Raw genomic sequence first — 112,549 nt, forward strand, 5'->3', positions numbered from 1 at the left:
CACGGGACCGACCGGCGCCACGGGTGAGAACGGCGAGAACGGCGCCACCGGAGCCACCGGCCCCACCGGCCCCACGGGACCGACCGGCGCCACGGGTGAGAACGGCGAGAACGGCGCCACCGGAGCCACCGGCCCCACCGGCCCCACGGGACCGACCGGCGCCACGGGAGCGACTGGTGCGACCGGCGCCACCGGCGCCACCGGAACCACGGGAGCCACCGGTGGGCCCGGGCCGTGCGTCAACGTCACCTCGACGCAGCCCAACGGCAACGAGCAATTCCTCGGCGCACTCTTCGACGGGACGCCGTTCTACGGTAGGCGCCTCCTCGTAGACGGCGGGAGCCCGGAGAATCAGAACATCACCTTCGGACCGGCGAACACCCCGGGCTGGGGAGACCTGAGCACAATCGCGGGCTTCCCCACGGACTCCCCCGTCTGCGGCATCTCGGTCGACGCCAACGGAAGTGACGCCTTCTACAAGATCATCACCACGGATGGTGACGTCTACACCCTGCACTGCGCCGCTAACGGGACAAGCCTCGTGTGCCCGGCCGCAGGTTCGCAGTGGAGGGAAGTAACGGATCTGCCGAACTCTCCGAACTTCGCCCCCCGCGAGCCGTTCGGGAACAACGAGCCACTGAACCCGAGCGAGCAGTCCAGCCTGATGGACCAGCTGATGAACAGCCTCGCCGCCAACGGGGCGATGGGGCCGGGCATGGACGCGATCCAGAAAGGACTCTTGAAGAGCAAGTCCTGACCTCGTTGGGATCCGTCTGAAGTGTGCCGTGTCCGGAATCGTCCGGGCACGGCACACGTGCGTGCGCCGCGCGGCGCAGGGAATCGTCCTGGTGGTCTGCTGATCGGCGGAGTGGCGGTAGCCGTCGTAGCAGGCCGCGACAGCACCGAGCCGCCCGGGCACCACCTCGAACACCAGCTTTCGCTGCTGCACCGGGAGACGGAGTCGCTGGTCGCGGGGTTGCGGGAGGCCGAGGCGCGCCGGCAGCGGACGCACACGCGGTACCTGGACGACCTGGGCCGGGCGCTCCGAGCCCCGCCGGACGGGCCGGGAGCCCGGACCGTCCGACGGTAGTAAGCCGCCCGACTACCGCCGGACGCGCACCGTCCCCGACGCCGTCGAGTCCGTGTGCAGAGCGTCGCCGGCGTAGCTCACCGTGTACGTCACCTCGCCGGTCACCGCGGGCAGGTCGTTGATCCGGAACGTGCCGTCGGCGGCGACCGCCGCCGAAGTCAGCGCGCCGGTGCCCTTCCGGTCGGTCCGCTCGACGGCGACGGCGATACCGGACGGAAGCGCCCGCCCCTGACCGGTCAGCTTTCCGGTGATCTCCACGCCGCCGGACTTCGTCGCCTCCGCCGGGGCGGTCAGCGTGATCGTCGTCGGCGCCTTGGCGACCGCGACGGTCAGGGCGATGTCCTCGGCCGGGCGGTGGGTGACGTCGCCGGTGAAGGAGACGGTGTACGTGGCGTCCCCGACCAGCGACGGCACGTCGAGGACGGTGAACGAACCGTCCGGGTCGACCTCGACGGGAGCGAGCTTCCGGTCACCGTTGGCGTCGCGGCGTACCGCGGAGACCCTGACCGGCTCGGCGGGCGCCGCCCCGTCGAGTTCCAGCCGGCCGCGGATGCCCACGGGTTCGCCGACGACCGGCTGCCCCGGGGTGGTGGAGAGCGAGCCGGTGAACCGGGAGTCGTACTGGGCGGCCGGGGGCTGGATGACATGCAGCCAGTACTCGTTGCCGTAGGCGTTGGTGGTGACGGCGAACAGCCGCGAGCCGTCCTTCGACCAGCCGAGCCCGCGCGGCGCGATCCGGTCCCCGTCGAGCGCGCCCTCGAAGGCGAACTCCAGCGGGGCCGTACCGGCCGCCGGGTCGGCCGGCTGCACGAGCAGGTCGACCGTGCTCCCGGTCGCGGCGGCGCCCCGGGCTATGTAGGTGCCGTCGCCGCTGAAGGCCACGGCGGACGCCACGGCCCCCTCGGGCAGCGGCTGGTACCCGGCCGGCGCGTCGGACAGGTCGGCGGCCTCCAGCAGCCGGGTGCCGTAAGCGGCGTCGGCGACGGCGATCCGCCTCCCGTCGGGCGACTGCGCCGTGTCCCGTACATCGAGCGCGCCCCGCCCCTCGGCGTCCGCGAACCGGCGCTCCGGGCCGCGCACGAGCGTGTCGCCGCTCGCGTCGAGCGTGGTGAGGAAGGGGTCGGCCTCGCCGGGGCTGCGGGTCTGTGCCATCACGATGCGGTCCGGGACCTCGGGGCCGCTGGTCAGCCGCAGCCGGCCCGCGCCGTTCCATCCGGTGTTCGTGGCCTGGTTCCCGCTCGTGCCGTACAGCCAGGTCGTGCGGGTCTCGCAGTCGGAGTAGTACGGCGTCTCGGTGTGCCACTCCTTGCCGCCCGCGAAGGCGACATCGCGCGGGCAGCCCACGTCGTACGCGGTGAACGTGAACCCGGTGCGCTGCTGCGTCACGGTGTCGAACACGAGGATGCCCGAGGACTGCGAGACGTAGAGCGTGCCGCCGTCGGCGCTCAGGGCCATCCCGGACGGCGCGGTGCCGGTGGGCAGCGAACCGACCTTCTGGCCCTGGAAGTTGTAGACATGGACCTGGTTCGCCACTCGGTCCCGGCGGTCGTCGGTGACGTAGACCCGCTCGTGCGCCGAGTCGACGACCATGGCCGAGTACGACGAGATCGGCAGCTTGGCCACTGTGTCACCGGCCACCGGGCCGTCGGCCGCGAGGGCGGCGGTCGGCGCGAGGGCGGTGAGCCCCGCGGTGCCGAGGGTCAGCGCGGCGAGCGTCGCCGCGATGCGTATGCGGTGCTGATTCCTTCTCAACTGAGTCCCCCACTGGCTCTGTTGGTCCCCGGCCGACCAAGCCGGAGACATGTGAAGGAACATCGAATCTTGTGGAGGTGCCGTGCGCAAGATCAAGGCGATGCCCGGTGGTTCTCCACGAAAGACGCAGGAGGTCAGGAAGCGCATGAAAAGGGGCGGCCCCCGGAATCGTGAGGGGATTCCGAGGGCCGGACCGCGGCGGGCTGTTGACCCCACAGGTCAGGGCGGATGTCCGAGGCCCGGCCGCGGGAGTGTGCGGGGCGCACCCCTCGCGGGGGTGCGCCCGGAGGCATCAGCCCAGGCGCTCGACCAGCGCGCGGTATTCGTCCCACAGCTCCTTCGGCGTGTGGTCGCCGAACGTGTTGAGGTGCTCGGGGACCAGCGCCGCCTCCTCGCGCCAGACCTCCTTGTCGACGTTGAGCAGGAAGTCCAGGTCGGACTCGGAGAGGTCCAGGCCGTCGGTGTCCAGGGAGCCCTTGGCCGGCAGGATGCCGATCGGGGACTCCACGCCCTCGGCCTTGCCGTCGAGGCGCTCGACGATCCACTTCAGGACGCGGCTGTTCTCGCCGAAGCCGGGCCACACGAACTTGCCCGCGTCGTTCTTGCGGAACCAGTTCACGTAGTAGATCTTCGGGAGCCTGGACTGGTCCTTGCCGGCCCCGACCTTGATCCAGTGGTTCATGTAGTCGCCCATGTTGTAGCCGCAGAACGGCAGCATGGCGAACGGGTCGCGGCGCAGCTCGCCGACCTTGCCCTCGGCGGCGGCGGTCTTCTCGGAGGCCACGTTGGCCCCGAGGAAGACGCCGTGCTGCCAGGTGAAGGACTCGGTGACCAGCGGGACGGCCGAGGCGCGGCGGCCACCGAAGAGGATCGCCGAGATCGGCACACCCTTCGGGTCCTCCCACTCGGGCGCGATGATCGGGCACTGGCCGGCCGGGACGGTGAAGCGGGCGTTGGGGTGGGCGGCCGGGGTGTCGGACGCGGGCGTCCAGTCGTTGCCCTTCCAGTCGGTGAGGTGGGCCGGAGCGGTCTCCGTCATGCCCTCCCACCACACGTCGCCGTCGTCGGTGAGCGCGACGTTGGTGAAGACGGAGTTGCCCCACATCGTCTTCATGGCGTTGGCGTTGGTGTGCTCGCCGGTGCCGGGCGCGACACCGAAGAAGCCCGCCTCCGGGTTGATCGCGTACAGCTGGCCGTCCTCGCCGAAGCGCATCCAGGCGATGTCGTCGCCGATGGTCTCCACGGTCCAGCCGGGGATCGTCGGCTCCAGCATGGCGAGGTTGGTCTTGCCGCAGGCCGACGGGAACGCGGCCGCGACGTACTTGGGGGCCTCCGCCTCGCCCTTCGGCGGGGTGAGCTTGAGGATCAGCATGTGCTCGGCGAGCCAGCCCTCGTCACGCGCCATGACGGAGGCGATGCGCAGCGCGTAGCACTTCTTGCCGAGCAGGGCGTTGCCGCCGTAGCCGGAGCCGTAGGACCAGATCTCGCGGTCCTCGGGGAAGTGCGAGATGTACTTGGTGGAGTTGCACGGCCACGGAACGTCCTGCTGGCCCTCCTCCAGGGGTGCGCCCAGCGTGTGGACGGCCTTGACGAAGAAACCGTCGGTGCCGAGCTCGTCCAGGACGGCCTGTCCCATGCGCGTCATGGTGCGCATCGAGACGGCGACGTACGCGGAGTCGGTGATCTCGACGCCGATCGCGGAGAGCGGGGAGCCGACGGGGCCCATGCAGAACGGGACGACGTACATCGTGCGACCGCGCATCGAGCCGCGGAAGACGCCCTTCTCGCCCGTGAAGATCTCCCGCATCTCGGCGGGGGCCTTCCAGTGGTTCGTCGGGCCGGCGTCCTCCTCCTTCTCGGAGCAGATGAACGTACGGTCCTCGACGCGGGCGACGTCGCTCGGGTCGGACGCGGCGTAGTACGAGTTCGGGCGCTTGGTCTCGTCGAGCTTGGTGAACGTGCCCTTGGCCACGAGCTCCCCGCACAGGCGCTCGTACTCGGCCTCGGAGCCGTCGCACCAGACCACCCGGTCCGGCTCGGTTATCGCTGCGATCTCGTTCACCCAGGAGATGAGGTCCTGGTGCTCGGTGGGGACGGTGAGGGGATCCGCGATGTCGCGCGCCACGATCGCTCCTTGTTGAGGGTGTCTGTTTGGTAGTTGCCCCGTGGGGGCTGCGACCCGGATGCTTCTACCCCTTCGAATCCCGCTGGCGCTCATCCGGTGCCGACCGCACTCATTTGATCATCCGACCGTTTAGCCCATATGTCCAGGGGGGCGCACACGTGAGCATTGCCACTCGTATCGGTTACCTACGGTCGCGTAGGTACGATGCGGGAATGACTGCTGCCGCCGCCTCGCCCGCGCCCGCCGGGCTGGAACCAGCCGAGTCCGACCCCGTCCCGGTCAAGCCGCGGCTGCGCGGCTGGCTGCACGCCGGAATGTTCCCCGCCGTGATCGTCGCGGGGGTGGTGCTGATCGCGTTCACGGACAGCGCCGTCGGCCGGATCGCCTGCGGCATCTACACCCTGACCGCCTGCCTGCTCTTCGGTGTGAGCGCGCTCTACCACCGGGGCACCTGGGGCCCGCGCGGCGAGGCGGTGCTCCGCCGGCTCGACCACGCCAACATCTTCCTGATCATCGCGGGCACGTACACCCCGCTGACCCTGCTGCTGCTCCCCGAGTCCACCGGGACGCCGCTGCTGTGGGCGGTCTGGGCGGCAGCCGCCGCGGGGATCGCCTTCCGGGTGTTCTGGGTCGGCGCGCCGCGCTGGCTCTACACGCCCTGCTACCTGGCGATGGGCTGGGCCGCGGTCTTCTTCCTGCCGGACTTCATGCGCACCGGCGGGATCGCGGTGCTGGTGCTGGTTGTCGTCGGCGGGCTGCTCTACAGCGCCGGCGGCGTCATCTACGGCATCAAGCGCCCCAACCCCTCGCCGCGCTGGTTCGGCTTCCACGAGGTGTTCCACTCGCTGACCCTGGCGGCCTTCGTGGTGCACTACGTCGGCATCTCGCTGGTGGCCTACAACCACCACTGAGCGGCGTCCTGACCGGTGCCGGCGCCCCGCCGATGCCGGACAATGGCGGCCATGGCCGCCACCTCCCGTACCCCGTCCGTTTCCGCTCCGGGAACGCAGCCGCAGTTGGGGCTGCGCGAGCGGAAGAAGCTCAGGACCCGGATCGCGATCCGGCAGGCCGCGTACCGGCTGATCGCCGAGCGGGGGTACGACGCGACGACGGTGGAGCAGATCGCGGCGGCAGCCGATGTGTCGCCCAGCACCGTCTTCCGGTACTTCCCGGCCAAGCAGGACATCGTCCTCACCGACGAGTACGACCGGGTCCTGGAGGCCGCCCTGCGCCGCCGCCCGGCCGGTGAGCCGCCGCTGGAGTCGCTCCGGCACGTCCTGACCGGGACGCTCGCGGCATTCCTGGCGACCGGGGAGGAGGAGCTCCGGCAGCGCACCCGGCTGATGGTGCAGGTGCCGGCGATCCGGGTCCGGATGGCGGAGAGCATGTCGGGCACCGCCGAGGTGCTGGCCGGCGCGCTCGCCGCCCGCAGCGGCCGCGCCCCCGGCGACCTGGCGGTCCGGGTGTTCGTCGCGGCGGTGCTGGGCACGCTGCGCGAGGTGACGCTGTACTGGGGCGAGCACGGCCAGGAGGACGACCTCGTGGCGCTGATCGGCCAGGCCCTGGACACCCTGGAGGACGGCCTGCGGCTGTGACCGGGGCGGGGGACAGCCTGCGGCTGTCACCGCGGGGTCCAGGAACGCCCCCGGATCGCCCGCCGGTCCTCAGCGGCCCCCGAGGCTCCGCGCCAGCTCCCCCGCGTCCGTCGTCGGCGCATCGCACACGAAGTGCCTGCACACGTACGCCGTCGGCGCCCCGTCCACCATCGGCCGGTCCGCCAGCAGCGGGAACTCGGCCCCGCCCGTCTCCCCGGCCGCCACCACCGCGCCCGGCGCCGTGCCGAGCAGCGCCGCACGGTGCAGCTCGCCGCCGACCGGTCCGGCGACGGCGACCTCGCGCGGCCCGTCGAGCAGGGCCTCCGCGACCGCGAGCCCCCAGCCGGTGAACCGGGGAGCCCGCGGCCCGAGCGCCTTGATCACGCCGAGCGCGCCCTCCGCGGCGGTGCGGTGGGCCTCGGAGCCGGTGTGCGCGGCGTACGAGAGCAGCGCCCCGGCCGCCGCTGTCCAGCCGGCCGGGGTCGCGTTGTCGGTGGGGTCCTGCGGGCGGCGGATGAGCTGCTCGGCGTCGTCCGCCGCGTCGTACAGCTGGCCGCCCTCGCCGGTGAAGTGCTGGAGCACGATGTCGAGCAGGAAGCCGGCGAACTCCAGCCAGACGCCCTCGCCGGTGACCGAGGCCAGCGCGAGGAAGCCCTCCGCCACGTCGCCGTAGTCCTCCAGGACCCCGGCGTGCCCGCCGGACCGCCCGTCCTTCGACGTACGGTCCAGCCGGGCGACGGCGCCCATGTGCACCCGTACCAGCAGGTCGGCGGCCTCGGTGGCGCGCTCGACGAGGTCGGGCCGGCCGAAGTACGCCCCCGTCTCGGCGAGCGCGGCGATCGCCAGACCGTTCCAGGCGGCGACCACCTTGTCGTCCCGGCCGGGGCGCGGGCGCGGCTCACGGGCGGCCAGCAGCGCGGCCCGCACCCGGGCGACCCGGTCCGGGTCCGCCCCGGCGCCCTCCGGCGCGAGCTGGAGCACCGAGGATCCCTCCTCGAACGTACCTTCCTCCGTCACCCCGAAGTACTCCGCGGCGAAGGCCGCGTCCTCATCCCCCAGCGCCTCCCGCAACTGCGCGGGCGTCCACACGTAGTACGCGCCCTCGACGTGCCGCCCGTCGCCGGCCTCGCCGTCCTCGCTGTCCGCGTCGAGCGCGGAGGCGAAACCGCCCTCGGCGGTGCGCAGTTCGCGCACCATGAAGTCGGCGGTCTCCAGGGCGATCCGGCGGGCCTCCTCCGAGCCGGTGGCCCGCCACAGGTGCGCGTAGACCCGGCAGAGCAGCGCGTTGTCGTAGAGCATCTTCTCGAAGTGCGGCACCAGCGCGCCCCCGGACCGCTGGCGCAGCACGTACCGGTGGAAGCCCCCGCCCAGCTGGTCGAAGAGGCTCGACCGGGCCATGGCCGCGCACAGCCCCTCGGCCATCTCCAGCGCCCCCTCGGACTCCGTCCGGGCGTGGTGCCGCAGCAGGAACTCGATCACCATGCTCGGCGGGAACCTGGTGTCACCGGAGCCGAGCCAGCCGCTCTCCGGGTCGTACTCCCGGCTGACGCCCAGCAGCGCCCGCGCGAGCTCCGCCTCACCGGGGACCCCGCCGGCTCCGTGGTCCAGCTGCCGCCCCGCCAGATCGCGGGTGATCCTCTCGGCGACCTCCCCGACCTCCGCGCGCCGGCCGGTCCAGGCGCTGTGCACGCCTTCGAGCACCTGCCGGAAGGACGGCAGGCCGTGGCGGGCCTCGGGCGGGAAGTAGGTGCCGAAGTAGAACGGCTCGCCGTCCGGCGTCATGAACACGGACATGGGCCAGCCGCCCTGCCCCGTGGCGGCCTGCACGGCCTCCATGTAGACGGCGTCCACATCGGGCCGCTCCTCGCGGTCCACCTTGACGGACACGAAGTGCTCGTTCATGTACGCGGCGGCGTCGTCGTCCTCGAAGGACTCGTGCGCCATGACGTGACACCAGTGGCAGGCGCTGTAACCGACGCTCAAGAACACCGGGAGGTCGCGCCGCCGGGCTTCTTCGAACGCATCCGGCCCCCAGGGCCACCAAGCGACCGGATTCTCAGCGTGCTGCAGCAGATAAGGCGAGGTCGCGCCAGCCAACCGGTTCATGATCCCAGCCTCTCACAATGCCCGACCCCGTCGGCGAGGCCCGCGCAGGCTCTGCCTCGCTTGGCCGAACCGTACGCAGGCGCCATCGCGTGGGGGACTCCGCCTCTCCACCCCCATGACAACCCACGTGGGGCGAGCTTCAGTTGAGACGCTTCACTGAGCGGACTCGGGGCACCCCGGCCGGGGCGCCAGGCAGGCAGGTGGGCTCTCGCGCTCTTTCGGACCGGACGTTCCGCAGCACAGGACAGTGGCTGATCCCAGCAGTGCCGGAAGTGGCGAGGCTCCTCGAAGAAGGTGCACCATGACCACCGAGACGGTGGCGCCCGCGTGGATGCATACGCAGATCGGCGCGGCGCAGTACGACTCCTGGTCCGAGGAGCAGTGCGCCGGCATCGGAAGACCTTAAGAACTCGTAACACGATCTTGCTGGCGTGCAGCGGCCGGTCGGGGACAGGGGGCGTCGTCGAGCGGCCGGTGAGTAGTTCGCTGTTGCCGAAGCCAGGTGGTTCACGGGCTCAGCCGGAGTCATGCGGGGATGAAGCTCGGCCACCAGGGTGGGACGTTGCCCGGGCACACCGGGGCGGGGTAGGAGTCCGGCATACCAAGCCATGTGACAAGTAACCAGGTGAACCACAGGGTGAAGATGAGCCCTGCAGTCAGGGCTGTCCTGCGATGACGTCTTCCGAGAGTGCTGTGCAGGATCACCCACGGAACCGCAGCGGCGATCCATATCAGAGGCGCAAGAAACAGCAAAGTCATGCCATTGGCTGCTGCGTTGCTGCCGACATCACAAGCAGCCCATGCCCTCCCAATCGCAGCAACGGTCACCACTGCGGTCAGCCCACCGAAGAGGGAACCAAAGCCAGCTCCTCTGAACCAGCGGCTCGGAGGACTCGACGGCCCTGCTCCCACGATCATCTCCCCCGCCTCGCCGTAGACGCGGAGAGTACCAACGTTCTGAAGCTGCCCGTTGGGGCTCTGCCCTGCCCTGACACCGGTCAGTTGTTCTTGGGCTTCCGAAGCCGTCGCCAGCAGATGAGGCTGCAGGCGAGGGAGACAAAGGCGTCGTGGAGTTCGGTGCGGCGTTCCCAGCGGACGGCGAGGCGTTTGAAGTGGTGGAGCAGGGCGAAGGTCTGCTCCACGACGTAGCGGAGCTTGCCCATGCCCTTGATGTTCGGTGATCCCTTGCGGGAGATGACGGGCAGGATCCGTCGGCGACGCAGCTCGTCGCGGTGGGCGTTGGAGTCGTAGCCCTTGTCTCCGAGCAGGGCTTCGGGTCTGTGGCGGGGCCGGCCGGGGCGGCCCGCGACGGGTGGGATGCCGTCGACCAGGGCGAGGGTCTGGGTGACATCGTTGACGTTGGCCGCGGTAATGATGACCTTCAGTGGGGTGCCGCGTCCGTCGCAGATCAGGTGGTGTTTGCTGCCCGTTTTCCGCCGGTCGACCGGCGACGGACCGGTGTCGGATCCCCCTTTTTCGCGCGGATGTGAGAACCGTCCACGCACGCCCGTGACCAGTCGAGCTCGCCGGCCGCGTTCAACCTCGCGAGCAGGACCCGGTGCAGTTGGTCGAAGACCCCAGACTTCTGCCATCGGTCCAGGCGACGCCAGCAGGTCTGTCCGGAGCCGAACCCCATCTCCACAGGCAGGAGTTGCCAGGCTATGTCGTTGTAGAGGACGAACAAGATGCCCTGGAGACAGAGCCGGTCCGAGACCGGTCTCGGACCCGGCGACCGCTCCGGCCACGGCGGCAGCAGCGGCTCGATCAATGCCCACAACTCGTCATCCACGATCCACGGTCGAGTACTCACACCCTCACGAACGGCCGAATCCTCACACCGGTCACGACCAACCAGGACGTTTCAGCAAGATCGTGTTACGAGCTCTAAGGGCGCCCGGTCCTGGCCGGGAGGACTTCGCCCATGGACTGGTCGCGCCACCGCTCCAGGAGTTCGTGGAAGGCGACGGCTCCGTGCGGGTAGGCGGTCGGGCCGTTGGGCCGGCCTCTTCCCTCGCGGTTGTAGTAGCCGGGGGTGCACTCGGCGTGGAACCACTCGCGGTCGGGGGCGCCCTCGGCCAGGACGGCTGTCCAGGCGTCCTCGGTCTCGGGGGACGGTTCGATGAGGGCGCCCTCGGCTTCGGCGGCTGCGACGAGGGCGGCGGCGTGGATGGCCTGCTCGTCCAGGATGTGGGTGAAGTTGACGCTGCTGGCGTTCTGGAGGGACCCCATCTGGATCAGGTTCGGGAAGCCGTTGCTGGTGAAGCCGTGGAGCGTGCGCGGGCCCCGCTGCGCCCACCTGTCCAGTAGCCGGACGCCGCCCCGGCCGTGGACGGGGAGCTTGCCCGAGTGGATTCCGGAGGTGCCGACGTTGAATCCGGTGGCGAAGATCAGGCAGTCGAGTCCGTACGTGGTGGCGCCGACCGTGACGCCGTGTTCGGTGACGCGCTCGATGCCGTGGGTGTCGGCGGTGTCGACCAGGGTGACGTTGTCGCGGTTGAACGCCGGGTAGTACAGGTCGGAGAAGGTGGGGCGTTTGCAGGCTTGACATGCTCCCCGCCCTGAAGGGCGAGGCCACCGTGCTGGCCGAGGATCTGACCGCACCGAACGGGATCTCGTTCGACGCGGACCGCCGCGGTCTGTGGTTCAGCGAGCTCACCGAGAACCGGATCTCCTATCTGCGCCTCGACGACGAGGGCGCGGTGACGTCCCGGCACACCGCCATCCGCGTGGACGGCGGAATCGCGCAGACCGACTCGATCGCCGTGGACGCGGACGGCAACCTCTACCAGGGGCTGCACGGCCGGGCGGCAATGGCCGTGTACGACCGGCACGGTGAGCGGCTGGCGACGGTCGAGCTCCCCGCGCGGACCGAAGGCCTGGAGTCGGCGACGAACGTGGCCATCACGCCCGGCGGGGCCAAGGCGTACATGACCGTCAGCGGCCCCGCCGGGGGATACCTGTACGCCTTCGACGCGCTCGCGGAAGGCATCCGGCAGTCCAACGGCGGCTGACGCCCGCCTCGGCTCAACCGCCGAAAGCCCGTACCGGCCCCACCTCGACGCCGAGCAGCTGCCAGGCGGCCAGCGCCCGGTGTTCCCGCTCCTCGCGGGTGGGGCCGGTCACGGCGGCCGAGACCATGGCGACCGCGAGCACGAGGTCGTTCGCGGCACTCAGCCGATGACCGCCGGGCAGCCGTGTCCGCAAGGCTCGCTCCACGCGTTCGGACAGGCCCCGGGCATGTGCGCGGATCTCGGAGCGGCCGGCCGCGCGGTCGGCGTGCAGGAGGCCGATGAAGGCCGCCGACTCGGTCAGATGCCAGGTCAGCACACCGAGAACACCGGCGAAGGTCGCGCCTTCGGCCTCGGCCGCCTGCTCGATCTGCCGCACATTCCCTTCCAGAACAGCGGCCACCGCAGCGGTCCGGTCCGGAAAGTGCCGGTAGAGAACGCCCTGCCCGACCCCGGCCCTGCGCGCGATCGCGGACAGCGGCGCCTCCAGACCGTGCTCCGCGAAGATCTCCCGGGCGGCGGTGACCAGAGCGGCCCGGTTACGGGCGGCCGCCTTCGGCCCGTCGTTCTCGGGACGCCTCCCGTCCTGCCCGGTGTGCTCCGTCACCCCGGAAGCGTACCGGCCGGGCAGACGCGGCTTCCCCGTCCGCGGGCCGGGACGGCGGGCACGCGTGCGTATGCGCGTCAGGGATGCGTCGCGGCCCGGTCGGACTCGCTGCGCAGGACGCAGAACTCGTTGCCTTCGGGATCGGCGAGGACCGCCCAGCCGGAGCCGTCGGGATTGCGGTGATCGGCGACGAAGCCGGCGCCGAGGCCCAGCAGCCGTTCCACCTCCTGCTCGCGCGAGGTCTCGGGGCGCAGGCACAGGTGGATCCGGTTCTTGATCTGCTTGGGCTCGGGCACCTGGTTGAAGTACAGCACCGGGCCCTGCTCCAGCATCACCTGAGTCTCCCGGTCCCCCGGGCCGGCCTCCGGATGCAGCGGACGGCCGGTCACCCCGCTCCAGAACCGGGCCGGCCCATAGGCATCCGCACAGTCGATCGCCACGTTCTGCACCACCGAGACCATGCGCGCGAGCCTTCCGCATTTCCGCCCCGGACGCCAACCGGCCGGCCGGCGCCGCGCAGTGCCGGGCGTCACTCCCTCGCGCCGACGCGCCGCAAGCAGGAGACTGGACGGCGATCCCGGCCGAGGCAGGGCCGACCGTCGTATCCGGAGGGGGACACACATGCGGGACAGCCATCGGGCCGAAGCCGAAGGGCTGTTGGTGCGCGCCGTGGAGGAAGAGGTACGGCGCTCGGGCGGCCGGGCGGACGCCGCCACGCTGACGGTGCGCGGGCGGGCGGCGCTGGATTCGCTGGCGGCAGCGGCGGACGACGAGTACGCCGCGTACCTCCAGGCGCTGGACGCCTCGGAGGCCGGGGCGCGGCCGCTGTCGCAGCGGTTCAGCCGGGCCACGCTGGGAACCCCCCTGCTGGTCACCGCAGTCGCCGCGGTCGCCGCCGTCGGCGCGGATGTCGCGTTCGGCACGGCGGCCGGGCCGGCCCTCGGCGCGGGCGCCGTCGTCGCGGTCGCGGGGGCCACCGCCACCGTCGCCAAGGTCACCGCCTCGCACTGGCCCGCCGCCCACCGGCGGGCCGGGGCGCTCGGACAGCCCGGCGGTGCCGAGCAGTTGCGGCTGCAGTGGCTGGCGGCGCTGGAGGTACGGGGCATCCGCCCCTTCATCGACCAGCAGCGGATGCTCACCGCCTCGTCCCGCACCCCGGCGAAGAAGGTCCCCCCGCAGTCGCGGACCGCTCCGTCGCCGCGCCGTACGGACCGCAGCGCGGCGGCCCGTACCCGCGCGGTCCTGGAGCAGTCGTTCGGCCATCTGCCCGATTCCGACGGGCCGTTCGCGGGGCGGCGGACCGAACTGGCGCAGATCGCCCAGTGGGTGCGGGAGGCCCGCGCGTCGACGGAGACCATGCCGACCGTCGTCGTCCTGCACGGCACGCCCGGCTCGGGGCGCACCACGCTCGCGGTGCGGGCCGCGCACAGCCTGAAGGACCTGTTCCGCGGCGCCTGCGTGGTCGATCTGCGCGGCGACGTGGCCGGCGAGGCGCCGCTGCCGACCCGCGACGCGCTGCTGCACCTGCTGAACCGGCTGGGCGCACCCCGTGATCAGCTGCTGTTCCGGGACGGGGCGGTGCCCGGCGGCGGGGCGGACCCGTCGGCCCGGGGCCGGGCCTCGGCCGAGCAGCAGGTGCGGCGGCTGAGCGAGCTGTACCACCAGCATCTGACCGGCACCCCCGTGACGGTCGTCCTCGACGACGCGAGCGACGCGGCGCAGGTGCGCACCCTGATCCCCGAGCGTTCCGACAGCCTCGTCCTGGTCACCGCCCGCGAGCCGCTCCGGCTGCCGGACGACGTCCCGGCCCGGGTCCATCAGCTGCCGGTCGGCGCACTCGACGCGGCCGGGGCGGAGGAGCTGCTGCGCGAGGCGGCCGAGACCCGGGAGGAGGGTCCGTACGACTCCCGGGCGACGGACACCGTCGCCGAGCTGTGCGGCGGGCTGCCGCTCGCCCTGCGTGTCGCGGGCTCCTCGCTCGGGACCCGCACCCGCGACGCCCTCGCCGCCTCCCTCGCCGAGTACGGGCCGCTCCCGCCGGTCGAGCGGGCGCTGTGGCTGCGCTACACCGACCAGTCCGAGCTGGCGCGGCGGCTGCTGCGCCGGCTCGCGCTGGCCGGGCGGGCGAGCCTGGGGGCGGCCGCGGCGGCGGCGCTGCTGTCCGCCGACGAGCAGGAGGCCGAGCGGCTGCTGAGGGCGCTGGCCGGGGCCGGGCTGCTGACCCATGTCCGGGGCTCGCGCTACCGGCTGCACGACCTCGTACGGGGCTTCGCGCTGGACCGGCTGCGGGACGAGGAGGAGGCTGCGGACCGTACCGCCGCGCAGGAGCGGCTGATCCGCAACTACGCTGACCTGGCCGGTGCGGTGATCCGGATGGTGGACGGCAAGATGTCGACCCGGGCCGGTCAGTTCGGCTCGCACGGATTCGGTTCGCTGGACTCGGCGCTGCGCTGGCTGGACGACGAGTCGAGCTTCATCACGTCCGCGCTGCGGCACGCCGAGGGCGTCGACCAGGCCGCCGTGCTGGACCTGCTGGGCGCGCTGTGCGACTACTGCCTGCTGCGCGGCGACCTCTACCGGCTTGGCGAGATCAGCGAGTTGACGCAGGCGGTGGACAAGGGGCTGCTGGAGCGGTCCGTGCAGTGGCGCACCGGCATCGCGGCCCGGCAGCTCGGCGAGCTGGACAAGGCCCGCACCACCCTGTCGTCGGTGGTCGGCCTCTACCGCGAGGCGCAGAACGAGGCGGGTACGGCGCTGGCGCTCTGCTCTCTCGGCATCACCCTGCACCACCAGGGCAATCTGACCGAGGCGTCGGCGCGGCTGCGCGAGGCGATCGAGCTGCAGTCCTGCGAGGAGCAGGCGGAGGACCGGGCCTGGTCGATGCATGCCCTGGCGGCCGTCGAGCGCGACCGGGCCCGGCTCGTGGAGGCGCTGACCCTGCTGGACACCGCGCTGGTCCTGCACCGGGAGGGCGAGTCGCTGCACGGCGAGGCGTGGACGCGGTTCCAGCTCGGCCAGACCCTGCTGCGGATGGGCGATGTGGAGCGGGCCGAGGAGGCGCTGCGCACGGCCCTGGGCCTGTACGGCAGTACCCGTGACGAGCGGGGCGAGGCGTGGGCGCTGACCCAGCTGGCCCGCGCCCGGCTCCTGGACGGCGACCCGGCCCCGGCGGTGGAGCAGCTGAACCGGGCGCTGGAGCGGCACCGCGACAACGAGGACGCGCGCGGCGAGGCGTGGACGCTTTTCTACCTGGGCCAGGCCCTGGAGGAGAACGGCGACACGGACCGGGCGGTGCGGCAGCTGGAGCGGGCCCGCACGATGTTCTCCCGGATGCGGGACGTGTACGGGCTGGCGTGCGCCCGCCACCACTCGGGCCGGGTCACCCGTGACCAGCGGGCGGCCCAGACCGGGAACCTGCGCAACTCCGGCTTCGCCCGCCAGCTCCTGATGGACGCCCGCGCCGACTTCCGGCGCATCGGGGTCGCCCACGGCGAGGCGTGGACGTGCCTGGAGCTGGCGCTGATCGACGCGGGCAACAACCGTTCCCCGCAGGCGCTGGAGCTGTGCGGCGAGGCGGTGGAGCTGTTCGACTCGTACGGCGACGCGCGGGGGGCGGACTGGGCCCGCTTCCTGCGCTGCACGCTGCTGCCCTACGCGTCGCCGGGCGGCAGCGAGGTGGGTACGGCGGTGGCCCAGGAGGAGCTGGCCGAGCTGGTGCGGGCCGGGCACCCGGCGCGCGACGGCAAGCTGGAGGACTGCGCGGCGGCGTTCACGGTGGTGCTGAACCGCGGAGTGGACCTGGAGGACGGGTGGCAGGCGTGGCGCCTGGGCATGACGCCGACACGGCATGCCCAGGAGGTCATGGGCGTACCGGTGCCGGCCGCGTACGGCCCGTCCGGCGGCTGAAGGCGACCTCGGGCCGAGCACAGCCCTGAATCCGGCCGGTCACCGACCGGCCGGATTCGTGCCGGGCGGCTCCGGAACGCCGGAACCGCCCCGCCTGCTGCTTCCGGCTACTTCCGCTTCGCGGAACCGACCGCCACGGGGGCGCCGGCCTCCGCGTCCGGGTCCGGGGCCTCCTCGAAGTCGACCTTGCCCATGTGCCGGTTCATGGACTTCATCAGCAGCCACACGCCCACGGCGAGCGCCGCGAAGACGATGAAGCCGAGAACGCCTGGGGTCACCTTGTTCTTGTCGAGCTCTTCAGCAAGCGGAACGAGGTCGGTCAGTGCCTGGGTCGCGTACATATCAGGCATTGTCGCGGATGCCCGCGAAGAGGTCGCTCTCGGGGAGGGAGGTATCGACGAGAGACTTCGCCAGCTCGTACTCCTCGGTGGGCCAGACCTCCTTCTGGATGTCCATCGGGACGCGGAACCAGCCGCCGTCCGGATCGATCTGCGTGGCGTGCGCGATCAGCGCCTTGTCACGGGTCTCGAAGAAGTCCGCGCACGGAACGTACGTGGTCAGCGTGCGCTCGTCACGCTCGAACTCCTTCCAGCGCTTCAGCCACTCGCCGTACGGCGACTCCAGACCACGGGCCAGCAGCGCCTCGTGCAGCGCCACCGTGCGCGGCCGGTTGAAGCCCTGGTTGTAGTAGAGCTTCTGCGGCTGCCAGGCCGGGCCGAACTCCGACTCGGGGAACTTCTCGGCGTCCGCCGCACCGTCGAAGGCGATCATCGTGATCTTGTGGGTCATGATGTGGTCGGGGTGCGGGTATCCGCCGTTCTCGTCGTAGGTCGTGACGACCTGCGGCCGGAACGCACGGATGCTGCGGACGAGCCGGGCGGCGGCCTTCTCCTCGTCCTCCAGCGCGAAGCAGCCCTCGGGCAGCGGGGGCAGCGGGTCGCCCTCGGGCAGGCCCGAGTCGACGAAGCCCAGCCACTCCTGGTCGACGCCCAGGATCTCCCGGGCCTCGTCCATCTCCTTCTTGCGTACCTCGTGGATGTTCTCCTCGATGTACGCGTCCCCCTGGAGCTTCGGGTTGAGGATGGAGCCGCGCTCGCCTCCCGTGCAGGTCACCACCAGCACGTCCACCCCCTCGGAAACATACTTGGCCATGGTGGCCGCGCCCTTGCTCGACTCGTCGTCGGGGTGGGCGTGGACGGCCATCAGTCGCAGCTGCTCGGTCAAGACTCGATCCTCAGTGATTCGGCATGTAGGCAGGCTTCTATAGTGACCGAAACCGGGGGGTGGAAAATTCCTCGATCCCCGGCACGGGAGGAACGATCATGACGGCGGTGCGCGAAGCGCTTCCGGAGAACCGCTACGGCCGCTCCGCGGACCAGCTCGCGGACCGCAAGCTCAAGATCATCGGCTCGGTGCTGGGCGTCGTGCTTCTCGCTGTGGTCGGCTGGATCGGCTACGACTACGTCACCGGCCAGGGCATCAGCGCCGAGGTGATCAAGCGCCAGGTCGTCTCGGACCAGCGCGTCGACATCCACCTCGAAGTGCGCAAGGACAAGGACGCCAAGGGCTACTGCACCCTGCGCGCGCAGCACGAGGACGGCAGCGACGTGGCCCGCAAGGACTTCCGCTTCGACGAGCGCACCGACCGGATCGACCGGATCGTTTCGCTGCGTACGACGGCCAGGGCCACCAGCGTCGAGCTGCTGGGCTGCACCACTGACGGCGGGGCCTCCCACTGACCGGCGCGCGCCGGTCCTGAACCACCGTGTCCGGGCCTGACCTGCGTCTACGCGGTCCCGACGTTTTACCTTCTCCCCCTTTTCCTGCGGAATTGTTAGGCTCGTGGTTTCGCCCACCCGTGGAAGCACATGCTTACGGGTAGGGCGATGCTTTGTATTCCCAGTACCGACGAGGAGCACCCTGTGACCCAGACCAGCGAAAACGTCACCTGGCTCACGCAGGAGGCGTACAACCAGCTCAAGGCCGAGCTGGAGTACCTGTCTGGTCCCGCGCGCACGGAAATCGCCGTAAAGATCGCGGCGGCCCGTGAGGAGGGCGACCTGCGCGAGAACGGCGGGTATCACGCCGCCAAGGAGGAGCAGGGCAAGATGGAGCTCCGGGTGCGCCAGCTGACCCAGCTCCTGGAGCACGCGAAGGTCGGCGAGGCACCTGCCGACGACGGCGTGGTCGAGCCCGGCATGGTCGTGACGATCGCCTTCGACGGCGACCCGGACGACACGATGACCTTCCTGCTCGCCTCCCGCGAGTACGCGAGCTCGGACATCGAGACGTACTCCCCGCAGTCGCCGCTCGGCACCGGCGTGAACGGCAAGCGGATGGGCGACGACGCCGAGTACGAGCTGCCGAACGGCAAGACGGCCACCGTGAAGATCCTCGCGGCGAAGCCGTACACCGGCTGATCCCGTACACCGATGCCAGGAGCCCCCGGCCCGTCGGGCCGGGGGCTCCTGGCATGTGCGGCTGTGCTCAGACCGCCACCTGCCGGTACTTGCGCACCGCCAGGGTGCGGAAGACCACCAGGATCATCAGGGACCAGATCAGCGACGCCCAGACCGGGTGCACCATCGGCCAGGCGTCCGACGGCGACACGCCCGGGTTGCCGAAGAGCACCCGGCACGCCTGGACGGTGGCGCTGAACGGATTCCATTCGGCGATCGGCTGGAGCCAGCTCGCCATGTTCTCGGTGGGCACGAAGGCGTTCGAGATGAATGTCACCGGGAAGAGCCAGATCAGCCCGCCGGAGGTGGCCGCCTCGGGGGTGCGGACCGAGAGGCCGATCAGCGCCCCGATCCAGGAGAAGGCGTACCCCAGCAGGAGCAGCAGCGCGAAGCCGCCGAGCACCTTGCCGATGTTCTCGTGGGTGCGCCAGCCGACCAGCAGCGCGACGACGGCGAGGACCAGCAGGGTCAGCGTCGTCTGGACGAGGTCGGCGAGCGTACGGCCGGTGAGCACCGCGCCGCGCGCCATGGGCAGCGATCGGAACCGGTCGATGAGGCCCTTGTGCATGTCGTCGGCGATGCCCGCACCGGCCCCGGCGGTGGCGAAGGTGACGGTCTGCGCGAAGATGCCGGCCATCAGGAAGTTCCGGTACTCGACGGGGCTGGTGGAGCCGCCGATCATCATCGAGCCGCCGAAGACGTAGCTGAACAGCACGACGAACATGATCGGCTGGATGAGCCCGAAGATGATCATCTCGGGTATCCGGGCCATCCGGATGAGGTTGCGGCGGGCGATGACGAGCGAGTCGCGCATCGACTGCCCGATCCCGCCGCCCGCCCTGGAGACGGCGGGAGTCACGGGCGTTCCGGTTGTCGCGCTCACTTGACCGCCTCCGTTCCCGCCAGGGGGCCGGCGGCGGCCCCGGTCCCGGTCGTGTCGCCGTTCCCGTTTCCGTTTCCGTCGCCGTTCTGCGTACCCGCCGTGTGGCCGGTCAGCGAGAGGAAGACGTCGTCCAGGGTGGGGCGGCGCAGCCCGATGTCGTCGATCTCCACGCCACGGGCGTCGAGGTCGCGGATGACCTCGGCCAGCAGTTTGGCCCCGCCGAGGACCGGGACGGTCAGCTTGCGCATGTGCTCGGCGACGGCGACCTCGCCCTTGCCGAGGTGGGCGAGGACGGCGCGGGCCGGCTCGATCTGGTCGCGCTGGTGGACCACGACCTCGACGCGTTCGCCGCCGGTGCGGGCCTTGAGCTCGTCGGAGGTGCCCCGGGCGATGACCAGGCCGTGGTCGATCACGCAGATCTCGTGGGCGAGATGGTCGGCCTCCTCCAGGTACTGCGTGGTGAGCAGCAACGTGGTGCCGCCCGCGACGAGTTCCTCGATGACCTCCCAGAGCTGCTGCCGGTTGCGCGGGTCGAGGCCGGTGGTCGGCTCGTCCATGAACATGACCGGCGGGGAGACGACGAGTGCCGCGGCCAGGTCGAGGCGGCGCCGCATGCCCCCGGAGTACGTCTTGGCCGTGCGGTCGGCGGCGTCGGCGAGGTTGAACCGCTCCAGCAGCTCTCCCGCCCTGGCCTTCGCGTCCCGTGCGGTCATCTGGTAGAGCCGGCCGACCATCTGGAGGTTCTCACGGCCGGTCAGATACTCGTCGACCGCGGCGAACTGGCCGGAGAGGCCGATCGATCTGCGTACCTCGTTGGGCTTCTTCAGTACGTCGATGCCCGCGACGACGGCCCTGCCGCTGTCGGGCCTGAGCAGTGTGGTGAGGACGCGCACGGCGGTCGTCTTGCCTGCGCCGTTGGGGCCGAGAAGTCCGAGGACGGTGCCTTCCGGCACATCGAGATCGACACCGCCGAGTGCTCGTACATCGCCGAAGGTCTTCACCAGTCCTTCGGCATAAATGGCGCCTGGCATACGGGATTCCCCCCAGTGCGTTCGGGTGACTTCCTCAACAGATCCTAGGTTTGACGGTCTTTCCGCGCCTGGTGAACGCATGAGGGCAGGCATGCCCGCGACAACCCGGCGCCGGCAGCAAACGTAACGCGATACATCGCGACAGACAAGGGTTCGGCGCCGGTACGGGCCGGCCCTTTCAGTCCATCACCAGATAGCCCGCGTCCCGCAGCGCCGCCGAGACCTCCGCGCAGTGCTCCGGTCCCTTCGTCTCCAGCTGGAGCTCCACCTCGACCTCGGTGAGCCCGAGCCGGGGATCGGTCCGCACATGACCGATGTCGAGCACATTGGCGTCGACCACCGAGAGCACGCCCAGCAGCGTGGCCAGCGCGCCGGGGCGGTCGGTCAGCCGCAGCCGCAGGCTCAGGTACCGGCCGGCCGCCACCATGCCGTGGGTCAGGATGCGCTGCATCAGCAGCGGGTCCACGTTGCCGCCCGACAGGAGCGCGACCACCGGCCCGTGGAACGACTTCGGATCGCTCAGCAGCGCCGCGACCGGGCTCGCCCCGGCCGGCTCCACCACCAGCTTCGCCCGCTCCAGGCAGAGCAGCAGCGCACTGGACAGCTCGTCCTCGGAGACCGTACGGACCTCGTCGACCAACTCCCTGACCAGCTCGAACGGCACATCCCCGGGGCGCCCCACCTTGATGCCGTCCGCCATCGTGGTCGGCGAATCGATCGACACCGGATGGCCCGCGGCCAGCGAGGGCGGGTAGCAGGCCGCGCCCGCCGCCTGCACCCCGACGATCCGTACATCGGGCCGGACCGCCTTGACCGCCACCGCGATGCCCGCCGCGAGCCCGCCGCCGCCGATCCCCACGACGATGGTCCGCACCTCGGGGCACTGTTCGAGGATCTCCAGGCCCACCGTGCCCTGCCCGGCGATGATGTCCGGGTGGTCGAAGGGATGGATGAAGACCGCACCGGTCTCCTGCGCGTACTCCTGCGCGGCGGCCAGCGTCTCGTCGACGACATGTCCGTGCAGCCGGACCTCGGCCCCGTACTGGCGGGTGGCGGCCACCTTCGGCAGCGGCGCCCCGACCGGCATGAAGACCGTCGACCGTACGCCGAGCAGCGCAGACGCGAGTGCGACACCCTGCGCATGGTTTCCGGCGCTCGCGGCGACGACCCCGGCCGCCCGCTCCACCGGCGACAGCCCCGCGATGCGTACGTACGCACCCCGCAGTTTGAACGAGCCGGTCCGCTGCAGGTTCTCGCACTTGAGGTGGACCGGCGCGCCCACCAGGTCGGTCAGGTGGCGGCTGCCTTCCATGGCGGTCGTCCTGGCGACGCCGGAGAGCATCTTCTGCGCTCCGCGGACGTCGTCGAGGATCAACGGGGGAAAGTGGCCGGTCGCGCGGAAGTTCATACGGTAAGTCTTGCAGCTCGGCAGGGCACCGGCCGCCGCGTCCCGTCCCCTCCTGGGCCGTTGTCCACGGGTTTGCGCAGCGCTGGTACGCGTTGCCCCGTGGCCGCGTACTCTGTCCCCCACCCATCCGACACCGCACGAAGAGAGCCCCCGGCCATGCCCCCTCAGGACATGACGACAGCTGCGTCTCCTTCCGGGGGCGCCGCCCCCGAACCCACGGGTTCCGACCACGTCCTCGACGCTCTGCAGCACCAGGTCGCGGTATTCGCCCGCCGTGCCGAGCAGACCCGCCTCGGCGGTGTCGGCCAGGTACGCAATTCCATGGACCGGGCCGCATATCTCCTGCTCAACCGGCTGGACCGGGAAGGGCCGATGGGCGTCAAGGCACTCGCCGCGGGCATGGGGATCGACTCCTCGACCGTGACCCGGCAGGTCGCCCCGCTCGTCGACACCGGGCTGGTCAAGCGCACCTCGCACCCCGAGGACGGCCGGGCCGTCGTGCTCCAGCTGTCGCCGCGCGGCCAGGCCCGGCTGGACGAGGTCCGCGGCTCCCGCCGCGAGCTCATGACGCAGGTGACGGACGGCTGGACGGCCGAGGAGCGCGAGACGTTCTGCGCACTGCTCACCCGGTTCAACGCGTCGCTGGCCGCCCGCCAGACCTCGCACCAGGCGCCTCCGGCCGGCTGAGGGCGCCCCGGCCCCGGGCCGACCTGCTGCACGCCTCTTGACCAGGAGCCCGCGAAGGGGCTCGGATGTGGACTGTGCGAGAGCGCCAGACGGGCCGGGAGCGGCGCCGCGCCCAGGAGTTCGAGACCTTCGTCGCGGGCGCGGCCGGCCGCCTGCTGCACACCGCCACGCTGCTCACCGCCGAGCCCATGCGGCCGCCGGGAGCCAATCCCCGGGCCCAGCGGCTGCTGACGGCCGCGCTGGCCTGCGCGTACGCGCAGTGGGACCGGCTGCGCGGCGAGGACCCGTACGACCGCACCCGGCGTGAGCTCGCCGTCCGGTTCGCCGAAGAGGTCTGGCACCACCACCGGCCGCGCGGCGGTCTGCTGGACCCGCTGACCCCGCAGGAGCGCCTCGTCCTCGTACTGCGGCTGTACGAGGGGGTCGCGGAGGAGCAGACCGCGGCGCTGCTCGGCCTTCCGGTGGACCGGGTGCGGGCGCTCTGCAACCGCTCGGTGGCCACGATGCGCGGCACCCGCCGTCCCACGGCGCGGCGGGGCCCGGCGGGCCCGCTGGGGGTCGCGCGGTGAGCCGCAGCGGCGACCGGGAGGACGAGGTCCGGCGCATGCTGGACGGCCCGCATCCGCAGGTGCCCGCCGATCTGGCGCGGCGGGCGTCGCAGCGCGGCGGCCGGATGCTGCGCCGGCGGCTGTTCGTCCGCCGGCTGATGCTGGTGCTGGCGGGCGTCGCGGTGGTGGCCTTCACGGTCTGGGCGATGGCGGTACACCCCTGGGAGGTACCACCGGCCGAGACGACGCCTCTGGAGGGCTGGTAGGCGGTCCTGGCTGGCGAACTATCCTGGAATGCACGGGATTGCGGTCCTGCGCAATGGTCCGCGGGAGGCTGCCATGACCAGGAAGATCGCCGACTGCCGCAAGCATCCGAGTGTGTCGCACTGCTCGCTCACCATCTCCGGTGAGGAGGAGGAAGTCGTACGGGCCGCGACGGAACACGCGGTCTCCGTCCATGAACACACCGACAGCCCGGAACTGCGCGAGCAGATCCGGGCGATGCTGGAGGACGAGCAGGTCGACGCCTGACGAGACCCCGGACATCCGGGCGGACTCGAAACGTTCGAGCCCGCCCGGATCTTTCGCGGTGCCTCCAGGGCCTGTCCGACCCTGATCCGCCGGACAGGCCCTAGCCGAGCGCCTGCGTGAGGTCGGCCAGCAGGTCGTCGGCGTTCTCGATGCCGACGGAGACACGGACGAGGTCGGCCGGCACCTCCAGCGGGGAGCCCGCCGCCGAGGCGTGCGTCATGCGGCCCGGGTGCTCCACGAGCGACTCGACGCCGCCCAGCGACTCACCGAGGGTGAACAGCTTCGCCCGGTTGCAGACCTGGACGGCCGCCTCCTCGCCGCCCTCGACCCGGAAGGACACCATGCCGCCGAACGCCTTCATCTGCTTGGCGGCGATCTCGTGGCCGGGGTGCTCGGGCAGCCCCGGGTAGAGGACCTGGGTCACCTTGGGGTGCCGGGTGAGCAGGTCGGTGACCTTGGTGGCGTTCTCGCAGTGCCGGTCCATGCGGACCGCGAGGGTCTTGATGCCGCGCAGCACCAGCCAGGCGTCGAACGGTCCGGCGACCGCGCCCATCGCGTTCTGGTGGTACGCCAACTCCTCGGCGAGTTCCGGGTCGTTGACGATCAGCGCGCCGCCGACGACGTCCGAGTGGCCGCCCATGTACTTCGTGGTGGAGTGCACCACCACATCGGCGCCCAGGGCCAGGGGCTGCTGGAGGTAGGGGCTGGCGAAGGTGTTGTCGACGACCAGGCGCGCGCCCGCGGCACGGGCCACACCGGCGATCGCTGCGATGTCGGTGATGCCGAGCAGCGGGTTGGACGGGGTCTCCACCCAGATCGCCTTGGTGCGCGGGGTGATCGCCGCCCGCACCGCCGCCACGTCCGAGGTGTCGGCGACGGAGAACTCGACGCCCCACCGCGAGACGACCTTCGCGAACAGCCGGAACGTACCGCCGTAGGCGTCGTTCGGGATGACCACGTGGTCGCCGGGGGTCAGCAGCGTACGGAGCAGGCAGTCCTCGGCGGCGAGGCCGGAGGCGAAGGCGAGCCCGCGGCGGCCGCCCTCCAGGGCCGTGAGGTTCTCCTCCAGGGCGGTACGGGTCGGGTTGGCGCTGCGGCTGTACTCGTAGCCGCCGCGCAGTCCGCCCACGCCGTCCTGCTTGTACGTGGACACCTGGTAGATGGGCGGAACTACGGCGCCGGTGAGGGGATCGGCGGTGTTTCCCGCGTGGATCGCGAGGGTCTCGAAGCTGTGCTGGTCGCTCATGGGGCCCGAGCGTAGTTCGTCACGAGGGCGCCCACCGGACTACCGGGCCGTCCGGTGACAATGGGTGCATGGAGATTCTCTGGTTCCTGATCGCCCTGTGCATGCTCGCGGCCGTCGTCGGCCCCTTCGTGCTGCGCCGCCGGGGCGGGATCCGCCTGGCCGCGCCGGGTTCCCCGGACGCCGCGGACCCGGACGCGTACGGCTTCGTGCGCCAGGAGGAGCTGGACATCCGGCTGCCGGGCCCGGACCAGGACCTCCTGGACGTGCTCGACGTCGTGCAGCGTTCCCAGGACTGGCGGGCGGCCTCGCAGCTGCTGGCCGGTACGCCCAAGGAGGGCGAGGTGCGCTGGCAGCGGGTGCAGGCCTTCGCCGGGGCCGCCTCGCTGGAGCTGGCGCAGCGGCCCGGGGTCGGTGGCGCGTGGCTGCGCGCGTGGCGGGCCGAGGCGCCCAAGGACGCGGGCGGCGCGGCGGTGCACGCCGAGTTCCTGGTCCAGCAGGCGTGGCGCTCGTCGACCGCGGGGACGGACGACTTCCGGATCATCCTGGAGGAGGCCCGGACGGTCTGCGGCGAGGCGGCGCTGCTGGCGCCGGGCGACCCCGTTCCGTACCTCACCGAACTGGCCGTCTCCCGCGGACTCGGCTACTCCCACGAGGAGTTCGACCAGCTCTGGGCGAAGGTGATGGACCGGGCCCCGGCCCACATGGGCGCGCACATCGCCGCGCTGCACTTCTGGTGCGAGAAGTGGCACGGTTCGCGCGAGGAGGCCGACCGCTTCGCCACCGCGGCCGCCGCCCGCGCCCCGCAGGGCTCGCTGCTGGCCGCGCTGCCGCTGTTCGCGGTGTACGAGCACCTGCCCGAGGTCAATCTGGTGCAGGGCTTCTACCGCAGCGCGGTGGTGACCAAGGCGGTCGAGGGCGCCCTGTTCGCGGTGCACGCCGCCCGCCCCGACGACCCGATGCTCGCCCACGTACGCCACCTCCTGGTCCTCTTCCTGGTCCGGATGGAGCGCTGGTCGGAGGCGATGGCCCAGCTCGTCCACATCGACGGCCACGTCGGCGCGCTGCCCTGGACACAGGGCCCCGACCCTGCCGCCGAGTACACGGTCTACCGCGCGCTGGCGGTGGCCGGCTACGAGGCGAACGGCGGCACCCCGGCCACGCTGCCGCACTGACCGTCGTAGGGCACTCACGGCCGGGCGGGCGGAATCCATGGCGCCCCCACCGTGTTGTACGCACTGCACACTCACCCCAGGAGGAGCCCCCGCATGTTCCTGCAACGCCGCACCCCGCAGCTCCCCACCCCGGAGGAGGCCCTGAAGGGCCGCCCCACCCCCGAATTCACCGTCCCCACCCACCACACGGTCCTCGGCAACCCCATGGTGGGCCCGTACCCGGAGGGCCTGGAGGTCGCGGACTTCGCGCTGGGCTGTTTCTGGGGCGCCGAGCGCAAGTTCTGGCAGACGGAGGGCGTCTGGACGACGCTCGCCGGCTACCAGGGCGGCTACACCGAGAACCCCGCGTACGAAGAGGTCTGCTCGGGCCTGACCGGCCACACGGAAGCGGTCCGCGTCGTCTTCGACCCGAAGACCGTCTCGTACGCCGAGCTCCTGAAGCTCTTCTGGGAGTCCCACGACCCGACCCAGGGTTTCCGCCAGGGCAACGACGTGGGCACCCAGTACCGCTCGGCGATCTACACCCACTCCCCCGCCCAGGAGGCGGCGGTGGCAGCCTCCCGCGAGGCCTACCAGAAGGTCCTCACGGCGGCCGGGCACGGCGCGATCACCACGGAGATCCTCCCGGCGGAGGGCCGCACGTTCTGGCCCGCGGAGGGATACCACCAGCAATATTTGGACAAGAACCCGGCGGGTTATTGCGGCATCGGCGGCACCGGTGTCTCCTGCCCGATCGGCGTGGCTCCGGCGCAGGGGTGAGGTCGGGGCTCGTACGGGAAAAGCTGGTACGACTCCGGCGAATCTGGCCCGCCCGGCAGCTGCCCCGCTGATTCCTCCGCTTCACAGGACAGCGGGGTGGGCCGCCCGCCGGGTATTCGCTTCTCACCGGCACCGCCCCGTGCCAGAGCCGTACGGTGACTGACTCCCACAATGGCTCTGTCGACGAACTCGGCCTGCTGCGCTCCGAACGGTTCGCTGTCGCGCGGGGTGCCGACGGGGAAGAGGTCAGGCCGGGGCGCTGTCCCATGGTGGACGTGGCGAATGCGTGGGAGCCGCGGTCCGTGCTGGAACTCACCGTGCCTGGCGTGGAGCTCGCCCAGGAAGAACTCGACGATCAGACTCGGACTGCCTATCTCGTCCATCCCGACGGCTCGTGGGCACGTGCATCCGCCGAGTGGACCGACCCGCCAGAAGTGCACCAGGGCGGACCGCAGCAGCTTGGTCAGCCGCCCGGTGCCCGCCTGCCTGCTTCTGGCCGGCGGGCACCTTCCTGCTGACCATGTGCGGCGTTTCGGGGCGCGGGCAGTAGCCCGTTCGGCCGGGACCGGCGGAACGCCGCAGCCCGGCCGAGGACGGCCGGACTGCCCGGCGCGCCGCAGGCACGCCCTTGAGCAGGTAGAGAAGAGCCTGTTTGCCGAGGCTTTCGGACAGCTCTTCGTTTCCTTCGAGTGCTCCGCCTTCCGGCTGGAGAACCTGACCGCGTACGACGTCGAGGAAGAAGCCGAGGAGACGGCGCGCGGCGAGCCCATGGCCCCGGAGTGGGACGACAACCCGGGAGCGCGCAGTGAGAGAAGCGGCAGATTCGGGTACCCCCGGCGTACTGAGGTGCCCGCCCCCCGCGCGCTCGTCCGAACAGGTGGCTGCACGTCATAGCGCTTGTGTCATATTCCAGTTGTATGGGTCACTTGCGTAACCGAACCGGTGGGCCGCCCATCCCTCTCCGGGGGAGCGCGGAACCGTTCTGTTCGCCGACCGCCCACCCATGATGGGCCTCGGCATCTTTTGCTCAGGATGGCCGCGATGGGCACCCCTGTAGAGGACTTGGATCCGACCAGTCGTCCCTGCCGAAACAGCAGCAGGGACTGGTGTGGCAGCCCCGGCCTCTGCAAGTGAGCGGTGCGCGATCGCGCGCACACCGAACACCTCGTCATCGGGGCACGAGAGCAGCCAGCCGGCCACGGCCCGCGGGCCGGCGGCACGAACCGGCTCGTCACGGCTCCGAGTGCCCTGCTCGGCGGACGGCCGATGCCGGAGCCTTCCCTGCCAACAGGCGCCTTTCGGAGGGTTTTCCGGGCTCGCCCAGCGGCGACCCCGGGACCGGTCGAGCGGGAGACGAGCGCGGTCCGCCGGGGCCATTCAGCGTCCCGGTGGTCCAAGCCGCGGCCACGGGCCCTGATCCGGGCCCATCTCGAAGTCAACTTCCGGATTCGAGAGGCCAGTTCAAGGAACACGGAGGACGATCATGCCAATCAGTCCCAACCAGGGCTCCACCGGTGGCGGTACCACCGTCACCATCACGGGCACCAACCTCACGGGCACCACCGCGGTGCTCTTCGGCGCCAAGCCGGCCACCGGTGTCACCAACGTCTCGCCCACCCAGGTCACCGCCGTCTCACCGTCCGGTACCGGCACGGTCGGCGTGACGGTGACCACCCCGGGCGGAACCAGCAACCCGCTACCGTTCTTCTACGTCGGTGCCCCCTTCAAGTCAGGTCTGAGCGTGAGCTCGGGCCCCACCGCGGGCGGCAACACCGTCGTCATCAGCGGCACAGGTCTGTCGACCGCCACGGGGGTGTCCTTCGGCGCCAATACCGTCACGCCGACGGTGCTGTCGGACAGCCAGGTCAGTGCCGTCGTGCCCGCGGGTACGGCAGCCGGGCCGGTGAGCGTCAGTGTGACGACCGCCGGAGGATCCAACAACGGTCTGTCGTACACGTACATCGACGTCCCGACCATCACCGGGCTCGCTCCGGATTCCGGACCGACGTCCGGCGGAACAGCGGTGACGATCACCGGCACCAACCTGACCTCGACAAGTCAGGTCACGTTCGACTCGGTGCCGGCACCGTTCTCGGTCGTCAACGCGACGACGGTGTCCGCCGTCACGCCGCCCGGTACCGTCGGTGCGGTCGACGTCACTCTCTCCAACCCCGCGGGCACAGCCACGGACGTCGGCGCCTTCACCTATGTGGCGGGCCCCGGTATCTGATCCGCCACGGCTGTGGCACCGACCGCCGGTGTGGAACAGCGCCCGGCGCCGGTACCGCTTCCGGTGCATGATGCCCGCCCGGTCCGGCGCGCTCCGCGCCCGGCCGGGCGGGTGTCCCACTCGCACCACTCGCTCGCGCCGCCCGGCCAGGAAGTCCGGGCGGCGCCCCGACCCTCACATTCCGGTCCCCTCATCTCATCCCGTCCACAACACCCCCGTCCTTGACGTCCTGTCCACAACGCCCCGATCACACCGCCCTGACAGGAGACCGGCAGTGGAGCACGCCGACAGTTCAATGCCCCACGCCGCGCAGCCGTCGACGGCTGCGGCGGCCCACGCGATCACGACGAGCAGTCCATTTCCGGCGGCCGCCGCAGCGGTCGCGACGCCCACGATCAGCTCCCTCACCCCCACCCAGGGGGCGGCCGAAGGCGGGAACACGGTCACGCTGACCGGGACCGGCTTCACCGGTGCCACATCGGTCCGTTTCGGCGCCACGGCCGCCGCGTTCATCACCGTCTCCGACACACAGGTCACCGCGATCGCCCCCGCCGCACCCGCCGGCCCGCTGAGTGTCACGATCACCACCCCGGGCGGCACCAGCGCCGGTATCCCCTACACGTATGTCGCCGCTCCGGTTCTGAACAGTGTGGCTCCTGCCCAGGGACCACTCGCGGGCCAGAACACCGTCACCCTGTCCGGAACCGGCTTCACCGGTACGACCTCTGTTCATTTCGGCGTGAACGCGGCAATCTCGTTCACCCTCGTCTCGGCGACTCAGCTGACCGCGGTGGTCCCCACCGGCGGCCCGGGGCCGGTCACCGTCACGGTCACCACGCCCGGCGGTACCAGCACTCAAGCCGTCTCCTACTACTACCTCGGCGCACCGGTCCTCAACAGCGTCGTCCCCGGCTCCGGCCAGGTGAGCGGTAACAACTCCGTGACGTTGACCGGGGCGAATCTCCTCCAGGCCACGGCGGTTCGCTTCGGCCCGACGGCGGCCGCCCCCTCCGTCATTCTCTCGGCCACGGAGATCAGAGCTACGGTGCCGCCCGGTGTCAGCGGCACCGTGCCGGTCAGCGTCACCACGCCCGGCGGCACGAGCAACACCGTCACCTACCTGTATCTGGGCGTGCCGGTGATCACCGGTCTGGTACCCGACCAGGGACCCCCGGCAGGCGGGAACACAGTGACCGTCACCGGCTCCGGACTGACGTATGCCACCGCCGTGCTGTTCGGGAGTGTGCCCGCCGGCTTCACCGTGGTCTCCGACACCCAGTTGACGACCACCGCGCCGCCCGGCGTGCTGGGCGCGGTCACCGTCAGGGTCGTCACCCCGGGTGGCACCAGTATCGGCGCTACCTACACCCGAGTCGGCCCACCCGCCGTCTGAGCGGTCCGGTCGGCTCGGCGGACATTCCCCGTCCCGGCCCGCTCAAGGTTCGATCCGACTCGGCTCAACAGCTCGCCAACGGCGTTGACAAGATCCTCCCGTCCTTGCTCGACTGCGGGGTCCGGCCACCTCAGTCGGCCGCCGCACGAAGAGGAGTTCGCGTTGACGACGAGCCAAGGCCGCAGCACTCCTGCCACCCTGACGGGTCCGGCCTGGTTCATGGCCAATGAACTGCTCGCGTTCGTCGTCGAGGTGGCGGCATTGGCCGCTCTGGCCTGGTGGGGGATCGCCACCGGGGACGGCGTGGCGGCCCGGGTGCTGCTGGGGGTCGGAGCGCCTGCTGTCGCCGCCGTGGTGTGGGGGCTGTTCGCCGCTCCTCGGGCTCGCATCCGGCTGCCGCTCCTGGGGGTTCTGCTGGTCAAGGCGGTGGTGCTCGGTTGTGGCGTGTACGCGGTGCACGCGGTGGGGCATTCAGGGGCGGCGGTGTTCTTCGGGATGGTGGTGGTCGTGAACACGGGGCTGGCGGAGACCTTCAGGCGACGCCTGAACGGTGGCGCGGCCGGCTGACGTGACCGGTCCAGCAGCCGGGTAGTGGCAGCGGCAGCAGTCGTAGTAGCGGTCCGATCCGTTCGGCTTGACCGAACGGCTGCCCCGCGCGGCCGTGGCCCGGCTGCCCCGCGCGGAGCAGCCGGGCCACGGTCACGCATCAGGGGCGCCGGATCAGATCAGGCCCTGGGCCAGCATCGCGTCCGCGACCAGTTCGAAGCCGGCGATGTTGGCGCCGACCACGTAGTTGCCGGGGCTGCCGTACCGCTCCGCGGTGGTGTAGCAGGAGTCGTGGATGTGGCGCATGATCTCCGCGAGGCGCTCCTCGGTGTGGGAGAAGGTCCAGGAGTCGCGCGAGGCGTTCTGCTGCATCTCCAGGGCGCTGGTGGCCACGCCGCCCGCGTTGGCGGCCTTGCCGGGGGCGAAGGCCACCCCGGCCTCCTGCAGGACGCGTACGGCCTCCGGCGTGGTGGGCATGTTGGCGCCCTCGGCGACCGCCTTCACGCCGTTGCGCACCAGGGCCACCGCGTCGGCCTCGTGGAGCTCGTTCTGAGTGGCGCAGGGCAGGGCCACGTCGCAGGGGACGTTCCAGACGCCGGTGCCGGGGACGTACTTGACGTGCTCGCCGCGGCGTTCCGCGTACTCGGAGACGCGGCCCCGGCCGGCCTCTTTGATCTCCTTCAGGAGGGCGAGGTCGATGCCCTTCTCGTCCACGACGTAGCCGGTGGAGTCGGAGCAGGTCACCACGGTCGCGCCGAGCTGCTGGGCCTTCTCGATGGCGTAGATCGCGACGTTGCCCGATCCGGATACGACGATGCGCTGGCCTTCGAGGGACTCGCCCCGGCTGCGCAGCATCTCGGCGGTGAACATGACACAGCCGTAGCCGGTCGCCTCGGTGCGCGCCTGGGCGCCGCCCCAGCCGAGGCCCTTTCCGGTGAGGACGCCGGACTCGTAGCGGTTGGTGATCCGCTTGTACTGGCCGAACAGGTAGCCGATCTCGCGTCCGCCGACGCCGATGTCACCGGCGGGGACATCGGTGTACTCGCCGAGGTGGCGGTGGAGTTCGGTCATGAACGACTGGCAGAACCGCATGATCTCGGCGTCCGAGCGGCCCTTGGGGTCGAAGTCCGCACCGCCCTTGCCGCCGCCGATGGGCATGCCGGTGAGCGCGTTCTTGAAGATCTGCTCGAAGCCGAGGAACTTCACGATGCCGAGGTTGACCGAGGGGTGGAAGCGCAGCCCGCCCTTGTACGGACCCAGCGAGCTGCTGAACTCGACCCGGAAGCCGCGGTTGACGTGGATGTCGCCGGAGTCGTCCGACCACGGCACCCGGAAGATGAGCTGACGCTCGGGCTCGCAGACGCGCTCGATGATCCTGGCGTCCACGAACTCCGGTCGCTTCGCGAGGACCGGGCCGAGGGTCTCCAGGACCTCCCGTACCGCCTGGTGGAATTCCTTCTCGCCCTGGTTGCGCCGGAGGATCTCGGCGTACAGCGGCTCGATGATGCTGCTCTGGGTGGCGTGCGGGGTTACGGAATCAGGGGTGGCCTGCATCAGGTCAAGACCTTCCGTCGGTGGGCATGCGCGCGAAGACGCCCCCGTCCCGGGGGCGCCGGCGGTCCCCCTCCCCATTGAGGGCGTCGCCCGAACTTCGCACGCTCTGCGGCTCACGGAAGCGACGTACAGAACCGTTGTGGCCCGCCCATTCTCCCAGTCGCCCCGGTGGTTCTTTCAAGGGGACCCGAGCATGGGGGACGAAACCCTAGGCGCGCGCCTCGCGTCGCCGCATCCACAGCCCCGCCCCGGAGGCGATGACGACCAGCCCCGAGACCACGCTCAGCACGATGTGGAGAGCGTTGTTCTCCATCAGGTTGAGCGCGAGGTTCGCGGCGAGCGCAGCGCAGAGCACGAGCCAGAGCAGGGCCTTCATGGGGTTCCTCCGTGTGGGTGACCGGCGTGATGTCGTGTGGCCGGGTGATGTCTTCATTCTGTTGGCGGGAGGCGGCCACCACGATGGGCCAGTCCCCCCGACTCTGTGGTGTAGTCAGCTACACCACGGAGGAGCCGGGGTACACGGAGGCTGCGGCCCGGTTCGGATTGTTTCATTAGGGTTTGCCGGGTGGGGATCTCCGAGAGCACCGGGCCGCGCGAGAAGGAACGCGGCCGGAAGGCCGGGCGGGACGTCGGGCGGGCCCTTGCCGGTACCGCCGGGGATCCGGCGCTGTGGCGGGTGCCGGGGATCGCGGTGCTCGTCGTCGTGCCGCTGTACCTGCTCTGGGCGCTGGTGCTGGCCACCGGCGGTGGTGACCTGGCCGCGCAGCTCGCCTGGGCCGGCTTCGCCTCCCGGCATCCGGGGTCCGCGTACAACCTCTCCTGGTACGGAGGGATGCACACCGCCAACTACAGCCTGCTGACGCCGCCACTCATGGCGGCTCTCGGGGTGCGGACGGTGACCGTCGCCGCCGGGCTCTGCGGGTCATGGGCGCTGGGGCGGCTCTGTGTACGGAGCGGGGTGCGGTGGCCGGGCGCGGTCGCGGTGCTGGGTTCGCTGACGCTCTGGTGCAATGTCGCGTCCGGGCGCACCACGTTCGCGCTGGGCGTCGCGATCGGGCTGGTCGCGCTGGTGTACGTACGGCGCCGCCGCGGGGGCATTTCGGCAGGCTGTGCGGCGCTGGCCACGGCGGCGAGTCCGGTGGCGGGGCTGTTCCTGGTGGTGGGGGGCGCGGCATACGGGCTGGACCGGCAGTGGCGGCGGGCGGCCCGGCTCGCCGTACCGCCGTTCGTGGTGGTGGCCGCGACGACGGTGATCTTCCCGTTCACGGGTGAGCAGCCGATGGCAGCTGGCAGGTTGTGGACGCCGTTGGCGGTCTGCGCGGCGCTGTGGCTCGCGGCGCCGCGCGAAGGCGGCTGGCGGGTGGTCCGGTTCGCGGGCGCGGTGTACGCGGTCGGCGTCGTGCTGACCTTCCTGATCGCCTCGCCCGTCGGGACGAACGTGGAGCGGCTGGTGGGGCTGGCCGGTCCGCCCGTGCTGCTGGCGGCGCTGGCGGCCGTCCTGACGAGGGGCTCCGGGTGGACGCGGCGCGGCGCGGCCGTGCTGCTGGCCGGGATGCTGGTGTACAACTCGGCCTGGCTGGCCGGCAAGACCGATGACGACCTGCGGGTCTCCGGCTCCGTGCCCGCCTGGGCGGCACACACCGACGGCGTGGTCGCCGAGCTGCGCCGGCTGGGTGCCGGGCGGACCCGGGTGGAGGTCGTGCCGGCCCGCAACCACCGCGAGGCGACGGTCCTCGCCCCGTACGTGAACATGGCGCGCGGCTGGAACCGGCAGCTCGATGTGGAGCGCGGGCGGCTGTTCTACGAGGGGAAGCCGGCCCCGGCGACGTACCGGGCCTGGCTGGACCGGTGGGGCGTGGGCCTGGTCGTGCTGCACAGCGGCCGGCCGGACGGACCCGCCGAGGCGGAGGCGGAGATCGTCCGGCGCGGCGCCGACTGGCTGGAGCCGGTCTGGCAGGACGCCGGGTGGCGGATCTACCGGGTGCGCGAGCCCGTACCGCTGGTCTCCGCTCCGGGCTCCGTCGTACGCGGGGACGACGCCTCCCTGGTGGTACGGATGCCCGCCGGCGGGTCGGTGACGGTACGGATCGCCTACTCGCGGTGGCTGCGGGCGGACGGCGGCGGGTGCCTGCGGCAGGACGGCGAGTGGACGCGGCTGACAGTGGAGCGGGGCGGGGAGTACCGGCTCGATTCGCACTACCGGCTGTGGCCGTTCGGGTCCTGCTGAGGGGGCGGAGCGAGCTTCACGGGCGGGGCCCGGGAGTCAGTCCGTGAGGCCCAGGTCCTGGCGCATCAGCCGCCACATCGTGTCGAGACAGGGGTCGGCCGCCTTCAGGTCCTCCAGGGCCTGTTCGACGTTCTCGCCGTCGCGGGCGAGGCCCCGGTCCAGGCGCTTGACGACGGCGTCACCGCCCGCGAGCACCCGGTTGAGGTCGCGGGACGCCTGCAGTATCCGTTCGGGGACGATCATCTGCGCCTCGGCGTAGCGGTCGCGGTGGTCGAGGCGGGCCTCTTCGAGCTGGTTGCGTTCCTGCTCCGAGTAGACGCCGTCGCGGATGCGGTGCAGGGCGTCCTTGAGGAGGGTGTGGAACTGCCGGGACGCCCGGTTCATGGCCGTGTACTGGGTGCGCCGCTCCTCGAACTTCCGCCGCTCCTCCGCCAGTCGGGTCTCCTCGGCACGCTGGCGCACGGTCAGCCGCTGCGCGAACACCGGGGCGAGGAGGGTGCCGAGCACCCCGACGACTGCGGTGATCATGGCGGTGATGGCGGTGGTCATGGCAGCGAGACTAATGCGGGCCGCCGGGCGGCGTACGCACGGTTCCCGGAGGCATGGTGACGGCTCATCAGACATGATGCCGTCATGACAATTCCACGGGCGGCGAGACGCACCCGGAACCTCGCCGGATCACCGTTGCCGGCGGCTCGCCCGGCCCTCCAGCCCTCGCCCGGGTACCGGACCGCGCCGCACACGGCGTGCTTACCGCCACGGGTGGGCGACATGCGCCGCTACCTCGCCGTCGGCCTCGACTGCTACCTCTGCCTGGTCTCCGTCGGCATCCTGGCCCGGCCGTACGTGGACAGGTCCGATTCCGCCGAGGCGGCCGGCCTGCTGCTCGGTCCGGCGCTCGTGTTCTCGTTCCTCAACCATGTGGTCCTCACCGCGCTCACCGGGGCCGGCGCGGGCAAACTGATCATGGGGATACGGGTGGTCGGACTGCCCGACGCCGGGCGGCCGGGGCCCTGGCCGCTGCTGCTGCGCTGGCTGTACGGGCTCTGCTGGCTGCCGCTGCAACCCTGGTACGGGCTGCGCTCGCTCCTCTCGGGCCCCGATGTCCTGCCCCGCACCGCGCTCTGGAACGGCGGGAACGGTGAGCTGCGCGCCGATCCGCTGGGCCTGCGCCAGGTCCGCCGCAGCGACCTCGCCGCCCACCGGACCGCCACCGTGGCCGCCCGTGCCCACCGCTGAGGCCGGGTCCGCAGCCCCGGCACCTGCCCACGGGCCCGGTCCCCCACCACGCCGGAGCGGGGGAGTCCCCTCGCGAGATCATGGATGACGCGACGCCATGGAGTGCTGGTGACGGCGGGACAGGGCCACCATGAAAGTGCGATGCGAAGTCCTACGAACGCCCAAGGCGGCGGCACCGCGGATCCGAGGGGATCCGGGTGCCGCCGCCCTCCGTACGGGATTCGGGCCGCGCCGGGGATGGGCGCGTGGCCGGGTCAGGCCGAGGAGCCCGCCGTCCACTCCGCCCAGCTCATGTTCCAGCCGTTGAGGCCGTTGTCGGGGGTGATGGTCTTGTCCGGGGAGTTCTTGACGATGACCACGTCGCCGACGATGGAGTTGTTGTAGAACCAGGCGGCGGGCTGGTTGGCGTCGCCCGCGCCCTTCACGTCGGCGAGGCCGACGCAGCCGTGGCTGGTGTTGGCGCTGCCGAAGATCGACCGCGCGCCCCAGTAGTTGCCGTGGATGAAGGTGCCCGAGGTGGACAGCCGCATGGCGTGCGGCACGTCCTTGATGTCGTACTCGCCCTTGCCGTCGTCGTCGGTGAAGCCGACCGTCGCACCGTTCATCCGGGTCTCCTTGAACTTCTCGGAGATCACCATCTGCCCGTTGTACGTGGGGTTCTCGGCGGAGCCGGAAGAGATCGGGATGGTCTTGATCGTCTTGCCGTCCTGGGTGACGGTCATCGTCTTCGTCTTGGCGTCGACGGTCGAGACCTGGTTGCGGCCGACCTTGAAGGTGACCGTCTTCTGCTGGACGCCGAAGACGCCGTCCGCGCCCTCGACGCCGTCCAGCGCCAGCTTCAGCGTGACGGTGGAGCCGCCCTGCCAGTAGTTCTCCGGACGCAGGTCGAGACGCTGCGAGTTGAACCAGTGGCCGACGACTTCCTGGCCGCTGCTGGACGTCACGGTGATACCGGCCTGGACGGCCTTCTTGTCCGTGATCGCCTTGTTGAAGTTGATCGAGACCGGCATGCCGACGCCGACAGTGGAGCCGTCCTCGGGGGTGAAGTTCCCGATGAAGCTGTTGGCGGGCGAGACGGTGGTGAAGGAGGAGTTCTCGTGCGCCTCGCGGCCCTTGGAGTCCTTCGCCGTCGCGCTGATCTTGTACGTGGTCGAGCGCTCCAGCTGGACGTCCGGCTTCCAGCTCTTGCCGTCGGCGGCGAGCGTGCCCTTGACGGCGTCCCCGGCCGCCGTGGTCATGGTGACCTCGGACAGCGTGCCCTTGGCGACGGTGACCTTGGCGTCGTTGTTGATGCTCGCGTTGGTCGCGCCGTTCTTCGGCGAGATCGCTATCTGAGCTTCCGAGGCGTCCTGGGCCGCGGCCTTGTCGACCTCGGCCGCCTGCGACTTCTTCGAGCTCTCGGCGCTGCTGTCGCCGTCGTTGCAGGCGGTGAGCACCAGAACGCCGCCGAGCAGTGCGGACGCGGCCATCAGGCCCCTGCGCCGCTTGCTGTCCGTCATCACACGCTTCTCCATCGTTGCCGAATCCCCAAAAACCCCGAGCGGAGCCGCCGTCGACCGGCGAAACCCGTCATTGGTCCTAGAACCCATGGAAAGGGTCCTCCGTTCCACATCCACGAAAGATGTGGGGAACAACACTCATCGACGCGTCCGCGGTCGCGGTGGTTCCCGACGCCGGTCCCGTAGGGGCGACCGGCGAACGAAACAGCCCCGGACCGCGTACGAAAACGGTCCGGGGCCGGTGTTCACCAGCTGCTGGTCCCGCCGCTCGCGGCGACGTGACCGTCGTCGTCCTCACCCATTGTGCGGGACGCCGCCACCGCTCCCCACGCCGTCCTCCTCGTACTCTTCTTCGCCGTCCTCGTCGTCGAGGTCCCAGGCGTCCGGGTCGTCGGGGTCGTAGTCGACGGTCTCGCTGCTCCAGGAGGCCTGCGCGAGCTCGACCCCGGGTACCTCGCTGACCAGGTCGAACGGGTCGATGAGGGAGGCGAGGGCCTCCGCGCCGTCCTCCCGTACGGCGGCCTCGGCGTGCATGCGTTCCTCGGCGGACTCGCCGCCCGGCTCCCCGTACTCGGCGGCGATCGACTCCAAGGCTGTGCCGCTGAGGGCGGCGGGGTCGGTGATCTCCAACACCATTTCGACTCGAAGCCGAACAAACTGTGAGGTCTCAGAAGTGCTCATGTGCCGGAGCGTAAGCTCCCCGCGCTTCCGGCTTTCCCGCGACCCGCTGCTTTCATTAGCATCGGCGCACATGACTAACTCACGGCCGTGACAAGGGGATCGATTCCGTGGTCGTCGCTCGCCGCCCGCTCCTGACCGCAACCGCCGCGGGCATGCTGCTGGCCGCCCTCTGGTTCGTACCGTCCGCCAACGCGACGGACGTACCGGCCGCTCCATCGGGCAACCGGAGCGGACCGGCCACCGCCTCCGCCGGGGACACCGCGGCCGGTCCGAGGCTGGCCGACACCGGGACCGGCATCGACACCACCCCGTACCTGCTCGGCGGAGTGGCGTTCCTGGGCATCGGCGCGGCGTTCGTCTCCCACTCGGCACGCCGCGCCGAAACCCGGCCCGCCTGACGGACCAGCTAGTGGAGCGGGCCCGTCACCGGCTCGGCCGCCGCGACCAGCTTCCCCGCGCGCACGAACGCGTCCGCCGCGGCCAGGTCCGGCGACAGGAAGCGGTCCGGTCCCGGGCCCTCGACGCCCGCGGCCCGCAGCGCCTCGATGACGGCCTGCGAGGCGGGCGCGGGGGTGAGGCCCCCGGCGGCGCGCAGTTCGATGGCCCGGGTCGCCGCGTACAGCTCCACGGCGACGATCCGGGTGAGGTCGTCGATGGCGGTGCGGAGCTTGCGCCCGGCCGACCAGCCCATGGAGACGTGGTCCTCCTGCATCGCGGAGGACGGGATCGAGTCGGCCGAGGCGGGCACGGCGAGCCGCTTCATCTCGCTGACCAGGGCGGCCTGGGTGTACTGGGCGATCATCAGGCCCGAGTCCACCCCGGCGTCGTCGGCGAGGAACGGCGGCAGCCCGTGCGAGCGGTTCTTGTCCAGCAGCCGGTCGGTGCGGCGCTCGGTGATGGAGCCGAGGTCGGCCGCGACGATCGCCAGGAAGTCGAGTACGTACGCGACGGGGGCGCCGTGGAAGTTGCCGTTGGACTCGACCCGGCCTCCCCCACTCTCAACTCCGTTCGAGCGGGAGGAGCCCCCTCGAAGGACGACAGGGTTGTCGACGGCGGCGGCCAGCTCGCGGGCGGCGACGATCCCGGCATAGTCGAGGGTGTCCCGTCCCGCGCCGTTGACCTGCGGGGCGCAGCGCACCGAGTAGGCGTCCTGCACGCGGGGCGCGTCATCCTGATGGTGGCCGGTGAGGCCGGAGCCGGCGAGGACCCGCAGCATGTTGTCGGCGCTGACGCCCTGACCGGGGTGCGGGCGGATGGCGTGCAGCTCCGGGGCGAGCACCTTGTCCGTGCCGAGCAGCGCCTCCAGGGAGAGCGCGGCGGTGATGTCGGCGGAGATGTAGAGGGTCTTCAGGTCGGCCAGGGCCATGACGAGCATCCCGAGCATGCCGTCGGTGCCGTTGAGGAGGGCGAGGCCCTCCTTCTCGCGCAGCTCGACCGGGGCGATGCCGTGGGCGGCGAGCAGTTCGCCGGCGGAGCGCACGGTGCCGTCGGGGCCCTCCGCTTCACCCTCGCCCATCAGCGTCAGCGCGCAGTGGGAGAGCGGCGCCAGGTCGCCGGAGCAGCCGAGCGAGCCGTACTCGTGGACGACGGGCGTGATGCCCTCATTGAGGACGTCGGCCATGGTCTGCGCAACCTCGGGGCGTACGCCGGTGTGCCCGGAGGCGACCGTCTTCAGCCGCAGGAACATCAGCGCGCGGACGACCTCGCGCTCGACGCGCGGGCCCATGCCGGCGGCGTGCGAGCGGACGATGTTGCGCTGGAGCTGGGCACGGAGATCCTGGCTGATGTGCCGGCTGGCCAGCGCCCCGAACCCGGTGGAGACACCGTAGACCGGCTCGGGCTTGGCGGCGAGCGCGTCCACGATCTCGCGGGCGGCGGCGAGCGCGTCGACGGCGGCTGCGGAGAGCTCGACGCGGGCGTTGCCGCGGGCCACGGCGATGACGTCCCGAGCGGTGGTACCGGACGTCCCCACCACGACTGTGTGCTTATCCATATTCAAAAGCGTACGGATTATCCAAAAGCGTACGGATTGAATCCCTTCATTTCACCAGTGGTCGCGCGATCGACTCCTTACCGGCCGGTGGTGCGCTCAGGGCCGGCTGCCACGCAGGTGGCGACGGTCGTGCGGGGACCTGGGCGGCGCGTCGGCCAGCCGGAGCACCTCGTCGTCCCGCCCCGCCACCACCGGCTTGACCGAACGGGCCGCCTTCGCCCGGTACTGGGCCGCGTCCGCCAGCCGGAAGAGCCGCCGCGCCGACACCACCGGGCCGATCGGATCACCGGTCGACGCGATCCCGCACGCCACCCCGTCCCCGAGCTCCAACCCGGCTGCCCGTTCGCAGAGTTCGCCGGCAACCCGGACCACGTCGTCGGCCTCCGGACCCAGCGTGAGCAGACAGAACTCGTCGCCGCCGAGCCGCGCCGCGAGCGCACCGGGCAGCATGGCGCCGCAGCGGGACAGCACCGAGCCGAAACGTTCCAGCAGGCGATCGCCGACCGCATGGCCATGGGTGTCGTTGACCTGCTTCAGCCCGTTGAGGTCGCAGACGACCAGGCTGACCACCGCCCCGTCCTCCCGGTGCCGCTCCACCGCCTCGTCGAGCCGCACATCGACGGCGCGGCGGTTGGCCAGACCGGTGAGCGGATCGGTGAAGGCGAGCTTGCGGACCTCTTCGAGCCGTTCGGCCTGGGAGATCCCCGCGGCGACGACCGCGGCCAGCACGGTCGCGAAGTCCGCGTCCTCCCGCCCGAACACCGGCGCCCCCGTCGGGCGGGCCACGTACAGCTCGCCCCAGGCCCGCCCGTGCAGCACGATCGGCGCGACCACGCAGCAGCCGCGCCCGCGCCGGCGCAGCGCGGCCACCCGCTCCCGGCCGTACCCGCTCCCGTACTCCCGCATCCCGGCGCCCGCGCCCGCGGTGCCGTCGGCGGTCTCCACCCAGGCGTCCGGTTCACCGCCCCCGGCCCACCGTTCGTGCAGGAACTCGGTGATCTCCGGGAACTGGTGCACCGGGTACGCCTCCGCCTCGGGGAACTCCTCCTCCCCCTCGGCCCGTTCGCCCGCGTTCACCAGCACGCGCAGCTGCCCGCGCCCGCGCTCCCACACGGAGAGCGCGGCGAAGCTGCCGCCCAGCGCCTCGCACGCCCCCAGCGCAGCCGCTCGCCACGACCCCCGCGGGGTGTGTGCCGCCGCCATCGTCTGCGCAAGCGAAACCACGGCCCGCAGCCGTGCATCATCACCACCCATCGCTACAGCTTATGTAGCTTTGTAGTGATTTGATCAGTTTCGGGTATCGATCACCTTCACTGCGTGTCTATTCACTTGCGTAACGTCACACTGCGTCACTCGCCGGGCCAGTTCGGCTTGCGCTTCTCGTTGAACGCGGCCACGCCCTCGGCCCGGTCGCCGGAGAAGGCCACCGACCGCCAGGCGGCGTCCTCGACTTCGAGACCGGCCCTCAGATCGAGGCCGTGCCCCAGCCGCAGCGCCCGCTTCGCGGCCCGCAGCCCCACCGGGGAGTTGGCGGCGATCCTGCCCGCGAGCGCCAGTGCGGCCGCCCGGTCCTGCCCGGCCTCCACCAGCTCGTCGACCAGCCCTTGGCCGAGCGCCTCGACCGCCTCCACCCGCCGGGCCGTGAAGACCAGCTCGGCGGCGCGCGCCGCGCCGATCCTCCGGGGCAGCAACTGCGTACCCCCGCCGCCCGGGATGACACCGACCGACACCTCGGGCAGACCGACCACGGCCGTGCGGTCGGCGACGATCAGGTCGCAGGACAGGGCCAGCTCGAACCCGCCGCCGAGCGCGAAGCCGTGCACGGCGGCGATGGTCGGCATCGGCAGTTCGAGCACCCCGGTGTACGCGGCGCGGGCGGTCGGGCGCTGGCGCAGCAGTTCGGCGTCGGTGAAGGAGTTCCGCTCCTTCAGGTCGGCGCCCACGCAGAAGGCCCGCTCGTGGCTGGAGGTGAGGACGGTGACCCGTACGCCGGGGTCGACGGCGAGCGCGGCGCAGGCGGCGGCGATCGAGCGGGCCATGTCGGTGGACACCGCGTTCATCGCCTTGGGCCGGTCGAGCACCAGCTCGGCCACGTGTTCCTGCCCCTCGTGGACCCGTACGGCGACGAACTCCCCGAACCGCTGCTCGGACGTGACGGTCATGACTGCACCCCTCCGGTTAACGATCGTTACCGGAGGGATCCTATGGCGCGGCCCGGTCAGGGGTCAGGGTGCGCCCGGCCCGGCTTCCCGGCCCCGCGGGTGCCGGGCTCAGGAAGTGCCGCGGCGGGCCAGCAGCCAGGGCTCCACCACGCCGAGCCCGCGCACCGGGCGCTGCCACATCGGCTGGAGCCCGTAGCGGTACTTGGGCACAGCGGTCGGCTCCACGCCTTCCTGGCGCTCCTTCTCGGCCACCGCGGCCTCCTGGGCCGCCTGCGCCTCGGAGGCCGGGGCGTCGCCGGTACGGGTCAGCTCCTCCGCGAACGCCCCGTCCACCAGCACGGCGTCCTTCGGCGCTATCGACGTCAGCCGGCTGGCGAGGTTCACCGTCGTGCCGAAGACATCGCCCATCCGGGTGGTGACCGTGCCGAACGCGATGCCGACGCGCAGCGCCGGCATGGTCTCGTCCTGGGTCATCGCCTCGATCAGGCGCAGCGCGATCTCGGCCGCGGTGCCCGCGTCGTCGGCGGCGAAGAGGACCTCGTCGCCGAGGGTCTTGATGAGGCGGCCGCCGTGTGCGGCCACCAGGTCCGCCGAGGTGGTCTCGAAGGCCTCGACCAGCTCGCCGAGCTCCTCCTCCTCCAGCCGCCGGGTCAGCCGGGTGAACCCGACGAGGTCGGCGAAGCCGACGGCCAGGCGGCGGTCGACCATCTCCTCGTCGTCGGCGGCCTGGACGACCCGCCCGGTCGCGGCGGCCAGCTGGCGCCGCCACACGTAGACCAGGAACTCCTGGAGCTCCGGAAGCAGCAGCTCGACCAGCGGGTACGTGACCTCGGTACGGGTCATTCCGGGCTCGGGCGGCTCGGTCAGCCCTTCCAGGAAGGAATCGATCTGCCACTCCGCCAGCCGGGCGGTGGTCTGCCCGGTGGACCGGGCCACCTGGATCGCCATCGGCTCGCTGAGCAGCCCCGCCTCGACGAGACCGGCGAGCCGGCGCAGCGCCAGCACATCGGCCTCGGTGAGCGCCTTGGCCTGCCCGATGTCGGCGAAGCCCATGGCCCGCCAGAACCGGGAGGCCAGATCCATCGAGACACCGGCGGTACGTGCCGCCTGGAACGGCGTGTAACGACGGTCGGCGCCCAGGATCAGCTGTTCCAGCCGGATCGCGAGGGGGTCGTCGGTCGGTTCCACCGTATGGTCGACTTCGTGATGCGGTGTCGCGTGGACCGAGGGTTCCGACGGGGGCTGTGCGCCCGCACCGGAGGTCGTGTCGTCGACGGTCACCAGCCGCCTCCTGCCCGTTCCCTGCGCACTGCCCTGCCGATCTGTCGGTGGATCGCCTCAACGATACGGCAGGTGTGCCGAAGCTCACGCCCCTATGGCGTCCGGGAATGTTCCTGGGTGAGCCGGGGGCGTGGGTGGTTGCGGCCGGTGGGCGGTTTCCAGGTCGTCCCGGGTCGTCCCGGAATGTTCCTGGGTGAGCCAGGGGGCGTGGGTGGTTACGGCCGGTGGGGGTTTCCAGGAGGGCACGGTTTTCAAGCCACAACGCCTCCCGGAACAACCCCCGGGTGGCAGCAGGGCTCCCCGTCCTCAGACCAGACCGCCCCCCATGCCGCGCAGGTGGACGATGTCGCCGGCCGATACCGGTTCCTGGAGGCCGTCCTCGGTGGACAGGACCAGGCGGCCGTCGCCGTCGATCGCCACGGCCTCGGCCACGACGGTGCGGTCGCCGGGCAGCTGGGCCCGTACCGTCCGGCCCAGCGTCGCGCAACCCGCCGCGTACGCCGCCTGGAGGCCGCTCGCCGCCGCGTCGCCGTCCGCCGCGCGCCACTGGCCGTACCAGTGCTCCAGCGAGCGCAGCACGCCCCGCAGCAGCGTCTCGCGGTCGGTGGACACGGCACCGGCCAGGGCCAGCGAGCCGGCCGTGGGGGCGGGCAGCTCATCGGCGTGCAAGGAGACGTTGAGGCCCATGCCGACGACGACGCCGTCCCCGGCGCGCTCGGCCAGGATGCCGCCCGTCTTGCGCTCGACGCCCTCCACCGTGACCAGGACGTCGTTGGGCCACTTCAGGGCCGTGTCGACGCCCGCGGACTTCGCCAGGCCGGTCGCCGCGGCGACGCCGGTGAGCAGCGGCAGCCAGCCCCACCGTTCGGCGGGGATGTCGCCCGGCTTCAGGTAGACGGAGAAGAACAGGCCCGAACGGGCCGGAGCCGTCCAGGTGCGATCGAGGCGGCCGCGGCCCGCGGTCTGCTCCTCGGCGACCAGCACGGTGCCTTCGTCGAGGCCGGCCGCCGCCCGCCGGGCGAGCTCGGAGTTGGTGGACCCGATCGTCTCCACGACGTCGAGCGAGGTCCACAGCCCGCCCGGCCGCAGCAGTCCGCGGCGCAGCGCGGCGACGTTCAGGGGCGGTCGGTCCAGGTCCGACCAACGGCTCTGTGGCGCATCCGAAGGTGTCATGCAAGCCAGACTAGGTGTGGCAAACGACGCACTGCCGAACCGTATGCGCGCCGATACGCTACGGATCAGTAGGTGTTTCAGTACCTGTTCAGCAGCACAGTCGTCCCCGTGACCAGGCAGGGAGCCGCCACCCGATGTCCGAGCCGGTAGAGACCGACATCCACACCACCGCGGGCAAGATCGCGGACCTGCAGCGCCGCATCGACGAGGCGACGCACGCGGGCTCCGCGCGCGCGGTGGAGAAGCAGCACGCAAAGGGCAAGTTGACCGCGCGGGAACGGGTCGAACTGCTGCTCGACGAAGGTTCCTTCGTGGAGCTCGACGAATTCGCCCGGCACCGCTCGACCAACTTCGGCATCGAGAAGAACCGCCCTTACGGGGACGGCGTCGTCACCGGTTACGGCACGGTCGACGGCCGCCCCGTCTGCGTGTACTCGCAGGACTTCACCATCTTCGGCGGCTCGCTCGGCGAGGTCTACGGTGAGAAAATCGTCAAGGTGATGGATTTCGCGCTGAAGACCGGCTGCCCGGTCATCGGCATCAACGACGGCGGTGGCGCCCGGATCCAGGAGGGCGTGGCCGCGCTCGGCCTGTTCGCCGAGATCTTCCGCCGCAATGTGCACGCCTCGGGTGTCGTTCCGCAGATCTCGCTGATCGTCGGACCGTGCGCGGGCGGCGCGGTCTACTCCCCCGCGATCACCGACTTCACGGTCATGGTCGACCAGACCTCGCACATGTTCATCACCGGCCCCGACGTCATCAAGACGGTCACCGGTGAGGACGTCGGCTTCGAGGAGCTCGGCGGCGCCCGCACCCACAACACCACCTCCGGGGTGGCGCACCACATGGCGGGCGACGAGAAGGACGCCATCGAGTACGTCAAGTCGCTGCTGTCGTACCTCCCTTCGAACAACCTGTCCGAGGCGCCCGCCTTCCCCGAGGCTGCCGATCTCGCCACCACGGACGAGGACCGCGAGCTCGACACCCTCATCCCGGACTCGGCGAACCAGCCGTACGACATGCACTGCGCCATCGAACACGTGCTGGACGACGGCGAGTTCCTGGAGACGCAGGCCCTCTTCGCGCCGAACATCATCACCGGCTTCGGGCGCGTCGAGGGCTACCCCGTCGGCATCGTCGCCAACCAGCCGATGCAGTTCGCCGGTTGCCTGGACATCAACGCGAGCGAGAAGGCCGCACGCTTCGTCCGTACGTGTGACGCCTTCAACGTGCCCGTGCTGACCTTCGTCGACGTACCCGGCTTCCTGCCCGGCGTCGACCAGGAGTACGGCGGCATCATCCGCCGCGGCGCCAAGCTGATCTACGCGTACGCCGAGGCGACCGTCCCTCTGATCACGGTGATCACCCGCAAGGCGTTCGGCGGCGCGTACGACGTCATGGGCTCCAAGCACCTCGGCGCCGACATCAACCTCGCCTGGCCGACTGCCCAGATCGCGGTGATGGGCGCGCAGGGTGCGGTGAACATCCTGCACCGCCGGACGATCGCCGCGGCCGAGGATCAGGAGGCCACCCGCGCCGAACTGATCGCCGACTACGAGGACACCCTGCTCAACCCCTACGTGGCGGCCGAGCGCGGTTACGTCGACGCGGTGATCATGCCGTCCGACACCCGCGCCCACATCGTGAAGGGGCTGCGCCAGCTGCGCACCAAGCGGGAGTCGCTGCCCCCGAAGAAGCACGGCAACATCCCCCTCTAGAAAGGGTCCTGGCCATGATCAAGGTCGTACGGGGCAACCCGACCCCGGAGGAGCTGGCAGCCGCACTTGCGGTGGTGCGGGCGCGCGCCGCCGCGACGATGTCGTCCGACGAGTCGGCCGGTGCTCCGGCCACCGGGTCGGCGCTGCCCGGCCAGTGGTCCGACCCGGGGCGCATCGCCCGGCGCACACGCCATCTGCCGGGACCCCGGGCCTGGGCGCGGACGTACTGGCCCGGTTAGGCGCGGGAGCATCCCTTCGCGCACGTTTCCGGAGGTCCGGTCCCCTTTGGGTCCGGGCCTCCGGTGCGTGGGGGGCGATCTGGTCCGTACGCACCACGGCGGCTGAGTACCCGTACTCAGGCGCCCCGTCCGCCACGGCAGCAGGATCGTTTCCATGCTGTGGTCCGACCCCGAGAACAAGCCGCCGAAGGAACTGCGCGACGCCCAGGACATGATGCGTCGTGCGGGGCTGGTGCTCGCTCTCGCGATGGTGGTCGCGATGATCGCGATCGGGATGCGCTGAGGGGCCTGTCCATGGGGGCCGCCGTACGGGGCCGGGGCCGGTGCGGCTCTTCTACGATGGCCCGTATGACTGATCAGCGCCGTCTCGTGCTCGCCTCCGCCTCCCCCGCCCGTCTCGGTCTGCTGAGGCAGGCCGGCTTCACGCCCGAGGTGATCGTCAGCGGGGTGGACGAGGACGCGCTGAGCGCCCCGACCCCGGCCGAGCTGGCGCTGGTGCTCGCCGAGGCCAAGGCGGCATCGGTGGCGGGCCGGGCGGAGGCGGCGGGCGCCCTGGTCATCGGCTGCGACTCGGTGCTCGAACTCGACGGCGAGGCGCTCGGCAAGCCGGCCGACGAGGAGGAGGCCATCGCCCGCTGGAAGTCCATGCGCGGCCGGGCCGGCGTGCTGCGGACCGGCCACAGCGTGATCGACACCGCGACCGGACGTACCGCCTCGGCGACCGCCTCCACGACCGTCCGCTTCGGCGAACCGACGGACGCCGAGATCGCCGCCTACGTGGCCACCGGCGAGCCGCTCCACGTCGCGGGCGCCTTCACCCTGGACGGCCGCTCGGCACCGTTCGTCGACGCCATCGAGGGCGACCACGGCAATGTCATCGGGCTCTCGCTGCCGCTGCTGCGCCGGCTGCTGGGCGAGCTGGGGATCTCCGTCACCGAGCTCTGGGACTGACGCGCGACGGGCCCGGCCCGGGAACGAGCCGGGTCCGGCTCGGGACAGACCGCTCAGACGGCCGCCGGAGCGCCCGCTCCGGCGTCGTCGGCGGGCTCCTCGGGCCGGGGCTCCTCGGACCGGGCGCCGTACGCCACCAACGTGAGCACTATCAGCCCGAGCACCACCATCATGCTCGCGAACGCGGCCCAGCCGACCAGCCCGACCGTCAGCGCGCCCAGCACCGCGTGCACCACGGCGCAGAGGATCAGGACGATGCGGGCGAACCTGCCGGGGGCCCGGTCGCGGGCGCCGGCCAGCAGCAGGAACAGCCCGCACAGCAGCAGGTACAGGCCGAAGACGCCGCCCATCACCCAGGTTCCGTTCGACATGACGGCGGGGTCCATCCCGGCCAGTGACATGTCCTGGTTCTTGACGACCGTCGCCAGGATGCCGTTGATGAGCACGATGCCCACGGCCTCCGCGAACAGCACGATCGCAGCCACGAACGCCACCGGTCTGCGCACCACGGTGTTCACCCCCTGTTACCTGCAGTACGTGAGATAGCGCGGACCCTACTAACCGGTAACGCTCCGGACAAGGGCCCGGCGATCTCTTCTTCCGCCCCGCGCTCGTGGCGCACGGGGGCGCACCCGTCACGCACCCCGCTGTCGCGGCCCGGGCGCGTCGGGCAAAGAATCATTCGGCCATTAGTGGGGACTCGACAAAGAAACGCGCGGAGTCACAGCTCGCCCGAACAGAGACCTGGACCACACCTCGTGGCTACTGTGCGGTCATGAAACCCGGCGTACCGTGGTGCCACAAGGGATTTCGCGACTTGAGCAAGCCTCGAATCACACTCCGTGTGGGCAAGCTCACCATTGGGGACGGGTCGTAGGGCCGTGTCGGTAGTCCCTAAACTCAGCTTGTTTCAAGGAGGGAGCCATCGTGCGCAAGGTGCTCATCGCCAACCGTGGCGAAATTGCTGTCCGTGTTGCTCGGGCATGCCGGGATGCCGGGATCGGGAGCGTGGCCGTCTACGCAGACCCGGACCGCGACGCTCTGCATGTGCGTGCGGCCGACGAGGCATTCGCTCTGGGCGGTGACACCCCGGCCGCCAGCTACCTGGACATGGCCAAGGTGCTCCAGGCTGCCAAGGACTCCGGTGCCGACGCGATCCACCCGGGCTACGGCTTCCTGTCGGAGAACGCCGAATTCGCGCAGGCCGTGCTGGATGCCGGCCTGACGTGGATCGGCCCGCCGCCGCAGGCGATCCGGGACCTCGGCGACAAGGTCGCCGCCCGGCACATCGCGCAGCGCGCCGGGGCTCCGCTGGTCGCCGGCACGCCCGACCCGGTCGAGGGTTCCGCCGAGGTCGTGGCGTTCGCGAAGGAGCACGGGCTGCCGATCGCGATCAAGGCCGCCTTCGGTGGCGGCGGTCGCGGGCTGAAGGTGGCCCGCACGCTGGAGGAGATCCCGGAGCTGTACGACTCCGCGGTCCGTGAGGCCGTCGCGGCGTTCGGCCGGGGCGAGTGCTTCGTGGAGCGCTACCTCGACCGGCCGCGCCACGTCGAGACGCAGTGCCTGGCCGACAGCCACGGCAACGTGGTCGTGGTCTCCACCCGTGACTGCTCGCTCCAGCGCCGCCACCAGAAGCTGGTCGAGGAGGCCCCGGCACCGTTTCTGTCCGATGCGCAGAACGCGGAGCTGTACGCGGCGTCCAAGGCCATCCTGAAGGAAGCCGGCTACGTCGGCGCCGGCACGGTGGAGTTCCTCGTCGGCACGGACGGGACGATCTCCTTCCTGGAGGTCAACACCCGCCTCCAGGTCGAGCACCCGGTGACCGAGGAGGTCAGCGGCCTCGACCTCGTACGCGAGATGTTCCGCATCGCCGACGGCGAGGAGCTGGGCTACGACGACCCGGCCGTGCGCGGGCACTCCTTCGAGTTCCGGATCAACGGCGAGGACCCGGGCCGCGGCTTCCTGCCCGCCCCGGGCACCGTCACCGCCTTCGCCCCGCCGACCGGCCCCGGTGTCCGCCTCGACGCGGGTGTGGAGTCCGGCTCGGTCATCGGCCCGGCCTGGGACTCGCTGCTGGCGAAGCTCATCGTGACCGGTGCGACCCGTGAGCAGGCGCTGCAGCGCGCGGCCCGTGCGCTGGCCGAGTTCAACGTGGAGGGCATGGCCACCGCCATCCCGTTCCACCGCGCGGTCGTCACCGACCCGGCCTTCACCAGCGAACCGTTCCAGGTTCACACCCGCTGGATCGAGACCGAGTTCGTCAACGACATCAAGCCTTTCACCGCCACGGCCGCCACGGAGGCCGAGGAGGAGGCCGGCCGCGAGACGGTCGTGGTCGAGGTCGGTGGCAAGCGTCTGGAGGTCTCCCTGCCCTCCTCGCTCGGCATGAGCCTGGCCCGCACCGGACTCGCCGCGGGCGCCAAGCCGAAGCGCCGCGCCGCCAAGAAGTCCGGCTCCGCGGTCTCCGGCGACACCCTGGCGTCCCCGATGCAGGGCACCATCGTCAAGATCGCCGTCGAGGAGGGCCAGGAGGTCCAGGAGGGCGACCTGATCGTCGTCCTGGAGGCCATGAAGATGGAGCAGCCGCTCAACGCGCACCGCTCCGGCACCATCAAGGGCCTCGCCGCCGAGGTCGGCAGCTCGGTCTCCTCCGGCGCCGTGATCTGTGAGATCAAGGACTGACCGACACGTTGTTCCGCACGACCGGGTCCCCCGGGAAGACGTACATCTTCCCGGGGGACCCAGTCGTGCGGTCACTCCCTCGGAAGCGTGGTGGCATCCTGGACCCGAGGCGGAAGAAGGGATGACCGCGCCATGACGATCAGTACGGCACAGACGCCGCCCCGGCCCATGCGGGCCGACGCGCGCCGGAACTACGACCGGCTGCTGAGCGAGGCGCGGACCGCCTTCGCGGAGCACGGCACCGACGCGTCCCTGGAGGACATCGCGCGGCGCGCCGGCGTGGGGATCGGCACGCTGTACCGGCATTTCCCGAACCGGCACGCGCTGATGAACGCGGTCTTCCAGGAGGCGGTGACGTCACTGATCACCCGTTCCCGTGAACTCGCGGGTGCGGAGCAGCCGTGCCGGGCCCTGGTGGAGTGGCTGAGCGCGATCATCACCCACGCGGGTGAATACCGGGGGCTCGCGCAGGCGCTCATGTCGACGTCACGGGACGAGAATTCCGCCCTGGCACAGTGCAATGTGCCGTTGCGCGAGGCGGGGACGGTGCTGCTGGGGCGGGCGCAGGCGAGCGGGGCCGTGCGCTCGGAGGTGTCGATCGACGACCTGCTGCAGCTGACGAACGCGATCGCGCTGGCTGCCGAACAGTCGCCGGAGGACCCGGAGTTGGCGGAGCGGTTGCTGATGCTGACCTTGCAGGGGCTGAAGGGGACGCGCGCGGAGGAGGGTTGAGCGGGGGGTGTGCAGGCCGTGTGGTCCGCTGCGCGGGGCTGTTCCCCTGCCCGTCCCTTCCCGACGTCACCGACATGCGGCTCCGCCGCGCACGGGGGGCCTGGGGTCTTCCGTTTGGATCAGGCCGGATCAGGGAGCGGGGGTCCAGTGCCGTGCGACGCACCGCGTCTGACGCCGCACGCTGATTACGGGACAGCCCTTTAGCGGCGCCGCAGGTCCGCCACCCTCGCCCGGTCCCCCTGCTCCGCCATCGCCGCCGCGCTCCGCAGCTGCTGCGGGCCTGGCCCCCCGGGCCCGCCCCCGTGCGTCCGGCGCTGTCCGGGCAGGGGCATGTCGCGGCGGCCCTGGCGGCCGTGCGGGAGGGGCTCGGCCGATGCGGGGCCGCCGCCCGAACCTGCCACCGCGATATGGACCCCCTGGTCGGCGAGGGCCTGCAGTTCGGTGGCGGCGCGGTCGTCGTGGCCGGGGGGTTCGTCCGTCACCAGTCGGGTGATGATGTCGGTCGGCACCGTCTGGAACATGGTGTCGGAACCGAGCTTGGAGTGGTCCGCCAGGACCACCACCTCGGCGGCGGCCTGTACCAGCGCCCGGTCCACGCTCGCGGAGAGCATGTTGGAGGTGGACAGGCCGCGCTCCGCGGTGAGCCCGCTCCCGGAGAGGAACGCGCGCGAGACCCGCAGCCCCTGGAGGGACTGCTCGGCACCGCTGCCCACCAGGGCGTAGTTGGAACCGCGCAGCGTACCGCCGGTCATCACCACCTCCACCCGGTTGGCATGGGCCAACGCCTGCGCGACCAGTAAGGAGTTGGTGACGACGGTCAGGCCGGGGACCCGCGCGAGCCGGCGGGCCAGCTCCTGCGTGGTCGTACCGGCACCGACGACGATGGCCTCGCCCTCCTCCACTAGACCGGCGGCCAGGTCGGCGATGGCCGTCTTCTCCGCGGTGGCGAGATGGGACTTCTGCGGAATGCCGGAGTCCCGTGTGAAACCGCCCGGCAGTACCGCACCGCCGTGCCGGCGGTCGAGGAGTCCTTCTGCCTCCAGCGCCCGCACGTCCCGCCGTACGGTCACTTCGGAGGTCTGGACGACGCGGGCGAGCTCACGGAGCGATACCGCCCCGTTGGCGCGCACCATTTCGAGGATCAACTGACGACGTTCTGCAGCGAACACAAAACTGACAGTAACGTGACCGCCCGAGTGTCTTCAGCAGTTTGCTCCGAATAACGGAAGTTGCACATACAAGGGGCCGACAAGTGATATAGGCGGCCCCATTGTTGTTCGGTACTGACCGGACGGCGATCGCCGGAGCGCCCGAGTTGCCGGGAGATGCCGGGGAATACAGCGTCCTCGAAGGCGCTTACGCCTCACCCGCGCGCTTTCGGGTGTGCAACTGCCTGGCCACTTCCGCGATCGAACCCGACAGGGACGGATACACGGTGAAAGCGTTTGCGATCTGTTCTACCGTCAAATTGTTGTCGACCGCGATCGAGATGGGGTGGATGAGTTCGCTCGCGCGCGGCGCGACGACACAGCCGCCGACCACGATTCCGGTGCCGGGCCGGCAGAAGATCTTGACGAATCCGTCGCGGATTCCCTGCATCTTCGCGCGCGGGTTGCGCAGCAGCGGCAGCTTGACCACCCGGGCGTCGATCTTGCCCGCGTCGACGTCGGCCTGGGTGTAGCCGACGGTGGCGATCTCGGGGTCGGTGAAGACGTTCGAGGAGACCGTCTTCAGGTCCAGCGGGGCCACCGCGTCACCGAGGAAGTGGTACATCGCGATCCGGCCCTGCATGGCGGCGACCGAGGCGAGGGCGAAGATCCCGGTGACGTCACCGGCCGCGTACACGCCCGGCGCGCTGGTGCGGGAGACCTTGTCGGTCCAGATGTGGCCGGACTCCTTGAGCCGGACCCCGGCCTCCTCCAGGCCCATCCCCGCGCTGTTGGGGATGGCGCCGACCGCCATGAGGCAGTGCGAACCGGAGATGACCCGGCCGTCGGCCAGGGTGACCTCGACCCGGTCGCCGACGCGCTTGGCGGCCTGGGCGCGGGAGCGGGCCATGACGTTCATGCCGCGGCGCCGGAAGACGTCCTCCAGCACGGCGGCGGCGTCCGGGTCCTCGCCCGGCAGCACGCGGTCGCGGGACGAGACGAGGGTGACGCGCGAGCCGAGCGCCTGGTAGGCGCCCGCGAACTCGGCGCCGGTCACGCCGGAGCCGACCACGATGAGCTCCTCGGGCAGCTCGTCGAGGTCGTAGACCTGGGTCCAGTTCAGGATGCGCTCGCCGTCGGGGAGCGCGTCCGGGATCTCCCGGGGGTGGCCGCCGGTGGCGATCAGCACGGCGTCGGCGGTGAGCGTCTCCTCGGTGCCGTCGGCGGCGGTCACGACGACCTTGCGGGAGCCGTCGGCGGCCTGGAGGCCCTCCAGACGGCCCCGGCCGCGCATCACGCGGGCGCCGGCCCGGGTGACGGAGGCGGTGATGTCGTGGGACTGGGCGAGCGCCAGGCGCTTCACCCGTCGGTTGACCTTGCCGAGGTCGACGCCGACCACGCGGGCGGCCTGCTCGATGTGCGGGGTGTCGTCCGCGACGATGATGCCCAGTTCCTCGTACGAGGAGTCGAAGGTGGTCATCACCTCCGCCGTCGCGATCAGGGTCTTCGAGGGCACGCAGTCGGTGAGCACGGACGCGCCGCCGAGGCCGTCGCAGTCGACGACGGTCACCTCCGCGCCGAGCTGGGCGCCCACCAGTGCCGCCTCGTAGCCGCCGGGTCCGCCGCCGATGATCACGATCCGGGTCACGAAAAGTCCGCCTCGCGTATGTCATCCCGCGGCCGTCTGCTGCCCCGGCCGGGGGTCCGGGGGAGCGCCCCGGGGGAATGCAGTACGTACTTCATTGTCCCGCACGCGCCAAGGTGCTTCGCCCCGGGGCCCTCCATACGTGCGCCGGGGCGTGCGCGCCGGGGCCCGGGGGCGGGAAGCGGAACCCGGCGAGTGGTCTTCCGCACCGGAATCGACGTTCCCGCCGTCACCTCCCGTACCCTCGGACCCATGTCGCTCTACGCCGCGTACGCCGGCAACCTCGACGCGCGGCTGATGACGCGCCGCGCACCGCATTCCCCGCTGCGCGGCACGGGCTGGCTCAACGGCTGGCGGCTGACCTTCGGCGGGGAGCAGATGGGCTGGGAAGGCGCGCTGGCCACCGTGGTGGAGGCGCCCCGCTCCCAGGTCTTCGTGGCGCTGTACGACCTGGCGCCGATGGACGAGGACTCCATGGACCGGTGGGAGGGTGTCGGCCTCGACATCTACCGGCGGATGCGGGTGCGGGTGCACACCCTGGACGGCGAGGAGCCGGCCTGGATGTATGTGCTGAACGGCTACGAGGGCGGGCTGCCGTCCGCCCGCTACCTGGGCGAGATCGCCGACGGCGCCGAGTCCGCGGGCGCGCCGCACGACTATGTGATGGAACTCCGCAAGCGTCCCTGCTGACCGGTCCGGCCAGCGCTTTTGTGTGAATGTACGAGCAAGCGTGTACAGACTCTGCACAAGGGCATCTACGCGCGTAGGGAATCACCGGCTACCCTCATCCGCGTGAACGCATCAGTTATTCCGGACAACATCCAGGGCGACCCGTACGCCGCCGCCGCCGACGCCGCCGCCCGCCTTCGCGAGCTGACCGGCGCCGAGACCCACGACGTCGCGCTCGTGATGGGTTCCGGCTGGGCGCCCGCGGGCGACGCGCTCGGCGCTCCGGAGGCCGAGTTCCCGGTGACCGAGCTGCCCGGTTTCCCGGCGCCCGCCGTGCAGGGGCACGGCGGGACGATCCGCTCGTACAAGATCGGCGAGAAGCGGGTCCTGGTCTTCCTCGGCCGTACGCACTTCTACGAGGGCCGGGGCGTCGCCGCCGTAGCGCACGGAGTCCGTGCCGCCGTCGCGGCCGGGTGCGGGACCGTCGTCCTGACGAACGGCTGCGGCGGACTGCGCGAGGGCATGCGCCCCGGTCAGCCGGTGCTGATCAGCGACCACATCAACCTGACGGCGGCCTCCCCCATCGTCGGCGCCAACTTCGTCGATCTGACCGACCTGTACTCGCCGCGGCTGCGCGCGCTGTGCAAGGAGGTCGACGAGACCCTCGAAGAGGGTGTGTACGTGCAGTTCCCCGGCCCGCACTACGAGACGCCGGCCGAGATCAACATGGTCCGCGTGATGGGCGGCGACCTGGTCGGCATGTCCACCGTGCTGGAGGCCATCGCCGCCCGCGAGGCGGGCGCCGAGGTACTGGGCATCTCGCTGGTCACCAACCTCGCGGCGGGGCTGAGCGGGGAGCCGCTCAACCACGAAGAGGTGCTCCAGGCGGGCCGGGACTCCGCCACGCGCATGGGCGCGCTGCTGGCCCGCGTCCTCGAACGCATCTGATCCGGCCACGGCCGGATCCGCGCACCCACCCACGAAGCACCCGCAGGAAGGCGGACACCGTGCAGCAGGACCTCATCGCGCAGGCCAGGGCGTGGCTCGCGGAGGACCCCGATCCCGAGACCCGCGACGAGCTCGCCGCGCTCATCGAATCCGGGAGTGCCGACGAGCTCGCCGCACGGTTCGCCGGCACCCTGCAGTTCGGCACCGCCGGGCTCCGCGGTGAACTGGGGGCCGGGCCGATGCGGATGAACCGTTGTGTCGTCATCCGCGCCGCGGCCGGGCTCGCCGCATATCTCAAGGCGCAGGGGCAGGGCGGCGGGCTCGTCGTCATCGGGTACGACGCCCGGTACAAGTCCGCCGACTTCGCCCGGGACACCGCGGCCGTGATGACCGGCGCGGGCCTGCGGGCGGCCGTGCTCCCCCGCCCGCTCCCCACCCCCGTGCTGGCGTACGCCATACGGCACCTGGGCGCCGTCGCGGGCGTCGAGGTGACCGCCAGCCACAACCCGCCGCGCGACAACGGCTACAAGGTCTATCTCGGCGACGGCTCGCAGATCGTCCCCCCGGCGGACGGCGAGATCGCCGCCGAGATCGCCGCGGTCGGCCCGCTCGACGGCGTGCCGCGCCCCGACGACGGCTGGGAGACCCTCGGCGAGGAGGTTCTGGACGCCTACCTGGCCCGTACGGACGCGGTGCTCGCCGCCGGGTCGCCGCGTACCGCCCGGGTCGTGTACACCGCGATGCACGGTGTCGGTACGTCCGTGCTGACCGCCGCCTTCGACCGGGCCGGGTTCCCCGCGCCGGTGCTCGTCGCCGAACAGGCCGAGCCCGACCCGGCGTTCCCCACCGTCGCGTTCCCCAATCCGGAGGAGCCCGGCGCGATGGACCTCGCCTTCGCGACCGCGCGCCGCACCGAGCCCGACATCGTCATCGCCAACGACCCGGACGCCGACCGCTGCGCCGTCGCCGTCCCGGACCCCGCCACCGGGGGCGGCTGGCGGATGCTGCGCGGCGACGAGGTCGGGGCGCTGCTCGCCGCCCATCTGGTGGACCGGGGCGTGAGCGGCGTCTTCGCCGAGTCGATCGTGTCGTCCTCGCTGCTCGGCCGGATCGCCCGGAAAGCGGGGCTCGGCCACGAGGAGACGCTGACCGGCTTCAAGTGGATCGCCCGGGTGGACGGACTGCGCTACGGGTACGAGGAGGCGCTCGGCTACTGCGTCGACCCGGAGGGAGTACGCGACAAGGACGGCATCACGGCCGCGCTGCTCGTCGCCGAGCTCGCCTCCGTGCTCAAGGAGCAGGGGCGTACGCTGCTCGATCTCCTCGACGACCTTGCGCTCGACCACGGGCTGCACGCCACCGACCAGCTGTCGGTCCGGGTGAAGGACCTGTCGGTCATCTCCGACGCCATGGCGCGGCTGCGCGAGCAGCCCCCGACCGCGCTGGCGGGCCTCGCGGTCACCTCGGCCGAGGACCTGGCGCGGGGCACGGCCGAGCTGCCGCCCACCGACGGGCTCCGCTACCGGCTCCAAGGCGCCCGGGTGATCGTCCGCCCGAGCGGCACCGAGCCGAAGCTCAAGTGCTACCTGGAGGTCGTGGTGCCGGTCGGTTCGGCGGACGAGCTGCCGGCGGCGCGGGCCAGGGGGACCGAGCTGCTCGACGGGATCAAGCGCGATCTGGCGGCCGCGGCCGGGATCTGAGCGGGAACCGCCGCCCTCACTCACGCACCGGCAGGTGCGCGGCGGTGAGCGCGGCGGTCCCCCGGGGGCGTCGCCCCAGTGCGCCCGGTATCCACGGGGGCGTTCCGCCCGGTGCCGGGGCGGTACCCTGCGGCAACTCGCATACCTACCAGTGAGAGGCCGTGCATGCGCACAGGCAGAACCGGCACCGTGGCCGCCCTCGCGGGAGCGCTCGTCCTTGCGGCGTTCACCGCCCCGGCCGCGGAAGCCGCCGACACCGGGATCACGGTGTCGAAGATGGTCGTGAACTCGGGCAGGCCCATCGTCGTGGGCACCACCGAGGAGAAGCTCCCCGGCATCAGCTTCCACGTCACGTGGTCCGCGGGCCACTCGCTCTCCGAGGTGGAGGCCAGTCCGTACCTGTACCACGACACCACGGCGAGCAAGGGTGCCGACCAGGGCGGCATCTACTTGAGCAGCATGACCTGTTACGAGGACGGCTCGCGCGCCGCCGACTGCGAGGGCGAGCTGTACATCGAGCCGCGCTACACCCTGGACTCGAACAGCGACGCCACGACCTGGAAGGTCGGCGCGGCCGCACGCATCTGGGGCTCCGGCGGGCAGCCGAAGAGCCAGGAGTACCTGCCCGCCCTCGGCACGGCGCAGGTCAAGCGCGCGGCGCGGGCGACCGTCAACGCCTCGCCCGAGCCGGTGGCCAAGGGCAGGACGATCACCGTGACCGGCCGGCTCACCCGCGCCGACTGGGTGAAGCACTCCTACGCCGGTTACAGCGGCAAGGCGGCGAAGCTGCAGTTCCGCAAGGCGGGCACCAGCACCTACTCCACGGTGAAGATCGTCGAGGCGAACTCCACGGGCGACCTGAAGACCGCGGTCAAGGCGGCCTCGGACGGGTACTGGCGCTGGACCTTCGGCGAGACGTCCACGACGGGCGGCGCGACCGCCGCCGGGGACTACGTCGACGTCAAGTAGACCCCTGCAGCATGGGTGAAGCCCGCACCGGCAACCCGGTGCGGGCTTCGTCGGATCCGGCGGTCCGCCCTCAGCCGGTCGCGAACAGCACCACGAGCAGCACCGCGCCCACCACCGCCGGTGCGATCACCTCGTACGCCCAGCGCACGGACACCGACGACGGCTCCGCGGACCCCGCAGCCGCGCCCGCACCGCCCGTCCTCGCCCGCTCCGCCAGCTCGCGCAGGTCCACCATGGTCTGGTCGGCCGACGCCATCCGGGCCTTGGTGTCACGGACATCGGCGTGCACGGACGTACGGTCGTACGGGTCGTCCAGCGACCGCCGGGACTGCTGCCGGGCCGCCTTCTTCCGCTGCCGCAGCGACACCGGCACCGCCCAGAGCTGGTACTTGGCGCCGCCCTCGGTGAACAGCTCGCAGGAGTACCCGGCCCGCAGATCCGCGACCTCGGTCCACGGCATGCCGATCGTCCGGAACGGGTTGCGGATCCGGATGCGCTGCTCGTTGGCGAGCACGACGGGCCGCAGCGTGAAGGCGACGACCAGCGGCACCGCGGTCAGCATCCCCGCCAGCGCCAGCCACGGCACCCGGCCGGCCCCCCGGATCAGGGCGTCCCCGCCGATCCAGCAGATGAGCAGGAGCAGCAGAACACCCCCGACGATCCCGGCGGGCGAGCGGAAGGTCCGGTCGGCGTAGACCGGCTCGGCGGGTGGTGTGGGGCTCGTCATGGGCCCGATTCTGCCTGACGGGCGCAAGGAGCGCCGGGGCGGCCGCCCCCAGGCCGCGCCCCGCGCGGAGAGGTGGTCCCCCTGTACAGGTCGCTACGCGCGTAGATATGCTCCTCTGGTGACCATGCCCACCACAGCTCCCTCCCCCAAGCTCTCAGCTTCGTTCGAGCAGGGAGGTGCCCCACTCAGCGACGCGACCGCGTCCGACAGTGCGCTGCGCCGCTTCCTGCACGGGCTGCCCGGCGTCGACGCCGTCGGCCTCGAAGCGCGCGCCGCGTCCCTCGGCACCCGTTCGATCAAGACGACGGCCAAGGCGTACGCCATCGACCTGGCCATCTCGATGATCGACCTGACGACGCTGGAAGGCGCGGACACCCCGGGCAAGGTCCGGGCTCTCGCCGCCAAGGCCGTCAACCCCGACCCGACCGACCGCACGGCCCCGCGCACCGCGGCGGTCTGCGTCTATCCCGACATGGCGGCGACCGCCGTCGCCGCGCTGGCCGGCTCCGGCGTGAAGGTGGCCTCCGTGGCGACGGCCTTCCCGGCCGGCCGCGCCGCGCTCGACGTGAAGCTCGCGGACGTCCGCGACGCCGTGGCCGCCGGGGCCGACGAGATCGACATGGTGATCGACCGGGGCGCGTTCCTCTCCGGCCGCTACCTGAAGGTGTACGAGGAGATCCTCGCCGTGAAGGCGGAGTGCGCGCGGGCCGAGGGCCCCGACGCCCGACTGAAGGTGATCTTCGAGACCGGCGAGCTGTCCACGTACGACAACATCCGCCGCGCCTCCTGGCTCGGCATGCTGGCGGGCGCCGACTTCATCAAGACCTCGACCGGCAAGGTCGGCACGAACGCCACTCCCGCCAACACCCTGCTGATGCTGGAGGCCGTGCGCGACTTCCGCGCGCAGACCGGCGTGCAGATCGGCGTGAAGCCGGCCGGCGGCATCCGCACGTCCAAGGACGCGGTCAAGTTCCTGGTGCTGGTGAACGAGACGGCGGGCGAGGACTGGCTGGACAACCACTGGTTCCGCTTCGGCGCCTCCAGCCTGCTGAACGATCTGCTGATGCAGCGCCAGAAGCTCAGCACCGGCCGTTACTCCGGCCCCGATTACGTGACGGTGGACTGATCCCCATGGCATCTGCATTCGAGTACGCCCCCGCCCCCGAGTCGCGCGCGGTCGTCGACATCGCGCCCTCGTACGGGCTGTTCATCGACGGCGAGTTCGCCGAGGCGGCCGACGGCAAGGTCTTCAAGACCCTCTCGCCGAGCACCGAGGAGGTGCTCTCCGAGGTCGCGCAGGCCGGTGCGGCCGACGTCGACCGGGCCGTGAAGGCGGCCCGCAAGGCGTTCGAGAAGTGGTCGGCGCTGCCCGGCTCCGAGCGCGCCAAGTACCTCTTCCGGATCGCCCGGATCATCCAGGAGCGCAGCCGCGAGCTCGCCGTCCTGGAGACCCTGGACAACGGCAAGCCGATCAAGGAGACGAGGGACGCCGATCTCCCCCTCGTCGCCGCGCACTTCTTCTACTACGCGGGCTGGGCCGACAAACTCGACCACGCGGGGTACGGCCCGAATCCGGCACCCCTCGGCGTCGCGGGCCAGGTCATCCCCTGGAACTTCCCCCTCCTGATGCTGGCCTGGAAGATCGCCCCGGCGCTGGCCACCGGCAACACGGTGGTCCTCAAGCCCGCCGAGACGACCCCGCTCTCCGCGCTGTTCTTCGCGGACATCTGCCGCCAGGCGGGGCTGCCCAAGGGTGTCGTGAACATCCTTCCCGGCTACGGGGACGCGGGCGCCGCCCTCGTCGCGCACGAGGATGTCAACAAGGTCGCCTTCACCGGCTCGACCGCGGTCGGCAAGGCAATCGCCCGCCAGGTCGCCGGCACGGACAAGAAGGTCACCCTCGAACTGGGCGGCAAGGGCGCCAACATCGTCTTCGACGACGCCCCGATCGACCAGGCCGTCGAGGGCATCGTCACCGGCATCTTCTTCAACCAGGGCCAGGTCTGCTGCGCGGGCTCCCGGCTCCTGGTCCAGGAGTCCGTCCACGACGAGGTGCTGGACGCGCTGAAGCGCCGGCTGTCCACGCTCCGGCTCGGCGACCCGCTGGACAAGAACACCGACATCGGCGCGATCAACTCCGCGGAGCAGCTCGCCCGGATCACCGCACTCACCGAGACGGGCGAGGCGGAGGGCGCGGAGCGCTGGAGCGCCCCCTGCGAACTCCCCTCCGCCGGCTACTGGTTCGCCCCGACGCTGTTCACCAACGTCACCCAGGCGCACACCATCGCCCGCGACGAGATCTTCGGCCCGGTGCTGTCGGTGCTGACCTTCCGTACGCCCGACGAGGCGGTCGCCAAGGCCAACAACAGCCAGTACGGCCTCTCGGCCGGCATCTGGACGGAGAAGGGCTCCCGCATCCTCGCGGTGGCGAACAAGCTCCGGGCGGGCGTCGTCTGGGCCAACACGTTCAACAAGTTCGACCCGACCTCGCCCTTCGGCGGCTACAAGGAGTCGGGCTTCGGCCGCGAAGGCGGCCGTCACGGCCTGGAGGCGTACCTCGATGTCCGATAACCGTCTGAGCGTCTTCAAGACCTACAAGCTGTACGTCGGGGGCAAGTTCCCCCGCTCCGAGAGCGGCCGGGTGTACGAGGTGACGGACTCGAAGGGCAAGTGGCTGGCGAACGCCCCCCAGTCCTCCCGCAAGGACGCGCGCGACGCGGTCGTGGCCGCCCGCAAGGCGTTCGGCGGCTGGTCGGGAGCGACCGCGTACAACCGCGGCCAGATCCTCTACCGCGTCGCGGAGATGCTGGAGGGCCGCAAGGACCAGTTCGTACGGGAAGTGGCGGACGCGGAGGGTCTGTCGAAGTCCAAGGCGGCGGCCGTCGTCGACGCGGCGATCGACCGCTGGGTCTGGTACGCGGGCTGGACCGACAAGATCGGCCAGGTCGTGGGCGGGGCGAACCCGGTCGCGGGCCCGTTCTTCAACCTGTCCACCCCCGAACCGACCGGTGTCGTCACGGTCCTGGCCCCCCAGGAGTCCTCGTTCCTGGGCCTGGTCTCGGTGATCGCCCCCGTGATCGCGACCGGCAACACGGCCGTCGTCATCGCCTCCACCGCCTCTCCCCTCCCGGCCCTGTCCCTGGGCGAGGTGCTGGCCACCTCCGACCTGCCGGGCGGCGTGGTGAACATCCTGTCCGGCAGGACGGCGGAGATCGCGACGCCGCTCGCATCCCACCAGGACGTCAACGCCATCGACCTCACAGGCGCCGACACGGCCCTCGCGAAGGAGTTGGAGATCGCAGCGGCCGACAACCTGAAGCGGGTTCTGCGTCCACAGCCTGTGGACGACGACGGCGTCGCGGACTGGACGACCGATCCGGGCACCCACCGCCTGACGGCCTTCCTGGAGACCAAGACGGTCTGGCACCCGACGGGCGCCCTGGGCGTCTCGGGCTCCTCGTACTGACCGGCTCCCCGCACGGCAACGGCCTGTTCCTCCGGCACCCCGGAGGAACAGGCCGTTGCCGGCTGCTCAGCCGCCGTGCAGCGCCTGCGCCAACGGCCCTGCCGACGGCAGGTCCTTCAGCGCCCCACCGCCGGTCAGCGGGTCGGTGACGGCGGCCGTGGAGAGCGGCTTGAAGTCGGCGACCTGCGTCCCGACCACGTTGTCCAGCGGGTCCGTGCCCGTGCCGGCCAGCGGGTCGAGCCGCAGATGCGTCACCGGGGCGATGCCGTTGCTGAGCGAGTGACCGAGCGCCCCGGTCACCGCGCCGCTCGCGGCCTCCCCGGCCGCACCGAGGCCGGTGTCGCCGCCCACGACCGGCACGTGGGACAGCGGCGCCGCCTGGGCCGCCGCACCCCCCGCACCGAGGGCGGCACCCACCGCGGTGACGGTCAGACCTGCCCTCAGCAGGGCGCGGCGACGGGACTTGGAAAGTGCATGACGTGCCATGGAATTCCCACCTGATCGAGACGATCCAGTAACCATCCGAGTGCGTAGAGTAATTGAGGTGTGATGCTCGATACCAACAAGGGCACCGGGGGATCCCCTGCGCCGGTCAATGCCTCACACTCGTATCCTGTGAATTCCCAACCGATCCCGACGCGCGTCGTACTGCTCGCGGGCCCTTCCGGCTCCGGCAAGTCCTCCCTCGCCGCCCGCACCGACCTGCCGGTGCTGCGCCTGGACGACTTCTACAAGGAGGGCGACGATCCCACGCTGCCGCTCGTTCCCGGCAGTACGGACATCGACTGGGACTCCGCACAGTCCTGGGACGCCGACGCGGCGGTCACCGCGATCACGGAGCTGTGCCGCACCGGCCGCACCCACGTCCCGGTCTACGACATCGCCACCAGTTCCCGGGTCGACCGGGAGGCCTTCCACATCGAGCGCACGCCGCTGTTCGTGGCGGAGGGGATCTTCGCGGCGGACATAGTCGAGCGGTGCCAGGAACTCGGCGTCCTGGCCGACGCCCTGTGCCTGCGCGGCCGCCCGACGACGACGTTCCGCCGCCGCCTGCTGCGGGACCTGCGCGAGGGCCGCAAGTCGGTGCCGTTCCTGCTGCGGCGCGGCTGGCGGCTGATGCGTGCGGAGCGCCGGATCGTGGCACGCCAGGCGGCCCTGGGCGCCCACCCCTGCGGCAAGGAAGAGGCCCTGGGCCGCCTGGCCGCGGCGGCAGCGGGCCGGTGCCGCCGCGCGCCGGCCGCACGCGGGACGGCATAGCGGACCTCCCCGCTCGCGAACACGAACGGGGCCGGACAGGACCCCCCGGCCCGTCCGACCCCGCAGCACTTCCCCCGTACTCCGCCGCCTCCCCCGAAGCAGCGGCCCCGTTCTCCCCCGTGTTCCCCCTCGCCTCAGGCCACCAGCTCGCCGAAGGACTCCTCCTCGTCACGGCCGAAGCTGAGGACCTCGTCCTCGCGCAGCCGGCGGAGCGACCGCCAGATGCTGGACTTCACCGTGCCGACACTGATGTCGAGGATGGCCGCGATCTCCGGGTCGGTGCGGCCCTCGTAGTAACGCAGGACCAGCATCGTGCGCTGGAGTTCCGGCAGCCGCGCCAGCGCCTGCCAGAGCACGGCGCGCAGTTCCGTGCCACGCATCGCGTCCGTGTCGCCAGCCGTCTCCGGCAGCTCCTCGGTCGGGTACTCGTTGAGCTTGCGCCTGCGCCAGGCGCTGATGTGCAGGTTGGTCATGGTGCGGCGCAGATAGCCGCCGACCGCCGCCTTGTCGCTGATCCGGTCCCATGCCCGGTACGTCGAGAAGAGGGCGCTCTGCAGCAGGTCCTCGGCCTCGAACCGGTCGCCGGTCAGGTGATAGGCGGTTGCGTACAGGGAGGCGCGGCGCTCCCGGACGTAGGCCGTGAACGCCGCTTCGGCGTCCTCGCCCTGCGCCGGGGCCTTCCGCTCCCCCGTGACCTCCCCGTACGCGCTGCCCCCGTTGTTTCCCCCGTTGCCCCCCACAGGCGCGTCAACCACCGTCATGTACGACAGGTGCTGACGCCCGGCGCCACGAACGCACCCCCGCCCGTTCCCGGCGCCGGACTTCTCGATACTCCGGCCGACGTCGTGGAGACGCGTGACAACTGCGCTTGCGGTGGTGCTGTGAGTTGCGTTCATCTCGCGCCCCCCATCGGTGGAGTCCGTCCGTTCCTTGTGCCCAAAAGCTTGCCGGGGCAGTTTCATGGCGCTGTCCGCCGACTGTCACAGGCCTGTCACAGGGCCTGCCGAGCGTGCCCCTGGGGCCCACGGGATGTATGAGTCGACCCCAACTGTCGAACTGGGGCGCCACCATGGGTCAGAATGACCAGCGTGCCTTTCCTGTTGCTGATCGAGGACGACGACGCCATCCGCACGGCCCTCGAACTCTCGCTGTCGCGCCAGGGCCACCGTGTGGCCACTGCGGCGACGGGAGAGGACGGCCTGAAACTGCTGCGTGAGCAGCGGCCGGACCTGATCGTGCTGGATGTGATGCTGCCCGGGATCGACGGCTTCGAGGTGTGCCGGCGGATCCGGCGCACCGACCAGCTGCCGATCATTTTGCTGACCGCGCGCAGCGACGACATCGACGTCGTGGTCGGGCTGGAGTCCGGTGCCGACGACTACGTGGTGAAACCCGTGCAGGGCCGGGTGCTCGACGCCCGGATCCGCGCGGTGCTGCGCCGCGGCGAGCGCGAGTCCACCGACTCCGCGTCGTTCGGGAGCGTGGTGATCGACCGTTCCGCGATGACCGTGACCAAGAACGGCGAGGACCTGCAGCTCACGCCGACCGAGCTGCGGCTCCTGCTGGAGCTGAGCCGCCGGCCGGGCCAGGCCCTGTCGCGGCAGCAGCTGCTGCGGCTGGTCTGGGAGCACGACTACCTCGGTGACTCCCGGCTGGTGGACGCGTGTGTGCAGCGGCTGCGGGCCAAGGTTGAGGACGTGCCGTCCTCGCCGACCCTGATCCGTACAGTCCGGGGTGTGGGCTACCGGCTGGACTCGCCTCAGTGAGCGACGCCGTCAAACGGAACCTGCTCACCGGGCTTCGCTGGACCAGCCTGCGGCTGCGGCTCGTCGTGGTGTTCGCCCTGGTGGCGCTGACCGCCGCGGTGTCCGCGTCGGGGATCGCGTACTGGCTGAACCGCGAGGCCGTGCTGACCCGCACCCAGGACTCCGCGCTCGGGGACTTCCGCCAGGAGATGCAGGGCCGGGCGGCCTCGCTGCCGCTCCACCCCACCAGGGACGATCTGCAGAACGCCGCGGTGCAGATGGCGAGCAGTTCGCCCGGCTACAGCGTGCTGCTGGTCGACGAGCGCGACACCGGCAAGCCGATCGTCGGCAATTCCGACCTGGACACCTTCACGCTCGACAACGTCCCGCTGTCGCTGCAGAAGGCGGTCAACAAGAAGCAGCCGGTGGAGGCGGGCAACAAGTACGAGTACCACCTGTTCTGGCAGCGGACGAGCATCCGCGGCACGCCGTACCTGGTGGGTGGTACGAAGATCATCGGTGGTGGCCCGACCGGCTACATGCTGAAGTCGCTCGACCAGGAACGGCAGGACCTCAACTCGCTGGCCTGGTCGCTGGGCATCGCCACCGGGCTCGCGCTGATCGGTTCGGCGCTGCTCGCGCAGGCCGCGGCGACGACCGTGCTGCGGCCCGTGCAGCGGCTCGGCGACGCCGCCCGCAAGCTCGGCGAGGGCAAGCTCGACACCCGGCTCGTGGTGTCCGGCACGGACGAACTGGCCGATCTCTCCCGTACGTTCAACCGGACCGCGAGTTCGCTGGAGAAGCGGGTCGCGGACATGAGCGCGCGGGACGAGGCGAGCCGACGGTTCGTCGCCGACATGTCGCACGAGCTGCGCACCCCGCTCACCGCGCTGACCGCTGTCACCGAGGTGCTGGAGGACGAGGCGGACAGCCTGGACCCGATGATCGCGCCCGCGGTACGCCTGGTGGTGAGCGAGACCCGGCGCCTGAACGACCTGGTGGAGAACCTGATGGAGGTCACCCGCTTCGACGCGGGTACGGCACGGCTCGTCCTCGACAACGTGGACGTCGCCGACCAGGTCACCGCCTGCATCGACGCCCGTGCCTGGCTGGACGCGGTGGATCTGGACGCCGAGCGCGGCATGATGGTCCGCCTCGACCCGCGCCGGCTCGATGTGATCCTGGCGAATCTGATCGGCAACGCGCTCAAGCACGGCGGTTCGCCGGTGCGGGTCGCGGTGCGGACCGAGGGCGACCAGCTCGTCATCGAGGTCCGGGACCACGGCCCCGGCATCCCCGAGGACGTGCTGCCGCACGTCTTCGACCGGTTCTACAAGGCCAGCGCCTCGCGCCCGCGTTCCGAGGGCAGCGGTCTCGGGCTGTCGATCGCCATGGAGAACGCGCACATCCACGGCGGTGACATCACGGCAGCGAACTCGCCGGACGGCGACGGCGCGGTGTTCGTACTGCGGCTGCCGCGCGATGCCGAGCCGCTCACCCGTTCCGACGGTGGGCACGACGCCGGGGACCGGGACGAGGAGGGCGAAGCGACGTGACGGACAGCGTGATGGGTGGCGCGGCGGGTGGCGGCAACCGCCGGGCGCGCCGCACGGCCGCGGCACTGGCCGGGGCCGTGGTCGGGGCACTGCTGGCCGCGGGCTGCGGGATCAGGTCCACCACGGTGCCGGTGGACGCGGGGGCCGCGCCGTCGCAGGTGCCGTGCACGATGTCCGCAAAGGACATCACGACGCAGGCCCTCAAGGGCATCCCCGTACAGATCTATCTGGTCTGCTCCTCGCAGCTGGTCACGGTGGACCGGACGGTCCAGGTCGACGAGACCGGTTCGGACCGGGTCCGGATCGCGCAGGCGCTCCTGGACGAGCTGCTGCTGAAGCCGCCCGCCGCCGAACGGAGTGCCGGGTACTCCACGGCCGTCCCGAAGACCCTGCGGGTCGGCGGGGCCCGCGGCGGCGACCGGTCGGGCACGCTGCGGCTAAGCGAGCAGCCGGAGGACCTGCGGTCCGAGGCGCTGGCGCAGATCGTGTGCACGTACGCGGAGAGCGACTCGCTCGCCCCGGAGGGCACGGTGGTGCTGGGCGGGCCCGGGAACTATCCGCCGCGCGGGTACCTGTGCACCTCGGAGATGAAGGCGCGCCCCAAGGCGGTACCGACGCTCGGGGTGGGTACGGGGGCCTGAGCGCCCGGCACGTACGGGGCCTGGGCGTCCGGCGGTCCGCGCCGCGGCGCCGGACGGGCCGGATTCCGGGGCGGCGGAACCGATCCTGCCGTTCGTGGCGTCTTGGGGGGCGTGCGTCAAGGTTCGGACGGTACAGCCGTCATCCGCTTCCGCGCGGCCGGGGTCACTCTCCTCATCGCGCATCTGCTGCTCGTCGGGTGGCTGACCCTGCGCCCGCTCGATGTGCCATGGATGGGCGCCTCGAATCTCCGACCCTTCGCCGGCATCAGAGCCGACCTGTCCCTCGGCCCGGTCGAGGCCGCCCGCCGGATCGGTGAGGGGCTGCTGCTGCTCGCCCCGCTGGGTGTGCTGCTGCCGATGGCCGGGGGCCGGCTCACCGTCTCCCCGTGGGCCTCGCTGGCCCGTACCGTCGCGGCCGGTGCGCTGATCTCGACAACCATCGAACTGGCCCAGACCGGAGTGCCCGGTCAGGTCGTCGACGTCGACTCGCTGCTGCTGAACACCATCGGCGTGGCCCTCGCCCATCTGCTCGTCGTACCCATGTGCCGGGCGCGGCTGCGCCGCCGGAAGCAGGAGCGGGTCGGGGTGGTACCCCACCCGAGGGACGAGGCCGGCCAGGGTTCGACCCCGACGATTCCCAGGGTCGGGATCGCCCCGTAGAGCGACGCTTTGCCCCTGTTCGGCGGGCCACCATGGAGCCATCGGGAGCACGACGGAGCTGCTCCCCAGCAACGGTTCGCGAAGGAGCCCACCATGGCCGCACTTGCCCGCCCCCGTGACGGACGCATGATCGGCGGAGTGTGCGCAGCGCTGGCACGGCGCTTCGGCACCTCCGCGGGGACCATGCGCATCATCTTCCTGGTCTCCTGCCTGCTGCCGGGGCCGCAGTTCCTGCTCTACCTGGCGCTGTGGCTGCTGTTCCCGTCCGAGAAGACGTCGTCGGCCGCCGCCTGGTGACCTCGTACGCACACGCCCGTGGGGCGGGCACCCGGTCCGGGTGCCCGCCCCACGGGCGTGTGTGCGGGGATCAGCCGCCGAGCGGGAGACCGTTGGCCGACAGGCCGCCGGTCTGCAGGCCGCCCGCGGGCATGCCGCCGAGCAGGCCCTTGGCCGGGGTGGTGACCTCGCCGACGAGCTTCTGCTGGTCGGTGCCGAGCAGCTTGGTGCCCGTCTCCTGCACCGGCAGGCTCTGGGTCGCCGTTCCCAGCGCCGCGCTCGCGACCGGCAGTGCGGTGCCCGCGGCGTCGGTCGGCAGCACGGCGGCGGAGGCGGTGCCCGCAGCGGCGGCGGCGAAGGCGGCGCCGAGAGCGGCGACGCCGAGAGTCCTGACAGCAGACTGCTTCATGTGAAATTCATCCTTGGGGATAGGGATGTGGGGGCTCCGAAAAGTAGCCAGCCCACCGCCCTTCCCGCAAACATGCCGACACACCGGGAAAGGCCGGGAGTTCGGCGCCCCGGCCCTTCTCCGCGATGACGTCGATCAGCCCGCAGAAGCGGAAGAAACGCTGGTCGCAGCGGTCTGCTCGAAGAGCCATTCAGACTTCAGCTCGGCGTATCCGGGCTTGATCACATCGTTGATCATCGCCAGACGCTCATCAAAAGGAATGAATGCCGACTTCATCGCATTGACGGTGAACCACTGCATGTCGTCGAGCGTGTATCCGAAGGTCTCGGTCAGCTTCTCGAATTCGTGGCTCATGCTCGTACCGCTCATCAGCCGGTTGTCCGTGTTCACGGTGGCCCGGAAATGCAGCTTCCGCAGCAGCCCGATGGGGTGCTCGGCGTACGAGGCGGCGGCGCCGGTCTGGAGGTTGGAGGTCGGGCACAGCTCCAGCGGGATGCGCTTGTCCCGTACGTAGGAGGCGAGGCGGCCGAGCTTCACACCGCCGTCGTCGGCCACCTCGATGTCGTCGATGATGCGGACCCCGTGCCCGAGCCGGTCCGCACCGCACCACTGGAGCGCCTGCCAGATCGACGGCAGGCCGAAGGCCTCGCCCGCGTGGATGGTGAAGTGGTTGTTCTCGCGCTTGAGGTACTCGAACGCGTCGAGGTGCCGGGTGGGCGGGAAGCCGGCCTCCGCGCCCGCGATGTCGAAGCCGGCGACGCCCTGGTCGCGGTAGCGGTTGGCGAGTTCGGCGATCTCCAGGGAGCGCGCGGCGTGCCGCATCGCGGTGAGGAGGGCGCCCACGCGGATGCGGTGCCCGTCCCGGCGGGCGCGCCGCTCACCCTCGCGGAAGCCCTCGTTGACCGCCTCGACGACCTCTTCGAGGGTCAGTCCGGCCTCGAGGTGCTGCTCGGGGGCGTACCGCACCTCGGCGTAGACGACGCCGTCCGCTGCCAGGTCCTCGGCGCATTCGGCGGCGACCCGGACCAGCGCCTCGCGGGTCTGCATGACGGCGCAGGTGTGGGCGAACGTCTCCAGATAGCGCTCCAGCGAACCGGAGTCGGCCGCCTCCCGGAACCAGCTGCCGAGCTTGTCGGGCTCGGTCTCGGGAAGTCCTTCGTATCCGCTCGCGAGGGCGAGGTCGACGATCGTCCCCGGGCGCAGGCCGCCGTCGAGATGGTCGTGCAGAAGCACCTTGGGTGCGCGCCGGATCTGATCCTGGCCGGGCACATGAAGGGTCGGGCTCATCATTTGCGCACTCTAACGCCTACGCGCGTAGATTGTCGCTCGCCGATGCGTAACAGTGACCGCGAATACGGGTGGAGTACACCTGTCCTTCTGACACTGTTCTGTCATGGCACAGCGCGCACTCCCCCTGCCCGACGCAAGGCTGGGACGGGCCGTCAGGACGGCCGGAGCTCCAACCGCGGTCAGCGGCGTTGTTCTGCTGCTCCCGGACGGCGAGGCCGATTCGCACCGCCGCCCCTCCCCTCTCTCCTACGCACTCCAGCTGCCGCTGGCCCGCGCCCTGGCCCGCGCCGGGCAGGACGACGGGCTCGCCGCGCATGTCGTGCGCTATCGCTGCCGGGGCTGGAACGCCACGGACGCGCAGCTCGCGGCGGACGCCGAGTGGGCGGTGGACGAGGTCGTACGGCGCTACGGCGACGTCCCGGTCTGCCTGGTCGGCCACGGCATGGGCGGCCGGGCCGCACTCCGGGCGGGCGGCCACGCGGCGGTCGACTCCGTGCTGGCGATGGCCCCCTGGCTGCCCGAGGACGGGGCGGACGGAGCGGACGGAGCGGAGCCGGTGAAGCACCTGCTCGGCCGCCAGGTGCTGCTCGTCCACGGCACCAACGACGCCCGTACCGACCCCGAGCTGTCCTTCCGCCTGGCCGAGCGGGCCAAAAAGGCCAACCGTGACACCTGCCGCTTCGAGGTCCACTCGGACGGCCACGGGCTGCGCCAGCACCGGGCCGAAGTGTCTGCCCTGGCCGCCGACTTCGTGTGCGGTTCGCTGTTCGGCCGGGCGTACGCGCGGCCCGTCGCCGACGCGCTGGCGGCGCCACCGCCGCTGGGGCTGCGGATGCCGCTGGCGGCCGGATTCGGGAAGTCGCTGCGCGGCTGAGGAAGTTGACGGACCGACAGGCGGGCGCGTGGGGTGTCCGCCTTCTCCGGGGCACGGGGCGGCAGGTTCGCGAGGCGCCCGCCGTCTCCGGGCGGGGGCCGGCAGGCGCGGCTCCCGCCGCGGCCCGCGGGGACCGCGCCGGGAGCCGGGGCGAAAGAGGTCAGGCCTTCTTCCACTGGACGTCGTAGGCCCGCAGCGCGTACTGGCCGCAGTCGCCGCCGAACTTCCAGTGACCCTTGCCGACCCAGGCGCCGTAGATCGTCCTGTTGGAGCACTCCGTCACCGTACGGGCCTTGCCGCGCGTAACGGCGCAGGAGGCGGTCCAGGCGGAGCTGCCGGTCTTCCAGTTCTTGCACGTGTAGCCGTAGTCGTTGGCGCTCGCCGCGCCCGGCAGGGCGACGATCAGGCCGCCGGCGAGGACCGCGGTGGCGGCGGCGCCCGTCAGGCCGCGCATGACGCGCTTCATGTGCTCTCCCTCGTTTGGGTGCTCAGGAACCGGACGGCACGGGATGCGCAGGTCAGGCGCTCCGTACCGGCCGAAATCGATCATGGCACGGCTCCGGGGCGTCCGGGTGGGGCCAGGCCGGTCCGGGCCAGTCCGGGTCAGTCCGGCAGCAGGTGCCCCCGGCGCGAGAGCAGGAAGCGTTTGAAGGCGGCGACCGGCGGCGTGTCCGGGTGGCCGTCCAGCCAGGCGACGCCGATCTCGCGGGCCGCCCTGGGGGCCGTGACCGTCAGTTCGACGACGCCGGGGCGGGCCACCGCGGGCGGCGGCAGCAGGGCCACGCCTAGCCCGGCCGCGACCAGGCCGCGCAGGGTCTCCGCCTCCTCGCCCTCGAAGGCGACCCGGGGCGTGAAGCCCGCCTCGGCGCACAGGTCGTCGGTGATCCGCCGCAGGCCGTATCCCGGTTCGAGGGTGACGAACTTCTCGTCGGCGGCCTCCGCGAGGCGGATGCGGCGGCGGGTGGCCAGGCGGTGGTCCTCGGGTACGACGAGGCGCAGCCGCTGTTCGTCCAGGCGGCGGGCGACCAGGTCGGGGGCGTCCGGGACGGGTGAGGTGAGGCAGAGGTCGAGGCCGCCTGCCCGCAGCCGTTCGATCATCGCCTCGCCGTAGTTCTGCACGAGCTGGAAGCGGACCCGGGGGTGGTCGGCGCGGAAGGCGCGCAGGAGGGCCGGAACGGTCTCCGAGCCCATGGTGTGGAGGAAGCCGAAGGCGACCTTGCCGGTGGCCGGGTCGGCGTCGGCCCGTACCGAGTCGGCGGCCTTCTCGACCTCGGCGAGGGCCCGCTCCGCGGAGCCGAGGAAGGTGCGGCCCGCCGGGGTGAGCGAGACGGTACGGCCCTTGCGGGCGAACAGGGCGACTCCCAGGTCCTGTTCGAGCCTGACCATCGCCCGCGACAGCGTCGACTGCGGGACGCCGAGCTCCTGCGCGGCGCGTGTGACGTGCTCGTGGCGGGCCACCGCCTCGAAGTGGGCGAGGCGCGGCGCGAGGACCGCGCGAATGTCTTCTTCGTAACTGCTCGGTGACAGCCGAGGCTGTGAGCTGTGCTGATGCGCCATGGGATCGATTATCGCCGGTTTGTGCATTGGACGCATGAAAGGTGAGGGGCCTACGTTCGATACATGCCTCCTGCCAGTACCGGGGCGTCCACCCTCACCGTGGCCGCCTCGCCCCAGCCGTCCCCCGTCGCCGCCCGTGTGGCCACCACCGACTCCGCCGCGACGGACCGTCTCGAACCGGGCCGCCCCGGCTACCGCCGGATGAGCTTCGCGCTCTTCGCCGCAGGTGTCGCGACCTTCGCACTCCTCTACTCCACGCAGGCCCTGCTGCCCGCCGTCTCCGCCTCCTTCGGCGCCACGGCCGGACAGGCCAGCTGGACGGTCTCCGCGGCGACCGGCGCACTGGCGCTGTGCGTACTGCCGATGAGCGCGCTCTCCGAGCGGTTCGGACGGCGGCAGATGATGACCGCCTCGCTGACGGTCGCCGTACTGGTCGGGCTGCTCGTCCCCTTCGCTCCCTCGCTGGGCTGGCTGATCGCGCTGCGCGCCGTCCAGGGTGCGGCACTGGCCGGGCTGCCCGCCTCCGCGATGGCGTACCTGGCCGAGGAGGTGCGGCCGAAGGCACTGGTCGCCGCGATCGGACTGTTCGTGGCCGGCAACAGCATCGGCGGCATGAGCGGCCGCATCCTCACCGGCTGGATCGCCCAGCTCTGGGGCTGGCGCGCGGCGCTCGGCGCGGTCGGCCTGCTGGCCGTGGTCTGCGCGGTGGTCTTCCACTTCATGATCCCCCGGGCCCGGAACTTCACTCCCGGGACGCTGAGCCCGAAGGCCCTCGCGAAGACCGTCGGCGGGCACCTCGCCGATCCCCTGCTGCGCCGGCTGTACGCGATCGGCGCGCTGTTCATGACGGTGTTCGGCGCGGTCTACACGGTGATCGGCTACCGCCTGGTGGAGGCGCCGTTCAACCTCCCGCAGGGCATCGTCGGCTCGATCTTCCTGGTCTACCTCGTCGGTACGGTCTCCTCCGCCGCGGCCGGCAAGCTGGTCGCCCGGCTCGGCCGCCGGGGCGCGCTGTACCTGGCCGTCTCCACCACGGCCGCCGGTCTGCTGCTCTCGCTCGCCGGCCAGCTGGCCGCCGTGCTCCTCGGCCTGGTCCTGATCACGGCGGGCTTCTTCGCCGGGCACGCGGTCGCCTCCTCGTCCGTGAGCCGGGCCGCGACGAAGGGCCGCGCCCAGGCGTCGGCGCTCTACCAGTCCGCGTACTACCTGGGCTCCAGCGCGGGCGGCACGCTCGGCGCGGTCGCCTTCCACGCCGGGGGCTGGGCCGGGACCGTCTCGCTGGGACTGCTCGCGGTCCTCGGCGTCGTCTCGATCACCCTTTACGGGACGCGGGCCGCCCGCGCCTGCCGGACGGTTCCGGCGACCCCCGTGCGGCACCGGGGCACGGCCTCCGTACAGAACTGAGACATACGGCGCACAACCATCCACTCCCCGACGCGCGTCTAGAAGGCGGAACCACCTCACGGCGCGCGAAGGGGAGTTGGCGTACATGGGAGTCGCGGGGAACATGCGGGGAGTCCGGTTGCGGCGCGGGCTCGCACTGTCGGTCGCGGGAATGACCGCGGTACCGGCGCTGGTGCTGGCCACCGGCGGGTCGGCGCAGGCTGCGTCCTGCACGACGTCCACCGGGCCGTACCAGAAACAGGTCGAGAAGTACCTGAAGCGGCCGGTCGACGGCAAGCAGTCGGCGGCCGACTGCAAGGCGATCAGGGCGTTCCAGAGCACCTACGGGGTCACCCCCACCATCGGGTACGCGGGTCCGGTCACCTGGCGCACGATGAAGACGCTCACCGCCCAGAAGGCGGCCGGCAAGAATCCGAACAAGGACAAGAAGTGCCCCACCAACAAGGGGCGCATCGCGTGCGTGGACCTGACCCGGCAGCTGAGCTGGATCCAGGACGGCAGCAAGCTGAAGTTCGGCCCCGTGCCGGTGCGGACCGGGCGCAACGGGTACGAGACCCGCACCGGGTCGAAGAAGATCTACTGGCGCCACATCGACCACGTCTCGTCGATCTACCACGTGTCGATGCCGTACTCCCAGTTCTTCGACGGGGGTCAGGCGTTCCACGCGGTCGGCCTGAAGATGTGGAACCCGCCGGGGTCGCACGGCTGCGTCAACATGCGTACCGCCGACGCCAAGTCGTACTGGAAACTGCTGAAGAACGGCGACGACGTATACGTGTACGGACGCAAGCCCGGAACATGACCTGAAACAGGGCGGCTTCAGTGCTTCACACCCCCGCTGTCAGTGGCCTGCGGTAGCTTCCGGAGTGCCGGGTGAGCGGTGTCACAGCGCAACAGGGGTGGAGCGATGAGTGATCTGACAGCGACGACGGACATCGACAGCCGTCTGGAGGGACACCGGGTCGAGCTGACCGGTTACTGCTACCGGATGCTCGGCTCGGCCTTCGAGGCGGAGGACGCGGTACAGGACACGCTGGTGCGTGCCTGGCGCAACTTCGACAAGTTCGAGGGGCGTTCCTCGCTGCGGTCCTGGCTGTACCGCATCGCCACCAACGTCTGCCTGGACATGCTGAACGCGAGCAACAAGCGGGCCCGTCCGGTCGATCTGACTGGCCCGACCCCGCTCGCCCAGGCAGCGCTCAACCCCCTGCCGGAGAACACCTGGCTGGAGCCGATGCCGGACGGCCGCATCCTGCCGACGGTGGCCGACCCGGCGGAGGCCGCCGTGGCGCGCGAGTCGGTGCGCCTGGCGTTCGTCGCCGCGCTCCAGCATCTGCCGCCCAAGCAGCGTGCCGTGCTGATCCTGCGCGAGGTGCTGGCCTGGAAGGCGAGCGAGGTCGCCGAGCTGCTCGACACCTCGGTCGCCTCGGTCAACAGCGCTCTCCAGCGGGCGCGGGCCACCCTCACCGAACACGAGGGCAGGCCCGCCGACGCCGCGAATCCGCTCGACGAGGAGCAGCGCAAGCTCCTTGAGCGGTACGTGGCGGCCTTCGAGGGCTACGACATGGCGGCGCTGACGGCGCTGCTCCATGAGGACGCCGTGATGACCATGCCGCCGTTCGACCTGTGGCTCCAGGGGCACGACGACATCACCGGCTTCATGCTCTCCATCGGCGCGGGCTGTGCCGGCTCCCGCCTGGTGGCGACGTCGGCGAACGGCACCCCTGCGTTCGCCCACTACAAGCCGAATCCGGACGGGCCCGGATTCGTGCCGTGGGCGGTCCAGGTCATCGACATCTCGGACGGGGCCATCACCGGGATGCACTGCTTCCTGGACACGCCACGCTGGTTCCCGCTCTTCGGGCTGCCGGACCACCTCGACGACGACGCGGCGGTGTGAGACCGGGCATGAGACGCGGTATACGCAACGGGCTGGTGGCCGGCTGGGTGGTGCTGGCGGCCGGTGGCTGGGGGGTGACCCAGTGGATGGGCGAGCCGTCCGCCACCGGTGGCCCCGAGCCCGGTACGGCCCGGCCCTCCGGGCCGGGCCGTGAGCCGGGGCCGCAGCCCGAGTCCGTCTGCGACGACCTCGCCGGTGCCTCGTCGCCGCGGCCCACCGCCACCCCTGCCCCGCTCCTCAAGGCGTCGGCGGAGTCGGACCCGGTCGACGGCGTGACCGTCCGGCTTCGGGCGGTGGCCTGCGACGTGGCCAGGATCACGGACTGAACGGGGCGGGGCCGGGGGGCCCTGTCCCGCTCCCCGGTCTCGCCCCTGTCCCGCACTCCAGGTCCACCACGTCGGCCAGCCCGACCAGGTCCAGCAGGCTCTGCAGCTCGGGCGGCACATTGCGCAGCCGCAGCCTTCGGCCCCCCGCCCGGCGTGCGACGAGCCCCAGCCGGGCTATCGCCTCGACCAGGGCCAGATCCGCGCGTACGACCCCGCCCACGTCGCAGTCCACCCCGGCACCCGGATCACGGGCGGCGCCGTCGGGGCCGTACAGCAGCGCCTCCAGCTCGGCGCAGAGTCCCGGCACCACGTCCCTGGTGACGCGGCCGGTGACGACGAGAACGATCGGGGTCATGGCTTCCACATCACAGAGACCGGCCCGGCGGCCGAAACTCATCGCTGCCCGGATGCGTGCTTCCCGGCGGACGCCGCGGCCCGGGACACCGTGCGCGGCCGGGCGGGGCCCGCATCGCCCCTCGTCCGCCTCCGATCACCCCGACAGCCTCCGACGGCCTCCGACCGGTGATCTTCCGTCAACTCCGGTTATTTGTGGGCCTCCTGTGAACCAGCCCGCTCAATTCCCCCTCTAGGTACGTGAACCGGCCGGTGCGGCGTCCCCGTCACACCGACTGACCAGCGGCCCTCTCGCGGGCCGCCCGATTCTCCAGGGGGAGAGTTGCGCAAACACGTGAGAAACGCGTGTGTTTCGACCATCGCCGCGGCAGCAGCCGTGGCACTCGCGGCCGGGATGACCAGCCCGGCCGTCGCACAGCCCGACGCCGCCCAGCCGTCCGGCACCGGGGCCAGGACCCAGTGGCCCCCGGCCCAGAACCGGCTGACGCTGATCACCGGTGACGTCGTCACGGTGGACGCCAAGGGCCGGGTCATGGGTTTCCGGGCTGCCGAGGGGCGCGAGCACATACCCGTGCAGCGGCAGATAATCGACGGGCACACCCTGCTCGTCCCCGCCGACGCGCACCGCCTGATCAGCTCCGGGAAGCTGGACCGCAGGCTGTTCGACGTCACCGAGCTGAGCCGCGCGGAGAACCGCCGGGCCCAGAAGTCGGGCCTGAAGCTGATCGTCTCCTACCGGGGCGCGAAGGCCGCCGACGCGAAGGCGGAGGTCCGCGCGGCCGGTTCCACCCGGGTCGACCGGACCCTGAAGACGCTGAACGCCCAGTCGGTGATCACCCCGCAGCGCGATGCCCAGGACATCTGGCAGGCGCTCACCAGCAAGGACTCGCGCAACGCCCAGCGCACCACCGCCGCCGGGATCGACCGGGTCTGGCTGAACGGCGTACGCCGGGCGAGCCTCGACAAGAGCGTCCCGCAGATCGGCACCCCGGCCGCCTGGAAGGCCGGCTACACCGGCAAGGGCGTCAAGATCGCCGTCCTGGACACCGGCGTGGACGCCACCCACCCCGACCTCGCGGGCCAGATCCTCGACACGAAGAACTTCACCGCCTCGCCCGACGCCAAGGACCGGGTCGGCCACGGCACCCATGTCTCGTCGATCGCGGCCGGCACCGGCGCCAAGTCGGGCGGCAAGTTCAAGGGTGTGGCCCCGGACGCCAAGCTGCTGGAAGGCAAGGTGCTCGACGACGACGGCTTCGGCGACGACGCCGGCATCCTGGCCGGCATGGAGTGGGCGGTCGCGCAGGGCGCCGACATCATCAACCTGAGCCTCGGCGGCGGCGACACCCCCGAGGTCGACCCGCTCGAAGCGGCGGTCAACAAGCTGTCGGCCGACAAGGGCGTCCTGTTCGCCATCGCGGCGGGCAACGAGGGCGATGCGGCCGGCACGATCGGCTCCCCGGGCAGCGCGGACGCCGCGCTGACCGTCGGCGCGGTCGACGACAAGGACGAGCTGGCCGACTTCTCCAGCCGTGGTCCGCGCATCGGCGACAGCGCGATCAAGCCCGATGTCACCGCCCCCGGTGTGGACATCACGGCGGCGGCCGCCCCCGGTTCCGCCATCGACCAGGAGGTCGGCCAGAACCCGCCGGGCTACCTGACGATCTCCGGTACGTCGATGGCGACCCCGCACGTCGCGGGCGCCGCCGCGCTGCTCAAGCAGCAGCACCCCGAGTGGAAGTACGCCGAGCTCAAGGGCGCGCTGACCGCTTCGACGAAGCCGGGCGCGTACACGCCGTTCCAGCAGGGCACGGGCCGGATCGCGGTCGACCGGGCGATCGCCCAGACCGTCGTCGCCGAGCCGGTCTCGCTGAACTTCGGGCTGCAGCAGTGGCCGCACACCGACGACGCCCCCGTCACCAAGACGGTGACGTACCGCAACCTCGGCAGCAGCGACGTCACCCTCGACCTCGCGGTCACTGCGACCGGCCCGAAGGGCGAGCCCGCCCCGGCCGGCTTCTTCGCCCTCGGCACCGACAAGGTGACCGTCCCGGCGGGCGGCACCGCTGATGTGCCGCTGACCGTGAACACCAAGCTGGGCGGTACGGCCGACGGCACGTACTCCGCGTACGTCGTCGGGACCGGTGGCGGCCAGAGCGTGCGCACGGCGGCCGCGGTCGAGCGCGAGATCGAGTCGTACGACCTCACGGTCAAGACCATCGGGCGCGACGGCAAGCCCGCCGAGTTCACCGAGTCCGACCTCTACGGCCTCTCCGGCCCGGCGCTGGGCACCTGGGTCGCCCCGACCGGCAGGGGCGGAACCGGAAAGGTCCGTGTTCCCAGGGGCGGTTACGCGCTCAACGCGGCCGTGTACGTCGACCCGGAGAACGGCGCCAAGGGCACCGACTGGCTCTCCCAGCCGAAGCTGGACATCACCAAGAACGTCACGGTGACCCTCGACGCGCGCAAGGCGAAGCCGGTGGGCTTCACCCTGCCGACCACCGGCACGAAGGCCCAACTGGGCACGTCGGAACTCCGGTTCGCGACCAAGGACACGTCCTACGGCTACGGCTGGGTGCTCGACTCGTTCCAGGGCTTCCGCACCGCGCACTTCGGCCCGGCGGTCACCGACGGTTCGCTCTCCGAGCAGTGGATCGGCTCCTGGACCAAGGGTGCCTCCACCCGGTACGACATCGCTCTCGACGGTCCGGTGACCCGGGCCTCGACCGGTTACAGCCGGAAGTTCACCTCCGGTCAGCTGGCCAAGGTGAACATCGCCCTCGGCGCGTCCCGCAAGGGCAAGACCGGCGAGGTCGCGGCCTGGAGCACGTTCCCCGGCTCGACCGGCAGCTGGGCGGCCTGGTCGCTGCACAAGGTGCCCGGCACCACCACCGCGTACGTCTCGACCGCCGACAAGGCGAAGTGGTCCTTCGACTTCATCCAGGACGGTGCTCCGGACGCCGACGGCATCCCGGGCATCGACGCGATGTACACCATCGGCTCCCCGCAGACCCTCAAGGCGGGCAAGACCTACGCGAAGAAGGCCAACACCGCGGTGTTCGGCCCTGCGCTCGGCTCCGGCAACGGCATCATCCGCGACGGCGACTCCATCGTCCCGATGCTGCCGATCTCGGCCGACGGCAACGGCAACACCGGCTCCCAGGCGTACAGCTCGGTCAAGACCGTCCTGTACCGCAACGGCGCGAAGCTCGCCCAGAACGCGGACCCGCTGGAGGGCGTGCCCTTCACCGTGCCGGCCGCCGCCGCTGACTACCGGCTGACGAGCTCGGTCCGGCTCGACCCGAAGGCCACGGCCCTCTCCACCCGGATCGACGCGAGCTGGACCTTCCGCTCCAAGAAGACCGCCACGGAGACCCTGCTGCCCATCTCCACGGTCCGCTTCACGCCCAATGTGACGCTGGACGGCAAGGTGACCTCGGGCCGGACCGCTTCGGTGCCGGTGAAGGTGCAGGGCGCCGCCGCTGGCAAGAACCTCAAGTCGCTGACGGTGTACGTCAGTTACGACGCCGGCAAGACCTGGAAGAAGTCCACGGTCAAGGCGGGCAAGATCTCCGTGAAGAACCCGGCGAAGGGGAAGTCCATCTCCTACCGGGCGAACGTCACGGACAAGAAGGGCAACAAGTCGTCGGTGTCGATCTACAACGCCTACTTCGGCAAGTGAGCACGTAGCCCCACCCCGACCTCACGACGGCGGCCCGCCGGGACGGATTCCTCCGCCCCGGCGGGCCGCTCGCGTCTTCCGGGCCGCGTCCGGCGGCACTTCTCAGCTGACCGGAAAGATCCCGGTGTCCAGGTCCAGCCCGAACGGCTCGGGCAGCGTCAGCTTCTCCCCGTACTCGACCGTGTCCAGCACCCGGTAGGTACCGCCGTCGGGCTTCCCGTAGAGCGTGGCGGTGGGGCGGCCCGAGTGCCACGGGTCGAGCAGCAGGAACAGCCCGACGCCGGCCTGCGCGTAGCCGTGCACCTTGCCGATGCGGTCGTGATTGGCGTTGGCCTGCGAGGTTATCTCGACGACGAGCCGCGCTTCCTCGGCCGGGATGCGGTTGCCCGGTCCGGTTGCCACGGCACGCGGTACGACGACCAGATCGGGGATGTAGAGCCCGGCCCGCCCGGGTACCGAGACGCCGAGGGTCTGATAGATCTCCCAGTCCTCCGGAATCACGGAGTAGAGCCTGCGTTGCAGCAGTGCCGCAGTGGTGTTGTGGTCCTTGGACGGCGGTGGCGACACGGTGACGATCCCCTCGATGATCTCCACCTTGCAGCCCTCGGGTGCGTCCGTCTCCTCCCAGATCCGGACGAGGTCGTCCCAGTCCTGGCCGCGGCCGGGGGCGGGGTCGACGGTGAGTGCGCTCATGGCGGTCTCCTCTTATCGGTGCGTCACCGAGTCCAGCATGCCGAACGGGATCGGTGGCGGTCCACCGATCCCGTTCACCCGTACGAGGAAACCGCAGGTCAGGCGATACGTTCCCGCACCACGGGGGTGGCGGTGAACGCCGTGCCGGAGGGCGCGATGTCGTACGCGTCGGGCAGGGCCTTGAGGGCGTAGTCGAACTTCTCGGGGGTGTCGGTGTGCAGCGTCAGCAGGGGCTGGCCGGCCGTCACCGTGTCGCCCGGCCTGGCGTGCAGTTCGACGCCCGCGCCGGCCTGGACCGGGTCCTCCTTGCGGGCCCGGCCCGCGCCGAGGCGCCAGGCGGCGACGCCGACGTCGTAGGCGTCCAGGCGGGTCAGTACGCCGGTGGAGGGGGCCGTGACGACGTGCTGCTCGCGGGCGACCGGGAGCGTCGCGTCGGGGTCGCCGCCCTGGGCGGAGATCATCCGGCGCCAGACGTCCATCGCGGAGCCGTCGGCGAGGGCCTTCTCCGGGTCGGCGTCCTTGAGCCCGGCCGCGTCCAGCATTTCGCGGGCCAGGGCGAGGGTGAGGTCGACGACGTCCTTGGGGCCGCCACCGGCCAGCACCTCGACCGATTCGCGGACCTCCAGGGCGTTGCCCGCGGTCAGGCCGAGCGGGGTGGCCATGTCGGTGAGCAGGGCGACCGTGCGCACTCCGCTGTCGGTGCCCAGGGCGACCATGGTGGAGGCCAGTTCGCGGGCGTCCTCGATGGTCTTCATGAAGGCGCCGGAGCCGACCTTGACGTCCAGGACGAGCGCCCCGGTGCCCTCGGCGATCTTCTTGGACATGATGGAGCTGGCGATCAGCGGGATGGCCTCGACGGTGCCGGTGACATCGCGGAGCGCGTACAGCTTCTTGTCGGCGGGGGCGAGCCCGTCACCGGCGGCGCAGATCACCGCGCCGGTGGTGTCCAGGACGTTCAGCATCTCCTCGTTGGAGAGGTGGGCGCGCCAGCCGGGGATGGACTCCAGCTTGTCGAGCGTGCCGCCGGTGTGGCCGAGGCCCCGGCCGCTGAGCTGCGGCACGGCGGCGCCGCAGGCGGCGACCAGCGGGGCGAGCGGCAGGGTGATCTTGTCGCCGACACCTCCGGTCGAGTGCTTGTCGGTGGTGGGGCGGGAGAGCGACGCGAAGTCCATGCGCTCGCCGGAGGCGATCATGGCGGCGGTCCAGCGGGCGATCTCCGTACGGTTCATCCCGTTCAGCAGGATCGCCATGGCCAGTGCGGACATCTGCTCGTCGGCGACCTCGCCGCGGGTGTAGGCGTCGATGACCCAGTCGATCTGCTCGGGGGTCAGCTCGCCTCGGTCCCGCTTGGTGCGGATGACGGAGATGGCGTCCATGTCCTGGAATTCCTTCCGGCCGGTGCGTACGCAGGAGTCCCCAATGACTCTACGCGCATAGAGGGTGGAAACGGGGATGGCCCTCCCGACGTGCGGGAGGGCCACCGTCTACTTCAGATGGTTGGGGCCGAAGGCCTGCGGCAGCATCTCGTCGAGCGTGCGCAGCCCGTCCGGCGTCTCCAGGACGAGCTCGGGGCCGCCGAACTCGTACAGCAGCTGCCTGCACCTGCCGCACGGCACCAGGATCTCGCCCGCTCCGTCCACACAGGTGAAGTGGGTCAGCCGGCCGCCACCGGTGGCGTGCAGCTGGGAGACCAGCCCGCACTCGGCGCACAGCCCGATGCCGTACGAGGCGTTCTCGACGTTGCAGCCGGAGACCGTACGGCCGTCGTCCACGCGTGCCGCGGCGCCGACCGGGTAGTGCGAGTACGGGACGTACGCGCGAGTCATCACGGACCGTGCGGCGCTCCGCAGCGCCGCCCAGTCGACCTCCGCGGCGGCCGTCACTTGCCCTGGCCCTTGCGGTAGCGCATACCGTCCGCCTTCGGCATCCGCAGCCGTTGGGCGGAGAGCGAAAGGACGAGCAGCGTGACGATGTACGGGGTGGCGCTCACGAACTCGGTGGGCACGGTGTCCGTACCGAGGTACCAGACCAGCACCGCGGCGGCGATGACCGCGCTGACCACGCCCTGCACGAAGCTCTTGCGGTAGAGCTTCCAGGCGGCGAGCGCGGCCAGCACGACGACGAGCAGCAGAAGCAGCGCGTGGACGGACTCGCCGCCGTTGCGCAGCTGGAGCGCGTCGGCGAAGCCGAACAGCCCGGCGCCCATGGCGAGCCCGCCCGGCCGCCAGTTGCCGAAGATCATCGCGGCGAGACCGATGTAGCCGCGGCCGCCGGTCTGGCCCTCGTTGTAGATGTGCGAGGTGACGAGCGAGAGGAAGGCACCGCCGAGGCCGGCCATGCCGCCGGAGACGATCACCGCGATGTACTTGTACGTGTAGACGTTCACGCCGAGCGACTCGGCGGCGACCGGGTTCTCGCCGCAGGAGCGCAGCCGCAGCCCGAACGAGGTCTTCCAGAGCACGAAGAACGTGAGCACGAACAGGACGATGGCCAGGATCGTCAGCAGCGAAACGTTGGTGACCAGGCCGCCGAGGACGCCGGCCAGGTCGGAGACGAAGAACCAGTGGTGCTTCTCGATGGAGTGCAGCCAGTCGGAGAGGCCCGGAATCGTCACCGAGGTGATCTCGTCGGCCGGTGGGGACTGCTTCGGGCTGCCGCCCTTGGCCGCCGCCTCGCCCGAATTGAACCAGAGCTTGGCGAAGTAGGTGGTGAAGCCGAGCGCCAGGATGTTGATGGCGATACCGGAGATGATGTGGTCGACGCCGAAGGTGACGGTCGCGACCGCGTGCAGCAGTCCGCCGAGCATGCCGCCGACGACCCCGGCCAGTACGCCGAGCCACGGGTTGGTCTGCCAGCCGGCCCAGGCCCCGAAGAAGGTGCCCAGGATCATCATGCCTTCGAGGCCGATGTTGACCACGCCGGCCCGCTCGGCCCAGAGGCCGCCGAGACCGGCGAGGCCGATCGGTACGGCCATGGCGAGGGCCGCGCTGATCTGGCCGGCGGAGGTGACGTCCTCGGCCCCGGTGATGGCGCGCACGGCGGACAGCGCGAGCAGCACGCCCGCGATGATCAGCAGGACGACGGGGAAGGAGAGGCGGGTGCGGCCGCCCTTGCCGCCGGCGACCTTGGGGGCCGCGGGGGGCGGGGTGGAAGTCGCCGTGGCGCTCACGCCGACACCTCCTGCTGGTCGTTGTTACGGGCGGCGGCCTGTGCGGCGAGTTCCGCGCCGACCTTGCTCTGCTGGCGCTTGAGTCCGTAGCGGCGGACGACTTCGTACGCGATGACGACGCACAGGACGATGACGCCCTGGATCACACCGACGATCTCCTTGTCGTAGCCCTCGAATTCGAGCTTGCCGGTGCCGCGCTCCAGGAAGCCCCAGAGCAGCGCGCCGAGCGCGATGCCGATGGGGTGGTTGCGGCCGAGGAGGGCGATGGCGATACCGGTGAAGCCGATGCCGACCGGGAAGTCGCCGCTGTACTCGTAGCTGTCGTTGAGGAGGGTCGGCATGCCGATCAGACCGGCGACGGCGCCGGAGATCAGCATCGAGGTGATGACCATCTTCTTGACGTCGACACCGCTGGCCTCGGCCGCGGAGCCGGACTGGCCGACCGTGCGCAGGTCGAAGCCGAAGCGGGTGCGCGAGAGCGTGAACCAGTAGGCGACGCCCGCGACGACCGCGACCACGATGAAGCCCCAGACGGGCGACGGGGTGGTCGGGAACTCGAAGAAGTGCGAGGACTCCGGGATCGGCTTGGTGGAGATCTTCGTGCCGGCCTCGTCGAGGTGGCCGAGCCGGCCCTGCTGGAGCAGGTAGCCGATGATCGCGGTCGCGATGGCGTTCAGCATGATCGTCGAGACGACCTCGCTGACGCCCCGGGTGACCTTGAGGACACCGGCGATGCCGGCCCACATCGCGCCGACGATCATCGCGGTGAGGATGATCAGCGGGATCTGCAGGGCGCCGGGCAGCGTCAGCGCGCCGCCGACCGCGGCGGCGAAGAAGGCGGCGAGGCGGTACTGGCCGTCGACGCCGATGTTGAAGAGGTTCATCCGGAAGCCGACGGCCACCGCGAGACCCGCGAGGTAGTACGTCGTCGCCTTGTTGAGGATGTAGACCTGGCTGTCCGACTTCATCCCGTAGTCGAACATGATGCCGAAGGCGCTGAACGGCTCCTTGCCGGTGGCGGCCAGCACGAGTGCGGTCACCAGGAAGGCGACCACGATCGCGAGTACGGGGGCCGCGATCCCCAGGAGCAGCCGCTCCTTGTCGATCTTCTTCATCGGTCCTCTCCCCCGTCCCGGGGGTCGGTGTCGGTGCTGTCGGCGCCGTCGGTGCTGTCCGCGCCGTCGGCGGCCGTGTCCTCGGGTGCCGGTGACTCGTCCGGGGCTTCCAGGTGGCCGGTGGCCGCACCCGTCATCGCCGAGCCGAGCTCCTCCGGGGTGATGGTCGCCGGGTCGGCGTCCGCCACCAGCCGGCCGCGGTACATGACGCGCAGGGTGTCGGAGAGGCCGATCAGCTCGTCCAGGTCGGCGGAGATCAGCAGCACCGCGAGACCTTCGCGGCGCGCCTCGCGGATCTGGTCCCAGATCTGCGCCTGCGCGCCGACGTCCACGCCCCGGGTCGGGTGCGCGGCGATCAGGAGCTTGGGGGCGTGGCTCATCTCGCGGCCGACGATCAGCTTCTGCTGGTTGCCGCCGGAGAGCGAGGCGGCGGTGACGTCGATGCCGGGGGTGCGCACGTCGTACTCGCGCACGATCCGCTCGGTGTCGGCGCGGGCGCCCTTGAGGTCGAGGAACGCGCCCTTGCTGTTGGGGCGTTCGGTGACGTGGCCGAGGATGCGGTTCTCCCAGAGGGGGGCCTCCAGCAGCAGTCCGTGCCGGTGGCGGTCCTCGGGGATGACGCCCATGCCGTCCTCGCGGCGCTTGCGGGTCGGCGTGCGGGAGATGTCGGCGCCGTCGAGGGTGAGCACCCCGGCGTCGAGCTGGCGCATGCCCATGATCGCGTCGACGAGTTCGGACTGGCCGTTGCCCTCGACGCCCGCGATCCCGAGGACCTCGCCCTTGTGGATGGTGAAGCCGATCCCGTCGAGGACCGAACGCACCACGCCGTCCGGGTCGGTGGCGCTCAGCCGCAGCCCGTCGACGGTCAGCATCGGCACGTCGGTGACGGTCGACTCGCGGGTCTCGGGCGAGGGGAGTTCGCTGCCGACCATCAGCTCGGCGAGCTGCTTGGTCGTGGTGCTCTTCGGGTCGGCGGTGCCCACCGTCGTACCGCGCCGGATGACGGTGATCTCGTCGGCGACCGAGAGGACCTCGCCCAGCTTGTGCGAGATGAAGATGACGGTCAGGCCCTCGGCCTTGAGCTCGCGCAGGTTGTCGAAGAGCGCGTCGACCTCCTGCGGCACCAGGACGGCGGTGGGCTCGTCGAGGATCAGGGTGCGGGCGCCGCGGTAGAGGACCTTGAGGATCTCCACGCGCTGCCGGTCGGCGACCCCGAGGTCTTCGACCATGGCGTCCGGGCGGACCCCGAGACCGTACGAGTCGGAGATCTCCTTGATCTTCGCGCGGGCCCGGTCGCCGATCCCGTACAGCTTCTCCGAGCCGAGGACGACGTTCTCCAGGACGGTGAGGTAGTCGGCGAGCATGAAGTGCTGGTGCACCATGCCGATGCCGCGCGCGATGGCATCACCGGGGTTGTGGAACGAGACCTGCTCGCCGTCCACCGCGATGGTGCCCTCGTCCGGCTTCTGCATGCCGTAAAGGATCTTCATCAGAGTGGACTTGCCGGCACCGTTCTCGCCGACGAGGGCGTGGACGGTGCCGCGGCGCACGGTGATGTCGATGTCGTGGTTGGCCACGACCCCGGGGAACCGCTTGGTGATGCCGCGGAGCTCCACGGCATTGGGACTGCTGGACGCGTTGATGGCGCACTCTCCTTGGCAGGAGCGGAGGGCGGAGGCGGTGGGAGCGTGAAAGGTATCGCGCCGGGTGGATGCTACGCGCGTAGCGCCACCGAATCGTTGGCCACCTGATGACAGGTGGCGGACCGTGTGCGTACGGCTACGGCAAGTCGGCCGGGCCGGTACGTGAAATCGGGGCCCGAGTGAAGCCGAAGCGGCTCACCCGGGCCCCGATCGACGGTGGATCAGGTCGTGGTCTTGACCTTGATGGTGCCGTCGGCGATCTTCTTCTTCGCCTCGTCGAGCTTGGCCTGGATGTCCTTGATGTGGTCACCCGTGGTGGTCAGGCTGACGCCGTCCTTGGCCAGGGTGTACGTCTGGGTGCCGGTCAGCGGCTTGCCGTCCTTGACGGACTTGACCAGGTCGTAGACACCGCCGTCGACGTTCTTCACGACCGAGGTCATGATCGTGTCCTTGTACTTCGACAGCGACGGGTCGAGGGCCTGGTCGGAGTCGACGCCGATGGACCAGGCGCCCTTCTTGCCCGCGACGGCCTCGATCGAGCCGGCACCCGAGCCGCCCGCGGCGGCGAAGATGACGTCGGCGCCCTTGTCGAGCATGCCCTTGGCGGCGTACGAGCCCTTGTCGGGGCTGCCGAAGCCGGACAGGTCCGAACCGGTGGACAGGTACTGGATCTGCACCTTGGCCTTCGGGTTCGTCTCCATGACGCCCTGCTGGAAGCCCGCGGCGAACTTCTTGATCAGCGGAAGGTCCACACCGCCGATGAAGCCGACCTGGCCGTCCTTCGACTTCAGCGCGGCGGCGACACCGGCGAGGTAGGAGCCCTGCTCCTCGGTGAAGACGATGCTGTCGACGTTCTTCGCGGTGGCGACCGAGTCGACCAGGCCGAAGTTCACCTTCGGGTACTTGGCGGCGATCTTGTCGACCGCGTCCTTGTACGCGAAGCCGACCGCGACGACCGGGTTGTAGCCGCCCTCGGCGAGCGACTCCAGGCGCTGCTCACGGTCGGCGGGGGTCTCACCGGTCTTGGCGGTGAGCTCCTTGGTCTCGGCACCGAACTCGGACTTGGCCTTGTCCAGACCACGCGCGGCGGAGTCGTTGAACGAGTTGTCACCACGGCCGCCCACGTCGTAGGCCATGCCGATCTTCATCTTGCCCTTGTCGGAGCCGGAGCTCTCGGTGGAGGACTCACCGCACGCGGTGGCGGTGAACGCGAGGGCCGCAGTGACGGTACACGCAGCGGTGATCTTGGATACCCGGCGCAAGGGAAGGCTCCTTCAAACCTGACCGAAGCGCCTCTTCCGGCGCTGGTTTCGCGGCGATCGTAACGCGCGTAGATGTCAGATAAAGCCCTGTACGGAAGCCGTTATCGGATCGTCGCGAACCAGTGGTGACGTCTCCGGTTACGGATGGTTGCGGTCGAGCAACGCGGAGGCAGTGAACAGCTCCACGGCGACCGTGATCGCCTCCTCATCCGCGTCGAAATCACCCCGATGCAGGTCGAGCCGGGCAGTGTCGCCGGGCGTGCGGACCCCGAGCCGGGCCATGGCGCCGGGGACGTGTTCCAGGTACCAGGAGAAGTCCTCGCCGCCCAGGCTCTGTTCGGTGTCCTCGATCGCATACGATCCGCGGCGCGCGGTCATCGCCGTGGCGAGCAGATCGATCACGGCGGCATCGTTCACGACGGGCGGGACACCCCGGACGTAGTTGATCACCGTCTTGGCGCCGTGCATCCCGGCCACCTCGTCGATGGCGGCGTGCACCAGGTCGGGGGCATCCCGCCAGGCGGCCAGCTCCAGGCAGCGGACAGTGCCCGACAGTTCGGCGTGCTGCGGGATCACGTTGCAGGCGTGACCGGCCTCCAGCCGCCCCCAGGTGACGGCGAGCCCGGCCCGCGCGTCGATCCGGCGGGCCAGCAGCGCGGGCACCTCGGTGGCGACCTTGGCGGCGGCGGTGACCAGGTCGGTGGTCAGGTGCGGGCGGGCGGTGTGGCCGCCCGGACCGTCGAGCGACACCTCCAGCCGGTCGCAGGCAGAGGTGATCGCCCCGACCCGCAGCCCGATCCGCCCCACGTCCACCTTCGGGTCGCAGTGCACCCCGATGATCCGCCCGACGCCCTCCAGCGCCCCGGACAGGATCGTGTCGGACGCCCCTCCGGGCAGCACCTCCTCGGCCGGCTGGAAGATCAGCCGTACGGGATTCGGGAGCAGCCCCCGCCGGTCGAGCTCGGCGAGCACCAGCCCGGCGCCGAGGACCGAGGTGGTGTGGATGTCGTGCCCGCACGCGTGCGCCCGGTCGGGGACGGTGGAGCGGTACGGGACGCCGGTCTTGGTGTCCGGGATGGGCAGGGCGTCGATGTCGGCGCGCAGGGCGAGCATCGGGCGCCGCTCACCCTCCCTGTTCCCCACGTCGCAGATGAGCCCCGTCCCCGTGTCGAGCACCCGGGGTTCCAGCCCCGCCTTCTCCAGCCGGGCCTTGATGGCCGCGGTGGTGCGGAACTCCTGGTTGCCCAGCTCGGGATGCATGTGCAGGTCTCGCCGGAAGGCGATGAGCTCGGCACGCAGGTCCTCGGGCAGGGCGCCGGGCAGTGCCTCGTCACCGGACGGCTGGGCATCGGAATCGCGGGACATCAACTGGTTCACCTGGTGAAGGGTAAGGCCCTTCCCCCTTCAACTGACCATGAAACAAGAAAAGTTCAGCCACATAGACGAATAAATGACTGCGCCGTGGCGTGTGAGCTGACGGCGGGGCGGGTAAACTCGCCCCTTTTTGTGCCATGACCGACCGCTCCGACCGCTCCGACCACTCCGACCGCTCCGACCGCTCCGACCACTCCGGCCACTCCGGCCGCACAGGTCGGCATCAGGTTCCGTCGCCCGGCCCGGCTGCCGCGAGGAACCCTGCCCGAAGGCCGGTCACCGCCCGCACCACCGCCGCCGCCACCGCGCCGAGCAGCCCTGCCCAGCATGGGGACTCACCCCCAACAGTCCCTGCACGCGGGTCCCTTCTGGCCACAGAGCGCCCCATTCACGCCATCCAGCAGGTCATGAATCACGAAATGGAACCCAACACCCTTTCTTCGCATCTCGCACCCCGGACGTTCACATTGAGCAGGGTGAGTGATCGTCATCGGGCACGCCGAGAGGACTCGCGCGTCGCCGCTCACGTATGTCCATGACGCGCAAGGCAAGAGGCCTGGCGTCCAGGCCTTGGGGTGTCCCGTGTCGAAGATGTCTCGCCGTACAGCTCTGGGAGCATTCGGGATCGGCGCCACCGCGATCACCGGGTACCGGCTGCTGGGCGATTCCGGCTCGGCCGCGCACACCGGGAACACCCTCGTGGCACAGGAGAACCGCGCGGCCGGCTCGCGGGAGTGGTCCGTGGGCCGGGGTGGCACGAAGGGCGTGATGGACGAGCTGGTCCAGATCCAGGGCTACGCCTCCAAGACGTCGGTGGGTCGCGGTGAGTCGATCGACTTCCATCTGTCGTCGCACCTCGCCCAGGAGTGCACGGTGGCGATCTACCGCATCGGCCACTACAGCGGGTCGGGCGCCCGGCACCTGGTGACGAGTGACCGGATACCCGTACAGCCCCGGGACAAGCCCGCCGCGGTCGCCGGCACCGGACTCATCGCCTGCGACTGGCCGGTCACGTGGACGCTGGACGTCCCCGAGGCGTGGGTGTCGGGGTTGTTCCTGGCCGTGTTCACGTCCGCGGACGGCTACCGCAGCCACACGCCCTTCGTCGTACGTGACACCGCGCGCCGCTCCGACATCCTGATGGTGGTGCCCTTCACCACTTACCAGGCCTACAATTTCTGGCCGTTCGACGGGTACGTCGGAAAGAACCTGTACCGGGGGCACGCCGACGGGAAGTGGGGCGGAATCGACGACCGCGCCTTCAAGGTCTCCTTCGACCGGCCCTATCCCCGATCGGGCCTGCCTCGTTGGTTCGACCTGGACACCAGTGCCGCGTGGTGGGCGGAGAGCGCGGGCTACGACATCACGTACGCCAGCAGCCTGGACCTGCACGAAGGGCGGATCGATCCGTCGAATTACCGCGTCATGATGTTCTCCGGGCATGACGAGTACTGGTCCCGGAACATGCGCGAGTGCGCGGAGCGTGCCGTCGCCGCCGGCACCCATCTCGCCTTTCTCGCCTCGAACAACGTCTACTTCCACATACGTGTCGAGGGCTCCGCCGACGGCCGTCCGGGCCGCACGGTCACCTGTTACAAGGAGACCCCGGACCCCGAGCCGGACGCAACCGGCCCCACCGTGCGGTGGCGTCAGCTCGGCACGAAGCACCTGAAGGCGGAGCAGGGGCTGCTCGGCGTCCAGTACAACGGCATCGTCGACAAGCCGGTGCCCTTGGTGGTCCGCCGGAGCGACCACTGGTTCTGGTCGGGCACCGGCCTGCGGGACGGCGACGAGATCCCGGACCTGGTCGCCGTCGAGGCCGACGGCTTCGACCCGTCCATGCCCCGGCCCGCGGACACCGAGCAGACGTTGCTCTCCGCGTCCCCGTACATCGACCGCATGGGCAACGGCCGCACCGTCCAGAACACCAGCCTGTGCGAGAACGTCCGGGGCACGCTCGTCTTCGCCGCCGGGACGTTCCACTGGCCACTGGCCCTCGGCGACCCCCAGCACCTCGACCCCCGGGTGCAGCGGGCCACCCGGAACCTCCTGAACCGCATGCTGGACCGCCGGGGCACCTGACACGTTCGAACCGTCCGGGCCCGCCGGCCGCGCTGGAACCCGGCACCGGCCGAACATGCCGGACGGCCGAACGGCACACCGGCCCGAACCCACTGGCGAGGTCGGCGGAGAACCGCTGCTTTCCCGTTGTCCCCGCCTTGCGGGGCAGACGCCGGGCACCGTCCCGTTGCCTCACCCGGATCCACCTCGTGCCGCCCCGGCACCTGGCCCCCGAGGCAGCACGGTGGTGCACGGACGTGGCAGTTCGTGGTGCCGGTGTCACGTTGCCGCGGCACCCCACCCCCGTCTCCCGCGGTTCCTAAGCCTCCGTCACCGCGGTCGCCCGCCAGGGGGCCAGGCGCTGGACGTCGCGGGCGGTTTCGGTGACGCCCCTCAGGAAGCCCTGAGCGCGGGGGGATGCCGTTTCGCGGAGCCATTCCGGGGCGATGTCGCAGACCGCGACCTTCACCTCGGTTCCGGCCAGGGCCAGGGGGAGGGTGTGGACGACCGTGGAGGGGAAGCTGAGGACCGTGCGGCCGATGGGGCCGCGGCGGGCGATGAGTTCCAGGGGGAGGTCGGGGCGGACGATCTCCAGGCCGGTGGCGGCCTCCAGTGCGTGGAGCTTCTCGGTGGACTCGCGGCGGTGGGCGAAGTAGCGGGTCGCGCCGTGGGTGCGGGCCAGGGCCGCGACGGCCTCCAGGTACTGGTCCCGGTCGACCACGCCCGTCTCGACCAGCGAGGTCCCGACCAGGTCGGCGCCCTTGGTGAGCAGCGGCGGGCCGAAGCGGGCGCGGGTCCAGGCGAAGGCGTTGCGGGTGACCCTCACGCCGGGCGGAGCCTCGACCGGCATGGCCGTGAAGACCTCGACCGTGCGGGTGGCGGACGGGGTGAAGCGGCTGCGGGCGCGGGCCGTGACCGGGGCCAGGACCAGTTCGCGTGGGCCCGAGCTGCCCTTGCGATGCCAGCGCACCAGGCGTTCGCCGCACGCCAGTTGGGCGACGAACTCCATGGTGGCCGTGCCGTCGTCGACCACGGTGAGGCGGCGGGCCCGCACCATGGTGAGCAGGAGTTGTACGTACCGGGAGAACGGGTCGCCGATGACGATGTGCTGCGCCCTGCGGACGAGTCCGGACAGGTCGCGCAGGCTCTTGAGGGGCGCGCCCGCGCCGCCGCGCGCCTCCTGCCAGCGGACGTTGATGCCCTCGTCGCGGGCCAGCTCCGCCATCCGGCGCAGCTGACCGCGCGACATCGGGTCGACCGGGGGGAGGACGACGACGGTGATGTCCGTGAGGACCCGGTCGCCGCCTCCCTCTGCGTAGGCCCACTCCAGGACGTTCAGGAGCTGGACCGGGCTCTCGACGAAGGCGAGGTTCACCGGTCGGCCTGTCAGACCGCGACCGGCTCGGCGGCCGGGGCCGCCTCGGCGCTCTGGGCGACGACGCCCGCGACCCGGCGAAGCTTCTTCATCGGGCCGAGCTCGGACTCGTACACCTTCTTGACGCCGTCGCCGAGCGAGGCCTCGATGGTGCGGATGTCGCGGACCAGGCGGGTCAGGCCCTGCGGCTCGACGGAGGCGGCCTGGTCGGAGCCCCACATGGCGCGGTCCAGGGTGATGTGGCGCTCGACGAACGCGGCGCCGAGCGCGACGGCGGCCAGCGTGGTCTGGAGGCCGGTCTCGTGGCCGCTGTAGCCGATCGGGACGTTGGGGTACTCCTGCTGGAGGGTGTTGATGACCCGGAGGTTCAGCTCCTCGGCCTTGGCCGGATACGTCGAAGTGGCGTGGCAGAGCAGGATGTTGTCCGAACCGAGGACCTCGACCGCGTGGCGGATCTGGCGCGGGGTCGACATGCCGGTGGAGAGGATGACCGTGCGGCCGGTGGCGCGCAGGGCGCGCAGCAGCTCGTCGTCGGTGAGGGAGGCCGAGGCGACCTTGTGGGCGGGGACGTCGAACTTCTCCAGGAAGGCGACGGCCTCGGTGTCCCACGGGGAGGCGAACCAGTCGATGCCGCGCTTGGCGCAGTGCTCGGAGATGGCCAGGTACTCGGCCTCGCCGAACTCGACGCGGTGGCGGTAGTCGATGTACGTCATCCGGCCCCAGGGGGTGTCGCGCTCGATGTCCCACTGGTCGCGCGGGGTGCAGATCTCCGGCGTGCGCTTCTGGAACTTGACGGCGTCGCAGCCGGCTTCGGCGGCCACGTCGATCAGAGCCAGGGCGTTGTCGAGGTCGCCGTTGTGATTGATGCCGATCTCGCCGGTGACGTAGACGGGGTTGCCGGGGCCGGCGGTGCGGGTGCCGAGGGTGCGCAGACGGGAGGTGTTCATGAGGTGTGTTTCCTTAGCTAGAACGGGTTTGGGGGACCCGGGGGTTACTTGGGGGACTGGGCGGTGGGAGTCGTGAGGGTGGGGCCGAGCAGCCAGGCCGCGATCTCGCGGATGGCGCCGAAGCCGCCGGGGGTGGTCGTGACGGCGCGTGCGGCCGCCCGTACCGAGTCGTGGGCACTGGCGACGGCGACGGGCCAGCCGGCGAGTGCGAAGCACGGCAGGTCGTTGACGTCGTTGCCGACGTAGAGGACACGTTCGGGAGCGATGGACTGTTCGTCGCACCACTGCTTGAGCGCCCGGTCCTTGCGGTCGATGCCGTGCAGTACCGGGATGCGCAGCTTGTGGGCGCGGGCGGCGACGACCGGGTTCTGCTCGCTGGAGAGGATCAGCAGCGGCAGTCCGGCCTTGCGCAGGGCGGCGATGCCCAGGCCGTCGCCGCGGTGGACGGCGACGATCTCGCGTCCGTCGGCGTCGATGAGGACCCGGTCGTCGGTCTGCGTGCCGTCGAAGTCGAGGACGACCGCGTCGATGTCGTCGAGGGTGGGCAGCGGCGCGGGGTCGAGCAGCGGCGCGAGGGCGCGGGCGCGGGCCAGGTCGTGCGGGTCGTCGACCTCCAGGACCCGTGCGGCGTCGGTGCGCACCAGGGCGGTGCGGCCGAAGAAGCGGTGGCGGTGGGTACGGAAGCCCGCAACGTCCATGGCGTACGCGGTGCCCGTTTCGAGGAGGTCCTCGGGGCGGTCCTGGCGCATCTGGCGTACGGACTTGTCATGGTTGACGCCGTAGTTGTCCTCCTCGATCGCACTGCCGTCGCGCCAGAGGAAGCCGTGGAAGGGGGCGACGGTGACCGCCGTGTCGGCGCCGTCACGGGCGACCGCGGCGGCGACCCCGTCGATGTCCTCCCGCAGCACGAAGGGGCTGGTGCACTGGACCAGCAGCACCACGTCGGCGGCCCGCTCGCGCATCGCCTCGTAGGCGTCCAGGGCGTGCAGCACCGCGTCCTCGCTGCTGGATCTGTCGCCGGCGATGGCCGCGGGGCGCTGGACGATGTGCAGCCGTTCGGGGGCGCCGAGCGTGTCGCCGGCGGCGCGGGCCGCGTCCGCGATGGCCGCGTCGTCGGTCGTCACGACGACGTCGGTGACCTCGCGGGAGGCCAGGCAGGCGCGCACGGCGCGGGCGATCAGCGGTACGCCGCCGACCTGGGCGAGGTTCTTGGCCGGTACGCCCTTGGATCCGCCGCGGGCGGGGATCACGGCGAGCACGGTGGGGGTCGGGGTCATCTCTGCTCCTGAAGTGGTGTTCACAGCTCGCCCATCCGTCGGATCACCGGGGCGACCCGCTGGACGCCCTGCCGGTACGCGCCGCGCGCCGCCTCCCGGACCGCCTCGCGGACCGCGCCGCGCACTCCGCCGGTCTCGCGGGGCCGTTCGGCGCCCGGGAGCGGATGGCCGTCGGGGGCGAGGTGGTGGCGGGCGAGGATGCCGGGGAGGTAACCGGGGGCCGTGGCGGGTGTGTAGTACGGGGCGAGGTCGGGCAGCCGGGCCGCGGCGAGCAGCGCGTCGACGCGGTCGCGAGCGTGGTCGTAGGCGGTGGCGTACATGCCGTCGGCGGCGACGCCCTGGCCCGCCAGCCACCGCGGATCGGGCTCCGGGCGGAAGCCGCCGTCCAGGTGGTCCCAGGAGGTGAGCAGGCCGGAGCCGATGAAGTGGTGGTTGCCCAGCGCCTCGCGGACGCCGAGGTCGGTGAGGACCGCGGTCGGGACCCGCCGGTGCAGGGACTCCAGCGCGGCGGTCGAGGAGACCGTGACCAGCAGATCGGTGCGGTCCAGGACCTCGCCCATGTGCCCGTACACCAGACGGAAGTTGGGCGGCAGTCCGCCGGGCAGCTTCTCGGCGAGCCGCTGGTACGGGAGCTCCTCGATGTGCGTGGTGTGCTCGCCGGGCTTGGAGCGCAGCTTCAGCAGCACCTCGCGGTCCGGGTGCAGCCTGGCGTGCTCGACGAGCCTGCGCAGCAGGTACATGCGGTCGTCGCGGGAGGCCGGCACGGAGGGCTGGGCGGCGAAGACGACGGTGTCGCGGCCCTCCTGCGGGCGGTGCGGCTCGCCGCCGAGGAACGGCAGCGCGGCCTCGGTGACCGCCGAGGCGTCGGCGCCCACTCCCTCGTACACCGCGCGGAAACGCTCCGCGTCGTGACGGGAGTTGGCGAGGACGATGTCCGCGCCGTGCCGCAGCAGCAGCCCGTCGGCGAGCTTCTCGTAGACGACGCCGACATAGCCGGTGACGACGACGGGCCTGGCGGGCAGCCGCAGTGCGGCGAGTCCGTGCAGCATCGCCTGGACGGCTCCGCCGACGAGTGCGAGGACGACGACGTCGTACCCCTCGTCCCGCACGGTGTGCAGGAATTCGACGGCTGTCACCTCGCGGACCCGGCCGGCCTCGATACCGACGTCGCCGACCTCGGCGAGCTGGCGCGGGGTCGGGGTGGCCCGGCCGCGCAGCAGCAGTCCGCTGATCTCGACGCGCTGCGCCGACGTCCCGGACGCACCGGCGGTGAGGCGGCGCGCGGTGAGCGCGCCCCATTTCCACCGGGTGTCGGAGTCGGCGAGTACGGCTACCCGGAGGGCGGTCGTCTTTTCGGTACGTGGGGGCACGTCCCAGAACTTAGGAAGGCATTTCGATTCGCGGCCCAACGTGACGGCAACAGCTGGTTAACAGCCCGCCGACGCTTGGCGAATCGCCTCCACAAAGGGGACGCAATCACTCATGATTCGACCCGGTTCATCATTCCGACATTCGCCGTTCACCCGCCGTCCCTCCCGGCGCCAAGGCAAATGACGGGCTCACGCCTAGCGTGAGACGGGTGGTTAAGCTCTCGGTCATCGTGCCGTTCTACAACGTGCAGACATACGCCCCCGACACCTTGAGAAGCCTGCGGGCGAACGCCCGCGAGGACTTCGAATTCATCCTCGTCGACGACTGTTCGACCGACGGGACCGCGGACGTACTGCGCCGCGCCGAGGACGAGATTCCGGGGGTGGTCGTACGCAGACACAAGCAGAACGGCGGACTGGCCACCGCCCGCAACACCGGCCTGGACGCCGCGCGCGGCGAGTACCTCGCGTTCCTGGACGGCGACGACTGGCTCGCCCCCGGGTACTACGCCGAACTCCTCGGCCGTACCGAGTTGTTGGGCTGCGACTTCGTCCGTACCGACCATGTCCAGGTCGAGGGCCGCAACCGCACGGTGCACCGCGTCCCGCACGGCAGGCGCGGCGAGGTGCTGGACCCGCGGGACGCGATCCTGCCCGCCGAGCGGTCCACCTCGGTGGACTATCCGTACGCCTGGGCCGGGCTGTACCACCGGCGACTGCTGGACCGCGGGCTGCTGCATTTCACGGACGGCCTGCGCACCGCTGAGGACCGACCGTGGATCTGGCGGCTGCACCGTGAGGCCGATTCCTTCGCGGTGCTGGGGATACTCGGAATTTTCTACCGGCGCGGTGTCGCTTCTTCTCTCACTCAGATCGGCGACGTACGCCAGCTCGATTTCATTCGCTCGTTCGACCAGGTCATTCGGGAAACCTCGGAAGACCGCGACGCGCAGGTGCTGCTGCCGAAAGCGGTCCGTACCTATTGCGCAATCATTTTTCACCACATGAGCTCGATCGAAAGGTTCGAACCCGCCGTGGCCCGCACCCTGAAGTCCATGAGTGCGGCCGCGCTCAGGCGAATGCCGCAGCAGGTGCTCGACGACGCCCTGGACTCGATGGACGCGCAGCGCGCCACCGTGCTGCGCCGGCTGCGCCGCCGTCCGGCCGCCGCGGGCGCCAAGGAGGTGTCGGCCGCGTGAACACCGCCCGGACCCGCACCACGCAGATCTTCCTCGCCTCCACGCTCTACGGCGCCGCAACGCTCGCCGCCGCGCTCGATGCGGGCTGCTTCCCGGACGCGGACCGCCGCATCCTGCTCGTCTCGAACAACGCGGCCGTGCCGGAGACGACGGCCTCCCTCGACACGATGCCCGGCTTCGACGCGCTGCGCGGCCGGTTCGACGACGTGGTGTCGTGGAACACGACGATCGCCCCGTTCCACCCGGGCGGCTGGGCGCCGCGCCCCGACGACGTACCCCTGTGGGAGCGCCATCTGCGCCTCGCCTGGGAGCTCGGCGACGACGACATCGAGCTCGCGGTCGAGTCGATCCAGGTCAACCCCGCGATGGCCGTCGCGCAGATCTTCACCGGCGCGCCGCTCGATGTGTACGCGGACGGGCTGATGAGTTACGGCCCCACCCGCAACAAGATCGACCCGCTGGTCGGTACCCGGGTGCGCCGGCTGCTCCACCTCGATCTGGTGCCGGGGCTGAAGCCGCTGCTGCTCACGGAGTTCGGGGTGGCGCCACAGATCGTGCCTGACGAGGTGTTCCTCAAGGTGCTCGGTGAGCTGGCGGACGCGCCCGGGGCCCAGGACGGGATTCCGGCCGTGGAGGCGCCCGCGCTGCTGCTCGGCCAGTACCTGTCGGCGCTCGGGCTGATCAGCGCGGCCGAGGAGGAGGAGCTGCATCTGCGGATGATGCGCGGCGCGGTCACGCTCGGCCACACCCGCATCGTCTTCAAGCCGCATCCCACGGCCCCGGCGCAGTGGTCGAGGGCGATGGGCGAGGAGGCGGAGAGGCTGGGCGCGGAACTGACGGTGCTGGACGACGCGGTGCTCACCGCGCCGGTCCTCGCCGAGGTGCTCTACCAGCGGATGCGGCCGGCCCTGGTCGTCGGCTGCTTCTCGACGGCGCTGTTCACCGCTTCGCGGTTGTACGGGCTGCCGGTGGCCCGGGTCGGCACCGGGATGCTCCTGGACCGGCTCGCCCCGTACGAGAACAGCAACCGCGTCCCGGTCACGCTGGTGGACGCGCTGCTGCCGGAGGTCACGGACCGGGCGGCCGTCGAGCGGGCGGGGACGGCACCGGGCGCGGGGGCGGTGGACGCGGGGGCAGTCGATTCGGCCGACCTGACCGGGCTGGTCACCGCGGTCGGCTTCGCGATGCAGCCGAGGATCTACCCGGGGCTGCGGCCGGCCGCCGAGCGGTATCTGGCCGCCCACCTGTCCGCCTCCACCTGGCGGTACTTCAAGCGGAAGCGGCTGACCTCGCTGGCGCTGCCGGGGGCGGTGCCGGCCCAGCTCGCGTTCCTGCCGCGCAACGCGGTGGTGCGCCGGGTGGCGCGGTCGGTGCGGCGCCGGGTGGTGCGGCGGTAGGCGGGGCGCGTACGGGGCGGGACGAGGCGAGGCGCCGAGCCCCTCCCCCCGCACCGGGTACGGGGCGGAGCAAGGCGCCGAGCCCTTCCCCCCGCACCGGGTACGGGGCGGGACGCCTGATTCGGCGCCCCTTCCCCGTACCCATGGCGTCCTCAGACCGGCACGCCGCCCTGGATCACCCGAAGGTCCGCCGCGTTGGCCTCGGTGACCTTCCAGAGTTCCTGTTGCCGGCCGTGCACATCGGCGACGCTCGCCGCGTGGTCGTCGAGCAGTCCGGCGGCCCGCTCGGCGAGCCGGGCCCCGAGGTGCCGGTCGTGGACCGAGATGCCCCACTCCGGGCGGTCGATGTCGGCGAGGAAGTACGCCATCTTCGGGTGCGAGATCAGGCTGATGATCGGCGTACCGCAGCCGAACGGGATCATCCCCGCGTGCCCGCGCATCCCGATGACCAGCCTGGTCCGGGCGTAGGTGTCCCGGATCGCGTCGTTGTCGAAGTCGTACATCGGGATCACCGGCAGCGCGATGCCGTGCTCGCGCCGCAGGTCGAAGGCGATCCGCTCGTCGTCCAGCGAGTGGGCGACGCACCGCACCTCGGCCCGCTTGCCGAGCTCCCGCACCGCGGTCGCCATCTCGGCCAAAAAGTGCCCGTAGTCGTGCCCGAAGCGCAGCCCGGAACGGTCGTACGCGGCGTTGACGAGCACGGTGTCCTCGCGCCGCTCCGGGTCCGTCCAGCCGTCCACCAGCTGCCTGGTGACCGTGGTCGGGCACGGCTGGAAGCGCACCTTGTCCTGGAGCGAGGCGGGCAGCAGTTCGCGGACCTTCTCGATGGAGCCGTGGTTGCGCAGCCCGAAGAACGAGGCCCGTTCGACGAGCTTTCGCAGGCTGGAGAGGAACCTCTCCCGCCCGTGCCCGTACGCCTGTCCGTCGAAGGCGTTGAAGCCGACCGCGTACACCATGACGGGTACGTCGATCCGGTCGAGCAGTTCGTCGGGGACGTTCCACTGCCAGCCGCTGTTGCCGTTGGGCGCGGTGTCCGGGATGAAGAGGCCACCACCGCCGATGACCAGGCCCCGGCGCTCGTTGACCCGTTCCAGCGCGGCCTCGTCGAAGAGCCGGTGGGCATGGATCGAGTGCCACCGCCGCGGGCCGGTGTCCCGGCCGAAGGCCAGCCGTACGCTCTCCGGCAGCAGCTTGTCCCCGGCGTTGCCCTGGCGCTCCATGTAGAAGGCGACATGGGCGAGCTGGCCGGCGGCGGGGCCCTCCACGGGCGGGGTGAGGTCGGTGGTGCGTTTGTGCATCAGCCGGTTGGCGCGGTGGGTGGGGTCGACCGCGAGGCCCTTCAGCGCGTACCCGGCCGCCCCGTCGTCGTCGCCGTGGATCCAGGCGATCTGGGCGAGGCGGGCGAAGGCGGTGGCGGCCCGGTTGGGCGAGGCGGTGGCGAGCAGCAGCCGGGCGCGGGCCTCCTCGTAGCGGGAGACGCTCATCAGGGCGTGGCCGAGGACCTCGTGCGGCCAGGACTCGTCGAGGGGGATCCGGACCCGGCCCAGCAGATCGGCCGCCTCCTGGTACTCGCCCGCCGCGATGTGGGCGGCGGCGACCTTGCGGGCGTCCTCCGGGGAGCCGGTGCGCGCCACGTGCGGGGTGCCGTAGTGGACCAGCAGATCGTGGTGCTTGGCACCGGGCAGGGCCAGGTAAGCGGCGTGGAACTCGGCGTCGGACAGCTCGAATTCGTGCCAGCGGTCCTCGGCCTCGCGGTATCCGGCCTCGCCGCCCTGCCAGGGCTTGTGCCGCCCGGTGAAGTGCAGGATCGCGGTGGAGTCGGGCACCGGGAGGTCGCCGGAGAGCCGCCGCTTGACGAAGTTGTAGCGGGCGTCGAGCTGGACGAATTCGCCGTCGAGCACGGCGTTGAGGATGCCCTGGTCGTGCTTGTCGAGCTCGTACGTACCGGCCCGCCCGACCTCGTCGATCCGCGCGCAGAACGCGTCGCTCAGATACTCGCGCTGGATCACCAGCAGTCCGCTGTTGAGCTTGTGCTGCCCGTAGAAGAACTGCGGTACGGCGGCCAGCCCGTCGCGCAGTTCGAGCAGTTCACCGAGATCGCCGAGGACGACCATGTCGGTGTCCAGGGTGATCACGGTGTCGTAGTCGCGGACCCGGAAGATGTCGAGGATGAAGTAGGCCTTGCGGACCAGGTAGTTGTCCTGGTCGCCCTTGGCGTACGAGTCGTAGTGCCCGGCGTCGACGCGGCGGAAGTCGACGCGCGGGTGCAGGGCCCGGATCTGTGCGACGGAGGCGGGGCGCAGTCCGTCGTGCAGGACGAGGAAGTCCTCGCAGACGTTCGGGTTGGACAGGGCCAGGCTGCGCAGCAGGGCGAGGAAGCCGGGCAGGTAGTTCTCGTCGACGAAGCTCGCGAAGGCGACCCGGCGCTTGCCGGTGAGCGGGTTGGCGGGCGCGGGCGAGGCGGGGAGGGCCGTCGCGGACGGGGCGGTGGCGGACGGGGGTGCGGTGGAAGAGGGCGTGGCGGTCGTCGTCGTCATCGCAGTCGGATCCTCATGTCGGTGACGCTCTGGGCGCGTTCCATGACCCACGCCTTTTCGCTGGTGTACTCGTGCACGGAGGTGATGGGCATCCGCATCGCGCCGGGCAGCCGGTAGGCGCCGCTCTCGTAGAAGTCGAAGCCGATCAGGTCGAGCCGGCTGCTGACGTCCAGGTGGTCCAGGAGCCACAGCATGTTGAAGCCGGTGGTGGGGATGGCCGGCCAGACGTCGGCGCCGACCCGCCCGATGTCGCGCAGTGGCCAGCGCAGCGACTCGTCGCCCAGGTACCGCTGGGCGCCCGGGACGAGGCGGTTGCGCAGGGAGTGCTTCCAGTCGCCGGGGACCCCGCCGAAGACCAGCCGGGTGTGCACCTTCTGGTCCCAGTTGAACCCGTGCTTGTGGATGGTGGCGTGGATGTCGGTGCGCCGGCCGGTCGCCGCCGGGTCGATCCGGTACGAGTTGAACCGTACGACCAGGTCGTAGCCGTCGATCTCGGCGCCCATCGAACTGCTGCCGACGCGCTGGGAGTTGGCTACCAGGCAGATCGACTTGCCCGCGATCCGGTTGCGGAACTCGCCGACCGTGGTCCACTCGACACCGCCGAAGGTGGGGTCCGCGACCGGGCCGCGCATCCGGCTGCGGCGCTGTTCGGCGTAGAGGGCGACGATCCCGGTGAGCCCGGCCACGGCGGCGGGGTCCGTTCCGGCCGCCTCCATGGCCAGTGCGAGGTACTGGGAGGTGGCCTCCTGGATCTCGGTCACCGGGGCCCCGGTGCGTTCCTGGGCGAGCAGGGCGCCGACCAGCAGGGGCTCGGCCCGGCGCCAGTCGCCGCGCGCCTGGAGGGCCAGGCCCTCGGCCCAGGACTCGGTGACGGGGCGGGCGGCGTGCTCGGCGGCGGCGGGGCAGTCGCGCTCCAGCCTCCGCAGCAGCTCGTCCTGGAGCCGCGCGCCCGCCCGCAGCCCGACGACCTTGGCCGCGACGCCGAATCCGTCGTCCTCGGTGAACGAGAGGTAGCGCTCGTACGCCTCGATGGCCGCGGCCTCCGCACCCATCGCCTCCAGCGTCCTGGCCCGCAGCCGCCAGCCGGCCCGGGAGCCCTTGCGCTGGGTCAGCACGGTGTCGCCGATGAGCACCGCGAGCTTCAGCTCGTCCTCGTAACCGCAGTCCAGCGCCTTGTTGCCGACCGCGAGCAGCGGGTCGAGCAGCTCGTCGGCGAGGGCCGGGGCGGAGCCCGCACCCGCCTTGCCGCCCCGCCGCATCAGCGGAATCGAGGACGCGGCGCCCGCGGCGGCCGCAGGCTGTGTCGCCGCGTGCACGGCCAGCAGGTGGCGCAGCGCCTCGGCGAGTGCCGTACGCCGCCGGTCGAGCCCGGCCACCAGCTTGGTGCTGTGCGCGGCACAGGCCCGCAGGCACACGTCCACGTCGGTCGGGGTGACGGAGGCGAGCGGCGAGACGGCGCTCTGGGGCGGGTCCGCGTCGCGTTGCCGTGGCCAACGGGTGCGGGCTTCTCTCATGGCGCTCCAAGCGTCTGTGCCCGTGGGGGAGGGGGCGTGTGCGGTCGTGCGGTCACCGGAGAGCACCGGGGCCCCGCCCCGTCGGGGGGCGGATGCCCGGCGCGCGGGTTCGGTTCCGCGTCACGCTAAGAAAGCTGAACGGCCACCGGATGAACTCACCCTGTCGGTACAGGAAACTGCGCACCGACCGTGCTGGTACGGGCCTTCTCAGCGCACCCCGTACCGCACCTCGACGCCCGCGACGATCAGCCGCAGCCCGTCCTCGAAGCGTTCGTAGTAGTTGGCGAAGATCTCGGCACCGGCCGCGGCGGCGAGCGGGTACGCGGCCAGGCGTGCGGCCCGCTCGTCGACGTCGTAGCCCTCGCGCCGCTCGTCCCTGACCGGCGAGGAGGTCGGCCCGGCGCCGATGCCGGTCGCCGACGTCAAGGTGGCCGAGGGCGCGCTGGACCGGCTCAACCGGCATGCCACGCACGGGGATCAGGGCTTCCTCACGCTCTGCCCGCTGCCCGGCACGGCGGACTTCCAGCCGGCCGCCCGGTTCGAGGAGGGCGACACATCACCGGACGGGGTGCGCGCACTGGTCGCCGCCCGTACGCCTCTGGCGGCCGGCGAGCAAGGGCGTCACACGCTGCTGAGCGAGAGCTTCGCCGCGAAACCCAGGAAGAGCAGACCGGCCGCCGAAGTGGCCCCGGCCGACAGCCGCTTGCGGCGGCGGAACGCGGCGGACAGCCGGGTGCCGCCGAATATCAGCATCGACAGATAGAGGAAGCTGGCGATCTGCAGCAGGGTCCCCAGCACCAGGAAGGAGAGCGCCGGGTAGGCGTAGTGCGGGTCGACGAACTGCACGAAGAACGAGATGAGGAACAGGATCGCCTTCGGGTTGAAGAGGCTGACCACCAGCGCCCGCCGGTACGGCCGTTCCATCGCCGCCGCGGCCGCGGGCCCCGCGTCCTCCTCGGTCAGCTCGGCCATCCGCCGGTGCCGCTCGCGCCACATGGTCACCGCGGCCCGCAGCATGCCGATCGCCATCCAGGTCAGATAGCCCGCACCGGCGTACTTGACGACGGCGAAGAGCACCGGCGTCGTCTGCAGCAGCGATGAGGCCCCGAGCGCGGACAGCGTCATCAGGACGGTGTCCCCGGTCCACACCCCGGCCGCCGCCACATACCCGGTCCGCACCCCGCGCCGGGCGGCGACGGAGAGCACGTACAGCGAATTCGGTCCCGGCAGCAGGACGATCAGCACCAGGCCGGCGAGATAGGTCGGAAGATCGGTGACACCCAGCATGAAACGGAGTGTCGCACGCGGATACGACACTCTGTCCACGGGGTTTCGGGAAGGCGAGGGGTCAGTCCTCGTCGCCGTCGAGGAGGCGGTCGACGGAGAGCTTCATCTCGACTCCGACCACGTCCGGCACGGTGAACGAGGTCCCGCGCTTGTGGTGCGCCTTGTTCTTGTACTCGCCGCCCCGGGGGTCGGTGCAGAGCAGCACCTGGTCGTGCTTGCGGTCGGCCACGACGTAGACCGGGATGCCCGCCTGGGCGTAGTCCTCGACCTTGGTGCCGAGGTCGTCCGCCCAGTTGGTCGAGGTCACCTCCACGACCATGCGGAAGACGTGGGCGGCGTAGCAGTTCTTCATGGCGTGATGGTCCCGGAAGTCCGCCTCGACGACCGACAGGTCGGGAATCGCGTAGTCGTCGGGGCCGGTGGGCAGCCACAGCCCAACGCCCTGGACGAGTCTGAGCCCAGCCTTGCGCGCCCGCGCGCCGAACTCCTCACTCAGCCAAGACAGGGCCAGAGCGTGCGTTCCGTCCGCTGGTGGTGTCACAGTGAGCCTCCCCTGGAGAATCTCCACGCGATGCCCAGGCAGCGAGCGTGCGAGCTGGTCGGCTGCCTCGCCGAGCGTCAGCTCCGGCTGTTCCTGCACGTGCACCTGCTCCTCGTGCTGTATTACGGCCACGGCATCCTCCTTTCGGGGACCACTGTTCATGAGCTTAACCAGGATCGCGGACATTCAGCGAGAGATCACCCGCACGGGTAGCCGCCCCCCCTCAGAACGCGTCCGACGGCACATACCTCCCCCACACCTCGCGCAGCGCGTCGCACACCTCGCCCACCGTCGCCCGTGCCCTGAGCGCGTCCTTCATCGGGTACAGGACGTTGTCCGTGCCCTCGGCCGCCTTCCGCAGCCGGGCCAGCGCGGTGTCCACCGCGTCCTGGTCGCGCCCGGAGCGCAGCTCCGCCAGGCGGGCCGCCTGCTCGGCCTCGATCGCGGGGTCGACGCGGAGCGGCTCGTACGGCTCCTCCTCGTCGAGCTGGAAGCGGTTCACCCCGACCACCACGCGCTCCGCGCTGTCGGTCTCCAGGGCGATGCGGTACGCGGAGCGCTCGATCTCGCTCTTCTGGAAGCCGCGCTCGATCGCGCTGACCGCGCCGCCCATGTCCTCGACCTTGGCCATCAGGGCCGCGGCCGCAGCTTCGACGGCATCGGTCATCGACTCCACGACGTACGACCCGGCGAACGGGTCGACCGTCGCGGTGACGTCCGTCTCGTACGCCAGGACCTGCTGGGTGCGCAGGGCCAGCCGGGCGGACTTGTCGGTGGGCAGGGCGATCGCCTCGTCGAAGGAGTTGGTGTGCAGCGACTGGGTTCCGCCGAGGACCGCGGCCAGGCCCTGGACGGCGACGCGGACCAGATTGACCTCGGGCTGCTGGGCGGTGAGCTGGACGCCCGCGGTCTGGGTGTGGAAGCGCAGCATCAGCGACTTGGGGTTCTCGGCGCCGAACTCCTCCCTCATCACCCTGGCCCAGATCCGGCGGGCGGCGCGGAACTTGGCGACCTCTTCGAGGATCGTGGTGCGGGCGACGAAGAAGAAGGAGAGGCGGGGCGCGAAGTCGTCGACGTCCATGCCGGCCGCGACGGCGGTACGTACGTACTCGATGCCGTCGGCGAGGGTGAAGGCGATCTCCTGCGCGGGCGAGGCCCCGGCCTCGGCCATGTGGTAGCCGGAGATCGAGATGGTGTTCCACTTCGGGATCTCGGCCCGGCAGTACTTGAAGATGTCGGCGATCAGCCGCAACGAGGGGCCGGGCGGGAAAATGTACGTGCCGCGCGCGATGTACTCCTTGAGGACATCGTTCTGGATGGTGCCGGTGAGCTCCTCCGCCGGGACGCCCTGCTCCTCGCCGACCAGCTGGTAGAGCAGCAGGAGCAGCGCGGCCGGCGCGTTGATCGTCATGGACGTGGAGACCCGGTCCAGCGGGATCCCGTCGAACAGGACCCGCATGTCGTCGATCGAGTCGATCGCGACCCCGACCTTGCCGACCTCGCCGGACGCGATCGCCGCGTCCGAGTCGTGGCCCATCTGGGTGGGCAGGTCGAAGGCGACGGACAGGCCCGTCGTCCCGTTGGCGATCAGCTGCTTGTAGCGGGCGTTGGATTCCGTGGCCGTGCCGAACCCCGCGTACTGGCGCATCGTCCACGGCCGGCCGGTGTACATCGTGGGGTAGACGCCGCGCGTGAAGGGGTAGGCGCCCGGCTCCCCCAATTTCTCGGCGGGGTCCCAGCCGTCGAGTGCGTCCGGCCCGTAGACCGGTTCGATGGGCAGTCCCGACTCCGACTCGCGCGTCATCTGCTGTGCCTCCCGCTGAAGCCGCTCAGTAAAGCTACTTGCTGGTAACCACGATTCTCGCGACGGACTGTAGCGGTGGGCGCGAGACCGTTGGAGGGGCAGGGGCTGGGACCTTGCTCACAGCCCCTGCCCACAATCCTCGTCGCCACTCTTCCCCATCATGCGCGGGCTTTGGCAACCGGGCAGAGCGGGAATCCGTCCCATGGGACACCGGACGCGCCGGACACACAGGGGGCCGAGATGACAGGCAGCACCACCAGGAGCACCTCACGGAACGCGAAACGGAACGCGAAACGGGGCCGGGCGGGGGCGGCGGCGGTGCTCGCCGTCCTCACCGTCGCCACCGCGACGGCCGGCTGCAAGGGCAGGCCACCGGCAGCGCACCGGCGGCCTCGACGTCACCGCGGACCACGGCCACCGACGACGACAAGCCCGCCACGCCGGTGTCCTCGCCCACCGCCTCGCCGTCCACAGCGCCGCCGACGGCCACGGCGTCGCCCACGCCGAAGCCCGACCCGCAGGGCACGACGCTCATGGCGAGCGGTTCCGAAGGCAAGCAGGTACGGGAACTGCAGGCCCGGCTGCGGCAGATCGGCCACTTCGACCGCAGCCCCACCGGCTACTACGGCACCGTCACGGTCGCCGCGGTCCAGTCCTTCCAGGGCAAGCGGGGCCTGACCCGTACGGGCAGGGCGGACACCCTCACCTGGCAGAAGCTGCTCGGCATGACGCACGAGCCGACGGCCGCCGAGCTGAATCCGCCGACCACCCGGCAGGTCGCCAAGCCGGACAAGCGCTGCATGACCGGCCGGGTGCTCTGCATCAGCAAGAACAGCCGGACCCTGTCTTGGATGATCGACGGCCAAGTCATGTCGTCGATGGACGTCCGCTTCGGCTCCCAGTACACGCCGACGCGCGAGGGCACCTTCTCCGTCTACTGGAAGTCCCGCCACCACGTGTCGTCGATCTATCACACGGCCATGCCGTACGCGATGTTCTTCAGCGGCGGCCAGGCGGTGCACTACTCGGCGGACTTCGCGGCCCGCGGCTACAACGGCGCCTCGCACGGCTGCGTCAACGTCCGGGACGAGGGGAAGATCGCCTCGCTCTTCGCCCAGGTGGAGAACGGCGACAAGGTCGTGGTCTACGGGTAGCGCCGGTCCGGCCGGAGAAGGAGAAGGGGCGCGGACGGGACCGGGGGAACGTGTCCCGCCCGCGCCATGTGCGCTGAGCCGTAGGTACGGGGGGAACCCCGGCTCTGTGCGCTGCCGATGACCAGTCGGCTCACTCTGTACTGCGCCGCGGCCTCGAAAAACGTCACACCTGCTGATGACAGGCCGAAAAAAGCCTGTCGCGGGCGGCCTCGCTCAGCCCTGTGAACCGGCGCGCACGCCGGAGGTACGGGCCGAAGGCGTCAGGGAGACCGGGGTCGAAGGGAGCCGCACACCGCTGGCGAACCGGGCCGACGGGGCGGTGCCGGCGGCGGAGTCGGAGGCGTGGCTCCCGTTCGAGCCCTCGTCGTTCTGCTCGTCGCCGTTGTCGCCGCCCTGGTTGTCCTGGCCGTTCTCGGACCGCTCGATCACGCGGTCGCAGAACCGGTCCAGGTTCTCGGCACCGTTGGCCAGCGCCTCCAGCCTGCGTCTGCGTTTCTCGCTCAGGTTGCCGTCGCGGTAGTCGCGGCAGGCCTGGAGCGCCTTGGCGTACCAGTCGGCGGAGCTGTTGCTCCCGGGGGTCTCGGGCCGCTCGCCGTTCCGGGTGCCGCCCGGGGAGCCGGTCGCGTCGTCGCCGGGCTTTTGCTTGTCGGTGTCGCCAGGCTCCGTCGCCCGGCCGGAACTGCCGCGGTCCTGGCCACCGGGCGGGGCCGAGGGGTCCGTGGGCGACGAGGAGGTGCCCGTTCCCGGGGAGGCGGACGGCGGCGGCTGGGCTGTCTCGTCCGTGGTGATCCCGGAGCCGAGCTCCTCGGGCGTCGCCTCGGCCGAGACGGAGGAGGCCGGCAGGGGGTGCCCGCCGAACGGTCCGGGGAGCATTCCGGTTCCGGCCGCCACGGCCACCCCGCCGAGCGCACAGCCGGCGAGGGAGGCGACCAGGCCGTAGCGGACGGGCCTGCTCCAGCGCGAGGGGCGGGTACGTCCGGAGACCGCGGACGCGGTGGCGCGCGGGACGGAGCCGCCGACGGCGGCCTCGATACGGACCGGGTCGAGCACCTCGGCACCGGCCGGACGGCCGTCCGCGGCGCCCTTGAGCCGCGCGTCCGCCCGCGTCTTCGCCCGCGCGGAGCGGGAGGCGGTGCGGAAGGCGGTGAGCGCCGCGGCCTCGCCGGGCAGTTCACCGGTGGCCGGGCGGGTGGCGCGGGCGGCGTCCAGCGCGGCCACGAGCCTCTCGGCGTCCGTGCACGACCGACCGCCGACGGGATCGACCGGCTCGCCGCGGAGCAGTCTCTCCGCGGCGTCCTTGTCAAGCCATTCGTACCGCTCGTCGGCCATCACATGTCCTTCTGCGTCCACGGACGCGAATGCGTCACACCGGCCGGCGCCGCCGGACCGTTGCGGGCGGGGCGCTGGGCGGGCACCGCGTCGAGTTCCGCCGTCCGGGCAGCTGTGCTCCGGTGCGGGGCGGACGGGTCCGCCGGATCTCCTTCGGGGGCACCGTCGACGGCGCCGCCCCGGTCGTCGCCGTCGTCGTCGCCGTCCGTGCGCAACAGCTCGGCCAGCCGCTTCAGGCCCCGGTGCGCGGCGGTGCGTACCGCCCCCGGGCGCTTGCCCAGCGTCTGCGCGGCGCCCTTCGCGTCCAGGCCCACGACCACCCGCAGCACCACGGCCTCGGCCTGGTCCTGCGGCAGCTGGGCGATGAGCGACATCGTGCGGCCGGTGGCCAGGGCCTCCATCGCCTCGTCGGCGGTGTCGGACTCGGCCGGCCGCTCGGACAGCTCCGACTCGTCGCCGCCGATCGCGGGGCGTCTGCCACGCATCCGCAGATGGTCCAGCGCCCGGTTTCGGGCTATTCGCGCCGCCCAGCCGCGGAAGCGGTCGGCGTCGCCGCTGAACCGGTCGAGGTCGCGCGCAATCTGCAACCAGGACTCGGACGCCACGTCCTCGGCGTCCGGCTCCCCGACCAGTGTCCTTATGTAGCCCAGCAGCCGCGGCTGCACAGCGCGGTACACAGTACGGAAGGCGTCCTCGTCCCCGTCCTGCGCCGCGAGTACCGCGGCAGTGAGCTCCGCGTCGTCCCCCAGCACTCCCTCAACCTGCCCTGCTGTCCCGAATCGCAGCTGGTCATCACTGCCGCGCCACCCTGCGCGACTCAGCACGCTACGTCTTCGGCGGGGGTCGCGTCCATGACTTGTACAACCCGCAACGTTCCTCGGACGACGTGCGGTGTGACAGAAAACGCAGCGACGGCGCTGAGAGGAGTACGGGGTCGTCCTACGGCCCCGCGGAAGACGACCGGGGCCTCTCCTGTGGGGGGTGGCGGCCCCGGTCGTCCTCGTTCTCCCCGGCACCGGGCGCCTCTCGGCTTCCCGGCAGACCGGGCGCCTTTCAGCACCGCCCCCGGGCCCGCCGCGAGACCGCCGCGCGCAGCACCCGCTGTCCCTCCGCGGACACCTCCAGCACCTGGCGCAGCCCGGCGCCCGCCGACGAGGCGTCAGCGGCCTCGGCCAGCAGCTCCAGGATCCGGGTCTGCCGGCGCAGCTCGCCGGCCGGCAACGGGCCCGCCGCGTCCGGATCGTCCTCGCCGAGGCGCCGCACCGTCCGAGCGGTGGTGCCCGGCGCCGCGTCCGGATCGAGGTGGACCTCCAGGGCCAGCAGGGAGCACGCGTCGGCCCAGTCCCGCAGTTCCGGCGCGGCCCGGTCAGCGGGCGCCTCGCCCAGGAGCTTCCGGATCCGCGGGGCGGCACCCGCCTCGTCGGCCGCGGCGTCCAGTGCCGTACGGGCCTCGGCGAGGCGGTCCGGCCAGACCGCCGCGTCCGCGCACCCCGCCCAGAGCGGACGGAGCGGATCCGGGTCCGCTCCGTCCACGGGCTGCGGCAGGCAGCGGTCGAGGCAGGCGACCGCGCTCGCCGCGAGCCCTCGCTCGTCGGCGGCGGCGATCAGTTCCAGCAGGCTCATCGGCGTCTCCCGTCGGCACGCCCCCGTGCGCGCGCATGGGGACGAGGCGCTTCCTGTTACCGCGTTCAGCGCCGAATGGCTCAAAACCGTCACTGCGGGGGCCGAATTGCATCCCTCAGTGGGCGCGCCCCCAGTCGGCGCGCCCCGGCGTACCTGGGACGCCCAGCGGATACACCCCGAGCGCCGCCCGCTCCCCCTGCATCCGGGTCAGCTTGCGGACGAAGAGGGCGGCGAACACCGCGGCCACGATGTCGAAGGCGTCGGTGGCCATCAACAGGCCCGCCGAGTCCAGGATCTCCTGCGGCTGCTCGGCCGCCCAGTACCGCCGGGACGCGTACTGGGAGCCGGCCAGCGAGATGATCCAGAACCCCCACCACAGGTTCATCACGGTGGCCGGGACCGTGCGCCAGCTGCCGTCGGTGTTCGTCTGGGCGCTCGCGGTCCAGACGCCGCCCGCGATCCGGCGCGGCAGCACCAGGTTGGCGATAGGGACGAACCAGGCGCCGACGGCCCAGCCCGGGCGCATCGGCTGCGTGCTCGGGTCGAACACCTCGGCGTTGAGCCGTACCCGCCGGAACCAGATGATGAAGACGACCGCGGTGGCCAGGCTCACGAGGCTCTGCAGCACGCCCGCCGCCCCGTACAGATTGTCCGCGAGCGTCGCCTCCGCCTCGTCGTACGTCGCGAAGTCGTTCTCCAGACCGGCCGCGATCACACGGCGGCTGTTCAGGCCCGCCGCCACGGCGAGCAGATCCGCCGCCGCGACGACCGCCAGCAGTACGACGACGGCCTTCGCGAGCCCCTCGGGCGAACGCAGGTACTGCTGCGGCGCGAAGAAGGCCGGGGGGTGCGGCATCGGGGCAGGTGCCGGACCGGCACAGGACAGACAGCGTCCGTCGTCGGTGACCGGCGGTCTGAGACGGCAGGTGGAGCACAGCATGAAGTGGAACCCCCCAAGGTTCTGAGCGCGAAAGCGCGAATCCGCGCGTTCCTCCCCGGAACGCGCGGCATGCGGAACCTAGCCCCCCGCCACCTGGCTGTCCACGAGGAATCCCGCCCTGCCGGACACGGCGATCGCGCTCAGTCCGCCCTGTCGATCCGTGCGGCCAGTGCCCGGAACTGTTCCCAGCTCAGCGCGGGTTCGCCCGGGACCCACAGCTTCTGGGCGGTCGCGCGCAACGGCATCCGGATGCCCTGCGCCACCTGCGCCGGGGTCTGTGCCTGCGGGAGGTCGCCCCAGACCGCGAACCGGCCGCCGAGGATCTGACCGGAGTAGCGCGCCGGTACCGGCCGGGTGCCGCGCAGGACGAGCGGGGTCCACTGCTCGTAGATCCGCTCGCCCGTCGGGTAGACGAACTGGTTGGGCTGGCCGAGCACGTAATAGAGGTACTCGTCGTTGAGGTTCACCACGCGCCGGCCCTCGCGCAGGTACTCCTCCGGCAGCCGGGCGCCGTACTCCTTG

The 112,549-nt window shown here is 71.3% G+C and carries 105 protein-coding genes and 3 pseudogenes (1 of these 108 only partly in view); 50 read left to right on the forward strand and 58 right to left on the reverse strand.

The annotated features are described in order from the left end of the window. Together ACIRJP_RS06975 and ACIRJP_RS06980 are read left to right on the forward strand one after the other, a co-directional pair. The coding region (locus ACIRJP_RS06975; protein ID WP_404169148.1) for a hypothetical protein at positions 1–757 on the forward strand (757 nt) is incomplete at its 5' end. Between the two features lie 111 nt (positions 758–868). Continuing rightward, entirely contained in the window at positions 869–1,090 is a 222-nt protein-coding gene (locus ACIRJP_RS06980) for a hypothetical protein (RefSeq protein WP_404169151.1), read from the forward strand. A 12-nt stretch (positions 1,091–1,102) separates the two neighbouring features. Here ACIRJP_RS06980 and ACIRJP_RS06985 read toward each other — a convergent pair whose 3' ends face one another. Beyond that, complete coding sequence (locus ACIRJP_RS06985) at positions 1,103–2,842, reverse strand: Ig-like domain repeat protein (protein WP_404169154.1); 1,740 nt, start codon at positions 2,840–2,842, stop codon at positions 1,103–1,105. Between the two features lie 292 nt (positions 2,843–3,134). Next, on the reverse strand, positions 3,135–4,967 hold the full coding sequence (locus tag ACIRJP_RS06990) for a phosphoenolpyruvate carboxykinase (GTP) (RefSeq protein ID WP_404169157.1): 1,833 nt from the start codon (positions 4,965–4,967) through the stop codon (positions 3,135–3,137). Between the two features lie 212 nt (positions 4,968–5,179). Here ACIRJP_RS06990 and ACIRJP_RS06995 point away from each other — a divergent pair, with 212 nt between their 5' ends. After that, positions 5,180–5,878, forward strand: coding sequence for a hemolysin III family protein (locus ACIRJP_RS06995; RefSeq protein WP_382933737.1), 699 nt, complete (start codon positions 5,180–5,182; stop codon positions 5,876–5,878). Positions 5,879–5,929: 51 nt separating this feature from the next. Further along, positions 5,930–6,562: a TetR/AcrR family transcriptional regulator gene (locus tag ACIRJP_RS07000; RefSeq protein ID WP_404169160.1), complete on the forward strand. Its 633-nt coding sequence runs from the start codon at positions 5,930–5,932 to the stop codon at positions 6,560–6,562. Positions 6,563–6,631: 69 nt separating this feature from the next. On the opposite strand, the gene ACIRJP_RS07005 is transcribed toward ACIRJP_RS07000, so the two are convergent. Next, a complete protein-coding gene (locus ACIRJP_RS07005; protein ID WP_404169163.1) occupies positions 6,632–8,668 on the reverse strand; it encodes a thioredoxin domain-containing protein in 2,037 nt (678 codons plus the stop codon). A 301-nt stretch (positions 8,669–8,969) separates the two neighbouring features. On the opposite strand from ACIRJP_RS07005, the pseudogene ACIRJP_RS07010 reads away from it, so the two are divergent. Continuing rightward, a pseudogene (locus ACIRJP_RS07010) lies at positions 8,970–9,062 on the forward strand (Uma2 family endonuclease); the annotation flags it as partial. 604 nt (positions 9,063–9,666) lie between these two features. On the opposite strand, the gene ACIRJP_RS07015 reads toward ACIRJP_RS07010, so the two are convergent. Both ACIRJP_RS07015 and ACIRJP_RS07020 read right to left on the reverse strand, forming a co-directional pair. Continuing rightward, positions 9,667–10,460 (reverse strand): IS5 family transposase gene (locus tag ACIRJP_RS07015; protein ID WP_404169696.1). Its coding sequence is split into 2 segments (ribosomal slippage): positions 9,667–10,145 and positions 10,145–10,460, totalling 795 coding nucleotides; the frame shifts between segments, so codons are not numbered across the junction. Positions 10,461–10,552: 92 nt separating this feature from the next. Beyond that, positions 10,553–11,287 (reverse strand): annotated as a pseudogene (locus ACIRJP_RS07020) (monooxygenase); the annotation flags it as partial. Here ACIRJP_RS07020 and ACIRJP_RS07025 point away from each other — a divergent pair. Then, positions 11,236–11,679 (forward strand): annotated as a pseudogene (locus ACIRJP_RS07025) (SMP-30/gluconolactonase/LRE family protein); the annotation flags it as partial. The pseudogenes ACIRJP_RS07020 and ACIRJP_RS07025 overlap by 52 nt on opposite strands. 13 nt (positions 11,680–11,692) lie before the next feature. Here ACIRJP_RS07025 and ACIRJP_RS07030 read toward each other — a convergent pair. Beyond that, entirely contained in the window at positions 11,693–12,283 is a 591-nt protein-coding gene (locus ACIRJP_RS07030; protein ID WP_404169166.1) for a TetR/AcrR family transcriptional regulator, read from the reverse strand. 77 nt (positions 12,284–12,360) lie between these two features. Then, the gene (locus ACIRJP_RS07035; RefSeq protein WP_404169169.1) at positions 12,361–12,744 is read right to left on the reverse strand and encodes a VOC family protein; all 384 of its coding nucleotides are present in this window, start codon (positions 12,742–12,744) and stop codon (positions 12,361–12,363) included. Between the two features lie 160 nt (positions 12,745–12,904). Here ACIRJP_RS07035 and ACIRJP_RS07040 point away from each other — a divergent pair, with 160 nt between their 5' ends. After that, entirely contained in the window at positions 12,905–16,189 is a 3,285-nt protein-coding gene (locus ACIRJP_RS07040; protein ID WP_404169172.1) for a tetratricopeptide repeat protein, read from the forward strand. A gap of 107 nt (positions 16,190–16,296) precedes the next feature. Here the strand turns inward: ACIRJP_RS07040 and ACIRJP_RS07045 are convergent, their stop codons facing one another. After that, on the reverse strand, positions 16,297–16,530 hold the full coding sequence (locus tag ACIRJP_RS07045) for a hypothetical protein (protein ID WP_404169175.1): 234 nt from the start codon (positions 16,528–16,530) through the stop codon (positions 16,297–16,299). A gap of 1 nt (position 16,531) precedes the next feature. Beyond that, complete coding sequence (mca, locus tag ACIRJP_RS07050; RefSeq protein ID WP_404169178.1) at positions 16,532–17,413, reverse strand: mycothiol conjugate amidase Mca; 882 nt, start codon at positions 17,411–17,413, stop codon at positions 16,532–16,534. Between the two features lie 98 nt (positions 17,414–17,511). Here mca and ACIRJP_RS07055 point away from each other — a divergent pair, with 98 nt between their 5' ends. Then, positions 17,512–17,928 (forward strand): DUF4307 domain-containing protein, encoded by a 417-nt coding sequence (locus tag ACIRJP_RS07055; protein ID WP_351264004.1) that lies wholly within the window; start codon positions 17,512–17,514, stop codon positions 17,926–17,928. A 183-nt stretch (positions 17,929–18,111) separates the two neighbouring features. Beyond that, the gene (gene greA / locus ACIRJP_RS07060) at positions 18,112–18,609 is read left to right on the forward strand and encodes a transcription elongation factor GreA (protein ID WP_093550387.1); all 498 of its coding nucleotides are present in this window, start codon (positions 18,112–18,114) and stop codon (positions 18,607–18,609) included. A 67-nt stretch (positions 18,610–18,676) separates the two neighbouring features. On the opposite strand, the gene ACIRJP_RS07065 is transcribed toward greA, so the two are convergent. From ACIRJP_RS07065 to ilvA, 3 genes are all read right to left on the reverse strand, one after another. After that, positions 18,677–19,531 (reverse strand): ABC transporter permease, encoded by an 855-nt coding sequence (locus ACIRJP_RS07065; protein ID WP_404169182.1) that lies wholly within the window; start codon positions 19,529–19,531, stop codon positions 18,677–18,679. After that, positions 19,528–20,562 carry an ATP-binding cassette domain-containing protein gene (locus tag ACIRJP_RS07070; protein WP_404169185.1) on the reverse strand — a complete coding sequence of 345 codons (1,035 nt, stop codon included), beginning with the start codon at positions 20,560–20,562 and terminating at the stop codon, positions 19,528–19,530. The genes ACIRJP_RS07065 and ACIRJP_RS07070 overlap by 4 nt, the downstream gene beginning before the upstream one ends. A gap of 178 nt (positions 20,563–20,740) precedes the next feature. Continuing rightward, positions 20,741–21,970, reverse strand: coding sequence for a threonine ammonia-lyase (ilvA, locus tag ACIRJP_RS07075; protein WP_404169188.1), 1,230 nt, complete (start codon positions 21,968–21,970; stop codon positions 20,741–20,743). Between the two features lie 156 nt (positions 21,971–22,126). Between ilvA and ACIRJP_RS07080 the strand changes: the two genes are divergently transcribed. The 4 genes from ACIRJP_RS07080 (at position 22,127) to ACIRJP_RS07095 (ending at position 23,736) form a co-directional block, all read left to right on the forward strand. After that, a complete protein-coding gene (locus tag ACIRJP_RS07080) occupies positions 22,127–22,657 on the forward strand; it encodes a MarR family winged helix-turn-helix transcriptional regulator (protein WP_266730107.1) in 531 nt (176 codons plus the stop codon). Positions 22,658–22,731: 74 nt separating this feature from the next. Next, positions 22,732–23,226, forward strand: a complete 495-nt coding sequence (locus ACIRJP_RS07085) for a sigma factor-like helix-turn-helix DNA-binding protein (protein ID WP_404169699.1) — start codon at positions 22,732–22,734, stop codon at positions 23,224–23,226. After that, on the forward strand, positions 23,223–23,471 hold the full coding sequence (locus ACIRJP_RS07090; protein ID WP_404169191.1) for a hypothetical protein: 249 nt from the start codon (positions 23,223–23,225) through the stop codon (positions 23,469–23,471). The genes ACIRJP_RS07085 and ACIRJP_RS07090 overlap by 4 nt, the downstream gene beginning before the upstream one ends. A 73-nt stretch (positions 23,472–23,544) precedes the next feature. Further along, the gene (locus ACIRJP_RS07095; RefSeq protein WP_404169194.1) at positions 23,545–23,736 is read left to right on the forward strand and encodes a DUF1059 domain-containing protein; all 192 of its coding nucleotides are present in this window, start codon (positions 23,545–23,547) and stop codon (positions 23,734–23,736) included. Positions 23,737–23,836: 100 nt separating this feature from the next. On the opposite strand, the gene ACIRJP_RS07100 is transcribed toward ACIRJP_RS07095, so the two are convergent. Further along, positions 23,837–24,982: a cystathionine gamma-synthase gene (locus ACIRJP_RS07100; RefSeq protein ID WP_404169197.1), complete on the reverse strand. Its 1,146-nt coding sequence runs from the start codon at positions 24,980–24,982 to the stop codon at positions 23,837–23,839. A 68-nt stretch (positions 24,983–25,050) separates the two neighbouring features. On the opposite strand from ACIRJP_RS07100, the gene ACIRJP_RS07105 reads away from it, so the two are divergent. The 5 genes from ACIRJP_RS07105 (at position 25,051) to ACIRJP_RS07125 (ending at position 31,103) form a co-directional block, all read left to right on the forward strand. Continuing rightward, positions 25,051–26,154, forward strand: coding sequence for a hypothetical protein (locus ACIRJP_RS07105; RefSeq protein ID WP_404169200.1), 1,104 nt, complete (start codon positions 25,051–25,053; stop codon positions 26,152–26,154). Positions 26,155–26,247: 93 nt separating this feature from the next. Next, positions 26,248–26,913 (forward strand): peptide-methionine (S)-S-oxide reductase MsrA, encoded by a 666-nt coding sequence (gene msrA, locus ACIRJP_RS07110; RefSeq protein ID WP_404169203.1) that lies wholly within the window; start codon positions 26,248–26,250, stop codon positions 26,911–26,913. A gap of 1,483 nt (positions 26,914–28,396) precedes the next feature. Further along, positions 28,397–29,143 carry an IPT/TIG domain-containing protein gene (locus tag ACIRJP_RS07115; RefSeq protein WP_404169206.1) on the forward strand — a complete coding sequence of 249 codons (747 nt, stop codon included), beginning with the start codon at positions 28,397–28,399 and terminating at the stop codon, positions 29,141–29,143. A 274-nt stretch (positions 29,144–29,417) separates the two neighbouring features. Beyond that, positions 29,418–30,536 carry an IPT/TIG domain-containing protein gene (locus ACIRJP_RS07120; RefSeq protein WP_404169209.1) on the forward strand — a complete coding sequence of 373 codons (1,119 nt, stop codon included), beginning with the start codon at positions 29,418–29,420 and terminating at the stop codon, positions 30,534–30,536. A gap of 162 nt (positions 30,537–30,698) precedes the next feature. Beyond that, positions 30,699–31,103, forward strand: a complete 405-nt coding sequence (locus ACIRJP_RS07125; protein WP_404169212.1) for a YrdB family protein — start codon at positions 30,699–30,701, stop codon at positions 31,101–31,103. A gap of 153 nt (positions 31,104–31,256) precedes the next feature. Here ACIRJP_RS07125 and gdhA read toward each other — a convergent pair whose 3' ends face one another. Together gdhA and ACIRJP_RS07135 are read right to left on the reverse strand one after the other, a co-directional pair. Further along, positions 31,257–32,636: an NADP-specific glutamate dehydrogenase gene (gdhA, locus tag ACIRJP_RS07130; protein ID WP_404169215.1), complete on the reverse strand. Its 1,380-nt coding sequence runs from the start codon at positions 32,634–32,636 to the stop codon at positions 31,257–31,259. 208 nt (positions 32,637–32,844) lie between these two features. After that, positions 32,845–33,012, reverse strand: a complete 168-nt coding sequence (locus ACIRJP_RS07135) for a hypothetical protein (RefSeq protein ID WP_404169218.1) — start codon at positions 33,010–33,012, stop codon at positions 32,845–32,847. 300 nt (positions 33,013–33,312) lie between these two features. On the opposite strand from ACIRJP_RS07135, the gene ACIRJP_RS07140 reads away from it, so the two are divergent. After that, positions 33,313–34,863 carry a hypothetical protein gene (locus tag ACIRJP_RS07140; protein WP_404169702.1) on the forward strand — a complete coding sequence of 517 codons (1,551 nt, stop codon included), beginning with the start codon at positions 33,313–33,315 and terminating at the stop codon, positions 34,861–34,863. Positions 34,864–34,899: 36 nt separating this feature from the next. On the opposite strand, the gene ACIRJP_RS07145 is transcribed toward ACIRJP_RS07140, so the two are convergent. Then, on the reverse strand, positions 34,900–35,412 hold the full coding sequence (locus tag ACIRJP_RS07145; protein WP_404169221.1) for a hypothetical protein: 513 nt from the start codon (positions 35,410–35,412) through the stop codon (positions 34,900–34,902). A 222-nt stretch (positions 35,413–35,634) separates the two neighbouring features. Between ACIRJP_RS07145 and ACIRJP_RS07150 the strand changes: the two genes are divergently transcribed. Then, positions 35,635–36,102 carry an RDD family protein gene (locus tag ACIRJP_RS07150; protein WP_404169224.1) on the forward strand — a complete coding sequence of 156 codons (468 nt, stop codon included), beginning with the start codon at positions 35,635–35,637 and terminating at the stop codon, positions 36,100–36,102. 254 nt (positions 36,103–36,356) lie between these two features. Here the strand turns inward: ACIRJP_RS07150 and ACIRJP_RS07155 are convergent, their stop codons facing one another. Then, positions 36,357–37,616 carry an Ig-like domain-containing protein gene (locus ACIRJP_RS07155; protein ID WP_404169227.1) on the reverse strand — a complete coding sequence of 420 codons (1,260 nt, stop codon included), beginning with the start codon at positions 37,614–37,616 and terminating at the stop codon, positions 36,357–36,359. Positions 37,617–37,895: 279 nt separating this feature from the next. Next, the gene (locus tag ACIRJP_RS07160) at positions 37,896–38,282 is read right to left on the reverse strand and encodes a hypothetical protein (RefSeq protein ID WP_351255964.1); all 387 of its coding nucleotides are present in this window, start codon (positions 38,280–38,282) and stop codon (positions 37,896–37,898) included. 107 nt (positions 38,283–38,389) lie between these two features. Here ACIRJP_RS07160 and ACIRJP_RS07165 point away from each other — a divergent pair, with 107 nt between their 5' ends. After that, on the forward strand, positions 38,390–38,680 hold the full coding sequence (locus tag ACIRJP_RS07165; protein ID WP_404169231.1) for a hypothetical protein: 291 nt from the start codon (positions 38,390–38,392) through the stop codon (positions 38,678–38,680). An 8-nt stretch (positions 38,681–38,688) separates the two neighbouring features. Here ACIRJP_RS07165 and hutH read toward each other — a convergent pair whose 3' ends face one another. The 5 genes from hutH to ACIRJP_RS07190 form a co-directional block, all read right to left on the reverse strand. Beyond that, the gene (gene hutH / locus ACIRJP_RS07170) at positions 38,689–40,275 is read right to left on the reverse strand and encodes a histidine ammonia-lyase (RefSeq protein WP_404169234.1); all 1,587 of its coding nucleotides are present in this window, start codon (positions 40,273–40,275) and stop codon (positions 38,689–38,691) included. Between the two features lie 96 nt (positions 40,276–40,371). Next, positions 40,372–41,529 carry a diguanylate cyclase domain-containing protein gene (locus tag ACIRJP_RS07175; RefSeq protein WP_404169237.1) on the reverse strand — a complete coding sequence of 386 codons (1,158 nt, stop codon included), beginning with the start codon at positions 41,527–41,529 and terminating at the stop codon, positions 40,372–40,374. Between the two features lie 95 nt (positions 41,530–41,624). Beyond that, on the reverse strand, positions 41,625–42,437 hold the full coding sequence (locus ACIRJP_RS07180; protein WP_404169239.1) for an enoyl-CoA hydratase/isomerase family protein: 813 nt from the start codon (positions 42,435–42,437) through the stop codon (positions 41,625–41,627). Between the two features lie 108 nt (positions 42,438–42,545). Next, positions 42,546–43,718: an adenylate/guanylate cyclase domain-containing protein gene (locus tag ACIRJP_RS07185; protein WP_404169242.1), complete on the reverse strand. Its 1,173-nt coding sequence runs from the start codon at positions 43,716–43,718 to the stop codon at positions 42,546–42,548. Positions 43,719–44,024: 306 nt separating this feature from the next. Beyond that, the gene (locus ACIRJP_RS07190) at positions 44,025–44,891 is read right to left on the reverse strand and encodes a biotin--[acetyl-CoA-carboxylase] ligase (protein WP_404169245.1); all 867 of its coding nucleotides are present in this window, start codon (positions 44,889–44,891) and stop codon (positions 44,025–44,027) included. A 134-nt stretch (positions 44,892–45,025) separates the two neighbouring features. Here ACIRJP_RS07190 and ACIRJP_RS07195 point away from each other — a divergent pair, with 134 nt between their 5' ends. From ACIRJP_RS07195 to ACIRJP_RS07210, 4 genes are all read left to right on the forward strand, one after another. After that, on the forward strand, positions 45,026–46,609 hold the full coding sequence (locus ACIRJP_RS07195) for an acyl-CoA carboxylase subunit beta (protein ID WP_404169248.1): 1,584 nt from the start codon (positions 45,026–45,028) through the stop codon (positions 46,607–46,609). Positions 46,610–46,623: 14 nt separating this feature from the next. Beyond that, positions 46,624–46,848, forward strand: a complete 225-nt coding sequence (locus ACIRJP_RS07200; protein WP_404169251.1) for an acyl-CoA carboxylase epsilon subunit — start codon at positions 46,624–46,626, stop codon at positions 46,846–46,848. Between the two features lie 154 nt (positions 46,849–47,002). Continuing rightward, the gene (gene mmpB, locus ACIRJP_RS07205; protein ID WP_351255940.1) at positions 47,003–47,131 is read left to right on the forward strand and encodes a morphogenic membrane protein MmpB; all 129 of its coding nucleotides are present in this window, start codon (positions 47,003–47,005) and stop codon (positions 47,129–47,131) included. A 56-nt stretch (positions 47,132–47,187) separates the two neighbouring features. After that, entirely contained in the window at positions 47,188–47,799 is a 612-nt protein-coding gene (locus tag ACIRJP_RS07210; RefSeq protein WP_404169254.1) for a Maf family protein, read from the forward strand. A gap of 53 nt (positions 47,800–47,852) precedes the next feature. Here ACIRJP_RS07210 and ACIRJP_RS07215 read toward each other — a convergent pair whose 3' ends face one another. Beyond that, positions 47,853–48,317 carry a hypothetical protein gene (locus tag ACIRJP_RS07215; RefSeq protein WP_404169257.1) on the reverse strand — a complete coding sequence of 155 codons (465 nt, stop codon included), beginning with the start codon at positions 48,315–48,317 and terminating at the stop codon, positions 47,853–47,855. A gap of 409 nt (positions 48,318–48,726) precedes the next feature. Between ACIRJP_RS07215 and ACIRJP_RS07220 the strand changes: the two genes are divergently transcribed. Both ACIRJP_RS07220 and ACIRJP_RS07225 read left to right on the forward strand, forming a co-directional pair. After that, a complete protein-coding gene (locus tag ACIRJP_RS07220; protein WP_404169260.1) occupies positions 48,727–50,481 on the forward strand; it encodes an acetyl/propionyl/methylcrotonyl-CoA carboxylase subunit alpha in 1,755 nt (584 codons plus the stop codon). 132 nt (positions 50,482–50,613) lie between these two features. Beyond that, positions 50,614–51,213, forward strand: a complete 600-nt coding sequence (locus tag ACIRJP_RS07225; RefSeq protein WP_404169263.1) for a TetR family transcriptional regulator — start codon at positions 50,614–50,616, stop codon at positions 51,211–51,213. Between the two features lie 200 nt (positions 51,214–51,413). Here ACIRJP_RS07225 and ACIRJP_RS07230 read toward each other — a convergent pair whose 3' ends face one another. After that, entirely contained in the window at positions 51,414–52,346 is a 933-nt protein-coding gene (locus tag ACIRJP_RS07230; protein WP_404169705.1) for a DeoR/GlpR family DNA-binding transcription regulator, read from the reverse strand. Between the two features lie 223 nt (positions 52,347–52,569). Continuing rightward, positions 52,570–54,009, reverse strand: a complete 1,440-nt coding sequence (locus tag ACIRJP_RS07235; RefSeq protein WP_072486523.1) for an NAD(P)H-quinone dehydrogenase — start codon at positions 54,007–54,009, stop codon at positions 52,570–52,572. A gap of 249 nt (positions 54,010–54,258) precedes the next feature. On the opposite strand from ACIRJP_RS07235, the gene ACIRJP_RS07240 reads away from it, so the two are divergent. The 4 genes from ACIRJP_RS07240 to ACIRJP_RS07255 all read left to right on the forward strand — a co-directional run bounded on the left by ACIRJP_RS07240 (position 54,259) and on the right by ACIRJP_RS07255 (position 58,292). Next, positions 54,259–54,696: a gamma-glutamylcyclotransferase gene (locus ACIRJP_RS07240; RefSeq protein ID WP_404169266.1), complete on the forward strand. Its 438-nt coding sequence runs from the start codon at positions 54,259–54,261 to the stop codon at positions 54,694–54,696. A 102-nt stretch (positions 54,697–54,798) separates the two neighbouring features. Continuing rightward, the gene (locus ACIRJP_RS07245) at positions 54,799–55,623 is read left to right on the forward strand and encodes a purine-nucleoside phosphorylase (RefSeq protein ID WP_404169269.1); all 825 of its coding nucleotides are present in this window, start codon (positions 54,799–54,801) and stop codon (positions 55,621–55,623) included. Positions 55,624–55,682: 59 nt separating this feature from the next. Further along, positions 55,683–57,323 carry a phospho-sugar mutase gene (locus ACIRJP_RS07250; protein ID WP_404169272.1) on the forward strand — a complete coding sequence of 547 codons (1,641 nt, stop codon included), beginning with the start codon at positions 55,683–55,685 and terminating at the stop codon, positions 57,321–57,323. A gap of 165 nt (positions 57,324–57,488) precedes the next feature. After that, positions 57,489–58,292 (forward strand): hypothetical protein, encoded by an 804-nt coding sequence (locus ACIRJP_RS07255; protein WP_404169275.1) that lies wholly within the window; start codon positions 57,489–57,491, stop codon positions 58,290–58,292. A gap of 70 nt (positions 58,293–58,362) precedes the next feature. Here ACIRJP_RS07255 and ACIRJP_RS07260 read toward each other — a convergent pair whose 3' ends face one another. Further along, positions 58,363–59,019 (reverse strand): PH domain-containing protein, encoded by a 657-nt coding sequence (locus ACIRJP_RS07260; RefSeq protein WP_404169278.1) that lies wholly within the window; start codon positions 59,017–59,019, stop codon positions 58,363–58,365. A gap of 124 nt (positions 59,020–59,143) precedes the next feature. Between ACIRJP_RS07260 and deoC the strand changes: the two genes are divergently transcribed. From deoC to ACIRJP_RS07275, 3 genes are read left to right on the forward strand one after another with little or no spacing between them, the layout of a single operon-like run. Beyond that, on the forward strand, positions 59,144–60,145 hold the full coding sequence (gene deoC / locus ACIRJP_RS07265) for a deoxyribose-phosphate aldolase (protein ID WP_404169708.1): 1,002 nt from the start codon (positions 59,144–59,146) through the stop codon (positions 60,143–60,145). 5 nt (positions 60,146–60,150) lie between these two features. Beyond that, a complete protein-coding gene (locus ACIRJP_RS07270; protein WP_404169280.1) occupies positions 60,151–61,590 on the forward strand; it encodes an aldehyde dehydrogenase family protein in 1,440 nt (479 codons plus the stop codon). Continuing rightward, positions 61,580–62,485: an aldehyde dehydrogenase family protein gene (locus ACIRJP_RS07275; RefSeq protein ID WP_404169283.1), complete on the forward strand. Its 906-nt coding sequence runs from the start codon at positions 61,580–61,582 to the stop codon at positions 62,483–62,485. Before ACIRJP_RS07270 ends, ACIRJP_RS07275 begins: the two co-directional genes overlap by 11 nt. 66 nt (positions 62,486–62,551) lie before the next feature. Here the strand turns inward: ACIRJP_RS07275 and ACIRJP_RS07280 are convergent, their stop codons facing one another. After that, positions 62,552–62,971, reverse strand: a complete 420-nt coding sequence (locus ACIRJP_RS07280) for a hypothetical protein (RefSeq protein ID WP_404169286.1) — start codon at positions 62,969–62,971, stop codon at positions 62,552–62,554. A 63-nt stretch (positions 62,972–63,034) separates the two neighbouring features. Here ACIRJP_RS07280 and ACIRJP_RS07285 point away from each other — a divergent pair, with 63 nt between their 5' ends. After that, entirely contained in the window at positions 63,035–63,742 is a 708-nt protein-coding gene (locus tag ACIRJP_RS07285; RefSeq protein ID WP_404169289.1) for a uridine kinase, read from the forward strand. Positions 63,743–63,876: 134 nt separating this feature from the next. Here ACIRJP_RS07285 and ACIRJP_RS07290 read toward each other — a convergent pair whose 3' ends face one another. Next, the gene (locus ACIRJP_RS07290; protein ID WP_266730167.1) at positions 63,877–64,638 is read right to left on the reverse strand and encodes a SigE family RNA polymerase sigma factor; all 762 of its coding nucleotides are present in this window, start codon (positions 64,636–64,638) and stop codon (positions 63,877–63,879) included. A 192-nt stretch (positions 64,639–64,830) separates the two neighbouring features. Here ACIRJP_RS07290 and afsQ1 point away from each other — a divergent pair, with 192 nt between their 5' ends. From afsQ1 to ACIRJP_RS07315, 5 genes are all read left to right on the forward strand, one after another. Further along, positions 64,831–65,508: a two-component system response regulator AfsQ1 gene (gene afsQ1 / locus ACIRJP_RS07295; RefSeq protein WP_206433404.1), complete on the forward strand. Its 678-nt coding sequence runs from the start codon at positions 64,831–64,833 to the stop codon at positions 65,506–65,508. Next, positions 65,505–67,043 (forward strand): ATP-binding protein, encoded by a 1,539-nt coding sequence (locus ACIRJP_RS07300; RefSeq protein ID WP_404169292.1) that lies wholly within the window; start codon positions 65,505–65,507, stop codon positions 67,041–67,043. Before afsQ1 ends, ACIRJP_RS07300 begins: the two co-directional genes overlap by 4 nt. A gap of 11 nt (positions 67,044–67,054) precedes the next feature. Next, positions 67,055–67,684 carry a GerMN domain-containing protein gene (locus ACIRJP_RS07305; protein WP_404169712.1) on the forward strand — a complete coding sequence of 210 codons (630 nt, stop codon included), beginning with the start codon at positions 67,055–67,057 and terminating at the stop codon, positions 67,682–67,684. A 111-nt stretch (positions 67,685–67,795) separates the two neighbouring features. Beyond that, positions 67,796–68,344, forward strand: a complete 549-nt coding sequence (locus ACIRJP_RS07310; RefSeq protein WP_266730169.1) for a VanZ family protein — start codon at positions 67,796–67,798, stop codon at positions 68,342–68,344. 93 nt (positions 68,345–68,437) lie between these two features. Continuing rightward, the gene (locus ACIRJP_RS07315; protein WP_376316679.1) at positions 68,438–68,641 is read left to right on the forward strand and encodes a PspC domain-containing protein; all 204 of its coding nucleotides are present in this window, start codon (positions 68,438–68,440) and stop codon (positions 68,639–68,641) included. A 70-nt stretch (positions 68,642–68,711) separates the two neighbouring features. Here the strand turns inward: ACIRJP_RS07315 and ACIRJP_RS07320 are convergent, their stop codons facing one another. Continuing rightward, positions 68,712–69,029, reverse strand: coding sequence for a hypothetical protein (locus tag ACIRJP_RS07320; protein ID WP_404169298.1), 318 nt, complete (start codon positions 69,027–69,029; stop codon positions 68,712–68,714). A 135-nt stretch (positions 69,030–69,164) separates the two neighbouring features. Next, entirely contained in the window at positions 69,165–70,319 is a 1,155-nt protein-coding gene (locus tag ACIRJP_RS07325; RefSeq protein ID WP_404169301.1) for an adenosine deaminase, read from the reverse strand. Positions 70,320–70,422: 103 nt separating this feature from the next. On the opposite strand from ACIRJP_RS07325, the gene ACIRJP_RS07330 reads away from it, so the two are divergent. After that, positions 70,423–71,193 carry an alpha/beta hydrolase gene (locus ACIRJP_RS07330; RefSeq protein WP_404169304.1) on the forward strand — a complete coding sequence of 257 codons (771 nt, stop codon included), beginning with the start codon at positions 70,423–70,425 and terminating at the stop codon, positions 71,191–71,193. A gap of 160 nt (positions 71,194–71,353) precedes the next feature. Here ACIRJP_RS07330 and ACIRJP_RS07335 read toward each other — a convergent pair whose 3' ends face one another. Together ACIRJP_RS07335 and ACIRJP_RS07340 are read right to left on the reverse strand one after the other, a co-directional pair. Further along, positions 71,354–71,659 carry a hypothetical protein gene (locus tag ACIRJP_RS07335; protein WP_404169307.1) on the reverse strand — a complete coding sequence of 102 codons (306 nt, stop codon included), beginning with the start codon at positions 71,657–71,659 and terminating at the stop codon, positions 71,354–71,356. A 137-nt stretch (positions 71,660–71,796) separates the two neighbouring features. Continuing rightward, positions 71,797–72,750 (reverse strand): LysR family transcriptional regulator, encoded by a 954-nt coding sequence (locus ACIRJP_RS07340; RefSeq protein WP_404169310.1) that lies wholly within the window; start codon positions 72,748–72,750, stop codon positions 71,797–71,799. A gap of 63 nt (positions 72,751–72,813) precedes the next feature. On the opposite strand from ACIRJP_RS07340, the gene ACIRJP_RS07345 reads away from it, so the two are divergent. The 4 genes from ACIRJP_RS07345 (at position 72,814) to ACIRJP_RS07360 (ending at position 76,380) form a co-directional block, all read left to right on the forward strand. Beyond that, on the forward strand, positions 72,814–74,154 hold the full coding sequence (locus tag ACIRJP_RS07345) for an MFS transporter (RefSeq protein ID WP_404169313.1): 1,341 nt from the start codon (positions 72,814–72,816) through the stop codon (positions 74,152–74,154). An 85-nt stretch (positions 74,155–74,239) separates the two neighbouring features. Further along, on the forward strand, positions 74,240–74,956 hold the full coding sequence (locus tag ACIRJP_RS07350; RefSeq protein WP_404169316.1) for a L,D-transpeptidase family protein: 717 nt from the start codon (positions 74,240–74,242) through the stop codon (positions 74,954–74,956). 105 nt (positions 74,957–75,061) lie between these two features. Continuing rightward, positions 75,062–76,054, forward strand: coding sequence for a sigma-70 family RNA polymerase sigma factor (locus ACIRJP_RS07355; RefSeq protein WP_404169319.1), 993 nt, complete (start codon positions 75,062–75,064; stop codon positions 76,052–76,054). Between the two features lie 8 nt (positions 76,055–76,062). Beyond that, complete coding sequence (locus ACIRJP_RS07360) at positions 76,063–76,380, forward strand: hypothetical protein (RefSeq protein ID WP_404169322.1); 318 nt, start codon at positions 76,063–76,065, stop codon at positions 76,378–76,380. Here the strand turns inward: ACIRJP_RS07360 and ACIRJP_RS07365 are convergent. Beyond that, positions 76,370–76,777, reverse strand: a complete 408-nt coding sequence (locus tag ACIRJP_RS07365) for an STAS domain-containing protein (RefSeq protein WP_404169325.1) — start codon at positions 76,775–76,777, stop codon at positions 76,370–76,372. The two genes, ACIRJP_RS07360 and ACIRJP_RS07365, sit on opposite strands and share 11 nt — an antisense overlap. A 351-nt stretch (positions 76,778–77,128) precedes the next feature. Here ACIRJP_RS07365 and ACIRJP_RS07370 point away from each other — a divergent pair, with 351 nt between their 5' ends. Further along, on the forward strand, positions 77,129–80,416 hold the full coding sequence (locus ACIRJP_RS07370; RefSeq protein ID WP_404169715.1) for a S8 family peptidase: 3,288 nt from the start codon (positions 77,129–77,131) through the stop codon (positions 80,414–80,416). A 102-nt stretch (positions 80,417–80,518) separates the two neighbouring features. On the opposite strand, the gene ACIRJP_RS07375 is transcribed toward ACIRJP_RS07370, so the two are convergent. The 8 genes from ACIRJP_RS07375 to ACIRJP_RS07410 all read right to left on the reverse strand — a co-directional run bounded on the left by ACIRJP_RS07375 (position 80,519) and on the right by ACIRJP_RS07410 (position 89,663). Next, positions 80,519–81,109 (reverse strand): Uma2 family endonuclease, encoded by a 591-nt coding sequence (locus ACIRJP_RS07375; protein WP_404169328.1) that lies wholly within the window; start codon positions 81,107–81,109, stop codon positions 80,519–80,521. A gap of 98 nt (positions 81,110–81,207) precedes the next feature. Beyond that, positions 81,208–82,485, reverse strand: coding sequence for a thymidine phosphorylase (locus tag ACIRJP_RS07380; RefSeq protein ID WP_404169331.1), 1,278 nt, complete (start codon positions 82,483–82,485; stop codon positions 81,208–81,210). 108 nt (positions 82,486–82,593) lie between these two features. Beyond that, positions 82,594–82,992 (reverse strand): cytidine deaminase, encoded by a 399-nt coding sequence (locus tag ACIRJP_RS07385; RefSeq protein ID WP_404169334.1) that lies wholly within the window; start codon positions 82,990–82,992, stop codon positions 82,594–82,596. After that, on the reverse strand, positions 82,989–84,278 hold the full coding sequence (locus ACIRJP_RS07390) for an ABC transporter permease (RefSeq protein ID WP_404169337.1): 1,290 nt from the start codon (positions 84,276–84,278) through the stop codon (positions 82,989–82,991). Before ACIRJP_RS07390 ends, ACIRJP_RS07385 begins: the two co-directional genes overlap by 4 nt. Further along, on the reverse strand, positions 84,275–85,393 hold the full coding sequence (locus ACIRJP_RS07395; protein WP_266689015.1) for an ABC transporter permease: 1,119 nt from the start codon (positions 85,391–85,393) through the stop codon (positions 84,275–84,277). The genes ACIRJP_RS07390 and ACIRJP_RS07395 overlap by 4 nt, the downstream gene beginning before the upstream one ends. Further along, positions 85,390–87,009 (reverse strand): ABC transporter ATP-binding protein, encoded by a 1,620-nt coding sequence (locus ACIRJP_RS07400; protein WP_404169341.1) that lies wholly within the window; start codon positions 87,007–87,009, stop codon positions 85,390–85,392. The genes ACIRJP_RS07395 and ACIRJP_RS07400 overlap by 4 nt, the downstream gene beginning before the upstream one ends. Before the next feature lie 248 nt (positions 87,010–87,257). After that, complete coding sequence (locus ACIRJP_RS07405) at positions 87,258–88,298, reverse strand: BMP family protein (protein WP_404169344.1); 1,041 nt, start codon at positions 88,296–88,298, stop codon at positions 87,258–87,260. A 138-nt stretch (positions 88,299–88,436) separates the two neighbouring features. After that, positions 88,437–89,663 carry an amidohydrolase gene (locus ACIRJP_RS07410; RefSeq protein ID WP_404169718.1) on the reverse strand — a complete coding sequence of 409 codons (1,227 nt, stop codon included), beginning with the start codon at positions 89,661–89,663 and terminating at the stop codon, positions 88,437–88,439. A 600-nt stretch (positions 89,664–90,263) separates the two neighbouring features. Here ACIRJP_RS07410 and ACIRJP_RS07415 point away from each other — a divergent pair. Then, on the forward strand, positions 90,264–91,754 hold the full coding sequence (locus tag ACIRJP_RS07415; protein WP_404169347.1) for a N,N-dimethylformamidase beta subunit family domain-containing protein: 1,491 nt from the start codon (positions 90,264–90,266) through the stop codon (positions 91,752–91,754). A 298-nt stretch (positions 91,755–92,052) separates the two neighbouring features. On the opposite strand, the gene ACIRJP_RS07420 is transcribed toward ACIRJP_RS07415, so the two are convergent. From ACIRJP_RS07420 to ACIRJP_RS07435, 4 genes are read right to left on the reverse strand one after another with little or no spacing between them, the layout of a single operon-like run. Further along, positions 92,053–93,108, reverse strand: a complete 1,056-nt coding sequence (locus ACIRJP_RS07420; RefSeq protein WP_404169350.1) for a hypothetical protein — start codon at positions 93,106–93,108, stop codon at positions 92,053–92,055. Between the two features lie 11 nt (positions 93,109–93,119). Then, a complete protein-coding gene (locus tag ACIRJP_RS07425) occupies positions 93,120–94,055 on the reverse strand; it encodes an N-acetylneuraminate synthase family protein (protein WP_404169353.1) in 936 nt (311 codons plus the stop codon). A 44-nt stretch (positions 94,056–94,099) separates the two neighbouring features. Continuing rightward, positions 94,100–95,332 (reverse strand): cytidylyltransferase domain-containing protein, encoded by a 1,233-nt coding sequence (locus tag ACIRJP_RS07430; protein ID WP_404169356.1) that lies wholly within the window; start codon positions 95,330–95,332, stop codon positions 94,100–94,102. A gap of 20 nt (positions 95,333–95,352) precedes the next feature. After that, complete coding sequence (locus ACIRJP_RS07435) at positions 95,353–96,702, reverse strand: DUF6716 putative glycosyltransferase (RefSeq protein ID WP_404169359.1); 1,350 nt, start codon at positions 96,700–96,702, stop codon at positions 95,353–95,355. A gap of 209 nt (positions 96,703–96,911) precedes the next feature. Here ACIRJP_RS07435 and ACIRJP_RS07440 point away from each other — a divergent pair, with 209 nt between their 5' ends. Both ACIRJP_RS07440 and ACIRJP_RS07445 read left to right on the forward strand, forming a co-directional pair. Next, positions 96,912–97,901, forward strand: a complete 990-nt coding sequence (locus tag ACIRJP_RS07440; protein ID WP_404169362.1) for a glycosyltransferase family 2 protein — start codon at positions 96,912–96,914, stop codon at positions 97,899–97,901. Beyond that, positions 97,898–99,298, forward strand: coding sequence for a polysialyltransferase family glycosyltransferase (locus ACIRJP_RS07445; protein WP_404169365.1), 1,401 nt, complete (start codon positions 97,898–97,900; stop codon positions 99,296–99,298). Before ACIRJP_RS07440 ends, ACIRJP_RS07445 begins: the two co-directional genes overlap by 4 nt. A gap of 152 nt (positions 99,299–99,450) precedes the next feature. On the opposite strand, the gene ACIRJP_RS07450 is transcribed toward ACIRJP_RS07445, so the two are convergent. From ACIRJP_RS07450 to ACIRJP_RS07480, 7 genes are all read right to left on the reverse strand, one after another. Beyond that, positions 99,451–101,835 (reverse strand): glycosyltransferase, encoded by a 2,385-nt coding sequence (locus ACIRJP_RS07450; protein ID WP_404169368.1) that lies wholly within the window; start codon positions 101,833–101,835, stop codon positions 99,451–99,453. After that, a complete protein-coding gene (locus ACIRJP_RS07455) occupies positions 101,832–103,349 on the reverse strand; it encodes a hypothetical protein (protein ID WP_404169371.1) in 1,518 nt (505 codons plus the stop codon). The genes ACIRJP_RS07450 and ACIRJP_RS07455 overlap by 4 nt, the downstream gene beginning before the upstream one ends. Before the next feature lie 207 nt (positions 103,350–103,556). After that, positions 103,557–103,775: a TetR/AcrR family transcriptional regulator C-terminal domain-containing protein gene (locus ACIRJP_RS07460; RefSeq protein WP_404169374.1), complete on the reverse strand. Its 219-nt coding sequence runs from the start codon at positions 103,773–103,775 to the stop codon at positions 103,557–103,559. A gap of 195 nt (positions 103,776–103,970) precedes the next feature. Beyond that, complete coding sequence (gene leuE, locus ACIRJP_RS07465) at positions 103,971–104,636, reverse strand: leucine efflux protein LeuE (protein ID WP_351255829.1); 666 nt, start codon at positions 104,634–104,636, stop codon at positions 103,971–103,973. A 61-nt stretch (positions 104,637–104,697) separates the two neighbouring features. After that, on the reverse strand, positions 104,698–105,309 hold the full coding sequence (locus ACIRJP_RS07470) for a Uma2 family endonuclease (RefSeq protein WP_404169377.1): 612 nt from the start codon (positions 105,307–105,309) through the stop codon (positions 104,698–104,700). A 91-nt stretch (positions 105,310–105,400) separates the two neighbouring features. After that, positions 105,401–106,981, reverse strand: coding sequence for a methylmalonyl-CoA mutase (locus ACIRJP_RS07475; RefSeq protein ID WP_404169380.1), 1,581 nt, complete (start codon positions 106,979–106,981; stop codon positions 105,401–105,403). 331 nt (positions 106,982–107,312) lie between these two features. Then, positions 107,313–107,516, reverse strand: coding sequence for a hypothetical protein (locus ACIRJP_RS07480; protein WP_404169383.1), 204 nt, complete (start codon positions 107,514–107,516; stop codon positions 107,313–107,315). On the opposite strand from ACIRJP_RS07480, the gene ACIRJP_RS07485 reads away from it, so the two are divergent. Continuing rightward, the gene (locus ACIRJP_RS07485; RefSeq protein ID WP_404169386.1) at positions 107,515–108,135 is read left to right on the forward strand and encodes a peptidoglycan-binding protein; all 621 of its coding nucleotides are present in this window, start codon (positions 107,515–107,517) and stop codon (positions 108,133–108,135) included. The two genes, ACIRJP_RS07480 and ACIRJP_RS07485, sit on opposite strands and share 2 nt — an antisense overlap. A 213-nt stretch (positions 108,136–108,348) precedes the next feature. On the opposite strand, the gene ACIRJP_RS07490 is transcribed toward ACIRJP_RS07485, so the two are convergent. The 5 genes from ACIRJP_RS07490 to ACIRJP_RS07510 all read right to left on the reverse strand — a co-directional run. Next, entirely contained in the window at positions 108,349–109,464 is a 1,116-nt protein-coding gene (locus tag ACIRJP_RS07490; RefSeq protein WP_404169389.1) for a hypothetical protein, read from the reverse strand. Beyond that, positions 109,464–110,216: an RNA polymerase sigma factor gene (locus ACIRJP_RS07495; RefSeq protein ID WP_404169392.1), complete on the reverse strand. Its 753-nt coding sequence runs from the start codon at positions 110,214–110,216 to the stop codon at positions 109,464–109,466. Before ACIRJP_RS07495 ends, ACIRJP_RS07490 begins: the two co-directional genes overlap by 1 nt. 301 nt (positions 110,217–110,517) lie before the next feature. After that, entirely contained in the window at positions 110,518–111,087 is a 570-nt protein-coding gene (locus ACIRJP_RS07500) for a hypothetical protein (protein WP_404169395.1), read from the reverse strand. A 115-nt stretch (positions 111,088–111,202) separates the two neighbouring features. Beyond that, positions 111,203–111,943 (reverse strand): DUF4328 domain-containing protein, encoded by a 741-nt coding sequence (locus ACIRJP_RS07505; RefSeq protein ID WP_404169398.1) that lies wholly within the window; start codon positions 111,941–111,943, stop codon positions 111,203–111,205. Positions 111,944–112,167: 224 nt separating this feature from the next. After that, positions 112,168–112,549, reverse strand: the end of a protein-coding gene (locus ACIRJP_RS07510) for a glycoside hydrolase family 20 protein (RefSeq protein ID WP_404169401.1). The gene runs 1,235 nt beyond the window's last position; the window shows 382 of its 1,617 coding nt (coding positions 1,236–1,617); the start codon falls outside the window, past its right edge; the stop codon is at positions 112,168–112,170.

This window comes from Streptomyces sp. NPDC102437 (genome assembly GCF_044765565.1).
GTDB lineage: Bacteria > Actinomycetota > Actinomycetes > Streptomycetales > Streptomycetaceae > Streptomyces.

Bases quoted from the DNA above. Each gene is read 5' to 3' on its own strand.
- ACIRJP_RS06995 (WP_382933737.1), top strand. From the start codon at position 5,180: ATGACTGCTGCCGCCGCCTCGCCCGCGCCCGCCGGGCTGGAACCAGCC.
- ACIRJP_RS07000 (WP_404169160.1), top strand. From the start codon at position 5,930: ATGGCCGCCACCTCCCGTACCCCGTCCGTTTCCGCTCCGGGAACGCAG.
- ACIRJP_RS07005 (WP_404169163.1), bottom strand. From the start codon at position 8,668: ATGAACCGGTTGGCTGGCGCGACCTCGCCTTATCTGCTGCAGCACGCT.
- ACIRJP_RS07035 (WP_404169169.1), bottom strand. From the start codon at position 12,744: ATGGTCTCGGTGGTGCAGAACGTGGCGATCGACTGTGCGGATGCCTAT.
- ACIRJP_RS07040 (WP_404169172.1), top strand. From the start codon at position 12,905: ATGCGGGACAGCCATCGGGCCGAAGCCGAAGGGCTGTTGGTGCGCGCC.
- ACIRJP_RS07045 (WP_404169175.1), bottom strand. From the start codon at position 16,530: ATGTACGCGACCCAGGCACTGACCGACCTCGTTCCGCTTGCTGAAGAG.
- ACIRJP_RS07055 (WP_351264004.1), top strand. From the start codon at position 17,512: ATGACGGCGGTGCGCGAAGCGCTTCCGGAGAACCGCTACGGCCGCTCC.
- ACIRJP_RS07070 (WP_404169185.1), bottom strand. From the start codon at position 20,562: ATGCCAGGCGCCATTTATGCCGAAGGACTGGTGAAGACCTTCGGCGAT.
- ilvA (WP_404169188.1), bottom strand. From the start codon at position 21,970: ATGAACTTCCGCGCGACCGGCCACTTTCCCCCGTTGATCCTCGACGAC.
- ACIRJP_RS07080 (WP_266730107.1), top strand. From the start codon at position 22,127: ATGCCCCCTCAGGACATGACGACAGCTGCGTCTCCTTCCGGGGGCGCC.
- ACIRJP_RS07095 (WP_404169194.1), top strand. From the start codon at position 23,545: ATGACCAGGAAGATCGCCGACTGCCGCAAGCATCCGAGTGTGTCGCAC.
- ACIRJP_RS07100 (WP_404169197.1), bottom strand. From the start codon at position 24,982: ATGAGCGACCAGCACAGCTTCGAGACCCTCGCGATCCACGCGGGAAAC.
- ACIRJP_RS07105 (WP_404169200.1), top strand. From the start codon at position 25,051: ATGGAGATTCTCTGGTTCCTGATCGCCCTGTGCATGCTCGCGGCCGTC.
- msrA (WP_404169203.1), top strand. From the start codon at position 26,248: ATGTTCCTGCAACGCCGCACCCCGCAGCTCCCCACCCCGGAGGAGGCC.
- ACIRJP_RS07115 (WP_404169206.1), top strand. From the start codon at position 28,397: ATGCCAATCAGTCCCAACCAGGGCTCCACCGGTGGCGGTACCACCGTC.
- gdhA (WP_404169215.1), bottom strand. From the start codon at position 32,636: ATGCAGGCCACCCCTGATTCCGTAACCCCGCACGCCACCCAGAGCAGC.
- ACIRJP_RS07135 (WP_404169218.1), bottom strand. From the start codon at position 33,012: ATGAAGGCCCTGCTCTGGCTCGTGCTCTGCGCTGCGCTCGCCGCGAAC.
- ACIRJP_RS07145 (WP_404169221.1), bottom strand. From the start codon at position 35,412: ATGACCACCGCCATCACCGCCATGATCACCGCAGTCGTCGGGGTGCTC.
- ACIRJP_RS07150 (WP_404169224.1), top strand. From the start codon at position 35,635: ATGCGCCGCTACCTCGCCGTCGGCCTCGACTGCTACCTCTGCCTGGTC.
- ACIRJP_RS07155 (WP_404169227.1), bottom strand. From the start codon at position 37,616: ATGGAGAAGCGTGTGATGACGGACAGCAAGCGGCGCAGGGGCCTGATG.
- ACIRJP_RS07160 (WP_351255964.1), bottom strand. From the start codon at position 38,282: ATGAGCACTTCTGAGACCTCACAGTTTGTTCGGCTTCGAGTCGAAATG.
- hutH (WP_404169234.1), bottom strand. From the start codon at position 40,275: ATGGATAAGCACACAGTCGTGGTGGGGACGTCCGGTACCACCGCTCGG.
- ACIRJP_RS07175 (WP_404169237.1), bottom strand. From the start codon at position 41,529: ATGGGTGGTGATGATGCACGGCTGCGGGCCGTGGTTTCGCTTGCGCAG.
- ACIRJP_RS07180 (WP_404169239.1), bottom strand. From the start codon at position 42,437: ATGACCGTCACGTCCGAGCAGCGGTTCGGGGAGTTCGTCGCCGTACGG.
- ACIRJP_RS07190 (WP_404169245.1), bottom strand. From the start codon at position 44,891: ATGACACCTTCGGATGCGCCACAGAGCCGTTGGTCGGACCTGGACCGA.
- ACIRJP_RS07195 (WP_404169248.1), top strand. From the start codon at position 45,026: ATGTCCGAGCCGGTAGAGACCGACATCCACACCACCGCGGGCAAGATC.
- ACIRJP_RS07200 (WP_404169251.1), top strand. From the start codon at position 46,624: ATGATCAAGGTCGTACGGGGCAACCCGACCCCGGAGGAGCTGGCAGCC.
- mmpB (WP_351255940.1), top strand. From the start codon at position 47,003: ATGCTGTGGTCCGACCCCGAGAACAAGCCGCCGAAGGAACTGCGCGAC.
- ACIRJP_RS07210 (WP_404169254.1), top strand. From the start codon at position 47,188: ATGGCCCGTATGACTGATCAGCGCCGTCTCGTGCTCGCCTCCGCCTCC.
- ACIRJP_RS07225 (WP_404169263.1), top strand. From the start codon at position 50,614: ATGACGATCAGTACGGCACAGACGCCGCCCCGGCCCATGCGGGCCGAC.
- ACIRJP_RS07230 (WP_404169705.1), bottom strand. From the start codon at position 52,346: ATGGTGCGCGCCAACGGGGCGGTATCGCTCCGTGAGCTCGCCCGCGTC.
- ACIRJP_RS07240 (WP_404169266.1), top strand. From the start codon at position 54,259: ATGTCGCTCTACGCCGCGTACGCCGGCAACCTCGACGCGCGGCTGATG.
- ACIRJP_RS07255 (WP_404169275.1), top strand. From the start codon at position 57,489: ATGCGCACAGGCAGAACCGGCACCGTGGCCGCCCTCGCGGGAGCGCTC.
- ACIRJP_RS07260 (WP_404169278.1), bottom strand. From the start codon at position 59,019: ATGACGAGCCCCACACCACCCGCCGAGCCGGTCTACGCCGACCGGACC.
- deoC (WP_404169708.1), top strand. From the start codon at position 59,144: ATGCCCACCACAGCTCCCTCCCCCAAGCTCTCAGCTTCGTTCGAGCAG.
- ACIRJP_RS07270 (WP_404169280.1), top strand. From the start codon at position 60,151: ATGGCATCTGCATTCGAGTACGCCCCCGCCCCCGAGTCGCGCGCGGTC.
- ACIRJP_RS07275 (WP_404169283.1), top strand. From the start codon at position 61,580: ATGTCCGATAACCGTCTGAGCGTCTTCAAGACCTACAAGCTGTACGTC.
- ACIRJP_RS07280 (WP_404169286.1), bottom strand. From the start codon at position 62,971: ATGGCACGTCATGCACTTTCCAAGTCCCGTCGCCGCGCCCTGCTGAGG.
- ACIRJP_RS07285 (WP_404169289.1), top strand. From the start codon at position 63,035: ATGCTCGATACCAACAAGGGCACCGGGGGATCCCCTGCGCCGGTCAAT.
- ACIRJP_RS07290 (WP_266730167.1), bottom strand. From the start codon at position 64,638: ATGAACGCAACTCACAGCACCACCGCAAGCGCAGTTGTCACGCGTCTC.
- ACIRJP_RS07305 (WP_404169712.1), top strand. From the start codon at position 67,055: ATGGGTGGCGCGGCGGGTGGCGGCAACCGCCGGGCGCGCCGCACGGCC.
- ACIRJP_RS07315 (WP_376316679.1), top strand. From the start codon at position 68,438: ATGGCCGCACTTGCCCGCCCCCGTGACGGACGCATGATCGGCGGAGTG.
- ACIRJP_RS07320 (WP_404169298.1), bottom strand. From the start codon at position 69,029: ATGAAGCAGTCTGCTGTCAGGACTCTCGGCGTCGCCGCTCTCGGCGCC.
- ACIRJP_RS07325 (WP_404169301.1), bottom strand. From the start codon at position 70,319: ATGATGAGCCCGACCCTTCATGTGCCCGGCCAGGATCAGATCCGGCGC.
- ACIRJP_RS07330 (WP_404169304.1), top strand. From the start codon at position 70,423: ATGGCACAGCGCGCACTCCCCCTGCCCGACGCAAGGCTGGGACGGGCC.
- ACIRJP_RS07335 (WP_404169307.1), bottom strand. From the start codon at position 71,659: ATGAAGCGCGTCATGCGCGGCCTGACGGGCGCCGCCGCCACCGCGGTC.
- ACIRJP_RS07340 (WP_404169310.1), bottom strand. From the start codon at position 72,750: ATGGCGCATCAGCACAGCTCACAGCCTCGGCTGTCACCGAGCAGTTAC.
- ACIRJP_RS07345 (WP_404169313.1), top strand. From the start codon at position 72,814: ATGCCTCCTGCCAGTACCGGGGCGTCCACCCTCACCGTGGCCGCCTCG.
- ACIRJP_RS07350 (WP_404169316.1), top strand. From the start codon at position 74,240: ATGGGAGTCGCGGGGAACATGCGGGGAGTCCGGTTGCGGCGCGGGCTC.
- ACIRJP_RS07355 (WP_404169319.1), top strand. From the start codon at position 75,062: ATGAGTGATCTGACAGCGACGACGGACATCGACAGCCGTCTGGAGGGA.
- ACIRJP_RS07360 (WP_404169322.1), top strand. From the start codon at position 76,063: ATGAGACGCGGTATACGCAACGGGCTGGTGGCCGGCTGGGTGGTGCTG.
- ACIRJP_RS07365 (WP_404169325.1), bottom strand. From the start codon at position 76,777: ATGAGTTTCGGCCGCCGGGCCGGTCTCTGTGATGTGGAAGCCATGACC.
- ACIRJP_RS07370 (WP_404169715.1), top strand. From the start codon at position 77,129: ATGACCAGCCCGGCCGTCGCACAGCCCGACGCCGCCCAGCCGTCCGGC.
- ACIRJP_RS07375 (WP_404169328.1), bottom strand. From the start codon at position 81,109: ATGAGCGCACTCACCGTCGACCCCGCCCCCGGCCGCGGCCAGGACTGG.
- ACIRJP_RS07380 (WP_404169331.1), bottom strand. From the start codon at position 82,485: ATGGACGCCATCTCCGTCATCCGCACCAAGCGGGACCGAGGCGAGCTG.
- ACIRJP_RS07395 (WP_266689015.1), bottom strand. From the start codon at position 85,393: ATGAAGAAGATCGACAAGGAGCGGCTGCTCCTGGGGATCGCGGCCCCC.
- ACIRJP_RS07410 (WP_404169718.1), bottom strand. From the start codon at position 89,663: ATGTCCCGCGATTCCGATGCCCAGCCGTCCGGTGACGAGGCACTGCCC.
- ACIRJP_RS07415 (WP_404169347.1), top strand. From the start codon at position 90,264: ATGTCTCGCCGTACAGCTCTGGGAGCATTCGGGATCGGCGCCACCGCG.
- ACIRJP_RS07425 (WP_404169353.1), bottom strand. From the start codon at position 94,055: ATGAACACCTCCCGTCTGCGCACCCTCGGCACCCGCACCGCCGGCCCC.
- ACIRJP_RS07430 (WP_404169356.1), bottom strand. From the start codon at position 95,332: ATGACCCCGACCCCCACCGTGCTCGCCGTGATCCCCGCCCGCGGCGGA.
- ACIRJP_RS07450 (WP_404169368.1), bottom strand. From the start codon at position 101,835: ATGACGACGACGACCGCCACGCCCTCTTCCACCGCACCCCCGTCCGCC.
- ACIRJP_RS07455 (WP_404169371.1), bottom strand. From the start codon at position 103,349: ATGAGAGAAGCCCGCACCCGTTGGCCACGGCAACGCGACGCGGACCCG.
- leuE (WP_351255829.1), bottom strand. From the start codon at position 104,636: ATGCTGGGTGTCACCGATCTTCCGACCTATCTCGCCGGCCTGGTGCTG.
- ACIRJP_RS07475 (WP_404169380.1), bottom strand. From the start codon at position 106,981: ATGACGCGCGAGTCGGAGTCGGGACTGCCCATCGAACCGGTCTACGGG.
- ACIRJP_RS07485 (WP_404169386.1), top strand. From the start codon at position 107,515: ATGGCGAGCGGTTCCGAAGGCAAGCAGGTACGGGAACTGCAGGCCCGG.
- ACIRJP_RS07480 (WP_404169383.1), bottom strand. From the start codon at position 107,516: ATGAGCGTCGTGCCCTGCGGGTCGGGCTTCGGCGTGGGCGACGCCGTG.
- ACIRJP_RS07490 (WP_404169389.1), bottom strand. From the start codon at position 109,464: ATGGCCGACGAGCGGTACGAATGGCTTGACAAGGACGCCGCGGAGAGA.
- ACIRJP_RS07500 (WP_404169395.1), bottom strand. From the start codon at position 111,087: ATGAGCCTGCTGGAACTGATCGCCGCCGCCGACGAGCGAGGGCTCGCG.
- ACIRJP_RS07505 (WP_404169398.1), bottom strand. From the start codon at position 111,943: ATGCCGCACCCCCCGGCCTTCTTCGCGCCGCAGCAGTACCTGCGTTCG.